Origin of the sequence: Burkholderia sp. COPS, from assembly GCF_019425585.1 — a bacterium.
In the GTDB taxonomy this organism is placed as follows: Bacteria; Pseudomonadota; Gammaproteobacteria; order Burkholderiales; family Burkholderiaceae; genus Burkholderia; species Burkholderia cepacia.
The window spans coordinates 1-114,696 of record NZ_WIXR01000002.1; the positions used below are offsets into that span (position 1 = coordinate 1).

Sequence of the window (114,696 nt, forward strand, 5' to 3'; positions counted from 1 at the left end):
ATCCTGTTCGAGCGCACGTTCACGACCGCGCAGGAGCTGAACCGCTATCGCCGCGAAGTGACCGCGCGGACGAACCGTGTGGCGGATGGCATGGTGGACGCCATATAGCGGATGCGTGTTCCGCCCAGCATGGGCGGAACCGATTCCGGCCGGCAAGATGACGTGGTGAGCACGGCGTGCCGTATCCGGCCGGCGGGATATTCATTTCCGGACACAATTGGTTCATCAATTTCCTGTTATTGCATGGTTCAATCCAATTTCATGCGTTTAGTATATTTTTATAAACATGAAATTCCGGATTTAAATGGTATTCCGCGTGTATGTTGAGGTGTGTTTTCTTTCCGTAATGCGGCAAATTAATAAATATGTCGGGCGACTGAAATTTTATTGTAGGCTCTGGTGCGTGATTCCGTTGCGACGTCGGGATGCCCGTCATGGCATCGTTTTTTGCCCGCAATGCGCTGTTTTTGCGGGTATTTTCTGGCCGTTCCCGGCATCATTCCACTCGGATATTTATTTACAAAATCACTACTTCATAATTTTAATGTAAGAATTTCCGTGGTGGCTAAAATCGATAGATAAATACAAGTGTCACGATTGAAAATAAGAATGATCCGCATCCATCCTTCAATATAAAATCGCTTCAGAATCCAAATAGGAGAAACGATTCAGGGGAACGAAAGGCGACTTGCCTGTCGATGGGTGCAACTTTGAGGCGGCGGTATGGCTAATGTGAGATTGGCAAAACGATTGAGAAGTATGCCTTCGCTGGATTTCCTGAGAGGCTTCGAATGCGCGGCGCGTCATTTGAGCTTTACACGCGCCGGGCAGGAACTGAACGTCACGCAATCTGCCGTGAGTCGGCAGGTCAAGGCACTCGAGGAGCAACTCCGGATCGAGCTCTTTCACCGGCACATTCGATCCCTGACGCTGACCGACAAGGGACGGGAGCTGTACGACGCGATCTCGTTCGCGTTGTCCGACCTGGAATCGGTGATCGGCAAGCTGTCGTCGAGCGTGGGACAGCGCGCGATCTCGTTGTCGACGACCGTATCGTTCGCGGCGCTGTGGCTGATTCCGCGCCTCGGTTCGTTCCGCGCAAGCTACCCCGACATCGACGTGCGCGTATCGGCAACGAGCGAAATTGAAGATCTTAAGCGCAAACGTTTGCACCTGGCCGTGCGATATGCGGGGCCGTATACGTCGACGGACGATACGGACGTGCTGTTTCGCGAGCGCGTCGTGGCGGTCTGCAGCCCGAGCCTGATGGCGACGGCGGGCGATGCGGCGTCGATGAAGCCGGAGGACCTTGAAAAGCACGTGCTGCTGCATCTCGACGATCCACGCTGCGAATGGCCGTGGCACGGGTGGAGCCATCTGCTGAAGGAACTCGGCGTGCCGCGCCTGCGGCCCGCCGGCGCGCTGCATTTCAGCCAGTACGACCAGCTGGTGCAGGCGGCGGTCGACGGGCACGGCATCGCGATCGGGCGGCGGCCGCTGGTGGACGGGCTGCTGAAGCAAGGCCGGCTCGTCGAGCTGTTCGCGCACTGCACGGTCGCATCGGGCAGTTACGTGCTGGTGCAGAACCCGGATGCGTGCAACGAGTTCGACATCGCGGTGCTGACCAACTGGCTGCTCGAACAGGCGCGCCATCCGCTCGCGTCGGGCCAGGAAGCGGCCGGCAGCAACGTGCTGCCGATGTATCGCGTCGGATAGGACGGCAGGCGGCGTGCCGTCGCGCGCGACGCCGGTGCGATCGACGCGCGATGCGGTGACGAGCGGCGCCGTGCCACCGAACAGCGACACCGACACGCTGAAGCCGATCGCGAGCGCGTGTGTGCTCGCCATACGGGGGACAACGGGCGGTCGCGGCAGCCCGTGGTACCTGGTGAAATCGATCGTGCCGATCGCCGCACGTCCGGCGACGTTCACGATCACGTCGTTGCCTTCCGTCGCGATCCGCCCGTCGTTAAAAAAACGGTCGCGCAGCGCGCGCGGCATCGACGAAAAAAAGCGCGCGGCCGCGAGGCACGCGCGCAAACTCGGAGATCGTTCGGCGGTGGCGAGTCAGTTGCCGTTCGACGCGACGGTGTTGGCTGCGCCCGTGCAGTCCTTCTGATACTCGTTCATCAGGCGCGCCTGCGCCGAATCGATATCGTCCGGATAGCTGCTCTCGTCGCCTGACGATGGGTTGTAGCCGACGGATTCCAGTTCGTTCAGCTCGTTGATCAGTTGCTGATGGGAGACCGGGCCGTGCGTATGCACGAACGGATAGTCGTGGCATTGCGCCGGCGTGAGCGTCGGTGCGGCATGCGCGGCGAAGCTCATCGCGAGCAGCGCGGAACAGGCGAGGTAACGGGCGGGATGTTTCATCTTCGACTCCTGGGAAGCGTTGGGAACCGGCCGTACGGTGGATTGCCAGCGTCGACCTCACGACACAGGTTAGGCACCGTGGACTATCGAAACGGCCGCGCGAAGATGAAACTAGTTTTATCCGGACCGACCGCGCGCGGAAGCGATCGTCGTCGTACGCATCGAACCTTAAAGAAACCTTCATGCACGCGCGACCGAACGGTTAGCCGTGCGGGCGTATCGTCGAACCCGTGATCAATCGACGCTGCGCACGGCGCGGCCTGCATCGGGGTAAAGCAATGAAAGAGACCGTCAGGATGGCCGCGCTCGTCGCGCTGGTGTGCGCACCGCTGCTGGCGTTCGCGAAGGTGCAGGGAACGGGGCTCGCGATTGCCGACGTGACGCTCGCGCACGAGAAGGCCGAGCGCATGCAGCGTGTGGAGGACGCGGCACATCGCGTCGCTTCGCATCGCGTCGACCAACCGGGCGCGGAGCCGCACCGAAGCTGATGCGCGATTCTTTACCGATACCTTTCTAAGCGATCGGTCGCGACCGTCCGTGCGCGACAGCGAAGGGCCATGCGGCATCCTGTCGCAGCAACGCGCGCCGGTAACGCCGGCGGGCGTTGCCGCCGTAGATGAAACTTTCTTCATGAAGTCGACGCGCACGATTTACACGCGCGCGTGTAGTCTCCATCCGAACGCGCTCGCCCTTCGGGTGTCGAAGCGCGTGCGTCCCTTCGCTGAAGACGAGAATCGTAAATGGCATCATCAGTTTCCCCCGGTAACACGCCGGCCCTGCCCGACAGGCTGGCCAGGAGCGGTACGGCCATGGCGCACGTACTGACGATCGAAGACGACGAGATCACCGCGAACGAAATAGTCAGGGAGCTGCAAGGGCGCGGCTTCACGGTCGAATGGGTGGCGAACGGCCGTGACGGCATGGCCCGCGCGCTCGGCAACGAGTTCGACGTGATCACGCTCGACCGCATGCTGCCGGTCGTCGACGGCCTCACGATCCTGACCACGATGCGCAGCGTCGGCGTGCGCACCCCGGTGCTGATGCTGAGCGCGCTCGGCGATGTCGACGAACGCGTGCGCGGCCTGCGTGCGGGCGGCGACGACTACCTGACCAAACCGTTCGATCCCGAGGAAATGGCGGCGCGCCTGGAGGTCCTGCTGCGCCGGAGCCAGACCGCGCCGGCGCCGTTCGCCACGACGCTGACCGTCGGCCCGCTCAGGCTCGACCTGATCTCGCGCAAGGTGTTTCGCGACGGCGATGAAATCGCGCTGCTGCCGACCGAATACCGCGTGCTCGAATACATGATGCGCAATGCCGGCCAGACCATCACGCGCACGATGCTGTTCGAGGCCGTATGGGGCTATCACTTCGATCCCGGCACCAACCTGATCGAAGTGCACATGGGCCGGCTGCGCAAGAAGATCGATCCGCCCGATGCGAAGCAGATGATCCAGACGGTACGCGGCGCGGGCTACATCCTTGGCTGAGTTCGCGACCTTGACGTCCTCGACGGATCATGTCCCGCCGGCGCCGAAGCGTCGCTGGTATTCCAGCACGTTCCGGCTCGTGTCGGTCTATGCGGTGACGTTTTCCATTTCGGTGATGCTGCTGCTCGGCTTCATCGCATCGATCATCACGCACGACATGGAGCGCGAAACCGACGTGGTGATCGACTGGCAGATGATCTACTTCGATTCGCTCCAGGACAGCCAGCTTGCCGCGGCCATCCAGCACCGGATCGAGCACGAGCGGATGCACACCAACTACTACGGACTTTTCACGGCCGACGGCAGGCATGTCGCCGGCGACGTGCTGGCGATGCCCGACGGCATCCGGCCGGATCGCAACGGCGTGACGCTCGACCACACGATGACGATTGCGGGCGACCAGGTGCCGCCGGTCGTCCGCACGATGGCGGAGCGGCGCGCCAACGGCGACGTGCTGGTGCTCGGGCGCGACCTGACGCACATCCTGCGGATTCGCGCGGCGATCATCCAGGCGCTGGTCGGCGGCGGCCTGTTCTGCCTGGGCGCGGGCGTCGTCGGCGGCCTGATTCTCAGCGTGCGGCAGATGCGGCGCCTGAAGGAGGTCCGGCGCATCACGCAGCGCATCGCGCAAGGCGACCTCGGGCAGCGGCTGCCGATCGGCGGGCACGACGAGATCGACCTGCTGTCGCATCTGGTCAATCACATGCTCGAGGAGGTCGAGCGCCTGATGAACGAGGTGAAGGGCGTCTGCGACGGCATCGCGCACGACCTGCGTACGCCGCTCGCGCACGTGCATACGCTGCTTGCGCATGCGGCGGAGCGCGCGGACGGGCTCGACGATGCCGCGCTGGCGACGCTCGTCGCCCGCGCACGCAACGAGACCGACGTGCTGCTCAGCCGGTTTCGCGCGATGCTGCGCATCGCCGAAATCGGGTCGCTGCAGCGGCGCGGCGGGTTCGCCGAGCTCGCGCTGGAAGATCTCGTCACGGACGTCGGGCAACTGTTCGAGCCGCTCGCCGACAGCCGTGCCATCCATTTCGTCGTGCTGGTCGAACCGGTCGCGCGGATTCACGGCGATCGCGCGCTGCTGTTCGAGGCGCTCACGAACCTGCTCGACAACGCGCTCAAGTACACGACCTCGGGCGACACCGTGCGCCTCGAACTTCACGATACGCCGTCCGGTCCGCGCATCGACGTGGTCGACAACGGCCCGGGTATCGCGCCGAACGAGCGCGAGGCCGTGCTGCAGCATCGTTACCGCAGCCGCCGCACCGGGCACCTCGCCGGGGCGGGGCTCGGCCTGAGCATCGTGTCGACGGTCGTCAACGTGCACGATTTCACGCTGCGCATCGGCAATGCCGAGCCGGGCACGCGCGTGACGATCGAATGCTGGCCGAGGTCGCTCGGATGACGGTCGTTCGGATCCGGCTGCACGTGCACGCGCATTGCCGCCGCGAAGGGGGCTGACGATGCGCGTGCTGCTCGTGACTTCGCCGCACCCGGAAGCGGCGTGGCTGCACAAGGCGCTGCAGGAGAGCGGGCACAGCCTGCAGCGTGCGGACGATCTGCGCGACGGGTTGTTCCTCGCGTCGCAGGAGACGTTCGACGCGATCGTCGCGACCGCGTTCGAGCCGGGCAGCGATGCCGCGCTGATCGCGATGCTGCCGCGTTTCGTCGCCGACGGCGGCGGCGCGGCACTGGTGGTGCTGATCGGCCAGGCGTCGGCGCGCGAACGCATCCGCGTGCTGCACGCAGGTGCCGACGCGTGTTTCGGCGCGCCGTATTCGTTCATCGAGCTGCACGAGCGCCTGCAGGCGTTGCAGCGGCTGGCCGGGCCGCGCGACACGGAAGGCCCGGTCGCGGCGGTGTCCATGCTGGAGACGCTCGCGCGCGAACTCAAGGACGGCAAGCTGCGCCTCGCCGTGACGCGGCGCGAATGCCTGCTGCTCGAATGCCTGATGCGCCACCCGAACGCGCCGGTGCCGCGCGACCAGTTGATCCGGTATGTGTGGCAGGACAAGGACGATGTCGACCCGTCGAGCGTCAATCTCGTGGTGTCGCGGCTGCGCCGCAAGCTCGCGCGGCATCTGCCCGATGTCCGGATCGATACGGTGAGCCGCTACGGCTACCAGGTGACGCTGCCGGACGCATAGCCGCGCGGCCCGGGCCGGCCCCCTGTACGAACGGGCGCGTTGCCGATGGCAGCGCGCCCGTCGTGCGTTTACGAGCCGAAGAACGGCACACAGAAATCGGGCGGGCCGACACAATCGCCGGGGCCGTCGGGTTGCGCGCCGGCGCAGCCCGACAGCATCACGCCGGCCGCGATCGCGACGAGCGCGACACGGGCGGAACGAACGAGCAAGGGACGAAGCTTCATGAATGACGGGTGATGCGAGGGGTGGGCGGCGCGCGCCGGGCGGCACGCCCGGCCGCATGGCGGTGCGCATCAATGCGAATAGAGCGTGGAGTCGAGGTACTTGATCTGCCCGTCCTGTTCGGCGTGCACGAGTTCGGCGTAGACCTCGGCACGCGTCTTCTCGTGGATCGGCTGTCCGTACGGCGGCACCCACTGGCCGGCGGCCTGCGCGCCGGGCACGCCGTCCTTGGTGGCGGCCGGCGTCATCTGCGTCGCCGGGGTACTCGTCTGCGCGAACGCGGGAACGGACAGTGCGGCACACGCGGCGAGCAGCGTGGAAGCGACGATCGTGGTGGTTTTCATGTTCGGAATCCTCATGATGATTGACTGGATCATCCCCGGTGCGGCCAGTCGATGCCGCGCATCGGGTTGAGGACAAGCATAGGGGAGCGGCGCTATCGGATCGGCATACGCAACGTGAAAAGAAATTCATGCGCGGGTGCGTTCCGCACGGACATGAATGCGGCGTATCGCGAGGATGAAGAAGGTTTCATTTTTCGGGCCGTTTCGATAACGGCGCTGTCATGCCCGCTGCCTAAATTGTGCGCCATCGCATCGCGGACGGATCGGCCGTTCCACACCGGCCGGCGATGCGAGAAGACCGATCCACTCTAGCGAAACCATCATGAAGAAACTTCTGGCAATCCCGGCAGCGGTTGCGTGCCTGCTTGCGGGCGCGGCGCATGCGCAGAGCAGCGTCACGCTGTACGGCACGATCGACGCGGGCCTGGACTACATCAGCAACCAGAAATCGGCGGCCGGCGCGGGGCCCGCTTACGGCGTGCAGAGCGGCAACGTCAGCACGTCGCGCTGGGGGCTGCGCGGCAACGAGGATCTCGGCGGCGGTCTGGCCGCCGTGTTCACCCTCGAGAACGGCTTCAACGTCGCGAACGGCAAGTTCGGCAACGGCGGCGACGAGTTCGGCCGTCAGGCCTGGGTCGGCCTCGCGAGCCGCCAATGGGGCACGGTGACGCTCGGCCGGCAATACGATTTCCTGGTGGACTTCGTCGCGCCGCTGTCGGCGACGGGCTCGGGATTCGGCGGCAACATCGCCGATCACCCTTACGACAACGACAACCTCGCCAACGACACGCGGATGAACAACGCGGTGAAGTTCCGCAGTGCAGACTATGGCGGCTTCACGTTCGGCGGGGCGTACGGTTTCAGCAACCAGGGCGGCGGGTTCAGCAACAACAACGCGTACAGCGTCGGCGCGCAGTATGTGAACGGCCCGGTCGACCTGGCCGTTGCCTACCTGCAATCGAACCAGCCGGGCGGCGTGAATGCGCCGCAGAACACCGGCGGCTCGCTCAGCAGTTCGGACGGCGATGCGATGCTCGTGGGCGGCCGCTGGCGCACGTTCGGCGCCGGCGCGCACTATGCGTTCGATCATGCGACGATCGGCTTCGTCTATACGAGAACGATCCTGAACGACCCGCGCGAACTGTCGCAGGGCGGCGCGTACGGCACCGTGAACGGCCAGTTGCTGACCTTCAGCAACTACGAACTGAACGGGCGCTACTTCCTGACGCCCGCCTTCTCGCTCGGCGGCTCGTATACGTTCACGCAGGGCCGCTTCGACGATGCGGGCCGCAGCATCGCGCCGAAGTGGAACCAGTTCATGCTGCAGGCCGACTATGCGCTGTCGCGCCGCACCGATCTCTATCTCGAAGGCGTGTATCAGCGCGTGACGGGCGCGGACGGTGTCGCGGTGCTCGGCAACGCGGGGATCTTCAATCTGGCCGCGTCGGGCAACGATCGCCAGGCGGTGGTCGCGGCCGGCATCCGTCACAAGTTCTGATCGGCCCGCGTAAAAAAAGCACCCGTCGCGATGACGGGTGCATCCAAACGCGACACGCTCCCCACGTGCCGCAACGGGCTCAGGTCGTCGAACGCGCCGGCGTCGCGACCGGCGCTTTCGCGCCGGACGCTGCGTCGTCGGCCGACCACCCTCCGCCCAGTGCCGCGATCAACCCCACCGCCGCCAGTTGCCGGCGCGTATCCAGTTCCAGCATCGCCACCTTCGTATCGAGCTCGGTGGTTTGTGCGGTCACCACGTCGAGATAGCTGACGACGCCGTCCCGATAGCGCGACATCGACAACTGCAACGTGCGTTCGGCCGCGTCGAGCGCTTCCTGCTGGCGATCGGCTTCGTCGCCGAGATGGTGCGTGAGCGCGAGGTTGTCTTCCACCTGCTGGCACGCGTCGAGTACCACCGCGCGGTATTTCGCGCCGTTCTCGGCCAGCTGCGCGTGCGCCTGGGCCGTGAGCGCCTGGCGGCGGCCGCCGTCGAACAGCGTGAGCGCGAGGCTGGGCCCGATCGACCAGATCTCGTTCGGCGCGCTGAGCCAATGGCCGAGCCCCGAACTCTGGTATCCGCCGATCAGCCCGAGCGTGATGTCGGGGAAGAACGCCGCGCGCACCACGCCGATCCGCGCGTTGGCGGCCGCCATGCGGCGTTCGGCGGCCGCGACGTCGGGCCGCCGTTGCAGCAGCGTGGCGGGAATGCCGGCCGGGATCGCGGGCAGATACGCGACGCTCAGGTCCGGCGCGAGCGAGAACGACGAGGCCGGCACGCCGGTGAGCGTCGCGATCGCGTGCTCGTACAGCGCGCGCCGAGCCCGCACGTCCTCGGCCGACGCGCGGGCCGAGTCGAGCTGCGTCTGTGCGCGCGAGACGTCGAGATCGGATGCGATGCCGCCCGCGTGCCGGCTCATCGTGAGTTTCAGCGCACGCCGGTACGTGTCGATCGTGTCGGACAGCAACTGCTGCTGCTGGTCGAGCCCGCGCAGGTTGAAGTACGCGTTCGCGAGGCTGGCCTGCAGGCTCAGCTGCACCGATGCGAGATCGTCGGCGCTGGCCTGCGCGTTCGCGCGCCCGGCCGCGACCTCGTTGCGCACCTTGCCCCACAGGTCGAGGTCGTAGTCGAAGCCGGCCTCGAGGGTGTTCGAGCCGTACACGTTCGGCTGGTTCGAGCCGCGCAGCGGGCGCGTGGCCGATTGCCGGTTGCTCGAGACCTGCGCGCCGAGGCCGATGGTCGGGAACAGCCCTGCGCGCGCCTGATCGAACAGCGCGCCGGCTTCGTCGTGGCGGGCCACCGCGGCGGCCACGTCGGGGTTGGCGGTCGCCACCCGCGCTTCGAGCCGGTCGAGCACCGGATCGCGGAACGCCTTCCACCAGCCGTCGCGGGCGATGCGGTCGGCCGGCTGTGCCGGCTGCCAGCCGCCCGCTTCCTTGAAACGGGCAGGCAGCGCGGTGGTCGGCGCGTGATAGACGGGCGCGAACGAGCAGGCGGAGAGGAACGCGACGCCGGCGAGCATCGCGCAGAGTCGACGCGGGTTAGCCATTCGCACGCTCCGTGTCGCGCACGGCCGCCGCGACGGTGCCGGCCGGCGTCGCGAGCCGGACGCGATCGCCCGCGGACAGCGAGTCGGGCGGGTTGTCGATCACGCGATCGTCGGGCGCGAGGCCGGTCGCGATCTGCACGTGCGTGCCGAGGTCGGTCGCGATCGTGACGGGCTTGAGCACCGCGCGATCGTCCTTGCCGACCACGGCGACCTGCAGGCCGGCCTGGCGGAAGATCAGCGAGCTGGCCGGAATCGTCAACGCGTGGCTGCTGCCGGCCGGCAGCGCGAAATGCACCTCGGTGTATTCGCCCGGAATCAGCTTGCCGTCGCGGTTGTCGACCATCAGCTGCACGAGCAGCGTGCCGGTCGAATCGGCGATCGAATCGTCGGTGTCGGCGAGCGTCGCATGGAAGGTCTCGCCCGGATGCTCGGGCACGGTCAGCGTCGCGCTCATGCCGGGGCGGATCGCGGCGGCCTCGTTCTGCGGGACGCTCACGTAGACGCGCATCCGGTGCACGTCGGACACGGCGAACAGTTCGGGGCCGGTGCCGCCGCCGGCCGAGATCAGCTGGCCGATGTCGGTCTTGCGCGCGGTGACGACGCCGTCGAACGGCGCGACGATGCGCTTGAATGCCTCCAGCGCGTCGAGACGCCGCACGTTGGCCTCGTTGGCCGCGACGATCGCCTGCTTGGCGGCGAGGTCGCTGGTCTTCTCGTCGGTTTCCTGCTGCGACACCGAATCCTGCGCGAGCATCCTGGTCCAGCGCGCGGCCGTGGATGCGGCCAGCTTCTCGTTGGCGAGCGAGCTCTGCAGGTCGGCGCGCGCCTGCTGCAGCTGCTGGTCGAGCTCGGGCGTGTCGATCAGGCCGAGCAGCTGGCCCGACTTCACGTGCGCGCCGATATCGGTGTACCACGCATGCAGGTAACCCGACACCTGCGCATGGATCGGCGCGCTTTCGAACGCGGACAGGTGGCCGGGCAGCACGAGCGCGGCGCCGTCGCCGCCGGTCGTCGGCGTGTACGCGGCCACGGTCGGTATGGCCTGGTCGGCGGACCAGGTCGTCATTTCCTGTTTCGCGTGCGCGCGGCCTGCGATGCCGGCCGTCACGATGCCGGCTGCGACCAGCGCGGCGATCGTGGCGACGAGCTTGAGGTTGGGCAGCCGTTTCGGCGACTTGATTTCGATCTCAGTGGACATGGGAAGCTCCGGACGCGGAAGGGGAGGAAGCGCGGGGTGCGTCGTGTTTCAGCGCATCGCGCCGATGCACGAGGCTGAACACGACGGGAACGAAGAACAGTGTCGCGATCGTCGCGCATGCGAGGCCGCCGATCACGGCGCGGCCGAGCGGCGCGTTCTGCTCGCCGCCGTCGCCGAGGCCGAGCGCCATCGGCGCCATGCCGATGATCATCGCGAGCGCGGTCATCAGCACGGGCCGAAAGCGCGTGAAGCCGGCTTCGAGCGCCGAGGCGAGCGCGTTGCCGGTTTCGGCGAGGCGCTCGCGCGCGAAGCTGACGACGAGGATCGCGTTCGCGGTGGCCACGCCCATGCACAGGATCGCGCCGGTGAGCGCGGGCACCGACATCGGCGTGTGCGTGGTGAACAGCATCCAGACGATGCCGGCCAGCGCCGCCGGCAGCGCGGAGACGATCACGAACGCATCGGCCCACGAGTGGAAGTTCACGACGATCAGCAGGTAGATCAGCACGATTGCGCCCACGAGCCCGAGCAGCAGGCCGGTGAACGCGCTGTTCATGGTCTGCACCTGGCCGCGCAGCGTGACGGTCGAGCCTTTGGGCAGGTCCTTCGCGGTGGCCTTGACGACGCTGCCGATGTCGGCGGCGACGGCGCCGAGGTCGCGGCCCTGGGTGGTCGCGTAGATGTCGAACAGCGGTTCGATGTTGTAGTGCGACACCACCGCGTTGCCGACGCCGCGCGTGATCGTCGCGAGACCGCCGAGCAGCTGCGACTGGCCGTTCGCGCCGGTGACAGGCAGGTTCTGCAGCGCCGACAGCGTGGTCATCCGGTACTGCGGCGTCTGCGCGACGATCGGATAGGACACGCCGTTACGCGGATTGAGCCAGTAGGTCGGGTCGACCTGGCTGGTGCCGGCGAGCGTCGCGACCACCGAGTTCGTCACGTCCTGCTCGGTGATGCCGAGCTGGTCGGCACGCGTCCGGTCGACCGCCACCGTGAACTGCGGATAGGTACTGGCCTGCTGGATGCGCGGGTCGGCCACGCCGGCGATCAGGCGCAGCTTGCGGTACAGCTCCCGCGCATAAGCGAGGTTGGCCTGCTGGTTGGGGCCGGCCACCTGCAGGTCGACCGGGGCCGGTGCGCCGAAGTTGAGGATCTGGCTGACGATGTCCGCCGGCAGGAACGAGAACGTCGTGCCCGGATACGCGCGCGGCAGGCGTTCGCGCAGCTCGCGCACGTAGTCGGCCGTCGGTGCGTGATCCTTCGACAGCGAGATCAGGATGTCGCCGTCCTGCGGCCCGAGCGTGCCGCTGTTGTTGTAGGTCAGGTTGATCCCGCTGTTCGGCAGGCCGATGTTGTCGATCACCTTGCGCAACTGCGCGGGCGGGATCACGCCGCGAATCGTGTTTTCGATACGGTCGAACTCGGCGGCGGTTTCCTCGACCCGCGTACCGACCGGCGCACGCACGTGCAGCGAGATCTCGCCCGAGTCGATGGTCGGGAAGAAGTTGCGGCCGAGCCACGGGACGAGCAGGAACGATGCGGCGACCACGCACAGGAACGCGGCGACGAACGGCTTGCGGCGCGTGAGCGCGAGGCCCAGCAGGATCCGGTACGACGCGCGCACGGACTCGAAGCGGCGCTCGAATGCACGCTGGAAGCGCACCAGCGGATTGCGCGACGGCGGCACGTCGTGCGCGCCGGCATGGCCCGCATGCGAATCCATGATCGCCGCGAGCTCGCCCGACGCATGGCCGGCCGACGCGTGCGGCTTGAGCAGGTATTGCGCGAGCATCGGCACGAAGGTGCGCGACAGCACGAACGACGACATCATCGAGAAGATCACCGCCTTCGCCATCGGCACGAACAGGAAGCGCGAGATGCCGTCGAGCATCAGCATCGGCACGAACACGATGCAGATGCACAGCAGCGAGACGAGCGCCGGCATCACGATCTGTTTCGCGCCGTCGACGATCGCGGTGCGCGTGTCCTTGCCCTGTTCGAGGTGCCAGTTCACGTTCTCGATCGTCACCGTCGCATCGTCGACCAGAATCCCGACCGCGAGCGCGAGGCCGCCGAGCGTCATCACGTTGAGCGTTTCGCCGGTGGCCGCGAGCAGCGCGATCGCCGAGAGCACGGCCAGCGGGATCGACGCGGCGATGATCAGCGTCGAGCGCCACGAGCCGAGGAACAGCAGGATCATCAGCGAGGTCAGCGCGGCGGCGATGATGCCTTCCCGCGCCACGCCGCTGACGGCGCCGTTCACGAAGGTCGACTGGTCGCCCATCGTGACGAGCTTCAGGCCAGGCGGCAGCGTCTGTTCGACCAGCGGCAGCTTCGCCTTCACGCCCGCGATGATGTCGAGCGTCGATGCCGAGCCGTTCTTCAGGATGCTCATCAGCACGGCGCGATGGCCGTCCACGCGCACGATGTTGCCCTGCGGCGGGTAGCCGTCACGCACATGCGCGACGTCACGGATATAAATCGTCGTGCCGTCGACCGACTTGATCGGCAGGTCGTTCAACGCGTCGAGCGAGAGCGGACTGTTGTTGAGCTTGATGTTGTATTCGAAGCGGCCGATCTTCTGCGTGCCGGCCGGGATGATCTGGTTCTGTTGCGCGAGCGCGTGCGCGACGTCCTGCGCCGACAGCCCTTTCGACTGCAGCGCCTGCGGGTCGAGGTCGATCTGCACTTCACGCGACTTGCCGCCGTACGGCGTCGGAATCGCGACACCGGGCACCGACAGCAGCTGCGGTCGAATGAAGTTGACCGCGTAATCCGCCAGCTTCTGTTCGTCGAGCGTGTTGCTGGTCAGCGCGATCTGCAGCACGGGGACGGTCGACGCGTTGTAGTTGAGGATCTGCGGCGGCGTGGTGCCGGGCGGCATCTGTTTGAGCACGGTCTGCGAGATCGACGTGACCTGCGCGGTCGCCGTGCGGATATCGACGGTCGGCTGGAAGAAGATCTTCACGATGCCGTAGCCGCGGAACGATTGTGATTCGATATGCTGGACATCGTTGACCGTCGTGCCGAGCGTGCGCTCGTAGTACGTGATCACGCGTCCGGACATGTCGTCCGGCTGCAGGCCGGCGTAGTTCCAGACGACGCTGATCACCGGAATGCGGATATCCGGGAAGATGTCGATGGGCGTGCGGAGTGCCGCGAGCGGACCCGCGATCAGGATCAGCAGCGCCAGCACGACGAACGTGTAGGGCCGGGTGAGCGCGAGCCGGACAATTTTCAGCATGGGGTGCTGCTCCGTTCAAAAGCGTCGTGAAGAAGAGCCGGATGCGCGCGGCTTCGGGAAAACACCGATACGCAGCCGATGACCGCATTCTGCGGAGCGGCCCCTAACAGCCGGTCGCTAAAAAAATGAAAGAAGTTTTAGGTGGCGGCGGCCGGATTCAGCCGAGCATGTAGCCCGCGCCGCGGATCGTGCGGATCAACGGCGCCGCATCCGGCCGGTTCACCTTCTTGCGCAGGCGGCCGACGTGGACGTCGATGAGGTTGGTGCCCGGATCGAAACGGCAGCCCCACACCGCCTCGAAGATCATCGTGCGCGTGAGCACGCGCCCGGCGTGGCGCATCATGAATTCGAGCACGCGCAATTCGGTCGGCAGCAGCGCGAGTTCGCTCGCGCCGAGCGTGACGCGGCGCCGCACCAGGTCGAATGCGAGCTCGCCCGTGCGCAGCACCGTCTCGACCGGCGCGCCGCGCGGCCGGCGGCGGATCAGCACGTCGATGCGCGCGCACATCTCGTCGAGCGAGAACGGCTTGACGAGATAATCGTCGCCGCCCGCGCGCAGCCCCTGGATGCGCTGGTCGACGTCGGACATCGCGCTCATCACGAGCACCGGCGTGTCGAGGCCGACGCCACGCATCGTCGCGAGAATCGTGAGCCCGTCGAGATCCGGCAGCATGCGGTCGAGCGTCACGACGTCGTAGTCCGCGCTCATCGCCCTGGCCATGCCGTCGCGGCCGGTGCGCGCGACGTCCACCTGGTGGCCGGCGGCGCGCAGCGCCTGGGTGATGTGATCCGCGATCAGCGGATCGTCTTCGATCGTCAGGATGTGGGGCATGGACGGAGCGGCCCGGGCGGAATCAGGCGGTGGCGCGCTCGGGCGCGCGATAGTGTTCGACCACGTAGTCGATGAAGCTGCGGACCTTGGTCGACAGATGGTTGCGGCTCGGGTAAAGCATCGAGATGCAGCGCGCGCCGCCGTTCACTTCGTAGCGTTCGAGCAGCGGCACCAGCGCGCCGCGTGCGAGATCGTCGGCGACGAGCGGGTGCGGCAATTGCGTGATGCCCATGTGATTGAGTGCCGCGATCCGCACCATCATGCTGCCGGTCGAGGCCAGCGCGTTGCCGGTGTAGACGCGGTAGGAACCGTCGACGTCCGAGAATTCCCAGCTGCGCGCGGTGCCGTTCGACACGGTCAGCAGGCTATGTTCGTTCAGTTCGGCTGGGTCGTTCGGCGTGCCGTGGCGCGCGAGGTACTCGGGCGATGCGACGACCACGTCGCGCACGCTCGTCAGCATCCGCGACACGAAGGTTGCGTTGACGAGGCGGCGATCGTCGCAGAAGCAGACGTCGTAGCCGCCCTCGACCATGTCGACGTGCGTGTCGAACGTGGTCACGTCGAACCGGACGCGCGGATGCCCGTCGCGATACGCCGACAGCAGCACGCCGAGGCCGGCCGCGACGGAGGTCGCCGACGCGGCGATCCGCAGCGTGCCGCGCGGATCGCGCGTGACCTGCACGAGGTTCGATTCGATCTCGTCGAGCTTCTCGATGATCGTGCGGCAACCGTCGAGATATTCGCGGCCGGTCTCGGTGAGGGACAGGCTGCGGGTCGTCCGGTTCAGCAGTCGCATGTTCAGGTGCGCTTCGAGCATGCCGACGCTGCGCGTGACCGCGGCCGCCGACATCCCGAGCTGGCGCGCGGCGAGATTGAAACTCGACAACTCGACTACGCGCGTGAACACGCGCATCGCTTGCAGTTGGTTCATGGTTCGCCGAAGGAAAGAATTGACCGTTCGCATGCGCCGCCGACGCACCGCTCGATGCGTGCCGCCGCGCGTGACCGGCAGGGTAGCGAGCCGATTATGGGATGCGGGCCGGCGCCGGACGCTTAAAAAACGACGCGGAATGGATGAAATTTCGTTTAAGGAAGCGGCGGACGACGCGGGGGAAGACGCATGCGCGTGCGGGACGGTGTTCTCGCCTGTCGCTGCGATTCACTGAACACGCGTGTCGTCGAAGGTCTCGACCATACCGTCGAGATCGTCGTGCGTCGCGACGACGAATACGCGTTTTCCGCAACGGCGGTCAACCTAAAAATAAATTCATGAAGCTGCATCAAATCTTCAGGTGCGCGCGTGACACGGCTGCCGATAATGGGCCGATACGAGTAGCCACGAGGAACGCAATAATGACGCAGCCGCTGAGTATCAAGATGATCCAGGAACACGGCAAGCCGGTGGTGCTGGTGTCGATCGAACGGGGTGCCGCGGTGCTCGATCCGGAGGACGTCGATGCGGTCATCCAGTATCTGAGCCTGTTGCGCGCGTCGATGCAGCCGGCCGTGCCCGAGATGCCGCCGCGCGCGCAGCAGTTCGTGACGGAGATGGACCCGTGCTGGTACGCGGAGCGCCATCCGCTGTACGGCGGCGCGGTGCTGTTGCTGCGGCACACGGGGCTCGGCTGGGCGAGTTTCGCGCTGCCGCCGCGCAGCCTCGAGCGTCTGCACGGGTCGCTCACGCAACTGCTCGAGGACGAGCAGATGGTGGTCAGCCTGCCGAACTGATTCGACGCGCGGGTCGATCGCACCGGCCGGGGCCGGCTTCCGGTACACGGGAAGCCGGCCCCTTCGCGCGATCGCCTAGAACGTGTGGCGCAGCCCGATCCGGCCGACCGCCTGCCGGCCGCTCGACGACGGATCGAAGCCCGCGACCTGCGCGACGGCGCCGCCCGACGCCATCTGCAGTGCCGCGAGCGCGTAGACCGCCGTGCGCTTCGACAGTTCGTACTCGGCGCTCGCGTTCAGCTGACGGTATTTGGGTTCCTGGCCGGTCGCGTGGTCGCGGCCGGTCGTGTAGGTATAACCGAGGCCGAAGTTGAGCTGGCTCGTGGCGGCGAGTGTGCCGGCGACTTCGTAGTTCTGGAACTTCACGTCCTGCTCGTCGTCGCCTTGCTGGAAATCGACGTCGGTGAAGTTGCCCATCAGCTTCAGTTTGCCGAGCTGGTACGACGCGCCGGCCGCGAAGATGTTCTGGCTGCGCGCGTTCATGAGCGCGTCGCCGTACACCGCGTTCGTGTATCCGCCGCCGTTCTGGTAGCTCTGCACAGCCTGCTCCGGATCGTTGACGCGCAGGTAGCCGACGCCGGCCGAGAACGGCCCGTTCGTGTACGCGAGCGCCGCGCTGTACGCGGCGTTGTCGGAGAAGCGGCCGGGCTGGCCGCCGAACGAGTAGAGCGCCTCACCCGTGAAACCGGCGATCGTCGGGCTCGTGTATTTCACGGCATTGCTGATCGCGAAGCCGTTGTCGAGGTTGTCCATGTCGTTCGGGTGCGAGAAATACCAGCCCCCGTAATAGTCGTTCAGCGAATACGGCTCGATCAGGTCGACGATCGGATCCCACTGGCGGCCGAGCGTCAGCGTGCCCATGCGCTGGTCGGACAGCCCGACGTAAGCGTTGCGCGAGAACGCGAGGCCGCTGCCGAGCCCGCCGTTCGTGGAATTGAAGCCGCTTTCGAGATCGAAGATCGCGGCGAGCCCGCCACCGAGATCTTCCTTGCCGCGCAGCCCCCAGCGGCTGCCGGCGCTGACGCCGCTCGCCATCTGCCACAGGTGCTGGCCGCCGACGTTCGACGCGAAGTCGATCCCGGTGTCGATGACGCCGTACAGCGTGACGCTGCTTTGCGCATGCGCATGGGAGAACAGGCCGCAGCAGGCGAGTGCGCACGTCATGCGCAGCAGCCGTGTCGTTTTATTCATGGATGAAGGTCTCGAACGTAGGTTGACGGATATTGTTCGCAGTCCTTGTTTAAAGGGCTGGTCGTCGAGAATATAGCTGCGTCAAAAGCGTGCGGATCGGCAATTCAGTCTTTCAGTTTTTGCGTTGGTTTCGTGCCTGCGGGCGGTCGACAACGCGGGTTTTGGGCGCTGTGGGTTGTTCGATTCGGGGTTGCGGGCTTGGGGGATGATTCGTTCGCCCTTCCGGGAAGCGGGCATGCTCCTGGCCGCTTCGCGGGGGAGTTGACGCCGCGCTTCGCAACGCGACCGACATCGACGACATCGACGCGTAGTGCGTCAGCGCTTGAATATGACCGGATCTCGAGGCTCCCGGTCGACCATGACCTGCGAACTATTTTCAGAACAGGCGTAATTTTCAGAGAAATAGTCATTCGTACCGGTTCGGGTTTTGAATGATTGGCGGGCTTTATTCAATTCAAATATCAACCGATGAATCAAATTATCGAGCAATGGAAGCGGCCATGCTCGTGGCCCCGAACGCGAAATGCCGGGATCGATCATTCACGATCGTCAAGCACCAGAATCCGCGTTACTTCAGGGTTGACGAGCGAAGCAAGCGGGAATGGGTGATTCGATGCCGCGAATCAAAAGATTAACAATGAGAGACGTTTATTTTTTCGGTTTTTGCGGATAAGGTTCGACTCGGTGAAAGTGATTTGTCAGAAAGCATGGTGATTGTTTATTGCTTGCCGCGGTTTCATTCGACCGCCGCTTTCGCCGATCAGCATGCGCGACGACGCGTCGACAGGAATCTCTTCGCGGAATCTTGCGACAGGCTCGATGTGCGCATATCCGTTTCGACATTCATGCCATGAGAGGGCTCATGAACAAGAACATCCGCAGCTACGTTGCTTCCGTCATGCCACGCGCGCTGGCCGGTGTCGCACTGCTGGTCGCGGCGGCCGGTGCGCACGCGCACGGCCGTTTGACCGAACCGCCTTCGCGCATCGTGCTGTGCACGCAAGGCCAGAATCCGAACTGCCCTGTCGACGCGTGGCACGCGAACGCGATGGAGAACGGCAAGTTCTTCCCCGCGACGCAAAGCGGTCTGTCGGACCCGTTCGCGCCGGACGACGCGAAGAATGCCGCGCCACCGAAGGACGGCGAAATCGCCGGCGCCAGCACGAATGGCCCGCTGCCCGTGCTGAACGAGCAGTCGCCGGGCCGCTGGCAGAAGATCCCGCTGCGGCCGGGCGCGGTGCAGAATTTCAAGTGGGAGTTCAGTGCCGTGCACAAGACGCGTCGCTGGAACTACTTCATTACACGCGCCGACTGGAACCCGTCGGAAAAGCTCACGCGTGCGCAGTTCGAGCCCACGCCGTTCTGCACGATCCAGAATCCCGGCCAGCCATACTGGGACCCGAACGCGAACCTGGTGCCCCAGCAGCCGACCATTCACGCGTGCCGGCTGCCGGTGCGTAGCGGCTACCACGTGATCCTTGCGGTCTGGGAAGTCGCGGATACGGCGATGGCGTTCTATCAGGTCGTCGACGCGATCTTCACCAATGGCGATACGACACGCAGCCCGTTCTGATACGGCCGCGACATGACGCGCCCGGCGATGCCCGGCGCGTCATGAGATGAAGAACCCGCGTGAGGGACGCGGTGGGCGGCACTCACACGGCGGCCGGCTTACCCGGCGACCACCTGGTTGCGGCCGCCGGGTTCGATGGATGCATCAGGGTCGGCAGCCAATACGATGAAGCTCGATCGCGTCCCTTGAATTTCGTTGATTTGAACAATCAGCCAAATGGCTGCGGAATATCCGGTTGAATTATCGAATGGCGATAATTGCAATATGGCCATGCGATCGCGTGAATATTTCTGGTTTCGATATGGGTGAAAATACTCGATTCAAGGGTTGATGCCTGACGATTATGTAGTATAACCAAACGAAACGCGGGCGTCGGATTGAAGCATCACTACATCGGTCGGTGAAAGACCAGTGTCTGCCGCCGCGTGGCAGGCCCGCTATCCCGGGCCTGCGTGACGGCTTCACGTACCGCCTGCATCGCGCTTGTGACGGACATCCGGACTTGCGCGTAAGTGGCGTGCACACGCTTCACCAGCATAGACCGAAGTCGTCGTTTTTTCCGTCGTAGATATAAAAAACAGAATCAATATAGGAATTGGTTTCAGGTGGCAATTTGTAAGGTTGATTTCTTTTGAATTCGACCTGGGCGCAGCTTTGTCGATCGAAAGGGGAAACCACCGGTTGGATGGGCCCCAAGGCTGATCTGGTCGCGATATTGATTTGGTAGTCGGTATCAATGATGCCGACGCGTGCCGTCCGCGTGACGTGGCGGATTTCCGTTACGCCTGCGCGGGCGGAGCGCGTCTTCCTGACATATTCCCCGGCATGTATGGCGTGGAAGACCGATGCCGGTAATGCGTATAACGCGATGAGGGCATGAAAATGAAGAGCAACCGATCCGGAATCATGCAGCGATCGACCTTGAAGGGCGCGCTGGCGCTTCTGTTGGCATGGTCGTCCTTCGGCACTGGCACCAGCACCGCCGCGGCGGCCGGGACGGGTAACGGCACGGCGCCGGCATTCGTTTATAGCCCGTACAAGGACGCGACGATTTCGATGAACTGGAACACCAACGTCATCTCGTCGAACGTCACCGGTCAGATGAGCCCGGTGCTGTCGGTGCTGCCGGCCGGTGTCCGCACGCTGACGCTCGCGTTTGCGACCGGCGAATGCGGCAGCGAGAACTGGGCGGGCGTCGACGGCGGCGCGCTGGCGGCCGCCAATGTGCCGCTTTTCACCGCGGCCAATGTGAATTACGTGATTTCCACCGGCGGCGCGGCCGGTATGTTCACGTGCGGGACGGATGCGGGCATGGCGGCCTTCATCAATCGTTATGCGTCGAACAACCTCATCGGGATCGACTTCGATATCGAGGGCGGGCAGACACAACAGGTGATCGACGATCTCGTCCGGCGCGTGGCAGTCGCCCAGCAGAATTATCCCGGCCTGCGCTTCAGCTTTACGCTCGCGACGCTGGCCCCTTCTCAGCAGGGCGCGACCACGGCCAGCTCCTGGGGCGCCAGCGCTCCCGACAGCTTCAACGTGTATGGAGACTGGGTCATGCAGGCGATCCAGGCGCACGGCCTCAAGAACTACACCATCGACCTGATGACGATGGACTACGGGGCGGCGGGGGCGGGGAACTGCGTGGTGGCGAACGGCACCTGCCAGATGGGACAGTCGGCGATCCAGGCGGCGATGAACCTGCACGATCACTGGGGCGTACCGTACAGCCAGATCGAGCTGACGCCGATGATCGGCGGCAACGATGTGAGCGGCGAAACCTTTACGCCGGCGGATGCGGACACCGTTGCGCAGTTCGTGAAACAGAACGGCCTCGTGGGTGTCCACTTCTGGTCGTTCGACCGTGACGTCGATTGCCCGCCCGGCGCCGCATCGTCGACGTGCAACTCCATCGGCGGCGTCGGTACGCTCGGTTATACGAACCGGTTTGCCAACGACCTCGCGCCCGGCAATTGAACGAAGCGGGGGCAGTGCGTCGGATCGGTGTCGGCTTCTGCGTCGACCGTACGTTCAAGCCGCGGCGGATCGCCCTTTCGGCTTGGCGAGGTGTGCCAGCCCGAGGCCCTCGAGCACCTGCGCCTGAATCGAGGCCGCTTGAGCGTTGAGGGCGTCGGCGCCGAATGACTCGCCCACGATCAAACGCGGCGGACGAGTACCGTTGGCTTGTGCGACAAGCTGCACGATCGCGTCGGCGACGTCGTGCGGGTTCGGCGCGTGGTCGCTCGCGAACAGCGCCATGAGCGTCTCCACCATCTTGTCCGGAATCGCACCGGCCTCGCCGTAGCCGGGTACGCGCGCGGCGTCGGCCGGCCGCTGCGCGCTGGCGAAAATATTCGTCGGATAGTTGCTGGGTTGAACGAGAACGACGTCGATGCCCGACGTCGACAACTCGTAGCGGTAGCTGTCGGTCAACGCTTCGAGCGCGAACTTCGATGCGCCATAGAGTCCGAAGAACGGAAACGTCACGCGGCCGAGTATCGAACCGATATTCACGATCAGGCCTTCGCCCTGTTTTCTGAAGGTCGGCAGCACCGCCCTCGACGTTCGCTGGATGCCGAACACATTCACGTCGAAGAGCGCCTGTACCTGCTTTGTCGTGAACGCCTCGGAAATACCCGCTGATCCGATACCTGCGTTGTTGACGAGGACGTCGAGATGCCCGGCATTTTCCAGCACGGAAGCTACGCCTCGCTCGACGGACGCATCGTCCGTCACATCCAGTTCGATGACGTGCATGCCTTTCGCTTGAAGGGCATCGGCATGCGGCCGGTTTCGGCCGGCGATGTCGCGCATCGACGCGAATACCCGGTGCCCGGCCGCCGAGAGCGCTTCTGCAGTGTCGCGGCCGAAGCCGCTGCTGGCGCCGGTTATCAGAATGGTTTTGGACATGTCGAGTGTGTTCCAGCAAAACAGGGTTGGAGAGCCGCAACCGAATCAGCGCGAGCGCGTCCGATGCGATCGAGATGAAATGGACGATGTCATTCGAGAAATCTTCGCCGCATTGCTGCGCAGTCTAGGTTTTTCACGGAAAGCGGGCTATAGTCGCAAATGACATTAATAGATGTGTTTACGACATGAGATTGTCCATTCTGGCGCTCGAAGGGCTGTTCGACACCGGCCTGACGGTGTTTTTGGATACCTTCGCGATGGCCAACGAACTGGCTGCCGCTCAGGGCTTCGCCGCGCCGCCCTTCGACGTCGAAGTGGTCGGCGTACGCAGACGCATCCGTACCGCGCACGGACTGTCCATGCTGGCGGAGCCCGCAAGCAGCGCACGCCATGCCGACTGGGTGGTCGTGCCCGCGCCCGGCATCAGGCAGCCGGAGCGCCTGATCGAGGCGCTGGAGCGTCCGGACATGTGCGATGCCATGGCGCACCTTCGGGCGTGGCATGCCGATGGCGTCGGCGTCGCCGCCGCTTGCATCGGTACGTTCGTGCTGGCGGAAGCCGGGCTTCTGGATCATCGCGAGGCGACGACCACCTGGTCGCTCTCGCCCTTCTTTCGGCAACGTTATCCTGCAGTCGATCTGGACGATTCACGCATGGTCGTCGCCGCGGATCGCCTGGTGACGGCGGGGTCGGCCATGGGCCATCTCGACCTTGCGCTGTGGTTGCTGCGTCAGGCGAGTCCCGAACTGGCCACGCTCGTTGCCCGTTTCATGCTGATCGACAAGCGTTCGTCACAGGCCGAATACATCGTTCCGGATTACCTTGCCCATGCGGATCCGCTGGTCGCTCGATTCGAGCGATGGGCCCGCGAGCATCTTTCCACGGGTTTTTCGCTTCAGGCGGCGGCCGCCGCATTGGCCGTCGGACCGCGCACGTTGCAGCGCCGTACCGAGGCGGTACTTGGGAAGTCACCATTGGCGTTCGTCCAGGATCTCCGCATCGAACGGGCGCAGAATCTCGTGTCGATGGGTTACGACCTGGAGACGATTGCGAGCGAGGTCGGCTACGCGGATGCGGCGACGTTGCGGGCCTTGTTGCGCCGCAGGCTCGGCCGTGGGGTCCGGGAATTGCGTGCCGGCAATCGGTAGCGTCCGGCCTTGAAAAGCGGTGTTGCCGTACGCTGCGAAGGCAGCGCCAAGGGGCCGCGGGCGCCGCCGGAACGGCGCTAGCGTATGCCGGCGCGGCCGTGAATATCCGTCAGTTCGACCATGAAATCCAGGAACGCCCGCGTCTTGGCCGGCACGTGATGCCGGGATGGATAGTACGCATATAACGGATACCGCTCGTCGGCCCATTCGGGAAAGAGATTGATCAACCGGCCGTCGGCGATCAGCGGCTCGGCACCGAGCAGCAGCATCTGTGCAATGCCGGAACCGGCGAGGCACGCGCCGAGCAGCGCGCCCGGATCGTTGACCGTGAGGCGTCCCCGGGTGTCGACCACGATGCGTTTGCGCCGACGATGGAATTCCCAGGCGAACGGCTTGCCTGTCTCCGGGTTGCGAAATTCAAGGCATCGATGGCTGCGGCTTTCGAGATCCTCGGGTTTGGCCGGCCGTCCCCGGCGAGCGATGTACGACGGCGCCGCGACCGTCACGACGCCGGTATCGAGCAGCTTTCTCGCAATCAGGCTGGACGATCGCGGTTCGCCGAATCGCACGGCGAGGTCGAAGCCATCCATGACGAGGTCGCCCAGGCTGTCTCGCGCGATGAGCTCGATTTCGAGGTCGGGATGCGCGTCCATGAACGCATCGAGTCGTTGCCCGAGAATGGCCCGGTAAACGACGGGATCCAGGTTGATTCGCAGCTTTCCGCGCACGACGGAGGCGCCGCCCGCGGCCGCCGCGGCTGCTTCCTCCAGCCCGGCAAGATGCGGCATGACCTGCTCGTAAAACCTGCGGCCCTCTTCGGTCAGCGACACCGACCGCGTCGTCCGATTGAACAGCCGGATGTTCAGCCTTCTTTCCAGTCGCGCAATCGCTCGACTGACGCCCGGCGGCGTCATGCCTATTACGTCGGCCGCAGCCGCAAACGTGCCGGCATCGACCACGGCGGCGAACACGCTGATGCTGCCGGACAGTTTCTCGCTACTGGATCTCATGGTTGTTCGAGTGCATACGGTGGCGGATCGCGGGCGACCCACGGAAGGCCGACACGCCGACGCCGGATAGCGCGGCCATGGCGGTCGTCTGCGTCGATCATGCCGAATTAGTGACGCGTTGTCACTTATCTGCTTCCATCCATGTCGTTTTGTTTCGCTCGATGTTTGGCCAGAATGCGACCGACGTATTCACACACGGAGAACGAGCATGTATGCGATAACAGGCATCACCGGCAAGGTCGGCGGCGCATTGGCCAGCGAACTGCTGGCCTCGGGGCGGTCGGTGCGCGCGGTCGCGCGCGACGCGACGCGGGCAGGGGCGTGGGCGGCGCGCGGGTGCGAGATTGCGACCGCTTTCATGGAAGACCCTTCGTCGCTCGCCGCCGCGTTCACGGGCGCTGCGGGCGTTTTCATCCTGCCGCCTTCGGAGTTCGATCCGGAGCCCGGGTTTCCCGAGGCGCGGAAGGTGATCGAGGCCGTGTCCGCGGCGCTTCTGCAGGCGCGCCCCGAAAAGGTCGTTTGCCTGTCGACGATCGGTGCGCAGGCTGACGAGCCCAATCTGCTCACGCAACGCACGCTGATGGAACAGGCGCTGCGCGAGATGCCGATGCCCGTGACGTTCCTGCGGCCCGGCTGGTTCATGGAGAACGCCGCGTGGGACGTCGCGTCCGCGCGCGACGATGGCGTCGTCGCCAGCTACCTGCAGCCGCTCGACAAGCCGGTGCCGATGGTCGCCACCGCGGACGTAGGTCGCGTCGCGGCAGAACTGCTCCAGCAGACCTGGCGCGGTGTGCGTGTCGTCGAGCTCGAGGGCCCGCGCCGCCTGAGCCCCGACGATCTTGCACTCGCCTTCGCTCGCGTTCTGGGGCGGCCGGTGCGCGCGGAAGGCGTCGACAGGCGAACGTGGGAAGCGCTGTTCCGCGCGCAGGGCATGAAACATCCACTACCCCGCATGCGCATGCTGGACGGCTTCAACGAAGGCTGGATCGATTTCGAAAGTAATCCGGAAGAAATCATGCGCGGGCACATCGAACTGGATGCGGTTCTCGGCGAGCTTGTGTCGCGTGCGGTCTGAGTGAATGCGGTGGGCGACGTGTGGCGCGTTTGTGCCACGCGCCAACGATGCATCGTCGCGGTCGAACGACTGCCGGATTCCGTTTCGATCTTGTGTCGTGATTGTCGCTATTAATGTCATTTGTGACTATGGATCAGGCCTCGTCGCGAGTCTAGACTGCGAAGCATTTCCGGCATCCGCAGATCTCTGCCGCACCTTCTGTTCGACAAGGCCCATCCGATGACATTTTCGCCAGAACTTCACCTGCTGACGCTCACTGCCGTCGCAACGCTGCTGATGTGGATTCCGTACATGCTGGCCAGGATCACGACGCGTGGCCTGATGGCGGCCCTGAACAATCCCGATCCGTCCCGTCCGCCCGATCCGCCGTGGGCGGAACGCGTACGTAGCGCGCATGCGAACGCGATCGAGAATCTCGCCGTGTTCGCCCCGCTCGTGCTGATGTGCGCGATGACGGGGGCGAGCGGCCCGGCGACGGTGTTCTCGGCCAAGCTCTATCTGGGTGCCCGGTTGGTTCACTACGTGGTCTACGCCGCCGGCATTCCCGTGGTTCGCACGATCGCTTTCCTGGCCGGCTTCGCGGCGACGCTCACGTTCGCTGTTGCGTTGCTCGGACACGCGAGCTAACCCCACGCACTTGCGTTTCACTTGCCCGCTTACTTCAGAGGTCACCATGAAATCGACTCCCGGCAACATCCTCGACACGATCGGCAACACGTCACTCGTCCCATTGCGAAACGTTGTCCCGAAGAACGGCGCACGCCTTTTCGTCAAGCTCGAAAGTCAGAATCCAACCGGCAGCATGAAGGATCGGATCGCGCTCGAGATGATCGAAGCTCCCGAGCGGGATGGGCGTCTGAAGCCCGGCGGCGCAGTGGTCGAATACACCGGCGGCAGCACCGGCGTGTCGCTGGCGCTGGTGTGTGCCGTCAAGCGGCATCCGCTGCATCTGGTTTCATCGGATGCGTTCTCGAAGGAAAAGCTCGATCACATGCGCCTGCTGGGCGCGAAGCTGACGCTCGTCCCCAGCGACAACGGCAAGCAAACCGAGAAGCTGACGAAGGACATGATTCGCGAAGCGCATCGAATTGCCGGCGAGACGGGCGCATACATCACGGCGCAGATGGAAAACACCGATCAGCTCAACGCCTACACGAAGATGGCCGACGAGATCTGGGAGCAGACCGGCGGCCGCCTCGACGGCTTCGTCCAGAGCGTCGGCACGGCTGCGTCGCTGCGCGGGATTTCGCGGCGCTTGCGCGAACACGATGCACGCATTCGGATCGCCGGTGTGGAACCGGCCGAATCCGCGGTACTGTCGGGTGGCCCTACCGGCGCGCACAAGATCGACGGGATCGGCGCGGGTTATGTCGTGCCGCTTTGGCGCGACGGGATTGCTGACGAGCTCGAGCGTGTCTCCACGGAGGAGGCGAGAGCCATGGCGTTCCGACTGGCCGCCGAAGAGGGGTTGTTCTGCGGTACGTCGACCGGAGCCAACGTAACTGGCGCATTGCGACTCGCCGAACGGCTTGGCCGGGACGCCACGATCGTGACGATCATGTGCGACACCGGCATGAAGTACCTGAAGTCGTTCGCGCCAACGACGGGCTGACGGCCATTCGTCGTAGCCGCATCGTTTTGCATCGAGACCGGTTTCGTCATGCGCAGCAGGTGAACGACGGTCAGCGCGACCGGCACGGCCGGCACGACGCTGATGATTCAGTGGCGGGCATCGCACCGTGCTGGCGGGAAGGCCCCGGGTTCACTCACGTCCACCTCACGCATGGATGATGCATCGCTCTACTGACCGACATGAAAGGATTCCTGATAATAAAAAGGTGGAGCGAATGAAAAGGGACGGCGTCTGCGACGCGGCCCTCTACCGTTGATCGACGATCGACCGGTGCCGCATCGGGATGCGCGTGCGACGGCGGACAGTCGTTACGGTTGGTCGGCGGCAGTGCGTCGGCTTCGGTATCGGCATCGATCGGTTGCCGGCGGACTTCGGTGCGCGTGAGCGACGCCAGCGTGGACGGTGTGAAAGTCAGCGGGCCGAACGGCAGGGTCGGTGCCTGTTATTAACCTATATAGATCCGGCCATTGGCGGATTTGGCCCGCAGCGTATTCAAAGTGATGCGCAAGTGATGCTTGCCTTTACCGCGCGATTCTCTTCGCGGCTATTGGGGCCATCCTGATCATCGTGACCCGATTAAGCGATTAATGGCACGTAATCGAATCAATCACGTGGAAAGTTACGCTTTGCTTTTCAGAATAAAAAATGTGTGATTGAGTAACATTGATTGCGTCTATTTTAAATCACGCGCAGGCATTTTCAGGCACGACATAATTCGGTTCGGCGGCGTACAATTCGCTGCGAAACGGCAATGCCGTGACAAATTCATCATTCCCCCAAATTCCGTTGAAACCAGTTGGTTTGCTCTTGATCGCCATTTGCATGGTTGCCGGGCACAGCTAGCGCCTGTCGCGCACGCCCACAGCAGCCCGAATGCAGAATGACCCCCCAACCGATACGACAACTCGCCCCGACACATGGCGACCGTCATCGACACCAAGGAAGCAAGATGCCGACATTCCAGGTGATGTTGAAGATGGCACTCTACGTTTCGCTGGTCCTGGCCACGCCAGGCCCGACAAATACCTTGTTGCTGTCCTCGGGAATCAGGGTCGGCTTCCGGCAATCGTCGCCGCTCCTGGTTGCGGAGGCATCGGGCTACGGCTTCGCGATATCCCTGTGGGGTTTCTTCCTGGCGACCTTCGCGGCCACGCGGCCCTGGCTTTACGATGTGCTGAAGCTGGGGAGTTCAGCCTACATCTTCTATCTCGCCCTGCAGCTATGGAAAAGCCCGCACCTTGACGGCATCCGGTCAGGCACCATCGGCTTTCGCGACATGTTCGTCGCGACGACCATGAACCCGAAGGCGTTGTTGTTCGCCACGGCGATCTTTCCCCCGCAGGCGTTCGTATCGGTTCCGTTTTATCTCTGCTCGATCGCGGTCTTCACGGTGCTCGCCGTGACGATCGGTTCGATGTGGCTTGTGGTCGGCGGCGTCCTGACGGCGCGCCGTTCGCTGGCCACCCATACCGGAACGCTGCTTCGCGGCGCGTCGGTCGTGCTGGCGATGTTCGCGGGCACGCTGGCGTTTTCCGTACTCAACCGCTAAGGCCTGTCGGGTAGCACCCCTCTCCTCGCCGGGTGCGGGTCGAATTCGCCGAAACACGCAAGGGTCGACATCATTGTTTCGAAAATGGTGGCGACCTCATTCGTTTCCCGTTAATTGGGTAGTTCGTTTATCGTTTTTATACAATAAATTGATGCGTTTGCTAAAAATGAAATGATTGATTTTTAAAAATGTGAATGTTCGTGTGGAAAATATCTCGTCGATATTTTATGGATTGAATATTTCTTTGGGGCAATGAAAATTGATATGAAATTTTGCGAGGTGTGCCGTCGTGAACGCTGTTAAGGTGTGTCCGGCAGGTTACGCGAACGGTATGAAAAGCTTCGGGAATCTGAAGTTTCATGTGAATTCGATGCGCTAATGGCAATTGCCGCATCGGCAAGCCAATCCATTCCCGGTGCGTTACCGGACGATTTACGCGTTCAGCTCGATCAGGCGGCACTATCCCTTCAGGTTTCAAATCCTATGAGAACCGTGTCATGAGCAACCCGATCAAGAATATCGTCATCGTGGGCGGCGGCACCGCGGGCTGGATGGCCGCTTCGTACCTCGTCCGGGCGCTCCAGCAGCACACGAGCATTACGCTCGTCGAGTCCGCGGCGATCCCCCGGATCGGCGTGGGCGAGGCGACCATCCCGAGTTTGCAGAAGGTGTTCTTCGACTTCCTCGGAATACCGGAGCGGGAGTGGATGCCCCAGGTGAATGGCGCGTTCAAGGCCGCCATCAAGTTCGTGAACTGGAGGAAGTCCCCCGAGCACGCACGCGACGATCATTTCTACCACTTGTTCGGCACCGTGCCGAACTGCGACGGCGTGCCGCTTACCCACTACTGGATGCGCAAGCGCGAACAGGGCTTCCAGCAGCCGATGGAGTACGCGTGCTACCCGCAGCCCGGGGCGCTCGACGCCAAGCTCGCACCGTGCCTGTCCGACGGCACCCGCCAGATGTCCCACGCGTGGCACTTCGATGCGCACCTGGTAGCCGACTTCCTGAAGCGCTGGGCCATCGAGCGCGGGGTGAAACAGGTGATCGACGAGGTCGAGCAGGTTCACCTGAACGAACGCGGTCACATCGCCAGCCTGTCAACCAAGGAAGGACGGACGCTGGAGGCGGACCTGTTCATCGACTGCTCCGGCATGCGGGGGCTGCTGATCAACCAGGCGCTGAAAGAGCCCTTCATCGACATGTCCGACTACCTGCTGTGCGACAGCGCGGTCGCCAGCGCCGTGCCGAACGCCGATGCGCGCGTGGGAGTCGAGCCGTACACGTCGGCGATCGCCATGAATTCGGGGTGGACCTGGAAGATTCCGATGCTGGGCCGGTTCGGCAGCGGCTACGTCTTCTCCAGCAAGTTCACGTCGCGCGACCAGGCCACCGCCGACTTCCTCAACCTCTGGGGCCTCTCGGACAAGCAGCCGCTCAACCAGATCAAGTTCCGGGTCGGGCGCAACGGGCGGGCGTGGGTCAACAACTGCGTCGCGATCGGGCTGTCGTCGTGCTTCCTGGAGCCGCTGGAATCGACGGGAATCTACTTCATCTACGCGGCGCTTTACCAGCTCGTGAAGCACTTCCCCGATACCTCGTTCGACCCGCGGCTGGCGGACGCATTCAACGCCGAGATCGTCCACATGTTCGACGACTGCCGGGATTTCGTCCAGGCGCACTATTTCACCTCGTCGCGCGACGACACGCCGTTCTGGCTCGCGAACCGGCACGACCTGCGCCTCTCGGATGCCATCAAGGAAAAGGTTCAGCGCTACAAGGCAGGATTGCCGCTGACCACCACGTCGTTCGACGATTCCACGTACTACGAAACGTTCGACTACGAATTCAGGAACTTCTGGTTGAACGGAAACTATTACTGCATCTTTGCGGGCCTGGGCTTGCTGCCCGACCGGTCGCTGCCGCTCTTGCAGCACCGGCCGGAGTCGATCGACAAGGCCGAGGCGATGTTCGCCCGCATCCGGCGCGAGGCCGAGCGTCTGCGGACGAGCCTGCCGACCAACTACGACTACCTGCGGTCGCTGCGCGACGGCGGCGCGGGGTTGTCTCGCAGCCAGCCCGGGCCGACGCTCGCGGCGCCGGAAATCCTGTAGTGGAGCGCACCCTCGACCGCGCATGCGCATTCGCGGCGACGCACGCCGCGGTGGCGGCTTGCGATCCGCTGCGGGCGCGGGCACTCGTTCTGCAACTGCCGGGCCTGAACCGCCAAAAGGACGTGCCTGGCATCGTCGGCCTGTTGCGCGAGTTCCTCCCGGTGCGGGGCGTGCCCGCCGGCTGGGGCTTCGTCGAAGCCGCCGCCGCGATGCGGGACATCGGGTTCTTCCTGGGCTCGCTCAAGCGGCACGGCCACGAGCCCGTGGACGCGGTGCCCGGGCTCGAGCCGGTGCTGCTCGACCTGGCGCGCGTGACCGGCCTGCCGCCGCGCGAGACGCTCCTGCACGTGACGGTCTGGAACCCGGCGGCGGCCGACGCGCAGCGGAGCTACACCGGGCTGCGCGACGAAGCGCACCTGCTCGAGAGCGTGCGCATCTCGATGGCGGCGCTCGAGGCGGCCATCGGGATGACCGTCGAGCTGTACGACGTGCCCCTGCGGTCGCCGTCGTTCGCCGAAGGGTGCGACGAGCTGGCGGACTATCTCCACAAGATGGTCGAATCGATCGTTTACGCGTACCGCTATATCTCGGTGCAGGTCTTCTACGACGAGCTTCGGCCGTACTACGAACCGATTCGGGTCGGGGGCCGGAGCTACCTCGGCCCCGGCGCGGTGGAAATGCCGCTCTTCGTGCTCGAGCACGTGCTGTGGGGGTCGCAATCGGACCATCCCGGTTATCGGGAATTCAAGGAGACGTACCTGCCCTACGTGCTTCCCGCGTTCGGGGCGATCTACGCACGGTTCGCCGGGGCGCCGTCGCTCGTCGACCGCGTGCTCGGCGAGGTGCAGGCGGGCGGCGCGCGGGGCGAGCCCGTCGTGGCCGGGCTGGCGGCCCTCGACCGGGTCTTCGAGATCCTGCTGCGCTTCCGCGCGCCGCACGTCAAATTGGCGGAGCGTGCGTACGAAGTCGGGCGAAGCGGCCCGACGATCGGCAGCGGGGGGTACGCGCCCAGCATGCTCGGCGATCTGCTCACGCTCACGCGTGCCGTGCGGTCCCGCCTGCGCGCCGCGCTCGACGAGCCCTGACACCCGACGCCCGACGCGTGCGGCCATGTGTTCCATCTCACCAGGAGAGTGTGCCCTCATGACTGAAAAGAGCCCCGCGAACGGGCGCGACAGCAACCACTTCGACGTGATCATCCTCGGGTCGGGCATGTCCGGCACCCAGATGGGGGCGATCCTGGCCAACCAGCAGTTTCGCGTGCTGATCATCGAGGAGTCGTCGCACCCGCGCTTCACGATCGGCGAATCGTCGATCCCCGAGACGTCCCTGATGAATCGCATCATCGCCGATCGCTACGGCATTCCGGAGCTCGACCGCATCACGTCGTTCTACGCGACGCAGCGTTACGTCGCGTCGAGCACGGGCATCAAGCGCAACTTCGGCTTCGTGTTCCACAAGCCCGGCCAGGAGCACGACCCGAAGGAATTCACGCAGTGCGTGATTCCCGAACTGCCGTGGGGCCCGGAGAGCCACTATTACCGCCAGGACGTCGACGCCTACCTGTTGCAAGCCGCGATCAAGTACGGCTGCACGGTGCGCCAGAAGACGAACGTGACCGAATACCACGCCGACAAGGACGGCGTCGCGGTGACCACCGCCCAGGGCGAACGGTTCACCGGCCGGTACATGATCGATTGCGGCGGGCCGCGCGCGCCGCTCGCGACCAAGTTCAAGCTCCGCGAAGAGCCGTGCCGATTCAAGACGCACTCGCGCAGCATTTACACGCACATGCTCGGGGTCAAGCCGTTCGACGACATCTTCAAGGTCAAGGGGCAGCGCTGGCGCTGGCACGAGGGAACCCTGCACCACATGTTCGCGGGCGGCTGGCTCTGGGTGATTCCGTTCAACAACCACCCGCGATCGACCAACAACCTGGTGAGCGTCGGCCTGCAGCTCGACCCGCGTGTCTACCCGAAAACCGACATCTCCGCACAGCAGGAATTCGACGAGTTCCTCGCGCGGTTCCCGAGCATCGCGGCGCAGTTCCGCGACGCCGTGCCGGTGCGCGACTGGGTCAAGACCGACCGCCTGCAATTCTCGTCGAGCGCCTGCGTCGGCGACCGCTACTGCCTGATGCTGCATGCGAACGGGTTCATCGACCCGCTGTTCTCCCGGGGGCTCGAGAACACCGCGGTGACCATCCATGCGCTCGCGGCGCGCCTCATCAAGGCGCTGCGCGACGACGACTTTTCTCCCGAGCGTTTCGAGTACATCGAGCGCCTGCAGCAGAAGCTGCTGGACCACAACGACGACTTCGTCAGTTGCTGCTATACGGCGTTTTCGGACTTTCGCCTGTGGGACGCGTTCCACAGGCTGTGGGCGGTCGGCACGATCCTCGGGCAGTTCCGGCTCGTGCAGGCCCATGCGAGGTTCCGCGCGTCGCGTGACGAAGGCGACCTCGACCACCTCGACAACGACCCTCCGTACCTCGGATACCTGTGCGCGGACATGGAGGGGTACTACCAGTTGTTCAACGACGCCAAGGCCGAGGTCGAGGCCGTGAGCGCCGGGCACAAGGAGGCCGGGGAGGCCGCGGCGCGGATTCACGCCCTCATCGACGAACGCGAGTTCGCCAGGCCGATGTTCGGCTTCGGGTACTGCATCACCGGGGCCAGGCCGCAACTCAACAACTCGAAGTACAGCCTGGTGCCCGCGATGAAGCTGATGCACTGGACGCAAACCAGCGCGCCGGCAGAGGTGAAACGGTACTTCGACTACAACCCGATGTTCGCGCTGCTCAAGGCGTACATCACGACCCGCATCGGCCTGGCGCTGAAGTAGCCGGCCGACACCGCCAGGAAAACGATGAACGACGTTCAATTCGATCAAGCGGTCGCCACGGAGCAAGCCCCGGGGGTGTACGACGCGACCACGCGCGTGGCCGCGAGCTGGTACGTCGCGATGCGCTCGGACGACCTCAAGGACAAGCCGACGGAGTTGACGCTGTTCGGCCGTCCGTGCGTGGCGTGGCGCGGCGCGACCGGGCGGGCGGTGGTGATGGACCGCCACTGCTCGCACCTCGGCGCGAACCTGGCCGACGGGCGGGTCACCGACGGGTGCATCCAGTGCCCGTTTCACCACTGGCGGTACGACGAGCAGGGCCGGTGCGTTCACATCCCCGGGCACAGCCAGGTGGTGCGGCAGCTGGAGCCCGTTCCGCGCGGCGCGCGTCAGCCGACGTGGGTCACCGCGGAGCGGTACGGCTACGTGTGGGTCTGGTACGGCTCCCCGCAGCCGCTGCACCCGCTGCCCGAAATTGCCGCGGCCGACGTCGACAACGGCGACTTCATGCACCTGCACTTCGCGTTCGAGACGACGACGGCGGTCTTGCGGATCGTCGAGAACTTCTACGACGCGCAACACGCGACCCCGGTGCACGCGCTCCCGATCTCGGCCTTCGAACTCAAGCTGTTCGACGACTGGCGCCCGTGGCCGGAGGTCGAGCCGCTGGCCCGGGCGGGCGCGTGGTTCGGTGCCGGGATCGACTTCACCGTGAACCGGTATTTCGGGCCCCTCGGCATGTTGTCGCGTGCGCTCGGCCTGAACATGTCGCAGATGAACCTGCACTTCGACGGCTACCCCGGCGGGTGCGTGATGACCGTCGCGCTGGACGGAGACTTCAAATACAAGCTGCTCCAGTGCGTGACGCCGGTGAGCGACGGCAAAAACGTCATGCACATGCTCATCTCGATCAAGAAGGTGGGCGGCGCCCTGCGCCGCGCGACCGACTACGTGCTGTTCGGGTTGCAGACCCGACAGGCCGCGGGGTACGACGTCAGGATCTGGAACGGGATGAAGCCGGACGGCGGCGGTGCGTACAGCAGGTACGACAAGCTCGTGCTCAAGTACCGCGCGTTCTACCGAGGCTGGGTCGACCGTGTCGCCGAGACGGGCGGCCGACCGCACCGCCGCGAGTGAGCGGCGAGGCGTGAAGCGGCGGCCGGGAACCGGCCGATGAGCAGGATCGCGCCGGCAACGCATGTGGCCGGCACGCCCGGGCCGAGCACGGGCTCTTTTTCGCGTTCATCGTTTCACGTCGTCGGGCAGGCGGGCGGCCGTCGGGCCGGTGCGCTCAAGCGCCTGAGCGACAAGGATTTCGCGGGCCCGGCTGCGGGCGCCGCGAAATCCGCCGACAGGCGCCGGGTCGGCGCGCGATCCGGCTGCCGGACACAGGCGGAGATCAATTCCCGGCCGATGCCGTCGCGACCGGCGCCGCATCGGGATGCGCGCGCGCGTAAAGCTGGCGATTGCGCGCGATCTGCGCGTGCGACGGCGGATAGTCGTTCCGGTCGGTCGGCAGCAAGCCGCCGGCTTCGGCATCGATCAGCTGCTGGTAGATTTCGGCGCGCGTGAGCGGCGCCTGCGTGGACTGGGCGAAGGCCTGTGTACCGAACGGCAGGCTCAGCGCGGCAACGACAAAGGCAGTGAAGAGTTTCATGGCGACTCCCTGGTGGGTTGAACGAACGGGCGAGTGGGGCGGCCCCACGTATCCCATTCTGGTTGCCGCGGCAGGCACGACGCTGACCCGCCGATTACAGATTTGTAATCCGCCCGTTTCGCGCTTGCACGATGCGGCTCGCGCGCCGCGTTTCCCGGTAACATCGGCGCATGTCACCACCCCATGCGACGGAGCCGACCATGCGCATCCTGATAGTCGAAGACGAACCGAAGACCGGCGCGTACCTGAAGAAAGGGCTCGAGGAATCCGGCTTCAGCGTCGATCTCGCGAAGGATGGCGGCGAGGGCCTGACGCTCGCGCAGGAGGAAAGCTACGACGTGATCGTGCTCGACGTGATGCTGCCGGTGCTCGACGGCTGGAGTGTGCTCAAGCGGCTGCGCGACACGCATGCGACGCCCGTGCTGTTCCTGACCGCGCGCGACGACGTGCAGGATCGCGTGCACGGCCTCGAACTCGGCGCCGACGACTACCTCGTGAAGCCGTTCGCATTCGTCGAGCTGCTTGCGCGGATCCGCACGCTCGCCCGGCGCGGGCCGCCGCGCGAGACGGAACGCATCGCGGTGGGCGACCTGGAGATCGACGTCGTGCGCCGCCGCGTGAAGCGCGGCACCGTGCGGATCGACCTGACGCCGCGCGAATTCTCGCTGCTGCAACTGCTCGCGCGCCGGCAGGGCGAGGTGCTGAGTCGCACGCAGATCGCGTCGTATGTGTGGGACATGAATTTCGACAGCGACACCAACGTCGTCGAAGTCGCGATCCGGCGGCTGCGCGCGAAGATCGACGACGATTTCGCGGTCAAGCTGATCCATACGGTGCGCGGCGTCGGCTACGTGCTCGAGCCGAAGGACGCCGCATGACGCTCGGCCGCTTGATCGGCCGCTCGATCGGCACGACGCTCGCGCTCGCGTTCGGCGCGACCATGCTCGCCGTCTTCGCGCTTGTCGGCACCTATGTGTATACGGCCCTCGAGCGTCAGGTGAGCACGCAGGACGACCTCGACATCGTGCTCGCCGCGCGGCACACGCGCCGGCTGGCGGGCGAGCTCGATTCGCTCGACGCGGTGCGCACGCATGCGGACCGGCTGACGAGCCAGGTGCTCGGCAACGCGGCGCTGTCGATCGCCGTCGTCGACGGGCAGGGCAACGTGCTCGCACGCCACAACGTCGAGCGCACCGGGTTCGAGGACTCGCCCGAGCCCGCGGCAGCCGCATCGACGCCTGCATCGACGCCCACCCCGCCCGCGCTGCCGGCATTGCCCGACGCCGCGCTGTTCCCGCCGCACGCGACGCCGGTGCCCGCGAATGAGCGGATCACCACCGACCGGATCGCGACCTGGACGGCCGGCGGCGGCGTGTCCGTGCGCGGCGTCGTCAGCGATGCGCAGTTGCGCGACCACTCGACGATCCGGATCGCGATCGCGCGCAACATGAGCGATCGCGCTGCGATGCTCGACGGCTACCGCGACCGGCTGAAGATCGCCGGCGGCCTGGGTGCGCTGTTCGCGATGCTGCTCAGCTACGGGCTGATCCGCACATCGCTAGCGCCGCTGCGCGAGATCGTCGCGAACACGGGCCGGATCACCGTCGACAAGCTCGATACGCGGCTCGACGCGTCGCGTGCGCCGCGCGAGCTGACGGCGCTCGTCGACGCGCAGAACGCGATGCTCGGCCGCCTGCAGCAGGCGTTCGGACACCTGTCGCAATTCAGCGCGGATCTCGCGCACGACCTGCGCACGCCGCTGAACAACATGCGCGGCGCGACCGAGGTGGCGCTCGCGCGGCCGCGTTCGCCCGACGAGTACCAGGCACTGCTCGAATCGAATCTCGAGGAATACGACCGTCTCGCGCGGATGATCGAGACCGTGCTGTTTCTCGCGCGCGCCGAGCATCCGGGTTTCGTCACGCGGCAGCGTGCGTTCGACGTGCATGACGAACTGGAGCGTATCGCCGGTTATTTCGAAGGGCTCGCCGACGAAGCGGGATCGACGCTGCGCGTCGACGGGCACGGGCAACTGACCGCCGATCTCGAACTGTTCCGCCGCGCGGTCAGCAACCTGCTGGCCAACGCGCTGCGCTATACGCCGGCGGGCGGCGTGATCGCGATGAGCGTCGACGAAACGGCGGATGCGGTGCACGTCGTCGTCGCGAACCCGGGCGAGCCGATCGATCCCGCGCTGCTGCCGCGCATCTTCGAGCGTTTCGTGCGCGGCGACCCCGCGCGCAGCGGCGGCGTGCCGGGCGGCACGGCCGGGCTCGGCCTCGCGATCGTGCGTTCGGTGATGGAATTGCACGGCGGCACCGTACGCGTCGAAAGCGACGCGGCCGGCACGCGCTTCATCCTCACGTTCGTCAGGACGCCGACGGCGTAGCGGCCGCGTGCGCGGCGGCGGTTGCGTGCGCATCCATATCCGTATCCTTGTTCCAGCCGCCGCCGAGCGCCGTCAGCAGCGCGACCGCCGCCTCCATCCGGCGCGCGGCGATCTGGTCGGCCAGGCGCCGGTTCGACAGCGCGATCGTCTGCGCGGTCACGACGTCGAGATAACTGACCGCACCGGCGTTGAAGCGGTTGGTTGTCAGCTTCAGCGACAGGTCGGCCGCGTCGGTCGCGCGCTGCTGGCTGTTTGCTTCCGATGCGAGCGCATCGAGCGCGGACAGTTGATCCTCGACCTGCTGGAACGCGGCCAGCACGGTCTGCCGGTAATCGGCGACCACGCCGTCGTACTGCGCATGCGCGGCGTGCAGCGACGCGCTGCGGCGCCCGCCGTCGAACAGCGTGCCGGCGAGCTGCGAGCCGAGCGACCAGAACAGGCTCGGCGCGGTGAGCCACGGCGCGAAGAACGAACTTTCGAGCCCCGCGCTCGCCGACAGCACCAGGTCGGGGAAAAACGCGGCGCGCGCCTCGCCGATCTGCGCGTTCGCGGCTGCGACGCGCCGCTCGGCCGCCGCGATGTCGGGCCGCCGCTCGAGCAGTTGCGACGGTACGCCGGCCGGGATCGCCGGCACGTCGAATGCCTGCACGCGCGGCGGCAGCGTGAAGGTCGACGCGCTTTCGCCGACCAGCGTCGCGAGCGCATGCTGGAGTTGCGCGCGGGACGCGTCGATGTCGGTGTCCTGCGTCTGCGTCGATTCGAGTTGCGTCTCGGCTTGCGCGACGGCCGACGCGTCGATCGCGCCGTCCGCGAGTTGCTGCTTCAGCAGCTTCAGGGCATCGGCATACGCGCGCACCGTTTCGTCGAGCAGTTGCTTCTGCGTGTCGAGCGAGCGCAGCGCGAAATAGTCGGTCGCGAGTTCGGCCGTGACGGACAGCCTCACGGCCTGCAGGTCGGCCGCGCTCGCGTCGGCATTCGCCTGCGCGCCCGTCACGGCGTCGCGCACGCGGCCGAACAGGTCGGGTTCCCAGCTCGCGGCGACGCCGGCCTGGTAGTCGGGCGTCGTCTTGCCGGCGAGCGACGAGCCGAGCTTGTTCTGCGACAAGCGCGAGCGGCTCTGCGCGACGCCGGCCGTGACGGTCGGCAGGAAGCCCGCACGCTGGTAACCGACCATCGCGCGCGCCTGCTGGAGATTGGCGACGGCTTTCTTCACGGTCTGGTTCGAGATGTCGACGCGCGCTTCGAGCGCGTTCAGTGCGGCGTCGTCGAAGACGGTCCACCACGGGCCGCGCGACGCGGAATCGGCGGGCGTGGCGACGTTCCAGCCTGGTTGGGAGGCGGGTACGCCCGAAGCCGGTACGCCCGTAGCCGGTACCCCCGCATAGTGCGCAGGCACCGCGACGGTGGGGGGCGAGTAGGCGGGTAGCGTCGAGCATGCGGTCAACGCGGCGGCGATGCCGAGCGCGACGACGCGGCGTGCGAACGGAAGCGGATGAAAGAGGCACATGGTGGAGATCTCGCGGGTTGTCATGAACGGTCAGCCGTGGGACTGCGTCGACGTCGCAACCGACGTGGCAACCGGCGTCGACGCGGGCGCCGCGACGGCGGCCGGTGCTGCCGCAACCGCGCGAGGCACCGCCGGCGCACCGGTAGCCGAGCCGGCCCGCGCAGTCGCCTGCGCGGCGCCAGGCTCGACCGGCACGATCTTCACGGTCTCGCCGTCGGCGATCGAATCGCCCGGGTTGTCGATCACCCGATCGGTCGCGGACAGTCCCGCGACGATCTCGACGTGCGTGCCGAAATCGCGGCCGATCTGCACGGTCTTCAGCGCGGTGGTGCCGTTTGCGGCGACGGTCGCGACCGTCACGCCGTTCGGCCGGAACAGCAGCGCGCTGACCGGCAGCTCGAACGCGGGCGCCGCACTCGCGATGAGCAGGTGCGCCTGCGCATACGCGCCCGGCATCAGCGCGCCGTCGCGGTTGTCGACGTCGATCTCGACCCGCAGCGTGCGCGTCACGGGATCGATCGCGCCCGCGCTGCGCGCCACGCGTGCGACGAAGCGCCGGCCCGGATACTGCTGCGTGGTCAGGTACACGGGCGTGCCGGCCGATACGCCGGCAGCACTATCCTGCGGGACGTCGACGAACACGCGCAGCGTGTCGGTCTGCTCGAGGTGGAACAGCTCGCCCGACAGCCCCGGGCTGCCCGGTGTGCCGCCCGCCGTGACGAGCGTGCCGACGTCGACGTTGCGCGCGGTGATCACGCCGTCGAACGGCGCCGTCACCGATTCGTACGACACGAGTTCGTTCAGGTGGGCGGCATTCGCCTGCGCGGAGGCGAGCATCGCGCGCTTCGCGTTCATGTCGGCGACCTTCGTGTCGGTGTCCTGCTGCGATACCGACTGCGTCTTCAGCATCTCCTGCCAGCGCTGCGCGGTCGATTTCGCGTAGTCGTAGTTCGCCTGCGCGGTCGACGTGTCGGCGTGCGCCTGGCGCAACTGCGCGTCGAGGTCGGGCGCCGTGATCTGCGCGAGCGTCTGCCCGGCTTTCACGTGCGTGCCGATATCCGCACTCCAGTGCGCGATGTAACCGCTCGTGCGTGCGTAGATCGACGCTTCCGCGTAGGGCATCACCGCACCCGGCAGCGTGAGCGTCTGGTCGGCCGGCGCGGCGCCGGGCCGGATCACGGACACCGGCAGCGCCTGCTGCGCGGCCACCTGCACGCGCTGCGCGGCGCGTGCATCGATACGCGGCACGATGCCTGCGGCCAGCAGCGCGGCGGCGAGTGCCAGCGCGGCCAGCGGCACGGCGAGCCTGCGGCCGCGACGGGGCAGCGGCGCGTCGGGTGCGGTGTCGCGCGCGACAGGCGGGACCGCCGCCGTTTCGGCGGAAAGCGGGGCGAGAGGTTCGGTCGAGTCGTTCATGATGGGTTCGAAGTCGGGCGAGTCGGAGGAAATCGGCGGGTATCCAGTCCAGCTATCCGGGTATCCGTGCTCAAGGCAGGGCCGGCGTGTCCGGCACGCGGCGTGCGGCGGCCGCATCGCGTCGCCGTTCGAGCCACGCATGGACGAAGCCGAACACGACGGGTACGAACAGCAGCGTCGACACCGTGCCGAACGCGAGGCCGCCGATCACCGCGCGGCCGAGCGGCGCGTTCTGCTCGCCGCCGTCGCCGAGGCCGAGCGCCATCGGCAGCATGCCGATCAGCATCGCGAGCGCGGTCATCACGACCGGGCGGAACCGGCTGAACCCCGCATCGAGCGCGGCCTGCCACGGCGGCGTGCCGCCGGCGCTCAGCTCGCGCGCCGCGTTGACGACGAGAATGCTGTTCGCGGTCGCGATGCCGATGCACAGGATCGTGCCGGTCAGCGCGGGCACCGACAGCGTCGTGTTCGTGACGAACAGCATCCACGCGATGCCCGCGAGCGACGCGGGCAGGCCGCTGACGATCACGAGCGGGTCGAGCCAGGACTGGAAGTTCACGACCATCAGCAGGTAGACCAGCGCGATCGCGAGCACGAGGCCGCTCAGCAGCCCCGCGAACGACTGGTGCATCGCCTGCACCTGGCCGCGCAGTACGATCGACGAGCCGGGCGGCAGTTGCGCGCGAGCGGCGTCGACGAGCTTCGTCACGTCGGCCGTCACGCCGCCGAGGTCGCGGTCCTGCACCGATGCGAAGATGTCGAGCACCGGCTGCACGTTGTAGTGCGACACGACGGCCTGCTGCTCGGCGCGCGAGAAGGTGCCCAGCGTGCCGAGCAGGTTCTGCGCGCCCGCGCCGGCCGCGGGGCCGCCCGCGGGCGTCTGCGGCGATTGCGCGGCGGTCGGCATCGCGATGTTCGCGAGCGACTGCAGCGAATTGACGTCGTACTGCGGCGCCTGCACCAGCACCGGGTAACTGACGCCGTTGGCGGGGTTCAGCCAGAAGTTCGGCGTGGTCTGCGAGCTGCCGGACAGTGAGATCAGCAGGTTCTGCGCGACGTCGCGCTGCTGGAGCCCGGCCTGGATCGCCTTGGTGCGATCGACGTCGACGTTGATCGCGGGTGCGTCGCCGGGCTGCTGGATGCGCGCGTCCACGAGGCCGCGCACGCCGCGCAGTTGCGCGAGCAGCCGGTTCGCGACCGCGCGGTTCGCATCGAGCCGGTTGCCGACGATCTGGATGTCGATCGGCGCCGGCAACCCGAAGTTGAGGATCTGGCTGACGATGTCGGCCGGCAGGAACGCGAAGGTCACGCCCGGGAACGCCTGGTTCAGCAGGTTGCGCAGCTTCGTCACGTACTGCGCGGTCGGCCGGTGGTTCGGCTTCAGCGTGATCATGATGTCGGCGTCGCCGGCGCCGACCGGATCGGACGAGTCGTAGGTCAGGTTGATCCCGCTGACCGGCACGCCGATGTTGTCGAGCACGCCGGCCAGTTCGTTCGCGGGGATCACCGAGCGGATCCGCGTCTCGACCTCGTCGGTCAGGCGCGCGGTCTCCTCGATCCGCGTGCCGGTCGGCGCGCGCAGGTGCAACCGGATCTCGCCGGTATCGACCGACGGGAAGAAATCCTGCCCGGCGACGGCGAACAGGCTCGTGGAAGCCACGCAGGCGAGCAGGAACGCGGCCGCGAAGCGGCGCCGGTTCGCGATCGCGGCCGACAGCAGCGCGCGATAGCGCGCGCGGACCGCTTCGAAACGGTGCTCGAAGGCGGCCTGGAAGCGCGCGAAGCGAGCGAAGATGCCGCGCGGCGCCTTGCCGTGCCCCTTGGCGCGCATCAGCACCATCGCGAGCGTCGGGATCAGCGTGCGCGAGAAGAAGTACGACGCGATCATCGCGAAGATCACCGCTTCGGCCATCGGCACGAACAGGTAGCGCGCGACGCCCGTCAGCAGGAACATCGGCGCGAACACGATGCAGATCGACAGCGTCGACACGAAGGTCGGCACGGCGATCTCGCCCGCGCCGGTCAGGATCGCCTCCTCGAGCGGCGCGCCGCGTTCGAGGTGGTGCGTGATGTTCTCGATCGCGACGGTCGCATCGTCGACGAGAATCCCGACCGCGAGCGCGAGCCCGCCGAGCGTCATGATGTTGATCGTCTCGCCGAGCGCGGCCAGCGCGCACAGCGACGTCAGCACCGCGAGCGGGATCGTCACGGCGATGATCAGCGTCGCGCGCCAGCTGCCGAGGAACAGCAGGATCATCAGCGCCGTCAGGCACGCGGCGATCAGCGCCTCGCGCGCGACGCCCTGGATCGCCGCTTTCACGAACACCGACTGGTCGCCGAGCGGCGTGATGTGCAGCGCCTTCGGCAGGCCGGCCGCGATCTTCGGCAGCATCGCTTTCACCTGGCCGATGATCGTCAGCGTCGATGCGCTGCCGGTCTTCTCGACCGTCAGCAGCGCCGCGCGCTTGCCGTCGCTGCGCACGATGTTGGTCTGCGGCGCGTAGCCGTTGCGCACGTGGGCCACGTCGCGCACATAGACGACGTTGCCGCCGACGGTCTTCACCGGCAGGTCGTTCAGTGCGGCGACGGTCTGCGTACTGCCGTTCATCTGCACGTTGTACTCGCGCGCGCCGATCTTCGCGGTGCCGCCGGGCAGGATCAGGTTCTGCGCGTTGATCGCGTTGACCACGTCGATCGGCGCGAGCCCCTTGGCCTGCAGCGCGCGCATGTTCAGGTCGACGACGATCTCGGGCACCTTGCCGCCGAACGGCAGCGGCACGGCCGCGCCCTGGACGGTCGCGAGCTGCGTGCGGATGAAGCTGTTGCCGAGGTCGTACAGCTGCTGCTCGGCGAGCGTGCTGCTCGACAGGCCGAGCTGCAGGATCGGCACCGTCGACGCGTTGTACGTGATGATGTTCGGCGGCAGCGTGCCCGGCGGCAGGATCCGCAGGATCGACGCGGAGTTGCTCGAGGCTTCGGCGATCGCGCGATTGATGTCCGCGCCGGGGTGGAAGAAGATCTTCACAACCGACACGCCGTTCAGCGATTGCGATTCGATGTGCTCGATGTCGTCGACGTCGGACGTGAGCGCGCGCTCGTAATTGGTCGTGATGCGCTTGGCCATGTCCTCGGCGGAAAAGCCGTTGTACGACCAGACGATGCTGACGACCGGGATGTCGATGTTCGGAAAGATGTCGGTCGGTGTGCGCAGGATCGCGAGCGTGCCCGCGATGAAGATCAGCAGCGCAAGCACGACGAACGTATAGGGCCTGCGCAATGCCAGCCGGACGATCCACATGATGTTTTCCTCGAAGCAGGGCAAGGGCGCCGCGATGGATGCGACGAGCGTGCAGTCTGCCGTTGCCGCGTTGACCCGGCCCTGACTCGAAGATTACGAAACGGTTATCTGCGCGTGGCGCCGCAGATTTCAGGATTGTCATGTGGCGGTCAGCGTCGTGCCGGCCGCAGTCACCAGAATGAATACGTCGGGCGGCGAACCGCTTCCGCGGCACCGCCGGCGGCGCATCGACGATGCGTCCTCATCGAACCGTTCTGGGGAGTTTCATCATGAATCGCAGACTGATCGCAGCGACCGCGCTGCTCGCCCTCGCCATCGGCACGCCGGTTGCCGCTTTCGCGCAAGCGTCGTCGTCGGGCCCGACCCGTGCCGACGTGATCGCCGAGCTCGTTCAGGCGCAGCGCGACGGCACCGTGCCCACGTCGAACTGGGACTATCCGCCGAGCCCGTCGACGATTGCGCGCAATCGCGAGCTCTATGCGATCGCGCACGGCGAGCAGGCCACCGCGACCGCGTCGACGCCGGTGCCGGCCGTCAGCGCGCAGTGACCGGAGACAGGCGATGACGCGCCTTTCCCGGCTGGCGATCGCCGCGCTGCTCGCGGCGGCGGTCGCGCCGGCCTTTGCACGCGGGATGCCGCAATTGCCCGATGACGACGGCGGGCGCGCGAGCGTGCTGCGAGCGTTGAACCCGGCGCATGCGGCCGGCGTCGTACCGAATCGGGGCGGCGAGACGCCGCGCGGTCGCGACAGCGGCATCGACCGGCGGCTCGGCGTGGCCGGCGATGGCGATGCGCGGTAATTCTGGCCGTCGTGAGCGACGGTCGGATAAAAGCGCGCGGTCGGCGCGTTCATGCCGGTATGGGCGCCGGGAATGAACGATCCCCAAGCAAAGGCGAGCACCTGCTGGGGCCGGAACGTCGACTGCATCCCGTGCACGGCCCGGAGCGACCGTGCCGCCAGGCAAAAACTCGTGGCGCTCACCCGGTAGCGGTCGAAGCGATCCATCAGCCAGCCGCTCGCGACCGAGCCCGGTCTGCCGCCTCGGTGCAGGAAGCCGCCCATGATCGCGCCTTGCGCGTTGGTATAGCCGGCGTTTTTCATAGCCGGCGCCTTTCCCATCTCCGCCGCGCCGCCCCCAGCCCGTTTAGGTGTTTATACGTATGCCGATTCCGATATCGCCCGAATCCAATATTTCATTGGAAGGTTATCGGACTTGTTCATAGACTGATGCGGGGCATGCAGACCGGGCCGGCCGCACGCGCCAGCCCGGTCTGCAGTCCCGACCCGCATCCCCGCGCCAAGCAGAACCACAACAGCGCAGCGGCATACAACGACATCATCGGAGACGGACCATGACATTTTTCAGGAAGCTGACGGCCGGCGCGCTCGTCGCCGCGGCGACGGTGTTCGCGCACGACGCGTTCGCGCAGCAAAAGCCGATCACGCTCGGGTTCTCGCAGGTCGGCGCGGAAAGCGCGTGGCGCACCGCGAACACCGTGTCGGTGAAGGGCGCGGCGAAGGACGCCGGCATCAACCTGAAATTCTCGGACGCGCAGCAGAAGCAGGAGAACCAGATTCGCGCGATCCGTTCGTTCATCGCGCAGAAGGTCGACGTGATCGCGTTCTCGCCGGTCGTCGAATCGGGCTGGGAACCGGTGCTGACCGAAGCGAAGGCCGCGCATATCCCGGTGATCCTGACCGATCGCGCGGTCGACGTGAAGGACCCGTCGCTGTACGTGACGATGATCGGCTCCGACTTCCTCGAGGAAGGGCGGCGCGCCGGCCACTGGCTCGAAGAGCGCTACAAGAACGATGCGGGCCCGATCAACATCGTCGAACTGCAGGGCACCGTCGGCTCGGCGCCGGCCAACGATCGCCGCGCGGGCCTGCTCGAAGTGATCAAGAACAATCCGAAATTCAAGGTGATCGCGTCGCAGAGCGGCGACTTCACGCTCGCCGGCGGCAAGCAGGTGATGGAAGCGTTCGCGAAGACCTACGGCAAGCAGATCAACGTCGTCTACGCGCACAACGACGACATGGCGCTCGGCGCGATCCAGGCGATGGAGGAAGCCGGGATCAAGCCCGGCAAGGACGTGAGCGTCGTGTCGTTCGATGCGACGAAGGGCGGTTTCCAGGCGATGATCGCCGGCAAGATCAACGTCGACGTCGAATGCAGCCCGCTGCTCGGCCCGCAGCTGATGAGCGCGGTGAAGGACGTGGTCGCCGGCAAGCAGCTGCCCAAGCGGATCGTCACGAACGAGACGGTGTTCCCGATGAACGTCGCGGCGCAGGTGCTGCCGACCCGCAAGTACTGATGTCCCGCACGGGCGGCGGCGCGGCTGCCGCCCGAGTCGCAACCGCTTTGCAACCGCTTTGCTACCGCTTCGCAACCGTTTCGACGGAGGGGTCATGACGCAATCGCCGGTGGTCGAGATGACCGGCATCGACAAGTCATTTCCGGGTGTCAGCGCGCTGCAGCGCGTGGACTTCCGGTTGTTTCCCGGCGAGATCCATGCGCTGATGGGCCAGAACGGCGCGGGCAAGTCGACGCTGATCAACGTGCTCACCGGCGTGCATGCGCACGACGCGGGCGAGATTCGCGTCGGCGGCCGGCCCGTGCGCTTCGCCGCGCCGCGCGAAGCCGAGGCGGCCGGGATCCAGACGCTTTACCAGGAAGTGAACCTGTGCACGAACCTGTCGGTCGCCGAGAACATCTTCGCGGGTCGTCAGCCGATGCGGCGCGGCGCGATCGACTGGAACGCGATCCATGCGCGTGCGCGCGCGGCGCTCGCGGAACTCGACCTGTCGCTCGACGTGACGCGCTCGCTCGACGCGTACCCGATCGCCGTGCAGCAGATGGTCGCGATCGCGCGCGCCGTTTCCGTCGATGCGCGCGTGCTGATCCTCGACGAGCCGACGTCGAGCCTCGACGACGGCGAGGTCGCGCGGCTGTTCGACGTGCTGCGCCGGCTGAAGGCGTCGGGCATCGCGATCCTGTTCGTCACGCATTTCCTTGAGCAGACCTATGCGGTGTCCGACCGGATCACCGTGATGCGCAACGGCGAGCGCGAAGGCGAGTACCTGGCGCGCGACCTGCCGGTCGATGTGCTGGTCGCGAAGATGACCGGCCGCGAGCGGATGTCCGATACGCTGCAGGCGGGTGCCGCGGCCGCCGTGCGCACCGCGGGCGACGCCGCGCCGTTCCTGTCGATGCAGCAGGTCGGCCGGCGCGGGATGATGAGCGCGCTCGATCTCGACGTGCGGCCCGGCGAGATCGTCGGGCTGGCCGGGCTGCTCGGCTCGGGGCGTACCGAAACCGCGCAGCTCGCGTTCGCCGCGGAGCGCCCGGACACCGGCGCGATCGAGATCGACGGCACGCGCACGCGGCTCGCGTCGCCGCACGACGCGGTGCGGCACGGCATCGCGTACTGCCCGGAAGACCGCAAGAAGGAGGGTATCGTCGCCGCGCTGTCGATCCGCGAGAACATCATCCTCGCGCTGCAGGCGCGGCGCGGCTGGTGGCGGCTGATCGGGCGCGCGCGCCAGCGCGAGATCGCCGAGTCGTATATCGCCCGGCTCGGCATCAAGGCGCGCGACGCGGAGCAGCCGATCGGCCTGCTGTCGGGCGGCAACCAGCAGAAGGTGCTGCTCGCGCGCTGGCTCGCGACGGACCCGAAGCTGCTGATTCTCGACGAACCGACGCGCGGGATCGACGTCGCCGCGAAGTTCGACATCATGGAGCGCGTGCTCGCGCTGTGCAAGACCGGGCTCGCGATCCTGTTCATCTCGTCGGAGATCGGCGAGGTCGTGCGCGTGAGCCACCGGATCGCGGTGCTGCGCGACCGTCGCAAGGTCGCCGAGCTGAGCGGCGCCGATGCATCCGAGGAGCAGGTGTACCGTCTGATCGCGGGAGGCCAGTCATGACGCCGCTGCGCATGCTGTTTCGTCATTCGCTCGCGTGGCCGGTGCTGACGCTCGCGCTGCTGTTCGCGCTCGATGTCGCGCATCGTCCGGGTTTCCTGTCGATCGCGCTGCTCGACGGCCACCTGTTCGGCGCACCGGTCGACATCCTGAACCGCGCGGCGCCGCTCGTGATCGTGTCGCTCGGGATGACGCTCGTGATCGCGACGCGCGGGATCGACATCTCGGTCGGCGCGATCGTCGCGATCGCCGGCGCGGCCGCGGCGATCGTGCTCGACGGCGATCCGTCGCGGGTCGGTGCCGCGCTGGCCGCCGCGCTCGGCGTCGGCTTGCTCGCGGGCGCCTGGAACGGGCTGCTCGTCGCGTTCGTCGGGATGCAGCCGATCATCGCGACGCTGATCCTGATGGTGGCCGGCCGCGGCGTCGCGCAGCTGCTGACGGGCGGCCAGATCATCCCGATCGGTGCGCCCGGCTATCTCGCGCTCGGTGGCGGGTATCTCGCGACCGTGCCGTGCGCGGTGTGGATCGCCATCGCGACGATCGCCGCGACCGCGCTGCTGGTGAACCGCACGGCGCTCGGGCTGTTCATACGCGCGATCGGCGTGAATCCGGTCGCGACGCGGCTCGTCGGGCTGCGCGCCGGTGCGGTCGTGTTCGGCGTGTATCTGTGTTCGGGCGTGATGGCGGCGCTCGCCGGCATCCTCGCGAGTTCGAACGTGCGCAGCGCCGACGGCAACAACGCCGGGCTGCTGCTCGAACTCGACGCGATCCTCGCGGTGACGCTCGGCGGCACGTCGCTGCTCGGCGGCCGCTTCAGCCTCGCCGGCTCGGTGCTCGGCGCGCTGATCATCCAGACGCTCACCTACACGACCTATTCGATCGGCGTGCCGCCGGAGGCGACGCTCGTCGTCAAGGCGGTCGTCGTGATCGTCGTGACGCTGATCCAGTCGGAGGCGGCGCGCGCGCTGGTCGTCCGGCATGCGTCGCGGCTGCTGCCTTCCGCGCGTTCGCGCGCCACCACCGGAGCGACGCCCCGATGACCCGATTCCTTGGCCGGCTCACCGACCCGCGCACGCTGCCGATCGTCGTGACGATCCTGCTGTTCGTCGCGCTGTTCGGTTTCGGATCCGTGATGTACACGGGCTTCTTCTCGATGCAGGTGCTCACCGGGCTGCTCGTCGACAACGCGTTCCTGCTGATCGTCGCGATCGGGATGACGTTCGTGATCGTGTCGGGCGGGATCGACCTGTCGGTCGGCTCGGTCGTTGCGCTGACAACGATTTTCTGCGCGGTCGGCGCCGAGCGGCTGCATTGGCCGGTGTGGGTCATCGTGCCGCTTGTGCTCGCGTTCGGCGCGCTGTACGGCGCGGCGATGGGCGCGCTGATCCATTACTTCCGGCTGCAGCCGTTCATCGTGACGCTCGCCGGAATGTTTCTCGCGCGCGGCGCGTGCTTCCTGATCACGACGCAGTCGATCACGATCAACGAGCCGACGTTTCATGCGATCGCGGGCATCAGCGTGCCGGTCGGCGGCGGCACGCTGAGCGCGGGCGCGCTGATCGCGCTCGCGACGCTGGCCGCCGCGATCTACGTCGCGCATTTCACGCGGTTCGGCCGCAACGTGTATGCGGTCGGCGGCAATGAACGTTCGGCGCTGCTGATGGGCTTGCCGGTCGCGCGCACGAAGATCGGCGTGTACGCGCTGAGCGGCTTCTGCTCGGCGCTCGGCGGCGTGGTGTTCACGCTGTACGTGCTGTCGGGCTATGGGCTGCAGGCGCAGGGGATGGAGCTGGACGCGATCGCCGCGACCGTGATTGGCGGCACGCTGCTCACGGGCGGCGTGGGTTACGTGATCGGTTCGGTGTTCGGGGTCGGCATCCTCGGCACGATCCAGGTGCTGATCACGTTCGACGGCACGTTGAGCTCGTGGTGGACGCGGATCGTGATCGGCGCGCTGCTGTGCGTGTTCTGCGTGCTGCAGCGGGTGATCGAGCGGCATGCCGCGCGGCGGCGCACCGGCGGCACGGGGCTGGGCGAGCGGCCGCGGCCGGCCGACGCCGCATCGGCACGGCCGGCCGGCGCGGGCGAGGATGCGGCGCTCGTGTCGACGATGCGGCGCGCGTAGGGGGATCACACCGGCGATCGCACCGGGGATCGCACCGCGCGTGCGGTGCAGCGGAACGGAATCGACCGGGCAACGGCGCGCGACGTAGCCGCGCCGTCGCCGTGCACCGCGTCAGGCGCGAACGCCGACGCGGTACTGCGTGGTCTGTCGATAGACGGCACCCGGTTGAACGATGACGGCGTCGCGCAGGCCGTCCATGTTGACCTGATCCGGAAAGCCGCCGGCTTCGACGCACAGCGCGGCGTGTCGCGCGCAGCGCGTGCCGCCGCTCACGCGCAGGCCGTCCAGGTAGTTGCCCGTATAGAGTTGCAGGCCGTGCTGATCCGTCGACACGAGCAGCTCGCGGCCGCTTTCCGGGTCGTAGATCGCCGCGACGGGCCTGAGTGCGTGCGCGCCGTCGCGCAGCACGAAACAGTGGTCGAACCCGCGCGCCCGCGCGAGCTGCGCGTGCGGCCAGTCGAGGCGCGCGCCGAGCGGTGCGCTGTGCCGGAAGTCGAACGCGGTGCCGGTCACGTCGGCGGCGCCGGTCGGAATCAGCGCGTCGTCGACTTCGAGGAACGCGTCGGCGTCGATGCTCAGCACGTGGCCGCGCACGTCGCCGCCCGCGCGGCCGCTGAGGTTGAAATAGCTGTGATTCGTCAGGTTGAGCGGCGTGGGCGCGTCGGTGACGCCGGTGTAGTCGATCGTCAGCGTGCCGTCGTCGTCGAGCGCATAACGCACCTGCACGCTCACGTTGCCCGGAAAACCCGCGTCGCCTTCCGGCGAATCGAGCTGCAGCGTCAACCCGCCGCAATCGTCGACGACGGCCCAGCGCTGCCGGTGAAAGCCGTTCGCGCCGCCGTGCAGCAGATTGCCGCGCTCGTTGCGATCGAGCCGGTAGTCGACGCCGTCGAGCGTGAAGCGCGCGCCGGCGATCCGGTTCGCCCAGCGGCCGACCGTCGCGCCGAGGTAGGCGCCCGATTCGACGTATTCGGCGGGCGTGTCGTGCGCGAGCACGATATCGGCGAAGCGTCCGGTGCGGTCGGGCGCGAGCCACGACACGACGGTCGCGCCGAGGTCGCTGACGACGACGCGCATCCCGTGCGCGTTACGCAGCGTGTAGCGCCGCACCGCGTCGCCGTCGGGCAGCGTGCCCCACGGTTCGGATGGGACGCGTGCGACGCCGGGCGCCGGGCGGGGAGAGTCGGTATCGATATGCATGGGTGGATTCGATGGGTAAGGCCGGCTTCAGTGCGCGGCGATCGTGCGTTCCTGGTATTCGCGGGGCGTGCATCCGAGCTCGCGGCGGAATACCGCGTACATGTACTGAAGCGACGTGAACCCGCAGCGGATCGCGACTTCGGCGCTCGACGCCTGCCGGCCGGCCAGCAGCGCCTGCGCCGCTTCGAGCTTGTGGCGCAGGATTTCCTGGTGCACGGTGCGCTGCAGTTCGCGCCGGAAGTGTTCCTCGAGCAGCGAGCGCGACACGCCGACGTAGTCGGCGACCTGTTCCGTCTTGATGCCCTGGCACGCGTACTGGCGAATGAAATGGCGCGCGCGCATCACGTAGGGGCTCGTGAGCGGCTGGTGGCGCGTCGATTCGAGCACGTTGATCCCGACGGGCGGCACGAGAATGCGCCGGTCGGGAAAACGCACGCCGCGCAGCATCTGGTGCAGCAGGTGCGCGGCGGTCCGGCCCATTTCCTCGGTGCCCTGGATCACGGACGACAGCGGGATGCGCGTCAGCGTGCGCGTGAGCGGATCGTTGTCGATGCCGATGATCGCGACCTGTTCGGGCACCGCGAGGCCGGCGATCAGGCAGGCCTGCAGCAGGTGCCGCGCGCGCGCGTCGGTCACCGCGATGATGCCGACGGGTTTCGGCAGCGCATGCAGCCAGCCGATCAGCTGCTCGATCGCGTGATTCCATGCCGATGCGCTCGTCGACAGCCCGCGGTAGATCGGCGCGTCGAGGCCGTCCGCGCGCGCGAGCCGGTCGAACGCCAGCTCGCGCTGCTGCGCCCAGCGGTTCTGCTGCGCGTCGGGCAGGCTGTACATCGCGAAGTGCGCGAGCCCGGCGCCGATCAGGTGCGTGTACGCGAGCGACACGAGTTTCGCGTTGTCGGTCGCGATATACGGCACGCCGTCCGGATACTGCGCGGGATCCTCGTAGGACGAGCCGAGCGCGACGACCGGCAGCGGCGAGCCGGCGAGCGCGTCGGCGACGGCCGGATCGTCGAAGTCGGCAATGATGCCGTCGCCGTCGAAATGCTCGATGCCGGCGAGCCGGCAGCGGAAGTCGTCCTCGAGGAACAGGTCCCACACCACGCGCGTCGAGCGCAGGTACTGGCCGATGCCGCTGATGATCTCGCGGTCGTAGACCTTGTTGGCGTTGAACAGCAGCGCGATGCGGTGCGGTGTCTGGCTGGAAGGGGCGCGGGTCATCTCGGTCTCGGGGCGCGTGCGGGGCGTCGCGCCGTTGTCTCCGGGGGCGCGGACGGTGCCGCGCGCTGGTCTGGTGTCCGGCGATTGTAGGACGGAACGCGTGCGGTGCGCAGCGCGCTGGCAAGAATCGTTAAGCATGCTGCGCAATTTCGCAATTGCGGGGGAGGGGGCGCGCGGGCACGATCCAGCCAGACCGAATTCGGCCCGCACGCCAACGCGCCGCGCGCCGCACTGCAACAAGAAACCGGACGGAGACGCCATGTCGTATTTCGAACAGATTCCCGCGATTCGCTACGAAGGTCCGCAATCGGACAACCCGCTTGCCTACCGCCACTACGACCGCACGAAGCAGGTGCTCGGCAAGACGCTCGAGGAACACTTGCGCATCGCGGTGTGCTACTGGCATACGTTCGTGTGGCCGGGGCACGACATGTTCGGCCAGGGTGCGTTCCGGCGGCCGTGGCAGCAGCCGGGCGATGCGCTCGAGCGGGCGCGGCAGAAGGCGGATGCGGCGTTCGAGTTCTTCACGAAGCTCGGCACGCCGTTCTATACGTTCCACGACACCGACGTCGCGCCGGAAGGCGACAGCCTGCGCGAGTACGTCGAGAACTTCGCGCGAATGACGGATTACCTGGGCGAGCGTCAGCAGGCCACCGGCGTGCGGCTGCTGTGGGGCACCGCGAACCTGTTCTCGCATCCGCGCTTCGCGGCGGGCGCGGCGACCAACCCGAATCCCGACGTATTCGCGTGGGCGGCGACCCAGGTGCGCCACGCACTCGACGCGACGCACCGGCTCGGCGGCGAGAACTACGTGCTGTGGGGCGGCCGCGAAGGCTACGAGACGCTGCTCAATACCGATCTCGTGCGCGAGCGCGAGCAGTTCGCGCGCTTCCTGTCGATGGTCGTCGAGCACAAGCACCGGATCGGCTTCAAGGGCGCGCTGCTGATCGAGCCGAAGCCGCAGGAGCCGACCAAGCACCAGTACGACTACGACGTCGCGACCGTGCACGGTTTCCTCACGCAATTCGGATTGCAGAACGAGATCCGCGTGAACATCGAGGCTAACCACGCGACGCTCGCCGGCCATTCGTTCCATCACGAGATCGCGAACGCGTTCGCGCTCGGCGTGTTCGGCAGCGTCGATGCGAATCGCGGCGATCCGCAGAACGGCTGGGACACCGACCAGTTCCCGAACAGTGTCGAGGAGCTGACCCTCGCGTTCTACGAGATCCTGCGCCACGGCGGCTTCACCACCGGCGGCATGAACTTCGACGCGAAGGTGCGGCGCCAGAGCGTCGATCCGGAAGACCTGTTCCACGGCCACGTGGGCGCGATCGACGTGCTCGCGCTCGCGCTCGAGCGCGCCGCCGTGCTGGTCGCGAACGACCGGCTCGACGCGCTGCGCCGGCAGCGCTACGCGCAATGGGACAGCGCGTTCGGCCGCGAGATCCTGTCGGGCGGCTACACGCTTGAATCGCTCGCCGCCGACGCGCTCGCGCGCGGCGTGAACCCGCAGCATGCGAGCGGCGGGCAGGAGCGGCTCGAGAACATCGTGAACCAGGCCATCTACGGGCTGCGCTGACGCCATGTACATCGGAGTCGACCTCGGTACGTCGGGCGTGAAGGCCGTGCTGCTCGACCGCGACGGCGCGGTGAGGGCCAGCGCGAGCCGGCCGCTGGCGGTGAGCCGGCCGCGGCCGCGCTGGTCCGAACAGGCGCCGCGCGAATGGTGGGACGCGGCGTGCGGCGCGCTGGCGGCGCTCGTTGCCGATGCGCGCGCGGCCGGCATCGATCCGCGCACCATCGATGCGCTCGGCCTGACCGGGCAGATGCACGGCGCGACGCTGCTCGATGCGCGCGGCGACGTGCTGCGCCCCGCGATCCTGTGGAACGACGGCCGCGCGGATGCGGAGTGCGCGGAACTCGAGCGGCTCGCGCCCACGCTGCGCGCCGTCGCCGGCAATCTCGCGATGCCGGGTTTTACCGCGCCGAAGCTGCTGTGGGTGCGCCGGCACGAGCCGGACGTATTCGCGCGGATCGCCCATGTGCTGCTGCCGAAGGATTATCTGCGTTACCGGTTGACCGGCGCGTTCGCGACCGATCCGTCGGATGCGGCCGGCACGCTGTGGCTCGATGTCGCGAAGCGCGATTACGACGACACGCTGCTCGCCGCATGCGGGTTGTCGCGCGCGCAGATGCCCGCCGTGTTCGAGGGCAACCGCATCACCGGCACGCTGCTGCCGGCCGTCGCACGTGCGCTCGGGTTGCGCGAGATCCCGGTCGTCGCGGGCGGCGGCGACAACGCGGCCGGCGCGGTGGGTGTCGGCATCGTGCGGCCCGGCGACGCACTGTTGTCGCTCGGTACGTCGGGCGTCTACTTCGCGGTGTCGGACGGTTTCCGCGCGAATCCCGAATCGGCGGTTCACAGTTTCTGTCACGCGTTGCCGCGCACCTGGCACCTGATGTCGGTGATGCTGAACGCGGCCGGCTGCGTCGATTTCACCGCGCAACTGGCTGGCTACGACGGCGTTGCCGCGCTGCTCGCCGACGCGGAAGCGAACGCACGCGCGGAGCGCCCGTGGTTCCTGCCTTACCTGAGCGGCGAGCGCACGCCGCACAACGACGTGAATGCGAAGGGCGTGTTCTACGGGATGACGCCCGATACGCGGCGCGCGGATCTCGCGAACGCGACGCTCGAAGGCGTCGGCTTCGCGCTGCTCGACGGGATCGACGCGCTGCATGCGGCCGGGCTCGCGCCAGACAGCATCACGGTGATCGGCGGCGGCTCGCGCAGCGCGTACTGGACGCAGATGCTGGCCGACCTGAGCGGCCGCGCGCTGACCTTGCGCGCGGGCGGCGAAGTCGGCCCGGCGCTCGGCGCCGCGCGGCTCGCGCATCTCGCGCTCGAACCGGATGCGCCGCTCGACGCGGTGTGCCCGCAGCCGCCCGTCGTCGCGGTACGGGAGCCCGACATGGCGCGCCACGCGTGGTACCGCGACGCGCGGCGGCCGACGTTTCGCGCGCTGTATCGGGCGCTCGAACCGGTGTTTGCGACAGGCGCGTGACGGGCGCGTGACACGCCGCACGAAGCCGTGCCGCGCGGTGGCAAGACGATGGGCGACCGGCTTCGGCGGCTGCCCGGCGTTCGTGGAGTAGTCCAATAAAGAGAGGAATGGAGACATGAAATCCGTGAAACGTCGTACGGTATTGAGCTCGCTTGCCGGCGCCGCTGCGCTGGCGATCCTGACCCTGGGCGCACCGCTCGCGCATGCGAGCAAGGACAAGCCTGAAATCGGCTTCTGCATCGACGACTTGCGCGTCGAGCGCTGGTCGCGCGACCGCGACTATTTCGTGGCGGCCGCGACGAAGCTCGGCGCGAAGGTGTCCGTGCAGTCCGCGGACGCGAGCGAGGAGCGGCAGATCTCGCAGATCGAGAACCTGATCTCGCGCGGCGTGGACGTGATCGTGATCGTCCCGTTCAACTCGAAGACGCTCGGCAACGTGGTCGCCGAAGCGCGCAAGGCCGGCATCAAGGTGGTGTCGTACGACCGGCTGATCCTCGACGCCGACGTCGATGCGTACATCTCGTTCGACAACGAGAAGGTCGGCGAACTGCAGGCGCAGGGCGTCGTCGACGCGAAGCCGAAGGGCAACTATTTCCTGCTCGGCGGCGCGCCGACCGACAACAACGCGAAGATGCTGCGCGAAGGGCAGCTGAAGGTGCTGAAGCCGGCGATCGATCGCGGCGACATCAAGGTCGTCGGCCAGCAGTGGGTGCCGGAGTGGAGCGCGTCGACCGCGCTGCGGATCGTCGAGGATGCGCTGACCGCGAACAACAACAAGATCGACGCGATCGTCGCGTCGAACGACGGCACCGCGGGCGGCGCGATCCAGGCGCTCGCCGCGCAGCACCTGGCCGGCAAGGTGCCCGTGTCCGGGCAGGACGCGGATCTCGCGGCGGTCAAGCGCGTGATCGCCGGCACGCAGACGATGACCGTCTACAAGCCGCTCAAGCTGATCGCGAGCGAAGCGGCGAAACTCGCGGTGGATCTCGCGAAGGGCACGAAACCGGCGTTCAACGCGCAATACGACAACGGCAAGAAGAAGGTCGACACGGTGCTGCTGCAGCCGACGCTGTTGACCAAGCGCAACGTCGACGTCGTCGTGAAGGACGGCTTCTATACCCAGGCGCAGCTGGCGAGCCAGTAACGGCGCGGCGCGCGGGCGGCCCACCGGTGCGTCCGCGCGCACACTGCAAGGCATGAGCGAATGACCGAACCCTTGCTGACGATGCGCGGCATCGTCAAGGAATTCGACGGCGTGAAGGCGCTCGACGGCATCGACCTGGTGGTGCGGCCCGGCGAGTGCGTGGGGCTGTGCGGCGAGAACGGCGCGGGCAAATCGACGCTGATGAAAGTGTTGTCGGGCGTGTATCCGCACGGCACGTGGGAGGGCGAGATCCGCTGGGAGGGCGCGCCGCTCGTCGCGTCCGGCGTGCGCGACACCGAGCGCGCGGGCATCGTGATCATCCACCAGGAACTGATGCTCGTGCCTGAGCTGTCGGTGGCCGAGAACATCTTTCTCGGCAACGAGATCACGCTGCCGGGCGGGCGCATGAACTATGCGGCGATGGTGCAGCGTGCCGAGGCGCTGCTGCACGAACTGCGGATCGACTCGATCAACGTCGCGCAGCCGGTGATGAACTACGGCGGCGGCCACCAGCAGCTGATCGAGATCGCGAAGGCGCTGAACAAGCGCGCGAAGCTGCTGATCCTCGACGAACCGTCGTCGTCGCTGAGCGCGTCCGAAACGCGCATCCTGCTCGACATCGTGCGCGACCTGAAGCGCCGCGGCGTCGCGTGCGTGTACATCTCGCACAAGCTCGACGAGGTCGAGGCGGTGTGCGACACGGTGACGGTGATCCGCGACGGCCGCCATGTCGCGACCGAGCCGATGCGCGCGCTGACGACCGACCGGATCATCGCGATGATGGTCGGCCGCGAGATTCGCGATTTGTACCCGCGCGAGCCGCACGAGATCGGCGACGTCGTGCTGGAAGCGCGCCACGTCACCTGCCGCGACGTGACGAACCCGCGCCGCAAGCGGGTGGACGACGTGTCGTTCAGCGTGCGGCGCGGCGAGATCCTCGGCGTCGCCGGGCTCGTCGGCGCGGGGCGGACCGAGCTGATGCAGGCGATCTTCGGCGCGTATCCGGGCGCGTGCACGGCGACCGTGCTGATGAACGGCCGGCCGCTGTCGATCCGCACGCCCGCGGATGCGATTCGCGCCGGTATCGCGATGGTGCCCGAGGACCGCAAGCGCCACGGCATCGTGCCGCAGCTCGGTGTCGGCCACAACATCACACTGACGGTGCTGCGGCGCTTCGCGGCGCGCGGCCGGATCGACGCGGCCGCCGAGCTGGACGCGATCCGCACCGAGATGCAGCGGCTGTCGGTGCGTGCCGCGCATCCGTTCCTGCCGATCGCGAGCCTGTCCGGCGGCAACCAGCAGAAGGCCGTGCTCGCGAAGATGCTGCTGGCCGAGCCGCAGGTGCTGATTCTCGACGAGCCGACACGCGGCGTCGACGTGGGCGCGAAAGCGGAGATCTACCGCCTCGTGTTCGCGCTCGCGAAGCGCGGCGTCGCGCTGATCGTCGTGTCGTCGGAAATGCCCGAGGTGCTCGGGCTCGCCGATCGCGTGCTGGTGATCGGCGAAGGCGAGCTGCGCGGCGACTTCGTCAACGACGGCCTGACACAGGAACAGATCCTCGGCGCCGCGCTGAAATCCGGCCGGCGGCCGACCGAACCCATTGCAGCGAGTGCGACATGAATTCCGAACTTTCTTCCTCCACCCCGGCGACGCAGGACGCGGATGCGCGCCGTTCAAGCGGCCACGAAGCAGGGCACCCGGCCGGGCGCTCGACCGGCAGCCAGCTTCGCCAGGTCTTCGTGCGCTACAAGATCCTCGCGCTGCTGCTCGCGGTCGCGGCGATCTGGGCGTTCTTCTCGGTGCTGACCGACGGCGCGTTCGTCACGCCGCGCAACGTGTCGAACCTGCTGCGGCAGATGTCGATCACAGGGATGCTCGCGTGCGGGATGGTGTTCGTGATCATCGCGGGCGAGATCGACCTGTCGGTCGGCTCGCTGCTCGGGTTGCTCGGCGGCGTCGCGGCGATCCTCGACGTGAACCGCCACTGGCCCGTCGCCGCGACGGTCCCGGCGGTGCTCGCGCTCGGCGTGCTGATCGGGCTCTTCAACGGCTGGTGGTCGACCTACCGGCGCGTGCCGTCGTTCATCGTCGGGCTCGGCGGGATGCTTGCGTTTCGCGGGATCCTGCTCGGCGTGACGGGCGGCTCGACGATCGCCCCGGTGTCCGACGGCTTCGTGTTCCTCGGGCAGGGCTACCTGCCGCGCGTGGCCGGCGACGGCCTCGCGCTGCTGCTGTTCGCGCTCGTCGCGCTGCTGGTCGTGCGCCAGCGCGGCACGCGGCGCCGCTACCGGCTCGCGGTCGCGCCGCTGTGGCAGGACGCCGTCAAGATCGTCGGCGCGGGGGCCGTGCTGTTCGCGTTCGTCGCGACGCTCGACCGCTACGGCGGCATCCCGGTGCCGGTGCTGTTGCTGCTCGCGCTGCTCGGCGTGTTCTCGTGGATCGCGACGCAGACCGTGTTCGGGCGGCGCATTTATGCGGTGGGCTCGAATCTCGAGGCGACGCGGCTGTCCGGCGTCGATACCGACCGCGTGAAGCTCGCGATCTTCGCGCTGATGGGCCTGATGTGCGCGTTCGCGGGCATCGTGAACACCGCGCGGCTCGCGGCCGGTTCGCCGTCGGCGGGCACGATGGGCGAACTCGACGCGATCGCCGCGTGCTTCATCGGCGGCACGTCGATGCGCGGCGGCTCGGGCACCGTGTACGGCGCGCTGATCGGCGCGCTCGTGATGGCAAGCCTCGACAACGGGATGTCGATGCTCGACGTCGACGCGTACTGGCAGATGATCGTCAAGGGCGCGGTGCTGGTGCTGGCGGTGTGGATCGACGTGGTGTCGCGGTCGAACCGGCGGTGAGGCGTCGTGCGCTGGCCGCCCGTCAACGAGAGGTGGACATGAAACGGAACACGGTACCGATGCGCGGGATCTCCATGCTGACGGCGTCGCCGCTCGCGGCGCCGGCCGTCGAATACGATCGCGGGGCCGCGCTCGGCCTCGGCGATGCGCGCGATCGCCGGATCATCGCGGACGCGCTGCGCACGCTGTTGCGCGAGCGCTCGGAAGCGCTCGCGTTCGCGATGCGCGTGGCGGACGAGCATGATCGTCCGAGGCCGGACGCGAACGATTTCGCGCTGACCGACATCATCCGGCTCGCTCGCATCGTCGAGCGCGCGGAGCGATACGGCGATGCGATGAACGAGCCCGTTCCGGGCGCTGCACGCTGATACGTGAATGGCCTGGCAGGCGCCGTTTGTGCGAGGTCGTGCGAGGTTGCGCGTTGACCGAACAATTTCGTACTGGAAAGCGGTTGAAGCGGGCGTCGACACGATCCGTGATCATGGCCCGGCTCGCTTCGCCGTCGCGGCGGTTCGCGGCGGCGAAACCTCCCGAACGCGCGCGGCGACCGTTACGGCAGCGGTGCACCCCACACCGCGCTCACGTCGCCGCCGAGCCGCCATTCGCTGAACGGGCGGCGCGGCGCGATGATCGCCGGCAGGCGGCGATCGTGAAAACGTGCGTAGTACGGCTCGACCCAGCTCAGCTCGTCGCGGAACGTCCACGGGAACAGGTCCTGCCTGACCGGCGTGATCGTCCTGAAACTGTCGGGATTCTCCACTGCGTCGATCACGAGGTTGGCGAGGCGGCCGATCGCGCCGCCGTTTTCGCGGTACAGGTCGATCTTGCGCCGTTGCACGAGTTCCGCCGCGAACACGAGCGGCAGCAGCGCGAAGGTGTGATAGTGCAGCGCGCGGTTGCCGCGCTTGACCTCCCGCGCGAGCGAACCGTCGGCGCCGATGTCGCGGATCCCTTCGCGTACCCGCAGCAGGCCGGAATCGATCAGGCTCGCGTTGTCGGTCACGGTGCCGATGGCGATCAGGTCGAGGCCCGCCCAGTACACGAGGTTGTTGTGCAGGTGGTTGATTGCTTCCGAATCGCGCGTGGCGATCGCGATGCGTTCGAGCCACGGGTCGATTGCGTTGAACTGCGCGCGGTTCGCTTCGCGCATGCCGCGCGGCATGCGCAGGATCACCATCGCGAAGTCGGTGCCGGCCCACGAACGCTCGTCATACCCCTGATAACCGGTAATCTTGCCCATCAGTGCATCCGCTTGCGCCCAGCTGTCGAGCAGGGTCAGCGCGCACGACCAGTCTGCGTGTTCCGCCGCCGCGTTCAGCTTCGCGATGAAATCGCGCATCGGCTTCACGTCGCGCGCATAACCGGTCGGGTCGTCGTAATAGCCGGGCGGATCGATCGTCCGCACCGGCGCGGGCACGTCGCATGCGCGGCTGGCGGACGCGGCGCCGAGCAGCGCGCCGACGGTGAACAACGCGACCGATAGCCTTCGGAAAGAAATAGCGCGCATGCGGTCCTCGAGAGGGCGGGTTGGGGGCGTCGAGCCGGAGGCAGTCTAGCGGTTCGATCTTTCAGCGGCCTTTCCTGATCGCGGCCGTTGCCGGCCGGCGCGATGTCCTGCCCGATCCGGCAGGCCGGCGGCGCGGGTCCCGGCGTCGTATGCTTTACGTTATCCTGTCGCCCTCGACCGCCTGCCCGATCCGATGAAGCGTCCGCCGTTTTCCACTCAACTCGTCATGCTCTGGGCGCTCGTCGCGACGCTCTGCGCGACGCTCGTCGCGGTTGTCTGGGTGATGGCCAGTTCCGCCGAAGGGCAGCAGATCGCCGGCGCGCGGGCCGCGGGTGAAGCGGCCTGCGAAGCGGTCGCGTCGCGCTACGATGCGTCCGCCGCGCAGGCCGGCGCGCAGCCCGATTCGGCGCTGATGCATGCGATCCTCGATATCGTCCTGGCGCGCGCGCCGGACATGGAAGGCGGTTTCTGGACGGCCGGCGGCGCACCCGCGGCGAGCGGTTTTCTTGCGTATTCCTTTCCGACTTATCAAGGCAGCGGCATCAAGCGCGACGTGCCGGACGCGGAAACGCCGCTGATTCTCCGCACGCTGCGCGCGGCCGCCGCGACGCGTGCCACGGCGTCGAATGCGGTCGAGGGCGCGCAGGATGCCGTGATCGCGGCGGCGTGTCCGGTCCGCGCCGGGGCGGGCCTGTTCGTCTGGATGCTGACGCGCGCCCGCCCGCCGCTCGGCCGGCACGGCGAGCTGCTGGCGACGGGCCTTGCGGGCGTGCTCGCGGTGATTCTCGCGATCGCGGCGGCGCTCGCCGTCGCGCTGCGGCGCTGGAAGGGCAATCTCGCGCGGATCGAAGCCGGGTTGGCGCCCGACGGCCGCGCACCGCACCTGCCGTACGTCGGCGAGCCCGATCTCGACCGGATCATCGATGCGTTCAACGCGCATGCACGGCGTGCCGAGCAACTGCAACAGCAGGCCGCCGAACTCCGCACGCGGCTCGCACAGGCGGAACGCTTCGGGATGCTCGGCAAACTGGCCGCGCAGGTCGCGCACGAGATTCGCAACCCGATGGGCGCAATGCGGCTGAAAGCCGAAAACGCGCTGGCCGGCGACAGCCGACGGCAGCAGGACGCGCTGCGCGTGATCCTGGCGCAGATCGAACGCATCGATGCGCAACTGTCGGGCCTGCTCGCGCTGACGCAGCCGGTCAGCCCGCATGCGACGCGCGTCGACGTCGACGCGTGGCTCGCGCAGGTCGTCGACACGCACCGCGAGTTGGCGCAGCGGCAGGCGATCGATCTCGCATGGCTGCCCGGCGAGCAGGGCGAACGCCTTGCGCAGCCCGCCGCGTTCCCCATGTTCGATCCCGACCAGATGCGTCGCGCGCTCGACAACCTGTTGCTCAACGCGCTGCGCCATGCCGGCGACGGCGGTGCGGTCACGCTCGCCGCCGCGCGTCGCACGTTCGGCGGACGCGACTGGCTGCGGATCACCGTGTCGGATACCGGCCCCGGGGTTCCCGCCGAGGAGCGCGAGCGGATTTTCGAGCCGTTCGTGACGGGGCGGGCGGACGGCACCGGCCTCGGTCTTGCCGTCGTCCGCGAAGTGGCCGCGGCGCATGGCGGCCAGGCCTGGCTCGACGACGTTCCGCACGGCGCATCCTTCGTCATTGAAATCCCATGGCAACCATCCTCATAGTCGACGACGACGCGGCATTTCGCGACGGCCTGGCCGAGACGCTCGCCGATCTCGGTCATCGGGTCGTCGAAGCCGGGGCCGGGCGCGCGGCGTTGAGCGCGCTGCGCAACGGCGGCCGCGTCGACTGCATCTTTCTGGATTTCCGCTTGCCGGACCTCGACGGGCTCGCGGTGCTCGCGCAACTGCGCGACGATCCGGCGCTGTCCGCGATCCCGGTCGTGATGCTGACCGCCCATGCGACCAGCGACAACACGATCGACGCGATGCGGCTCGGCGCGTTCGATCACCTGACCAAGCCGATCGGGCGTCGCGACATCGCGCAACTGCTCGCGCGCGTCGTTTCCGCGAACGCGCCGCCGGCGGCCGTCGAGCCGCACGATGGCGGGTTTGCGCGCGAACCCGCATCGGCCCGCCCCCGGCTGCTGGGCGTGAGCGCCGCGATGCGCGACGTGCAGAAGCAGATCGGCCGGGCCGCGACGAGCGACGCGACCGTGCTCGTCACCGGCGAGACGGGCACCGGCAAGGAAGTGGCGGCGCGCGTGCTGCATGCCGCGTCGATGCGGCATGCCGGGCCGTTCGTCGCGGTCAACTGCGCGGCGATTCCGGCCGACCTGCTCGAAAGCGAACTGTTCGGGCATCGACGCGGCGCGTTTACGGGGGCGCACGTCGATCGCGCCGGGCGGCTCGTCGAGGCCGACGGCGGCACGCTGTTTCTCGACGAGATCGGCGACATGCCCACCGCCATGCAGGCCAAGCTGTTGCGCGCGCTGCAGGAGCGCGAGGTGACGCCGCTCGGTGCGGATCGTCCGACGGTGATCGACATCCGGGTGGTGGCCGCGACGCACCGCGATCTCGCCGAGGCCGTCGCGAACGGCACGTTTCGCGAAGACCTGTTCTACCGGCTGAACGTGATTCCGCTGCACCTGCCGCCGCTCGCGGATCGCGTGGCCGACATCCTGCCGCTGGCCGCGCATTTCCTGGCGTGCGCGGCAGGCGCGCGCCCGTTGCACCTGACGAACGACGCACAGCGGGCGTTGCTCGATCATCGCTGGCCGGGCAACGTGCGTGAGCTGCGCAACGTGATGGAGCGGGCGGCCGCGCTGGCGCCCGGGCCGGCCATCGGCGCGGCCGATCTCGGGCTCGGCGTCGTGCCGGGGCTTGCGTCCGGCGGCGACACGCTCGCGCTGCCTGCGCCGCTGTTCGACATGCCGTTGCCCGACGCGCTGGCGGCGGTCGAGCGCGCCGCGATCCTGCGCGCGCTCGAGCGCGCGAACGGCAATCGCGCGGAGGCGGCACGGCAGCTCGGCATCGGCCGTCAGTCGCTCTATGCGCGCATGGCCCATCTGGGTATCGAGCGCGACGACTAGCGGCGCCATGACGCCTGTCGGGATTCCCGACAACGGCGGGTAAAACGTGTCGGGAATCCCGACACGTTTTACACGGTTCATCGTTCGATACGCGGCCTGGCGGGCACATGCGTGCTGGCACGCGTGTTGCAGATATCACGGCATCGCAACCCGTTGCCGGAGTCCGCCATGAAGTCGACCCCACGCGCCGCGCGTTCGCGGCCACCGCGCCGCGTCGCCGTTCGCCGCAGCTGTGCCGGACTGTGTGCCGCAGCGCTGATCGCCGCGGCGACCGCCTGCGCCGCGCAGATTCCACCCCCGCCGCGTGCGGACGAACCGCCCGGTGCGCCGCCGCGCGCCGGTTTCGAACCGGCTCCTCTTCCGCCTCCGCCGCAGTCGCCCGTCGCCTCCGACACACTCGTGTCCGGCACGCTTTCGCGCCTGACGATCAACCCGGAAGGCGCGGTCGACGGTTTCGTGCTGACCGACGGGACGCTCGTCGGCGTGCCGCCGCATCTCGGCACGCAGCTGATCGCGCTCGCGCGGCCGGGCGACCGGGTAACGGTGGCCGGCGAACGTCGCGTCGGCGACGACATCCACGCGCGCGTCGTGCGCAACGACCGCAGCGGCGCATCGTTGTCCGACCAGCCGCCGCCATCCGCCGCACCGATGCCGCCCGCGCTGCGCGGCGTCAATCTGGCCCGCCTCAGCGTGTCGGGTGTCGTGCGGCGCGTCACGCGCGCGCCACGCGGCGAGCCGGACGGCGTGATGCTCGACAGCGGCGCGATCGTCAAGCTGACGGTGCCGGCCGCCCAGCAGTTCGGCGCGCTGCTCGTACCCGGCGCGCGCGTTGCCGCGGTCGGATACGGCACGCGCAATGCCTACGGCGAAGCGCTGCAGGCCACCGCGTTCGGCTCGCCGGGCCGCGTCGTGAATCTTTATGACGACGTCGTGCGCTGATCGCGCGTCGTCTTCCTGCCATCCCACAAGGAGTCCTGCCATGCACTGGATCGATCCCGCCTGCCTGCCCGAAACGCGCGGCCGCGTCACACAGTTCCTGCTCAACCCGCACGGGGACATCGACGGCCTGATCCTGAACGGCGACCTGCAGGTTCACGTGCCGCCGCACCTGGGCCGCGAACTGGTTCGCCATGTCGAGGTGGGCGACCGCATCCGCGTGCGCGGCGTCAAGTCGCGCGGCGCCGCGATGATCGTGGCGGTGCAGCTGACCGGGCGCCACGGCGTCGACATCGTCGACAACGGGCCCGTGCCCGGTGCGCCGAAGCCGCCGCATGGCGGCCGCAAGCTGATGGAGATGAGCGGCGAAGTCGCGTTCGCGCTGCACGGCCCGAAAGGCGAGCTGAACGGCGCGTTGCTGACGAACGGTGTCGTGCTGCGGATGCCGCCGCATGCGGCAGCGGAGCTGAGCGACTATCTGCGCGCCGGTATCCACGTCATGGCGTGGGGGCAAGGCGTCGTCACGCGGTACGGCGCGGTGCTCGAAGTGAGCGAGATCGCCGAGCTCGTCGATGCGGACGACGAATGACTGCCCGTCGACGATGAGAGCGGCGCGCGCGCTCGAGGCGCTCAATTTCTTCCTGGCCGACGTGCAGGCCGGCATCGGCCCGTTCGTGGGCGTGATCCTGCTGTCGCGCGGCTGGAGCGCCGACGCGATCGGCTCGGTCATGACGCTGGCCGGGCTCGCCGCGATGGCCGCGACGCCGCCGGCCGGCGCGCTCGTCGATGCGCTGCGCGCGAAGCGCGCGCTGATCGTCACGGCCACCGCCGTGACGGCGCTGGCCTCGCTCGCGCTGATGTTCGCCGACGGTTATCCGGCGGTGGCGGCATCGCAGATCCTGGCCGCCGTCGGCGGCGCGGCGCTGGCGCCGGCCGTCGCGGGCGTGACGCTCGGCATCGCGCGCCGGCAGGGTTTCGACCGGCAGTTCGGCCGCAACCAGATGGCGAACCATGCGGGCAACGTGGTCGGCGCGGCGCTCGCCGGATGGCTCGGCTGGCATGCGGGCTTCGACGCGGTGTTCGCGCTCGTCGCCGTGTTCACGCTCCTCGCGATTGCGAGTACGTTGGCGATTCCCGCGCGGGCCATCGACCACGCGTGCGCACGCGGCCTCGACAGGGACCCTGTCGAGCCGCGCACGCATGCCGTGCGCGATGATCCGCCCATGGGCGCGTCGGCGCCACCCGCCGGCGGCTTGCGCACGCTCGCCTCGAACCGGCCGCTGGTCCTGCTCGGCGCGTCGCTCGCGCTGTTTCATCTCGGCAACGCGGCGATGCTGCCGCTCTACGGAATGGGCGTGGTCGCCACGCATCGCAGCAACGCGAGCATGTTCACCGCGCAAACCATCGTCATCGCGCAGCTCGTGATGATCGCGGCCGCGTGGGTCGCGCCCCGGCTGATTCGCGCGCACGGTTATTGGCGCGTGCTGCTGCTTTCCTACCTGGTGTTGCCGGTGCGGGGCGTGCTTGCCGCCGTGCTGATGAGCGAGGCGGGCGTCTGGCCGGTGCAGGTGCTCGACGGCATCGGTGCCGGCCTGCAAAGCGTCGTCGTGCCGGCGCTGGTCGTGCGCCTGCTGCACGGCTCCGGCCGCGTGAACGCCGGGCAGGGCGCCGTCGCGACCGCGCAGGGGATCGGCGCGGCGCTCAGTCCCGTGCTGGGCGGCGTGCTCGCGCAGCACTTCGGTTATCCGGTCGCATTCGTCGTGCTGGGCGCCGTGTCGACGGGCGCGCTCGCGCTCTGGCTCGGTCACGCGCGAGCGCTGAGCAGCGTGTGCGGCAAGCCGGCCGACCTGCCGGCCGCGTCGTCCTGAACGTGCTTTCCTTCTCCCTGCGATTCCCGACCTGCCCATGAATTCCGTTTCACTTGCATGGCTGATTTCCGCGCTCGCCACGGCGGGCGTCATCGCCCGCCCGTTCGGCTGGCCCGAGGCAACCTGGGCCGTGAGCGGCGCGTTGCTGCTGGTCGTGTGCGGCCTGTTGCCCGTGCATCCGGCGCTCGATGCCGTCGCGAAGGGCGGCGACGTGTACCTGTTCCTGACCGGCATGATGCTGCTGTCCGAGGTCGCGCGGCGCGAAGGGCTGTTCGACTGGGTCGCGACGCGCGTCGTCAATCTCGCGCAGGGTTCGCCCCGGCGCCTGTTCGCGCTCGTCTACCTGGTGGGCACCGTGACGACGGTCTTCCTGTCGAACGATGCGACCGCCGTCGTGCTGACGCCCGCGGTCATCGCGGCCGCGCGCCGGGCGAAGGCCGATCCGCTGCCGCTGCTGTACATCTGCGCGTTCGTCGCGAACGCGGCGAGTTTCGTGCTGCCGATCTCGAACCCCGCGAATCTCGTGCTGTACGGCGCGCGCATGCCGTCGCTCGGCGTATGGCTCGCCCACTTCGCGATCCCGTCCGTCGCATCGATCGCATGCACGTTCCTGATGCTTCGGATGACCCAGCGGCACGCGCTCGGCGGCCGTTGCGAATCCGGTTTGCCGACCCGGCCGCTCACCGGCGGCGGGCGTATCGCGCTGGCCGGCATCGCGATCACGGCCGCCGCGCTGATGACGGTGTCGGCGCTCGATCTTCCGCTCGGGTTGCCGACCGCGGCGGCCGGTATCGTCACCGTCGCATGCGTGCTGGTCAAGGATCGCACCGCGTGCATGCCGATCGTTCGCGCGATTTCATGGAGCGTGTTGCCGCTCGTCGCGGGGCTGTTCGTACTCGTCGAGGCGCTCGACCGGAGCGGAGCGGTGCGTGCGCTCGCCGGGCTGCTGCGCGCGCTGACGGCAAGCGGCGAGCAGGCCGCCGCGGCCGCGGCGGGCGTTGCGATCGCGCTGGCGTCGAATCTGGTCAACAACCTGCCTGCCGGGCTCATCGCGAGTTCGACGGTCGACGCCGCGCGCAGCCCGCAAACGGTGATCGACGCGATCCTGATCGGCGTCGACCTGGGGCCGAACCTGTCCGTCACCGGATCGCTCGCGACGATTCTGTGGCTCGCGGCCATCCGGCGCGAAGGGTTGCAGGTCGGGTTCGGCGCGTTCCTCGCGGTCGGCGCGTGCGTGATGTTGCCGGCCTTGCTGCTCGCGCTGGCGGCGCGGCTCGTGCTCGGCGCGTGAAGCGCATGAAGCACGGCGCCGGCCGGCCAACCCCCGCTAGAACGTATAGGCTAGCGACGCGAACAGGCTGCGCGGCGCGCCCGGCGTGACCCACAGGCTGTTGTAGGAGCTGACGTAGGTGGTGCGATTGAACAGGTTGTTCAGCACGACCGACGCACGCAGGTGCTTGTTGACCTGCACATAGCCGTTCAGCTGCACGGTCGCATAGGCCGGCAGCTCGAACCCGTCCTGCGTGTTCGCGGTATTGCCGGCCCGGCGCCCGACGTAGATCAGGCCGGCGCCGGCACCGGCCTTGTCCGCGAACGGTACCGCGGTTTCGTACAGGAGCAGCGCGCTGCCGCTCAGGCGCGGAATGTCGACGAGGCGTGCGCCGGGTGTCAGCACCGCGTCGTGCGTGACTTCGGCGTCGACATACGCAAGGTTGACGAGGGCGCGCACGCCGTGGCCGAGATCGCCGTTCCATTCGAATTCGACGCCGCGGCTGCGCACCTCGCCGGCCGCGCGCGAGAAACCGGCGTTCGCCGGATCGGCGGTCAGCACGTTGCGCTTGTTGACGTAGAACGCCGCGACGGTCGCGAGCCAGCGCGCGCCGGCCCATTTCGCGCCGGCTTCGTAGCCGTGCCCTTTCTCCGGATCGAACGCGCGGCCGTCGACGTCGGCGCCGTTGTTCGGCCGGAACGAATACGCGGTGTTCGCATAGAGCGACAGGGCGGGGCTCATCTCGTACACGATGCCGATGCGCGGACTCAACGCGGTCTGCACCTGGCTGCTCGTCGTGCCTTTCAGGCGGTTCTCGACCGACTGGTGGAAGCGATCCCAGCGCAGCCCGGCGAGGATTTTCCAGTGCGGCCCGAACGCAAGCGTGTCCTGCGCGTAGAGCCCCTGGCCGTCGTCGCGCTCGAGCAGGTTGGTCGCGGTGCGCGGCGTGGGCGCCGGCTGGCCGTAGACGGGATCGAAGATGTCGATCGCATACGGCGCGGCGGCCGTGGGCGTCGAGCGCGCGACGAACTGGTCGTAGTTGAAGCGGTACGCATCGACACCCAGCACGAGCGTGTGGCCGATGCCGCCGGTGCTGAACTTGCCGGCCGTTTCGATGCGGCCCTGCAGGTCGTTCGAATGAAACGCGACTTGTCGGTAGCGGCGCCACAGCGTGCGGCCGTCCGGCTGCAACGCGAACGCCTCGGACGAGCGGCCGGACAGGTCGGTGGTGCGCTGCGCGAACCCGGCGTTGACCGACCAGTTCGCATCGACGCGATGCTCGAGCGTGAACTGATGGCCCGTGTTGCGCACGTCGTAGTCGCCGTCGCGCGGCTCGCCGAGGAAACGCGACGCGGGGATCACGCCGAGCTGGCCGCCCACCGCGACCACGCCGCGATCGAGCGGCGCGCGCTGGCGCGCACTCTCGAATTCGTAATGAAGCGTCGTGTCCGCACCGATGTCCCACGTGAACGACGGTGCGAACAGGTAGCGTTTGCTCGACACGGTATCGCGGAAGCTGCCGTTGTTCTCGTTCATCGCGACGAAGCGGTACGCGAGCGATTTCGTGACGGGGCCCGTCGAATCGAGTGTCTGGCGCAACGCGCCGTAGCTGCCGGCCGACACGCCGATGGTGTTCGCGCGAGCGAACTGCGGCTGCTTCGTCGTATAGCTGATGATCCCGCCCGGATCGCCGCGGCCGTACAGCGCGGACGCCGGCCCCTTGAGCACTTCCATGCGCTCGAGGTTGACGGTGTCGCGCGGCACGCTCATCCCGCGATTCCACGAAAAACCGTTGACGAGGTAGTCGGTGCCGGACGTGTTGCCGTCGCCGGCGAAGCCGCGCACCGCGTAGTTGTCCCAAAGACCGCCGAAGTTGTTCTGGCGCGCGACGCCCGCGACCCAGTCGTACAGGTCCTCGCCGCGCGTCGCCGCGACCGTGCGCACGAGTTTCGCATCGACGCTGCTGACCGCGAACGGGATCTCCATCACGTCCGCGTCGCCGCGCGTCGCGCTCGTCGAGTCACGTGTGCGAAACGGCGCGCTCGCGCGCTGCCCCGAGATCTCGATGGTGGGCAGCGTCGCCTCCTGCGCGTCGGCCGTGCCCACGCCGGTCGCGCCGACGACGATGGCCATCGGTGCGGCCGCCCAGTTTCTCCTGCTCATACCTCTCCCTTTCGTGTCGTTCGCGTTCGGGCACGGCGGGCGGCCTTGCGCCGACATTGGTGTTCCAAACAGTACATTTGCGCGGCAATTTAATGCAAATGAGAGGCATTTGCAATCGTAATTTTGAGTGTTGAGGGGGGGAGGTAAACGGTGGGGCGCACGGATGCGAGCGAGGGGATGGGTGGGTTTCCCGAATTGCCGAACGGCGTGGAAACAAACCATGGCGTGGTGACGGCCGGATAGCGCTTTCGTCACGCCTGCGCGAGAAATATGAGTGAAATTGCAGGGGGCACGGCGCCACGCGATGCACGACACCGCGCTCGCCGACGCGCGCCGGCGCCCGTGCGTGTTCAGCTCAATCCGGATCGGCTTTCAGCCCACCCTCGATCCACCGCGCTTCCGACGCGCGAAGATGCGCGCGAATGGCCGTCTGCGCCGCGATCGGATCGCCGGCCTGCAACGCGAGCAGCACGTCCTCGTGCTCGCGCACCGCGGCGGTCCACGTCTGCGGATTCTCCGCATGGCCGCGCATCGCGGCCGCGATCGGGTCGTGGCGGCTGTCGAACAGCTCGCCGACGAAGCGGGTGAGCACCGAGTTGCCGGCGGCTTCCGCGATCAGCATGTGGAACTGCCGGTCGGCTTCGACCGGGGATTTGCCGGCCTCCGCGAGCCGCTTCATGCGCTGCACCGTGCGGCGCAGCCGCTCGAGCATCGCGGCCGTCATCCGCGCGGCGGCCAGGGCCGCGACGCTGCCTTCGACGGCCGCGCGGGCCTGCATCAATTCCGACGGACTGTCGCCGAGCGTGGCCATCGGGCCGACAGCGTCGGCGGCCGTATCGCGCACATACACGCCGGAGCCCATCCGGATCTCGATCTGCCCGCCGATTTCCAGCGCGATCAGCGCCTCGCGAAGCGACGGCCGCGACACGCCGAGCGTCAGCGCCAGCTCGCGCTCGGGCGGGAGCCGCTCGCCGATCGCGAATTCGCCCTGGCGAATCAACGCGACGATCTGGGCCGCGACCGATTGGTAAAGCCGCTTGGGTTCTGTCGTTTTCATCCGAGTGATAGGGATCAATGCGCTTCGGGCGCAAGCGCGTGTCGCGGAGTCTATCACGCCGGACGCATCGCCCCGTGTAGCGGCGCGTTCATCCGGATGTCCGGGTTTTCACTATTGGTAAGATCGGATGTGAATAATTAAATTGGCTTGACCAAAATGGGTTTGGTTGCTGTAATTCATCCAAATTGGACTGACCAGATAGTGCCGAGGTCGATCCATCCCCAGGAGACGCAATGGCAATGCCTCGCAATCTGCCCGGTCAGGCCGCGCAGGACGAACCGGACCGGGAGATCCTGCGTCTGGACGGGATTCGCAAGCGCTTCCCCGGCGTCCTCGCGCTCGACGGGATTCGCCTCGACCTGCGCCGCGGCGAGGTGCATGCGGTGTGCGGCGAGAACGGCGCGGGCAAATCGACGCTGATGAAGATCATCAGCGGCCAGTACCTGCCCGACGACGGCGTCGTTCACTATCGCGGCGCGCCGGTGCGGTTTCATTCGGCCTCCGAAGCGCAGGCGGCCGGCATCTCGATCATTCATCAGGAGCTCAATCTCGTCCCGCACCTGAGCGTGGCGGAGAACCTGTTCCTCGCGCGCGAGCCGCGGCGCGGGCCGTTCGTCGATACGAAGCGCATGAATGCGGAGGCGGCGCGCTGCATCGCGCGCATCGGCCTGAACGTCGCGCCGACGACGAAGGTCGGCGTGCTGTCCATCGCGCAGCAGCAGATGGTCGAGATCGCGAAGGCGCTGTCGCACGATGCGCGCGTGCTGATCATGGACGAACCCACGTCGTCGTTGACCGAAACGGAAACGGTGCAGCTGTTTCGCATCATCGAGGAACTGCGCGCCGATGGCGTGGCGATCCTGTATATCTCGCACCGGCTCGACGAAATGGCGCAGATCGTCGATCGCGTGACGGTGCTGCGCGACGGACGCCACATCTCGACGGACGCTTTCGCCGACGTGAGCATCGACGACATCGTCGCGCGCATGGTCGGACGCACGCTCGACGACGCCTATCCGTCGCGGCAATCGGTGCCGACCGACGAGGTGCTGCTCGACGTGCGGGACCTGCGCCGCGACGGTGTGTTCGGGCCGGTGTCGTTCGCGCTGCGCCGCGGCGAGATCCTCGGTTTCGCGGGCTTGATGGGCGCCGGGCGCACCGAGATCGCCCGCGCGATCTTCGGCGCGGATCGCCCCGACGGCGGCACGATCGCGCTGCACGGCCGGCCCGTGACGATCCGCTCGCCGCGCGAGGCGATCCGGCACGGCATCGCGTATCTGTCGGAGGATCGCAAGAAGGAGGGGCTCGCGCTGCCGATGCCCGTCGCGGCGAACCTCACGCTCGCGAACGTGCGCGGCATCACGTCACGCTTCGGATTCCTGCGCTTCGACGACGAACTCGACGTCGCGCGCCGCTACGTGCAGGACCTCGCGATTCGCACGCCGTCCGTGCACCAGCGCGTCCGAAACCTGTCCGGCGGCAACCAGCAGAAGGTCGTCATCGGCAAATGGCTGTACCGCGGCTCGAAGATCCTGTTCTTCGACGAGCCGACGCGCGGCATCGACGTCGGCGCGAAATTCGCGATCTACGGGCTGATGGACCGGCTCGCCGCCGACGGCGTCGGCGTGGTGCTGATCAGTTCGGAACTGCCCGAACTGCTCGGCATGACCGACCGGATCGCCGTTTTTCACGAAGGTCGATTGACCGCATTTCTCGATACGAAACACACCAGTCAGGAGGAGATCATGCACTACGCGTCGGGGCGTTCCCATGCTTGAAATGACATCCGATCGAAGCCAGGCCGACGAACGCGCGGCGCGACAGCGGCGGCGCGACCTGATCCAGAAGTTCGCGGCGCTGGGCAGTCTCGTCGTGCTCGTGTTCGCGTTCTCGATCTCGAGCGCGGCGTTCTTCTCGGTCGACAACCTGATGACCGTCGGTCTGCAGGTCACGTCGATCGCCTATCTGGGCGTGGCCGCCACCTGCGTGATCATCACGGGCGGCATCGACCTGTCGGTCGGCTCGGTGCTCGCGCTGTCCGGCGTGTGCGCGGCGCTGCTGGTCAAGGCCGGCGTGCCGGTGCCCGCCGCGATGGCGGCCGGCATCCTGGTCGGCGCGCTGTGTGGGCTCGTCAACGGCATCTGCGTGACGCAGATGGGCCTGCCGCCGTTCATCGCGACGCTCGGCATGATGCTCGTCGCGCGCGGCATCGCGCTGCAGATCACCGGCGCGCGGCCGGTATCGGATCTCGGCGATGCGTTCGGCGCGCTCGGCAACGGCGCGCTGCTGCGGATCTCGCGCATCGGCGCGGACGGGTTCCCCGACACGACCTTTCCCGGCATTCCGTATCCGGTCGTGATCATGGTCGTGCTGTTCGTCGTGGTGTCCGTGCTGCTGTCGAGAACGTCGCTCGGCCGCCATATCTACGCGGTCGGGTCGAACGCGGAAGCCGCCCGGCTGTCGGGCGTGAACGTGCAGGGCGTGAAGCTGTTTACCTACGTGCTGTCCGGCGCGCTCGCGGGCGTGACCGGCTGCGTGCTGATGTCGCGGCTCGTCACCGGGCAGCCGAACGAAGGCGTGATGTACGAGCTCGACGCGATCGCCAGTTCGGTCATCGGCGGCACGTCGCTGATGGGCGGCGTCGGCACGATCTCCGGCACGGCGATCGGCGCGTTCGTGATCGGCGTGCTGCGCAACGGCCTGAACATGAACGGCGTGTCGAGCTTCATCCAGCAGATCATCATCGGCGTCGTGATCCTCGGCACGGTGTGGATCGACCAGTTGCGCAATCGCCGGCCCTGACCGGCAGCAAGCAGTCCCTACCAACGAGAAGCGGAGCGAGACATGAACAAATCCATCCTGCTGGCGGCATCGGCGTGCGTGTTCGCGGTGTGCAGCAGCGGCGCGTATGCGGCGGGCGGCGAGATCGCCGTGATCGTCAAGACGGTCAATTCGAACTACTGGCAGAACGTGCAGAAGGGCGCGAAGGCGGCGCTCGACGGCGCCAAGGGTTACACGATGACGTTCCAGGGCCCGGCGGCCGAGTCCGACATCAGCGGGCAGGTCAACATGGTCGACAACGCGGTCACGCGTCACGTGGCGGGCATCGTGCTCGCGCCGTCCGATCCCGATGCGCTCGTGCCCGCGATCAAGAAGGCGTGGGAAGCGCACATTCCCGTCGTGCTGATCGACTCGGCGATCGCGGACGCGGGCAAGCCGTACTACCAGGCATTCCTGTCGACCGACAACGAGAAGGCGGGCGCGCTGTGCGCGAAAGCGCTGATCGACCGCGTCGGGCAGTCCGGCAAGATCGCGATCATGTCGTACGTGCCGGGCGCGGGCTCCGAGGTCAGCCGCGTCGGCGGGTTCCGCAAGTACATCGAGAGCCATTCGAAGCTGCAGGTCGTCGGCCCGTACTACTCGCAATCGCAAATGGCGACCGCGCTGAACCAGACGACCGACGTGCTGTCGGCGAACCCGGACCTGAAGGGCATCTTCGGCGCGAACGAGCCGACCGCGGTCGGCATGGGCCGTGCGCTGAAGCAGTCGGGCAAGGCGGGCAAGGTGGTGGCGATCGGGTTCGACGGCAACGAGGACCTGCAGGGCTTCGTGCGCGACGGCACCGTGCAGGCGATCGCCGTGCAGGGCTCGTGGCAGATGGGGAACCAGGGCGTGCGCACGGCGCTTGACGTGATCGAGCGCAAGCCCGCGCCGAAGCTGATCGATACCGGCGTCGTGATGGTCGACAAGCAGAACCTCGATTCGCAGGCAGCGAAGAATGTCCTGTACTGATCACCCGTGCCGCTTGCACGCATCGAGTCGCCACTCATGAACGCAAACGATACGCGCACCTTGCCGCGCAGCGGGCTGACGGTGTCCGCGCTCGGCCTCGGCTGCTCGCAGCTCGGCGGCCTTTATCGGCCGATGTCGGCGGCCGACGCCGCCGCGCTGGTCGACGCCGCGTGGGCGGCCGGCCTGCGTTATTTCGACACCGCGCCGTATTACGGCTACACGCTGTCCGAGCGGCGCGTGGGGGCGGGGCTCGCCCCGCGCGAGCGCCGCGCGTTCACGCTCAGCACGAAGGTCGGGCGGCTGATGCGCGCCGACGCGAGCGTGCGGCCGGGCGACGACGGCTGGGCCGAGCCGCTGCCGTTCCGGCCCGTCTACGACTACAGCTACGACGGCATCATGCGCTCGCACGACGACAGCCGGCAGCGGCTCGGGCTCGCGCGGATCGACATGCTGTACGTGCACGACATCGGCGCGATGACGCACGGCGATCGTCACGCGCACTACTGGGAACAGTTGACGCGCGGCGGCGGGTTTCGCGCGCTGGATGCGCTGCGCGCCAGCGGCGAGATCGGCGCGTTCGGTCTCGGCGTGAACGAATGGGAAGTCGCGGCCGACGCGCTGAAAGAAGCGGCGCTCGATGCGGTGCTGCTGGCCGGCCGCTACACGCTGCTCGAACAGACGGCGCTCGAACCGCTGCTCGACGCGTGCGCCCGTGACGGGACGGCGATCGTGATCGGCGGCGTGTTCAATTCCGGCCTGCTCGCCGGCAACGGCAAGTTCAACTATGCGGACGCGAGCGCCGACGTGATCGACAAGGCCACGCGGCTCGGCGCGCTGTGCAACCGCTTCGACGTGCCGCTTCCCGCCGCGGCATTGCAGTTTCCGTTCGGTCATCCAGCCGTCGTATCGTGCGTGGTCGGCGCGCGCAGCGTGGCGCAGTTGAAGCAGAACATCGACTGGTTCGAGCGTCCCGCGCCGGCCGAACTGTGGGATGCGCTGCGCGACGAAGGGTTGATCGCGGCGCACGCGCCGGTTCCGGGAGCCCACGCATGACCATGCGCATCGACGCCCATCAGCACTACTGGCGCATCGACGCGCGGGCCGGCAGTTGGCCGCCGGCCGAACTCGATGCGATTCACCGGGATTTCGGTCCCGCCGATCTCGCGCCGCTGCTCGACGCCGCGCGCATCGACACCACCGTCCTCGTGCAATCGCTGCCGAGCGAAGCCGACACGCGCTTTCTGCTCGATCTCGCGAACGAAACGCCGAGCGTCGGCGCGGTGGTCGGCTGGGTCGACCTGAAGGCCGACGACGCACCGGCGCGGATCGCGGCGTTTGCGTCCGCGCCGAAGGCGCGCGGCTTGCGACCGATGCTGCAGGATCTGCCCGACGACGCGTGGATCGACGATCCGCGGCTGGATCGCGCGGTCGCCGCGATGCTCGAGCATGGGCTGCGTTTCGATGCACTGGTGATGCCGCGCCATCTCGATGCGCTGCATGCATTCGCGCGACGCCATCCGGATCTGCCGATCGTGATCGACCATGGCGCGAAGCCGTTCATCGAGCGCGGCGAATGGCAGCCGTGGCTGTCGGCGATGAGCCGGCTCGCCAGCCTGCCGAACCTTCATTGCAAGCTGTCCGGCCTCTGGACGGAGGCAGGGCCGTCGGCCGGCCCGGATGTCGTGCGTGCGCGCACGCGGCCGTATGTCCACGCGCTGGCCGAGCTGTTCGGGCCGACGCGCCTGATGTGGGGCAGCGACTGGCCGGTGCTGCGGCTGGCGTCGGCGTGCGGCGGCTACGGCGAATGGCTGGCCGCGTGCGAGGACGATTGCGCGCGGTTGCTCGGCGCCGCGGCGCTGGACGGCCTCTTCGGCGGCAACGCACACCGCTTCTACCGGATCGACACCGCACGCCACGACGAATGAACCAGAACGAAAGGAACCCGACATGCTCAGCGTGATTTGCGAATCCCCCGGCGTGCTGCGCGTGCAGCAGCGCGAACTGCCCGTGCGCGGCAGCGGCGAAGTACTGTTGCGCGTGCAACGGGTCGGCATTTGCGGCACCGACCTGCATATCTTCACCGGCAACCAGCCGTACCTCGACTATCCGCGCGTGATGGGGCATGAGCTTTCGGCGGTCGTCGTCGAGGCGGAACCCGAGTCGGGGCTCGGCGCCGGCGACGCGGTGTACGTGATGCCGTATCTGTCGTGCGGGCACTGCATCGCCTGTCGGCACGGCAACACGAATTGCTGCGTGAACATCAAGGTGCTCGGCGTGCATCGCGACGGCGCGCTCGCCGAATACCTGAGCGTGCCCGCGCAGTTCGTGCACAAGGCCGACGGCATTTCGCTCGACCAGGCGGCGATGCTGGAATTTCTCGCGATCGGCGCGCATGCGGTGCGGCGCGCGGACGTCCGCGCCGGGCAGCGGGCGCTGGTCGTCGGCGCCGGGCCGATCGGCATGGCCGCGATGATCTTCGCGAAGCTGCGCGGCGCCGATGTCACATGCCTCGACACGCGGGCGGATCGACTGGCGTTTTGCCGGCAACATCTGACGGTCGATGCGACCGTGGAGGTAGGCGCGGATGACGCGGCGCGTCTCGCGGCGTTGACGAACGGCGAGTATTTCGATGCGGTGTTCGACGCCACAGGCAACCTCGATGCGATGAATCGCGGTTTCGAATTCGTCGCGCACGGCGGCAAATACACGTTGATCTCGATCGTGCGCGGGCACGTCGCCTTTTCGGATCCCGAATTCCACAAGCGGGAAACCACGCTGCTCGCGAGCCGCAATGCGACGGCCGAGGATTTCGCGACGGTGCTCGACGCGATGCGCGGGGGGCGTATTCCGGACCGCGCGCTGAACACGCACCGGATGCGGCTCGAAGAGGTGCCGGATGCGCTGCCGCGTTTGCTCGATGCGGGGCAGACCGTCGTGAAGGCGCTCGTCGAATGCTGATCGATCGCATCCGGCACGCGGGGCGCATGCGATGACGCCGCCGATCCTGCAGTTCGGCACGAGCCGCTTCCTGCTCGCGCACGTCGACCTGTTCGTCTCGCAGGCGCTGGACGACGGCAACGCGATGGGCGGCATCGGCATCGTGCAGACGACCGGCAATCCGGCCAGCCGCGCCCGCATCGACGCGCTGCGCGCCACCGGTCGCTATCCGGTGCGGATTCGCGGGCGCGACCGCGGCGGCGTGGTCGACGAAGTCGTCGAGTGCCGCGCCGTGCATCGCGCGTGGGACGCCGAGCACGACTGGGCGGAGATACGCGGTGCCGCGATCGAGACCGTGCGCGTCATCGTGTCGAACACCGGCGACGCAGGGTATCGCGCCGATCCACGCGACACCGTGGACCTGCTGGCCCAGCCGAAGCACGCACCGCACGGCTTTCCGGCGAAGCTGCTGGCGCTGCTGCATGCGCGCTGGCAGGTGCGGCCCGATGACGGCGTCTCCATCCTGCCTTGCGAACTGGTGACGAACAACGGCGACACGCTGCGCGACATCGTGCTGGACCTCGCGAGCCGGTGGCGGCTGCCCGACGCGTTCGCGGACTATCTGGGCAACCGCTGCGTATGGGTCAACTCGCTCGTCGACCGCATCGTGTCCGAGCCGCTTCATCCGGTCGGCGCGATCGCGGAGCCCTACGCGTTATGGGCGATCGAGCGGCGTGCCGGCATGGCGCTGCCGTGCACGCATGCTCAGGTCGTCGTCACCGACGATTTGCGCAGCCACGAGCGCCTGAAGCTGTTCTTCCTCAATCTCGGGCACAGCTGGCTCGCGGAGCAGTGGCTCGCGGCGGGGCGCGACGCATCGGAAACGGTGCTGGACGCGATGAACGATGCGCGGTTGCGCGACGGTCTCGAAGCCGTGTGGCGCGATGAAGTCGCGCCGGTATTCGTGGCGCTGGGCTTGCGCGAAACGGCGGAAAGCTACGTCGACAGCGTGCGCGAGCGCTTTCTCAATCCGTTTCTCGCGCATCGCATCGCCGATATCGCGGTCAACCATCGCGAGAAGGTCGCGCGACGGATCGAGCCGCTGCTCGCGCTCGCCGATTCGCTGGCGCTGGCGGCCGAACAACCGCGGTTGCGGCAGCTCGTCGCCCGCTACGAACCGGTGGCCGCAACGACAGGGAGAAGACCATCGTGAAGCAACCGACCATCGTGATCCTTCACGGCAACGACAACGTGGCCGTCGCACTCGATGCGCTGGCGCCGGACGTGCCGATCGACGTGCATGGCGCACCGCTGCGGCCGGCGGCCGCGATACCGGCCGGCCACAAGATCGCCATCACGCCGATCGCGCGCGGCGACGCGATCGTCAAATGCGGGCAGCCGATCGGCGTCGCGCTGCGGGACATCGCCGCGGGCGAGCACGTGCACGTGCACAACGTCGGGATGCCCGAGCGGCATGCGCACGACGACGGGCCGGCGGGCGACACGCACGACGTTCCGGCCGATCGCCGCGATACCTTCGACGGATTCGTGCGTCCCGACGGCAGCGTGGGGACCCGCAACTACGTTGGCGTGATCGCGAGCGTCAACTGTTCTGCGAGTGTCTGTCATGCGATCGCCGATGCATACCGGCACGGCGCGCTCGACGCGTTCGGCCATGTCGACGGCGTCGTCGCGATCACCCATCAGAGCGGCTGCGGCATGTCGGCGACCGGCGACGGCATCGAACTGCTGCGGCGCACGCTCGTCGGCTATGCGCGCAACCCGAATTTCGCCGGCGTGCTGCTCGTCGGCCTCGGTTGCGAGGTCAACCAGGTCGGCGCGCTCGCGCAACGGATCGACGCGGCGGCACCTGGCACCGTGCGCACGCTGGTGATCCAGGACGAAGGCGGCGTGCGCAACACCGTGGCCAAAGGCGTGTCGATCGTGCGCGAGTTGCTGGAGGCGGCCGACGGCGCGCGTCGCAGCGCCGTGCCGGCCTCGCGGCTGACGGTCGGCCTGCAATGCGGCGGCTCCGACGGCTACTCGGGCATCACCGCGAATCCGGCGCTCGGCGCGGCCGTCGATCTGCTGGTCCGCAACGGCGGCACCGCGATTCTGTCCGAGACGCCCGAGATCTACGGCGCCGAGCATCTGCTGATCGCGCGGGCGGCGTCGCGCGACGTGGCCGAGCGTCTGCTCGGCAGGTTGCAGTGGTGGGAGCGTTACGTCGCCGACAACGGCGGCGAAATGAACAACAACCCGTCGCCCGGCAACCTCGCCGGCGGCATCACGACGATTCTCGAGAAATCGCTCGGCGCGGTGTCGAAGGGCGGCCGTTCGCCGCTGCGCGCGGTCTACGACTATGCGGAGCCGGTGCGGCAAGCGGGGCTCGTGTTCATGGATACGCCCGGTTACGACCCGGTGTCGGCCACCGGGCAGATCGCCGGCGGCGCGAATCTCGTGTGCTTCACGACGGGCCGCGGTTCGGTCTTCGGCTCGAAGCCGGTGCCGACGATCAAGATCGCGACGACGACCGGCCTGTACGAGCGGATGCAATCGGACATGGATTTCGACAGCGGCGGGATCGTCGCCGGTTCGCTCTCGGTCGGCGAAGCGGGCGAGCGGCTGTTCCGGCTGATGCTCGACATTGCCTCCGGACGACGATCGCGCAGCGAGGACAACGGCATCGGCGAACGCGAGTTCGTGCCGTGGCTGCGCGGCGCGGTCATGTGACGCGAAAGGCGACGTGCGACCGCGTGCGCAATCGGACAGCGAAGGAGAAGCCGCGATGGAAACCCGCATGAGCGAGCCGGCGATCGGCGACATCGGTCAGGATGGCTCACTGTCTGAACTGGAGAAGGGCTTGCTCGGCGAGGCGCTGCGCTTGCTCGCCGAGACGCGCGCACGGGCGCTCGAACTCTGTGTCGAGGTGAGCCGGCGGCAGGGCGGCGGGCGCCGACCTACGCGCCGGCCATGCGCGCGTCGAGCCGGAACAACGAGACGGCCTCGGCAAGCCGGTTTCCCTGTTCCTCGAGCGACTTCGAGGCGGCGGCCGCCTGCTCGACGAGCGCCGCATTCTGCTGGGTGACCTCGTCCATTTGCGTAATGGCGAGATTGACCTGCTCGATGCCGCGGCTCTGTTCGCTCGACGCCGCGGCGATCTCGCCCATGATGTCGGTCACGCGCGAGATCGCATGCGTGACCTCGCTCATCGTATCGCCCGCGTTGTTCGCGATATGCGAGCCGTCCTCGATTTTCCGGACCGATTGCGAGATCAGCTCGCGAATTTCCTTCGCGGCGCTCGACGAACGCTGCGCAAGACTTCTGACTTCGCTTGCCACCACCGCGAAGCCGCGGCCCTGTTCGCCGGCGCGGGCAGCCTCCACGGCCGCGTTGAGCGCGAGGATGTTGGTCTGGAACGCGATCCCTTCGATGATCCCGGTGATCTCGGCGATCTTGGCGGAGCTTGCGCTGATGTCGGTCATCGTGTCGACCATCAGGCCGACCGCCGAGCTCCCGCGCTGCGCGACCTCCGATGCGTTGTTGGCCAAGCCGCTCGCCTGTTGCGCATTGTCGGCGTTCAGGCGCACTGTGGAGGTCAGTTGCTCCATGCTCGACGCGGTTTCCTGCAACGACGCGGCCTGCTGTTCGGTGCGGGACGACAGGTCCTGGTTGCCGGACGCGATTTCGCCGGCGCCGGTCGCGACGTTGCCCGATGCGGTACGGACTTCCGAGATCAGGCGGATCAGGTTCGCCTGCATGTCGCGCATCGAAGCCAGTACGCTGCCGGCCGGCGCGGCGCCGGTCGTGGCTTCGGCGCCGAGATTGCCGGCGGCGATATGGCCGGCGATATCGCTGAGCACGGCAGGCTCCGTGCCCAGCGAGCGCAGTAGGCCGCGGGTGATGAAGAGGCCCGAGAGCGCGGCCGCGGCGGCGGCGGCGATGCAGATCGCGATCAGCATCAGGCGTCGCGAGGTATAACGGTCGTCTGATTCCTTCACCAGCTGAGCGGCCCGCGCGCGCGAGTACGTCGCATACGTGTCGGTGGCCGCGACGAGCTGGGCCAGCAGCGGTCGGCACTGTTCGTTGATCATCGTGATCGCCTGATCGCGCCGGTTGTTCGCCGCTGCGTCGACGATGGCGCGCGCCACGGGGCCGTACTGCGCCTCGACCGCCCCGATTTGCCGAACCAGTTCGCGCGCCTTGTCGGATGCGCCGCTGCCCTCGCGGACCGCATTCGTCAGTTCGCCCATCAGCGCGCCGACTTCGCGGTCGGCCTGCAGCGCCGCTTCCTTCTCGATGTCCGCGTCGCGCGGGCTGGCCGCGAGAACCTGGTTGCGGGCGGCGATCGCGCGCCGGTCGACCGCGAAGCGAATCTTGTCGGCCAGGTTCGCGCGGGCGTTGGTGCCGTTGACATAGTCGTCGAATGCCGCGTTCGCGTTGCCGAGCGAGACGATGCCGACGACGGAGACGAGCACGACCGTGCACGTAAGCAGTCCGAAAGCCATGATCAGCTTCGTGCGAACGGTTAATCGTCGATCGTTCATGGGAGGAATCCGGTTGTGGTTATCAAATAGATTTCCTGATTAACGGAATGGTGAAGGAACAGTTTAGGGCCGGCGCTGCGGGGCAATCGTTTGCGGGTTGCCTGTCGTCAAAATAAATCCGACCGCGATCCGCATTCGTCACGCCGAGCCGGAGAACGGCGCCGTTTTCGCCCGCCGCAACGGGTTTCCGCGTTCGCGCTTCGCGCGATAGCGCCGCCGTGTCGCTCTCCGCATGCAGGTGCCGGCCGCGGTCCTCCCGGCATCGCACCACTTCCCGCCTCCGGTGCTGTTAAACGGATCAGGGTCGCCTTCTTCAGCGATCCCATTTCAATCACGCGGTAACGGAAACCGAAGTCATCATGCTGTCATCAATTCGTGCACGGGTACTTGCGACGTGTGTCGCCATCGTCGCGGCGGCGCTGGTCGGCGTGATGACGAACGCGGCCTTCAAGCACATCCTGATGGTGCGCGACGCGCTCACGGACGTCTCGAGCGGCAGCGGCGACCTGACGAAGCGCCTGCCGGCCGACGGCGCGGACGAAGCCGCGCAGATCGCGCGAGAGTTCAACGCGTTCGCCGAGAAGATCGAGGGCGGCTCCGGGCTCGTGCAGACGGCCGGTGCGACGATGGACGAAATCGTCGACGGCGTGCGCAACATCACGAGCGTGATCGCCGAAATCAGCGTCGCCGCGAAGGAGCAGAGCACGGGGCTCGAGCAGGTGAATCAGGCGGTGTCGCAGCTCGACGATACGACGCAGCAGAACGCGGCGCTGGTCGAGCAATCGGCGGCGGCCGCGACGTCGCTGCGCGAGCAGGCGGCCCGGCTCGCGCAGACGGTCGGCGAGTTCAAGCTCGCGGAGCGCGCGGTGGCGGCGTGACGGTTTGATTGACGGGGCCCGCGGGCCCCGGTTTCATACGGCGCGGCGAAGCCAGTCCGGCTGGCGCACCCGCCGACGACGGGCGGGATTTCGTTCGTATCCTGCACCGGTCCGCTGTACGTCGCCCACGCCGTGGCTGACCGTGATCGATCGCGGGCGGGCGGGCCGGTATCGCTGCCGTTCCGCTCAGGCAAGCAGCCCGCGTGCCGCCAGATTCGCATACAGCGCGCGCACGCCGAAGGTCCACGGCGCGATCTCCGTGCAAAGCCGCACGGTGTTGACGAGTGCGCCGAGCGCGGGCGTGGAGATCGTGACGCGGTCGCCGAGGTGATGCGTGAATCCGCCGCCGGGCGCGTCGCGATCCTGGATCGGTGAGAACATCGTGCCGAGGAACAGCATGAAGCCGTCCGGATACTGGTGATGCGCGCCGCAGGTCTGTGCGACGAGGTCGGCCGGGTCGCGGCTGATCTCGCGCATGTGGCTGATGCCGTCGAGTACGAAGCCGTCGTCCGCGCCTTCGACGCGCAGCGACACACTGCATTGCCGCACGCTGTCGAGCGTGAAGCCGTCGTCGAACAGCCGCACGAACGGGCCGATCGCGCACGAGCCGTTGTTGTCCTTGCATTTGCCGAGCAGCAGCGCCGAACGGCCTTCGATGTCGCGCAGGTTCACGTCGTTGCCGAGCGTCGCGCCCACCGGCCTGCCGTCACGGGCGACCGCCAGCACGATCTCCGGTTCCGGGTTGTTCCACACCGACACGGGCAGCAGCCCCACGTCCGCGCCGAAGCCGACCGCCGACATCGGCTGCGCCTTGGAGAACACCTCCGCATCCGGGCCGATGCCGACTTCCATGTATTGCGACCATGCGCCGCGGCGTTCGAGCTCAGCCTTCAGGCGCAGCGCGGCTTCCGAGCCCGGCACGATCTTCGATAGATCGGTGCCGATGGTCGCGGCGATGGTGTCGCGAACCTCCCGCGCTTTGGCCGGATCGCCGCCCGCCTGTTCCTCGATCACGCGTTCGATCAGGCTGACCGCAAAGGTCACGCCGCACGCCTTGATCGCCTGCACGTCGCACGGCGCGAGCAGGTGCGTCGCGCCCGGCGTGCCGTCCAGCGCGGCCTGCAACAACGGCTCGACACGGCCGAGCGAATCGCCGGCAGCGGTGCGGGCGATGGCGACTGCATCGGGGCGATCGAACAGGTCGGCGGTGGTCGGCACGGTGCGCGTGATGTCGAACACTTCGCCGCCGCGCACGGCGACGACGCTCGGGCCCGCGTGGGCGCCGTCGTGCCGCCAGACGCGGCCGATCAGCAGCGCGTGGTCGAGGTCGTGCGGCAGGCAATCGGAAACGGAAGGCGTATGCATGGTCAGCTCGGCAAGAGTCGGGGGCGGTGGGGTCAGTGCGAATGGCGCGGGTTGCCGCGCTGCTCGATCACCTTCAGGTACAGCGTGGCCGGTTCGAGGCAGCCGCCGGTGGACAACTGGCCGACGAACCGGCGATAGAGTTCCTGCCACGGCGTTTGCGCCTGCGGCACGGTGAAGCTTTCGGTTTCGCGGCGGCGCGCGAGTTCGTCCTCGTCGACGAGCACGTCGACGCTGCGGCGATTCAGGTCCACGCGCACGCGATCGTTCGTGCGCAGCAGCGCGAGGCCGCCGCCGACCGCCGCTTCCGGCGACATGTTCAGGATCGACGGGCTGGCCGATGTGCCGCTCTGGCGTCCGTCACCCATGCACGGCAGCGACGTCACGCCGCGCTTCACCAGTTCGGCGGGCGGCGCCATGTTCACGACTTCGGAACTGCCCGGGTAGCCGACCGTGCCGCAGCCGCGGATCACGAGGATGCAGCGCTCGTCGATGTTCAGCGCGGGATCGTTGATGCGCGCGTGATAGTCCTCGGGGCCGTCGAACACGATCGCGCGCGCCTCGAACGTATTCTCCGCGCCCGGCTCGGACAGGTAGGTGCGGCGGAACGCGTCGCCCACCACCGACATCTTCATGATCGCGCTGTCGAAGAAGTTGCCCGACAGCACCATGAAGCCGGCGCCATGCTTGAGCGGCGCGTCGGGCGTGCGGATCACGTCGCGGTCGGCGTCCTGCGCGGTGTCGGCGATCTCGCCGATCGCGCGACCCGATACGGTCAGGCAGTCGCGCCGCAGCAGCCCGGCCGAATCGAGCTGGCGCAGCACGGCGGGCACGCCGCCGGCGCGGTGGAAGCTCTCGCCGAGGTATTCCCCGGCCGGCATGCAGTTGACGAGCAGCGGCACCGATTCACCCAGGCGCTGCCAGTCGTCCAGGCTCAGTTCGACGCCCATGTGGCGTGCTATCGCGATCAGGTGCGGCGGGCAGTTGGTCGATGCGCCGAGCGCGGAGGCCACGACGATCGCATTCTCGAATGCCGCGCGCGTCATGATTGTCGACGGGCGCAGGTCTTCGCGAACGAGCTCGACCGCGCGCTTGCCGGTCGCGTAAGCCATCTGGCCGCGCTCGCGATAGGCGGCGGGAATGCTCGCGCAGCCGGGCAGCGACATGCCCAGCGCCTCGGCGAGGCTGTTCATCGACAGCGCGGTGCCCATGGTGTTGCAATGGCCGATCGACGGCGACGAGGCCGTGGTCAGCTGCATGAAGCCTTCGTAGTCGATCTCGCCCGCCGCGAGCAGGTTGCGCGCATGCCAGATCACCGTGCCCGAGCCGACCCGCTTGCCCTCGTGCCAGCCGTCGAGCATCGGGCCGCCCGACAGCACGATCGCGGGCATGTCGACGGTGGCGGCCGCCATCAGGCACGCGGGCGTGGTCTTGTCGCAGCCGGTCGTCAGCACCACACCGTCCAGCGGAAAGCCGTGCAGCACTTCCACCAGCCCGAGGTACGCGAGATTGCGGTCGAGCGCGGCGGTGGGCCGGCGGCTTTGCTCGGCGAGCGGATGCACGGGGAACTCCATCGGAATGCCGCCCGCGTCGCGGATGCCCGCCTTGGTGCGTTCGGCCAGCTCGATGTGGTGGCGGTTGCACGGCGCGAGATCGCTGCCCGTCTGCGCAATGCCGATAATGGGGCGGCCCGACTGCAGTTCCTCGCGCGTCAACCCGTAGTTCATGAAGCGCTCGACATAGAGTGCCGTCATGTCCGCGTGCGCGGGGTCGTCGAACCATTCCTGGCTGCGCAGGCGGCGAGGGGTGTGTGACATGGCAGGCTGTCTCCTGAGGGGCCTTTGTCATTTTGCGTGCCGGATGGTACCGGTAACATCGTTTGGATGTTAGCACGGGTTTTTTGCGCAGCGGAAGGGATTTCGTGCGCAGGTGGCGAAGGTGAGGGCAGGGGGGCGGTACGAAGCCGCGCGTCGGGATGCGTGCGGCCGTCGGCCCGTCAGGCGCTTTCCCGCGCGATGATCGTGTAGTCGATACGGATGCTTTTCGATTCGGTCCGCTCGCCGCCGTCACGCGCTTGCAGCGCCGCCAGCAACGCTTCGCCCGTGCGCTGCCCGATGCCGTACGCGTCGACCGATACGGTCGTGATGGTCGGATGGCAGCAGGTCGCCACTTCGAAGTTTCCGAAGCCGGCCACGGCGATGTCGGCCGGCACGGCGAGCCCGCGCCGGTGACACTCCATGATCGCGCCGAACGCCGACATGTCGCTCACGCACATCACCGCGTCGGTATCCGGCCATTGCTCCAGCAGCGCGGCCATCGCAGGCCCGCCGTGGCTCATCGTGATCGGCGATTCGCCCAGCCGCACGACGCGCGGTTCGCCCAGCCCCTGCGCCTTGATCTCCGCCTGGTAGCCCTTGAGCCGGTCCAGGCCGCGGCGATCCAGTTCGCTCGCGCCGACCAGAAAGCCGATGCGCCGGTAACCGCGCTCGGCCAGGTGGCGCACCATCGCACGGGCGGCGCGCACGTTCGAGAAGCCGACGGCGGTGTCGATCGGGCGCGTCGGCAGGTCCCACATCTCGACCACCGGAATCGCCGAGCGCTCCAATACCTTCCGCGTCGCATCGGTGTGCTGCGACCCCGTCAGCGCGATGCAGCGCGGCTGGTGTCGCAGCATCGACCGGACGAGCCGTTCTTCCCGTTCGAGGTCGTAGTCGGTATCGCCGAGCAGCAGTTGCAAACCATGCGGCTCGAGCGCATCGGTCAGGCCGCGCACGGTGTCCGAGAAGTTGGAACTCGACAGCGACGGCACCAGCACCGCGACGAATTCCGAGCGCCCCGACGACAGCGCACCGGCAGCGGCATCCGCCACGTAGCCGAGCTGGTCGATGGCCTCGCAGACCCGTGCGCGCGTCTCGGCGGCCACGCTGTGGCCGGCGAGCACGCGCGACACCGTCATCTTCGATACGCCGGCGAGGCGCGCTACGTCGGACATGCGGGGCGGCCCGGCGGGCCGGACGGCGGTGGGACTGGGCATCGGAATCGCGATCGGGAGAAGGCCGGAAAGGCTACATCATACCGGTGCGGCATACCGCGCAAGCGCGGTCGCGGCGTGCTCGTCGCGGTGAGAGTCGCACTAGGGGAAACCACGCGTCCGGCGGCACTTGTACACGCCTGTGCCGCATGCTACCTTCGAATGTGTTACCGGTATCAGATTGCCGATCGCTCCCGTCGCCTCGTCGGCTTTTTTTGGGTCCCGGATGTTACCGGTAACATCGATGCACGCAGCGCACGCGACGGTACGAAGAAGATCGACACAATCAGGAGACAGACCGATGCCATCCCTTACGCAGGCCGCTGCCGCACCGGCCGCGGCCGACTCGTCCGAAGACGCCCTTTACCGCAAGGTCATGCGGCGCATCCTGCCGTTGCTGCTGCTCTGTTACGTCGTGGCCTACCTGGACCGCGTCAACGTGGGCTTCGCGAAGCTGCAGATGCTCGACGACCTGAACCTGAGCGACGGCGTCTATGCGCTCGGCGCCAGCATCTTCTTCTGGGGCTATTTCCTGTTCGAGATGCCCAGCAACCTGCTGCTGCACCGCTACGGCGCGCGCTTCTGGGTCGCGCGGATCATGATCACGTGGGGCATCGTGTCGTCGTCGATGGCGTTCATCGTGCCGCTCGCGCACTTCTTCCACGTGCAGACGACCACGATGTTCTACACGCTGCGCTTCCTGCTGGGGCTGTGCGAAGCGGGTTTTTTCCCGGGCGTCATCCTGTACCTGAACTACTGGTTCCCGGCGCGGCGCCAGAGCGTGGCGATGTCGGGCTTCCTGGTCGCGATCCCGCTGAGCCTGACGCTCGGCAGCGTGCTGTCCGGCTGGCTGATGGAGCAGACGCACGGCTTGTCGGGCATGAGCGGCTGGCAATGGATGCTGCTGCTCGAAGGGCTGCCGTCGATCGTGGTGGCGTTCATCGTGCTGGCCTGCCTCGGCGACGGCCCGCAGACGGCGAAGTGGCTGTCCGCCGACGAAAAGGCGGTGCTGTCGCGCAACCTCGAATCCGAGGCCGCGCACAAGTCGCACAGCATCGGCGCCGCGCTGCGCAGCCCGCGCGTCTGGTTGCTCACCTTCATCCTGCTGACGTTCAATACCGGTTTCTACGGGCTGGCCTTCTGGCTGCCGTCGATCATCCGCGCGTCGGGCGTGCACAGCCCGCTGCACATCGGCGTGCTGACGGCCATTCCGTACCTGACGGCGATCTTCGCGATGGTGTGGAACGCGTCGCACTCGCGCAAGACCGGCGAACGCCGCCTGCATGCGGCGATTCCCGCGCTGATCGGCGGCGTCTTCCTGATCCTGAGCGCGGCGTTCGCGCACAACGTGGCGCTGTCGATCGTATTCCTGACCATTGCCACCTGCGGCATCCTCGCGCTGATGCCGATCTACTGGACCTTTCCGGGGCAGATCCTGTCCGGCACGGCCGCGGCCGCCGGCATCGCACTGATCAACTCGGTGGGGAACCTGTCCGGCTTCACGGGCTCGATGATCACCGGCGTCGCCAAGCAGATGACCGGCAACATCAACAACGGGACTTATGCGCTGGGGGCTTGCCTGCTGGTCAGCTGCGTGTTGATCGCGTCGATTCCGCGCGATATCCTGCGGCCGCCGGTGGGGCGGTAGGGCGTTGGCGCGACGTTACGTCCGGCCGGGGCGGGGGCATCGCGCCGCCTCGGCGCCGGATGCATCACGTCACGCGGATCGATCTTGTGTGAGTTCGCTCGACCACCACACGCGGAATTCCGGCTGCTTCCAGCCAGGGACGCCCGGCGGACTCCGCTTTCTCGTGAGCGGCCGTCATGCGTCCTCCAGTGCGAAGCGCACCTTGTCCCCGAGCGTGCGCAACCGGTCGACAGGTTCGTTTGAAAACACGAAACGGACGTACTGCTCGCCGTGGGCGACCCCCCATCCGGTCATGGCCGTCGCACATACGCCCCGGCGCAGCAACCGTTCCGACATCTGCGATCCGGTCAGACCGAAATCGGCGACGCGCAGCAGCATCGACCAGCCGCCCGCCGGCATGCCGAACGGGAGCCCCGACAGTTCGGCGGCGACTGTGTCCCGCCGTCTCTCGAGTTCGCTCACGTAGCCAGGCAGATCGGATGCGGAATGTTCGAGCGCAACCGCCGCGGCCTCCTGGGCTATGCCGACCGGTACCACGACATTGGCGAGCGACACGGCCACCAGATCCGGAATCAGCCATTCCGGCGCGACGATCCAGCCGACCCGCCAGCCGATCATGCGCAACTCTTTCGACGCCGCGCCGACCGTGACCGTACGCTCGGCCATGCCGGGCAGGCCGGCGGGATGGATGACCGTGCGTCCGTCGAAAAGCAGCCGTTCCATCGCGCTGTCGAGGATCAGCAGCAGATCGTTCTGCACGCACAGGCTCGCGATCAGTTGCCAGTCGGACGCATCGAAGAAGCCGCCCGAAGGCATCGACGGCGACATCAGGAGCATGGCCCGCGTTTTCGGACCGATTGCTGCCCGCAGCGCGGCCTGATCCAGCTTCCATTCGCCGCCCGGCGTGAAGGTGAGCGGGACTTGCTTGGGCACGCCGCCCGCCAGGCGGATGCGGTTCAGCAGACCGGCGTACGTCGGATCGGTGACGATGACTTCGTCGCCCGTCTCGACGGTGGCGAGCAGCGTATTCAGAATGCCGGAGAGCCCGCCCGCCGACACCACCACCTGGTCGGCCGTGAAGCGCTGCCCCGAAAGCGCCGACACGTGGGCGGCAGCGCTCGCGCGCAGCCGATCCTGACCGACGAAGGGCAAATAGGAGTTGGCCGAGTCTCGCTGGATGGCTTCTCGGGTGAAGGCGAGCGCTTCCGAAGTGGGTGGGAGGTCGGTATCGAGATTTTCGAGTCGCAAAAGGTCGACGTCGGCATGATCGGCGATCGACCCCATGCGATCGACGCCGATGCCGGCAATGTGCTGCAGACGGACAGGGCGGTGGTGGCGCATCGGACCTCCGGGTTTGTTACAATTTAATAGATAATCTATGCATGGTGGTCGGGATGAATTTGGAAGTCAAGGAGGATCGCTCGCTGGCCGATCGGATCGCCAGCGCATTGGCGGACCGCATCATCTCGGGCGTCATCGCGCCGGGGGAGTGGCTGCGTCAGGACCACATCGCGGCAGAGTTCGGCGCGAGTCATGTGCCGGTACGCGAGGCGTTCAGACGGCTGGAAGCGCAGGGGTTGGCCGTGGTGGAACCGCGACGGGGCGTGCGGGCGGCGCCGCTCGAGCCGGCGGACGTGCTTGAAATGGCGAAGATGCGTGCGGCTTTCGAGGCGCTGGCGCTGCGCGAGGCGATTCCCGCGCTCGACGCACGGGCGCTGGAGGAACTCGATGCGATCCTCGATCAGGAGGCCGCGGCGCGCGGCATAGCCGTGCTGGGCACGCTGAACCTGAGGTTTCATCGGGCGTTGACCGCGCCGTGCGGGATGCCGCGGCTCGTCGCCGCGATCGGCGACATGCATCGGGCCAGTTCACGGCATCTGTATGCGACGTGGCAGCAACTCGACTGGCAGGATCGCTCGAACGACGAACATCGGGACATCGTTCGGGCGATACGCGAGGGGAATGTCGACGCGGCGTGTGCGGCGCTGTCCGCGCATATTCTGGCTGCGGGGGATGCGCTGGCTCAGGCGTTGCGTGGGCGGTAGGGATGTGGGTCAGGCCGGGGGCGTCGACCGGTCCAAAAGGCTGGTTTGGGGAATGGCTAGCGTCTTCTCCGGGGCGGCCATAGTCAGACGCGTCGGACGGTATCCGGCCATCAGCTGTCGTCCGACTCGAGGCCGCGAACGGCTGGTCTAGGCTGGACAGAGTCATTCACGATCGAGTTCTCGAATGACCTCTGCGATCGGCGCATGCCATACTTCGCAGCAGAAAGGCGTTCGCTGAGTCAGCAGCATGCCTCTCTGGCGCCGGACGCACCGGGTGATGCTGACGCCGTTCCCTTGATCCATGGTGGCATCAACTATCCAATCCGATTCCATGGCCCCGAAAGAGCCCAAAAAGCCGAATCCATCCACCGCTGTATCTCCTGCAACGGCGCCGGCGGAAGGCGAACGCCGAGCACTCCGTGGATATATCGGCCAATATGAGCGGGCAGGCGCTGCCATCTACGCAGCGCTCGAGCGCGACGAGCTGCTCTGGATCGGCGTCGCCGACCGCAACGCGGGTATTGCCGACGATCTGGTACTTGGCTTCGATGGATTGGTCGTCGGCCACCAGTTCAAGACGTCCAAGTTCCCGCGAACCTTCACTGTTGAGACGCTGTTTACTGGCGCCAATGGCCTCTGGAAGCCCCTTGTTCATGCTTGGCAATGCCTGCGCAAGGACAACCCGGGAAGCCGTGTCGAGATTCGCTTGGTCATCAACGATTTTCCATCGACTACTGACAAGCCAGGCGACGGCATACCGCCCCACAGCGCGGCATTTCTTGAAGAGCTCCAGCAGCATACACATCGGTCGCTGGCGGATTGGTACACGCCGGAATGGAGTCGACTGATCGATCACCTACGCCGGGAAGCTAACCTGAGTGATGGCGACTTCGAACAGTTCTTGCACAGCCTCCGTGTGCTGTACGGAGCTGCGGCGGACTTCATCCAATCGCACAAGCTGAACGCCGAGCAGGCACGACAGGCATCCGAGATTGCCAGCGTACTGCCGAAGCTGGTCGTCGACGCACGCGATAAGGACAGGTGGACGCGTGACGAACTGCTTCGTGAGCTTGGCTGGCGCGATCCCGCCAAGACGCTGCTCATCCATCGGTTTCCGGTCGGTGCCTATGTCCAGCGCAACCGCGACACTGAGGTCAAGCTACTAGCCGCGCTGCAAGCCACCGGCCAGGGCTACGTCTCACTCATAGGTCCGCCTGGATCCGGAAAATCCACTCTCCTGCAGGTCGCGCTAGCCACCCAAGCAAATATTCGGCTCGTCCGTTACCTGGCGTACGTGCCGGGCGCTGCGCAGGGTGTGGGTCGCGGAGAGGCCGACAACTTTCTGACCGATGTCGGCACGCAGCTGCGCAACAGCGGTTTGATTGGACTGCGTCTTCGCGATGACTCGCTGCATGAGCGACGCGAACAGTTCGGCGTCCTGGTGCGGCAGGCTGGGGAACGCTTCAACCGCGACGGCATCCGAACGATCATAGTCGTCGACGGGCTTGACCATGTGCCTCGCGAAGAGCGGCCGACCAATTCGCTGCTGGGCGAGCTACCCCTTCCCGCGGCTATCCCAAATGGGGTTGTGTTCGTCCTCGGCACGCAGCGGCTGGATCTCGCGAATCTGAAGCCCGCCGTTAAGGAACAAGCAGAGAAGTGCGAGCGGCTGGTCGTCATGAGCCCCCTCGGCCGCGAGGAGGTCGCCCGGATGGCGGATGCGCTTGGTCTGCCTACCGACATTCCGCGATTGGAGCTAAGCAAGCTTACGCATGGCCACCCGCTGGCAACGCGCTACTTGATTCAGGCACTGATGCACGCGGACGAAGTCGGCCGCAAGCATCTGCTCAGTGGCGCGATGCCGTTCGAAGGCGACATTGAGACCGTGTATACCGCCGCCTGGCGCGAAATCGCAAGCGACAGCGATGCCATGGACGTGCTGGGCTTCATCGCCCGGGCCGAGGCGCCCTTGGACCTGCGGCTGCTGGCCACGATGGTCAAGGAGTCCGCGATTGAACGCGCCTTAGTCGTTGCACGGCACCTGCTCCGCAGTTCACCCCAGGGATGGAGCGTTTTCCACAACAGCTTCAGGTTGTTCGTCATCGCTCAACCGCGAACCCGCCTCGGAAGTGTTGACGCCGAATATTCCCAACGCGCGTATCGCGACCTCGCCGAGCTGGCGAAGAACGCGCCGCAGGAATCGGCGCAGCGATGGCTCGAGCTGCGCTACCGTGCCCGTGCCGGCGACGGTGCCGATGTACTTGCACTGGCGATGCCCGCTGGCTTCAGGCGGCAACTGGCAGACGGGCGTTCTATTGCCGAGATCCACGCCGATATCAGGCTGGCTCTGCTAGCAGTACGTGGAATGCACGATGCAACCGCCTTCACACGACTACTGCTGTGTCGTGATGAAGTGGACCGGCGCGAAACAGCCCTTGAGTATGCCAATCAGCTTCCGCTTGCGATGCTGGCGGTCGGGGACATAGATTCAGCCCTTTCTTTCGTGCAGTACTTCCCCACCCAGGGCTACGAGGTTGTCGACGACCTGTTGAAGCGAGGCGACTTTGAGCGCGCGAAGGAGCTGTTTGAAAGCCTCGAGCCACTGTCGCAGCTCCATACGTCCAAGTTCCAGAACCACGGGCACGACCACAACATCAAGGAATTCGAGAGGTGGGCGAGGCGCGCCATCCATTTCCGAGACACAGAGCAGATCCAGACAGCGATTGACCATCTCGCCGCAGAGGGGCTACGCCAGCCCGAAAGGCCTGATCCAGAAACTGTCGCCGCGCTGCGCCGGCATTTGAGGAGAGAAGCCGCAGAGGCGACGCTCCTTCAGGAAATCGACGCCGATCCACAAGAACTTTGCCGCAAGCTCGGGGTAACCGACGAGGACAAGCCGTCTGTGATGGCTCACGCAGGGCTTGTGGCAAATCAGCGCTGCGACGTCGCACAAGCACTTGCCTTGTTTGACGTCGCAATCACCCTTCCTGGCTTCGGAGAGGTGCCCAACGGCTACCGCCGCCGTATGGCACTGATTGCGTTCCAAGCTGGCCGTCGTGACCTAGCCGAGGCCCTGTTCGACAAGTTGATCGCACCGATGATCTCCATGTGCGACGAAGAGGTGGACCTGGCTGGGCTCGGTTATCTGGTCGGCGCGGTGATGCATCACGCGAGACTTTGCACGCTGCTAAACAAGCCGCTGCCAACCGCGACGCAGTCGAAGCACTCCTTCCTACATCCGTTCCAGCAGCACGCGTCGACGATAGGCGTGCTTATAGGTCGCGCCGGTGTCGACAACGCGACCGTGCAGGCTGGCAGCATCCAGGCCGAAGCCCGCGCTGCCCTTGGGTACGTGCTACGTCTGACGTCAGAAGGTGGCAGCGAGGCATATCGTATCCGGCAGGCCTTCAAAGCGGTCCCCGTGCTGGCGCAAGCGCTGCTTAGGCTCGGCGCCAAGTGTGGCGAGGATGAGTACCGCGCCGTACTCCGAGAAATCGATGCAGCCATCGCCTCATCGATGCTTGGGGACACGGCATACCTTCGGCGCCGGCTGGCCGTCGATGCGTATCGGGTTGACGGTGACCGCGAGGGGGCCGCCGACCGGCTCAACGCCCTCGTGACGGAGCTCCAAGAGAGTACGCCGAGCGCACAGATTGACGGATTGGCGGATCTGGCCATCGCGTTGGCTGCGGTCGGGGAAGTAGGGCGGGCGAAGCAGTTGCTGGCGGCAGTTCCCGAGCAATGCCTTGGTTACGCGCTGGCTCCCAAAAAAGACCCACAGTATGCAATCTGGCGAGATATCCTGGTCCTTGCAAACACCGCTGATCCAGAGAGCCGAGTCAAACGGGTCTCAAGCTTGATGCGCCAGGTGGGCGGCATGACCGAAACGGAAGGGTCGTCGGCCGCGCATCGCCTGACGATGTCGCTCATTGAAGAAGCGATGCAGGTCGGGCCTCGCTTCGGCTTCGAGGTGTCAAAGACGCTGGCGGATTGGCATCTCATTGGTTGGCCGAACCGGATCGACCTACTCATGATGGGGATGGTCCGGCGAAGCCCTGACCTCGTCTTGCCTTGCGCTACAGTCTGGTGCGGGCTCTGCCTACCGTTCTACATGGAGCCGTACTACCGGGATCCGTATCACGTCGGTGACTTCATTGACAGCGCCGCCAACGCTGCAGGCCCTGGCCAGATTGAGCCGCTCACGCAGATGCTATTGGAGGCGATCGAAGTAGCAAGCAGAGCACACGAGAGGGCAGGACTGCTCCAGCGCCTTCGCAGCGCGGCCGGAAGACATGGGTTCTCGACCTCGGAGCTTGAAGTCGCTGTAGCCCGATGGATGTCAGAAGCGCCGGAACCTCGACACTCGTATACGCCCAGCAAGTACGACTCGGAGGCCACCCTCGAGGAGCTTGAACGCGCGTTTGAAGCGGATGGCGACAAGCTGGACTACAACGCGCCGTACCGTTTCAGAGATCTGGCCGAGAAAGCTCCGCTTCATTTAGTGCGGAGGATCTTTGAGCGTTGGCAGGTCTTGCGGGACGACACGCGCTGCCGCTTCCTGATGGTGAAACGGTTGGCCGCGGCGGGTGAGGTCGAGTACGCCAAGAATCTGATTCAGGGCTACGAGACAAGCAAGGAACCCTGGAGCTCCTGGAGCCAATGGATGGGCGGAGGCAAGTTCTTCTACTTTGAGGCGAAGAAGCTCTTGGAGGGACCATCCACGTCCCCTGTCGCCTTCGACAACATCGTCGACTCAGTGACAGCGGGCGAGGAGAATACCCAGTCGTTGCTTACAGAGCTGGATTCGATATTGCCAGTAATTAGCGCGACGCCGGACTGGCCTGCCATATGGTCACTGCTCGAGGAGCAGATAGCCTGCACTCGCGAGTTCCAGCTGGGACGGTCATTCCAGCCGAGCGAGCTGCCGCTCAGCGACACGGATCTTCTGGAGGACTTGCTGCACTTTGCCTATCGGCTGCCCGTTACCGAAGTTCAGCGACACGCACGCAACTGCACGCTGCGCTTGGCAGGGCAAGCCGGACACGGTCTAGCTTTGTTCAAGTCCCTTATGCGGCGACTTCTAACCGGCGATTCCGATGCCCCCCTGCAAGCGCTCGGAACGCTGCTGGCCGTTGACAGCGCGGACCTCGCACCTGAGCTGGGCACTGCCGTGGCTGCGTTGGTCAGTCACCGCGATATTTCGGTGGCAGAGTCAGCCGCGCTCTTGTCGCATCGGTGGGGGGCGGCAGTCTCCGTGGACGCGAAGCCACTGCCGCTCTTCTATAGCCTCGAACTGGAGGCCCCCTCAGAGGGCGACCACGCCTTCAAGGACGAGAGAACTGGTGCGATGCGAGTCGAGTCGCTGCTTGGCTGGACTGAGATGCTGCGCTCGACAGCACAGCACCTTGCGCACGCTGCAGGCATCGACGAGATGACAATCCGCCGACGTGCGGCGATGCTCATCCAAGACTGGGGCGGACTTGACGCATTCGGGCCTTCTGGTGTCAAAAGGCTTGAGGCTCAGCTTCGCGCCCTTGACATGCAGATCACATACCTGAAGCCTCATGCCTACATTGCCATTACCGCCCTTCGCCATGTCGCGGGAGAGCTGCGGTTGGCAGGCAGGCTAAACGGCCGCGACAGGCCGACGCTGTTGGAGCGTTTGGGTTGCCCTCTTCCGCCTCGGCCGCTGAAGTTCCCACAAGTGCGCCCCGAATGGATTCGCATGCCGCTCTTTGACCGACATGTGGGTTGGTCCGAGCGAGAGACGAAGTGGGTTGACGAGGTCGACAGCGACGTTGCTTCCTTTCCGGCACACCACGATGGTCAAGTCGTGGCTGAGGTGTCGCGTTTCAAAATTTTCAAGCCACGCCAATCAGAGCATCGCCTCTATCGATTTCGAGCACCCTCGGCACAAACCGACAGGGAAGACTTCGATCAGTGCTATGCCACGTTTCCACTCGCTGTCTGGCTAGGCAAGCATGTCGCCCTCGATAATGAACTGGCGCCAACGCTGGTAAGACGAGTTGTTTGCTCTGTGGACATGGGCTTTGACGCAGCGGCCTATCCGTTCGCGTTGTGCCCGAACTGGGTGAAGAGGCTTCGTTGGCGCACCCATGACGAAGAACCGAGCGTCTTCCTCAACGCGAACGGGGCTGTAGTCGCAAAGCTCTATTGGTGGCGTGACGCTGGCCCAGTTGACATCGATGCGGAGTCTCTGTGGGGCGAGGGTAGCTACCTCGTTCTGACGTCGACAGGCCTCGAACAGCTCACCGCTACCAGTGGGAAGCTGGCCCTGGTCATCAACGTGTTTGCGAGTAGGCAGATCAAGCAGCCAAGCCGCCACGGGCAATCTCTCCTAAAGACGGCGAAAAACAGCTACTCAGTCTAAGCCGTCCACATTCAGCTGACCGCGATCGCCGCACAGCGGACCTTGATGGATGGAGCGCGAGTGACTGCAATGGGTCGTTTCGAGCCATTCGCGGCCGTGTCCAGGTCTTCATTCCGCCCGACGGCTCACGACACCCTGCGCCGCATCCCCCGCACCTGCAGCCAGATGGCGGATATCAGGAAATAAAGCGCACCCACTCCCGCATAACCCGCGATCTTAACGATCGCCGGCGGCATCGGCGCATGGCTTTGCAAAATGAAGAACAACCCGGCCAGCGCCGATTGCGCGCCGCTCAGCACCATCACCCACTGCGCGCCGGCCTGCTTCCAGCGCCGCACGGCGGTGCCGAGCTGCAGCGCGCCGGACAGAATCGCCCACACGCCGAACACCGCGAGTACCGCGGGCAGGCCCGCATTCAACGCCGGAAATACCGCCAGTGTCGTGACGGTGCTGATCGCGACGTTGACCGCCTGCGTGCGGTTTGCCGCCATCCCGCCGCTGCGGGACAGGTCGACGAAATTGGCGAGCGCATCCCAGGCCGGATAAACGACCAGCAGGACCGCCGCGCCGGCCGCGCTCTGCCGGCCGACGGAAAACGCCAGCGCGACCCAGATCAGCGAGAACACCGCCCGGGAAAAGTAGTACCGCTTCAGCCAGTGTTCGTCGGCCAGGGCGCGGAATTCAGGGTAGCGATCAGTCATTTGCACTCCTTTTACATCGAAACGTCGTTCCGGCCGGCACGCAGGATGTCCGCCCTGCGGATTCGGATGCGGCGCCGGCCGGATCTCCAGTGCGCCGAGTATCGCAATCGTCCGCGCCTGCCGCCATCGGTCAGATGTCCGATGGCGAAGTCCGCGGGGCGCTCCGCAGAGATGCGAGCGAACATCGCACCGTGTTGGCCCCGGGGCGCCCGCCCGACGCGCATGCCCCTGCACGCCGCGACGCCGTCGCGTATGATCGTTTTCCCGTCCTCGCGAATCTCTCCGCCCACCCGATGCCCGACGCCGAAGCCCGTCACGCCCCGCTGCGCATAGTCGACGCCGTACGCGCGCTGGCCTTCATCGGCGATCTCAGCATGGGCCAGCCGACCGACCATTCGCCGCGCACCGGCTGGCTGGCGGCGCAGCTCGCGCACGCGGCACGATTCGATGCATCGGTGTGCGACACGGCTCGCGAGGTGGCGCTGTTGCGCTGGTCGGGCTGCACGGCGAACGCGGCAGGTTTCGCGCAAGTATTCGGCGATGACGTCGCGATCCGCGCCGCGATGCTCGAGAGCCGGCCCGGCATGGCTGAAGCGATCGGCGGCGCGGGTGTCGCGCTGATCCCGCTCGCGCAGATTCACTGCGAAGTCTCGGGCGAGGTCGCGCGAATACTCGGTCTGTCCAGCGCGACGGAAACCGCGCTGCGGCACATTTTCGAAACCTGGGACGGCAACGGGCTGCCTGCGCGGCTCGAACGCGGACAGGTGCCGCCCGCCGTGTCGATCGTCGCGCTGGCGGGCGATCTGGACGTGCTCAGCCGCACGTACGGCATCGAACAGACCCTCGACTTGATCGGCCAGCGCGCGGGGTCACGTTATCCGGCCGTGCTCGTCGAGACGGCTGCGCGCGACGCACGGCGCTGGCTGGCGGCGCTCGAGCACATGGCGCCCGCCGACCTGGACGCCGCGTTGGCCACGCCGGACATGCAGGGCGCGACGTCCGCCGAATTGATTGCGGACGTCATCGATCTGAAACTGCCGTGGATGACGGGTTTTTCGCGTTCGGTCGCGGCGACGGCGGCCGCCTGTTACGGCCGTCTGTCGCCGGACGAGGCCGCGCGCGAACGCGTGTACCGGGCCGGACTGATTCATGGCATCGGCCGGGCCGCGGTGCCGAACGACGTGTGGAATCTGCCGACGCGGCTGCCTGCGAGCGCATGGGAAAAGGTGCGACTCGTTCCGTACTGGACCGAGCGCGCCGGCAGGCAGACCGGCGCGCTCGGCGAAGCCGCGGTGCTTGCTTCGTATGCCTACGAGCGGCAGGACGGTTCGGGCTATTTCCGCGGCGCGCGCGATGCGGCGCTGACGCTCGAAGCGCGCGTGCTGGCGGCGTCGCTGGCGTGGGTCGCGTTGCGCTCGGCGCGTCCGTGGCGCGCGGCGCTGAGCGATGCAGCCGCCGCCGGCCAGTTGCAGGAAGAAGCGGCGTGCGGCCGGCTATGCGGCGAAGTGGTGGCCGCGCTCGTGACGGGCGGGGCGCCCGTGCCCCGGCGCATCGCCGTGGGCGCGTCGGCCGTCGGCCCGCGCTTGTCCGCGCGGGAAATCGACGTCCTGCGGGCAATCTCCCGCGGTGCGAGCAACAAGCAGGTCGCGCAGGCGCTCGCGATGAGTCCGAGCACGGTGCGCACCCATGTCGAGAAGGCGTTCCGCAAGCTCGAATGTTCGACGCGCGCCGCGGCGACCCTCAAGGCGTCGGCGCTGGGGCTGCTCTGACGCGCTCCGCGACGCGGATTCGCTTTCGTGTGTGCGCGGACGGCCCGTCGGGCCGGCGCGACCTTTGACGCTCCGCCTGTCCGGTGGCTTACCCCGCGTATCGAAGATGGCGGTTGCACCATTCAAGTCGGCCAGTCGTTGATCCGTTCCCTGCGATTCGAGGCTGTCGCGTCGGTGTCGGCCCAACCGTACCCCAACGCCGCGATTGCGAAGTAGACGGCACCGACGGCTTCGCAGGAAAGCAGCGTGCCGGCCAGCGCCATTCGCGCTCCACCCGAGACCGTTTGCGCCGGCGCGTCGGCGTGTTTCCCGCGATGCAGTGCGGTGCCGATCCGAAACAGGCCCGACACGATAGCGAGCACGCCGAACGCACGCGGCAGGCCGCTCGCCAATGCGACGATGAAGATCTGACGTCCCGACATTGCAGTGATCCTCCCGGTCCGGTATCGCGTGACGGTTGCCTATCCTGACACCCGATCGTTCGCGGCGCCATCGGACAAGTGACCGATGGCGCCGGCCGAAACCGATGCATGGCGGCGCGCGATCACCGCTACGACCCGCGCGAGAACACGTCCGTGATGAGCCGATCGGGTTCGATGTCGGTGAACGCATCGATATCTGCCATGACGTCTGCCGTCTCCGCGGACGCGAACGCAGCGTCCAGCGCCGCACTGTCCTTGAAACGGCACATCGCCACGACGATCAGTTCGCTATCCTCACGTGCCGGAAAGAAAGCGTCGATAGCGTCGAGCCCGTACGGCTTCCAGGATTTTTCCACCAGCGGAATGTGTTGTTCGACGTAGTAACGGGCATCGAATCGCGTGCCCGCGGCTCGGCGATAGGAGACGATGAAATACACGAAGAACCTCCAGGTCGGACTGACGCGGCGATGAATGTCGGTACGGGAAAATACGGGCAAATACAAACGATCACGGCCGTTCGCGTTCGGGGCCGAAGCCCGGACGCGCGGCGGCCCGCATCGACGTGTGCGCGGCGCCCGCCCGTGCAAGCGAGATGCCCAGCGCGGCGCCCACGGCGAGGAACACCGAAATCGACAGCAGTGCGACGATGAACGCATGCGCGATGGCCGCCGGATCGTGGCGCGTGCCGAGCGTCGTATAGAAAATGCCGCCGATGATCGCCACGCTCAGCGACGTGCTGACCTGCAGCGTCGAGCTGGCGATGCCGGCGATCATGCCGGACAGCGCCGGTGCGACGCGCCCCGTCACCATGCGCATCAGCGTCGGCAGCGCGAGACCTTGTCCGAAACCGATGACGAAGAGCACGACGGCGAGCGGCGCGGCCGCGAGCGGCATCCCGATCGGCGTGGCATCGATCAACCACGCGAGGCCGACGAGCCCGACGATCTCCAGACTCATGCCGAACGGATTGACGTAAGCGCCGATGACACGCGTGCAGGCAGGCGTCGACAACGGGCCGAGCAGGAACCCGACGCCGAACGGCAAGAACACGAGGCCCGCGCTCAGTGCGTCGACGTGCAACGCATTCTGCAGATACACCGAGAACAGCAGGAAGAACGCGCCGATCGAGTACAGCAGCAGCGCGATCAGCAACGCGCGGCCGAGCCCCGGTGCGCGCAGCGCGGCCGGATCGAGCAGCGGTGCGCCGCCGCGGCTGCCCAGCCGGCGCTCGTAGCGCCAGAAGAACCCGGCGAGGGCCGGCACCGCGAGCAGCGACACCCATGCCCATACGGGCCAGCCTGCTTCGCGCCCCTCGATCAGCGGCACGATCAGCGCGCCCAGCGTCAGCATCGACAGCGCCGTGCCGCCGAGGTCGAGCTTGCGCGCATGCTGCGCACGCGTTTCCTTCAGCAGCGGAATCCCGAACAGGACGACCAGAATCGCCAGCGGCAGGTTGACGAGGAAGATCGTGCGCCAGCCCAGATTCAACAGATTCAGCGAGATCAGGATCCCGCCCAGCGCCTGCCCGACCACGGCGGCGAGGCCGAATACCGCGCCGTACAAGCTGAGCGCGAGCGGCTTTTCCGATTCGGGGAAGATCGCCTGGATCGAAGCGAGCGCCTGCGGCGCCATGACCGCGGCCGTCACGCCCTGCAACGCGCGGCCGACGATGAGCGTCCACGGCGAACTGGCGAGACCGCACAGCGTCGAGGCGATCGCGAAGCCGATCAACCCGAGGAAAAACACGCGGCCGCGGCCGAACAGGTCGCCCAATCGCCCGCCGGTGATCAGCGTCACCGCGTACAGGCCCGCATACGATGAAATGACGAGTTGCTCGGCCGACGACGAGGCGCCCAGTTCTGTGCGGATCGACGGCAGCGCGACGTTGACGATGAAGAAATCCAGCGGCGGCAGGAACGCGCCGACGAGCAGGACCGCAAACATCGCCCAGCGGCGCGGGTCGGGTGATACGGGGTCATTCCGTGACATGGATGGCTCTCCATACGGAACCAATCGGTTCCAAATTGGGTAAAAAAATATCAGTCGAGGATGCGCATCGTGCGGTCGACCAGCGCGAGCATGTCCTGCTCGGACACGCCGGTTTTGCCCAGCACGCGCATGCCCTCGATCTGGCAGACGAGCAAACGCGCCAGCACCTGTTCGTCCTGCTCGGCGATCTCGCCGCTCGCCTGGCCACGGACGATCGCACCGGCATAGAGCTGTTGCAGCCGCCGGAACATGCGCCCGGTGCGCTCCGCGACATCCGCGTCGCGCGCGGCAAGTTCCGTGGTCATCGCGACCGCGAGACATCCGCGCCGGCCCGCCTCGCCGACGGACAGGCGCGCATAGCGCAGCAGCGAATCGCGAATCGCATCCTTGACGGCGCCGGGCTGCGACAGAATGTCCGCGGTCGCCTTGAGCCCGTCGGCCATGTACAGGTCGAGCGCCGCCAGCAGCAGCGCCTTCTTGTCGCCGAACGCCTTGTACAGGCTGCCGCGCGACAGGCCGGTGCCGGCCATCAGGTCGGGCAGGGACGCGCCTTCGTATCCGCGGTCCCAGAAAACGTCCATCGCGTCGCGCGCGGCATCGCCAAGTTCGAATTCGCGTGGGCGGCCCACGCCAGCCGGATTTGCCATTGACCAGTGTCGCAAACGATGCGGTGCCAAAAGTTGGATGCATTATATGGACCGATCGGTTCCGATGTCAACGCGTGCCTGACGACGGGGCGCGGCGAGGGCCGCCTCGCGGACGGCCCGGATTCATCCGATCAGTCGAGCCCGCCCTGGCACAGGTACTTGATCGACAGATAATCGTCGAGCCCGTAGCGCGAGCCCTCGCGACCATAACCCGACTCCTTCACGCCGCCGAACGGTGCGGCCTCGCTCGCGAGCGCGCCTTCGTTGATCCCGACGATGCCCGTTTCGAGCCGTGCCGACACGCGCGCGATGCGCCGCACGTCCTGCGTGTAGAAATACGCGGCGAGCCCGAACGGCGTGTCGTTCGCGGCATCGACCGCTTCGTCCTCGGTGTCGAAGCGAAACAGCGCGGCGACCGGGCCGAAGGTTTCCTCGCAGGTCAGCTGCATGTCGGCGGTGGCGTCGGCGAGCACCGTCGGTGCGTAATAGTTCGCACCGAGTTCGACCAGACGCTTGCCGCCGGCGAGCACGCGCGCGCCGCGCTCGATGGCGTCGCCGACGTGGCGGGCAATCTTGTCCACTGCGCGCGCGTTGATCATCGGGCCGATCTGCGCGGCAGGGTCGGTCGCCGGCGCGACCTTCAGCGCGGCGACGCGCGTGGCGAGCTTCGCGGCGAATGCGTCGTAGACGCCGGCCTGCACGTAGACGCGATTCGGCGACACGCACGTCTGCCCGCCGTTGCGGAACTTGGCGGCCATCAGCCCGTCGACCGCTGCATCGAGCTCGGCGTCGTCGAACACGATGAACGGCGCGTTGCCGCCGAGCTCCAGCGACAGCTTCTTCAACGTCGCCGCCGATTCGCGCGCGAGCAGCTTGCCGACAGGCGTCGAGCCGGTGAACGTGATCTTGCGCACGCGGCCGTCGGCGAGCCAGTCGGCCACCGCATCGATGCCCCGTTCGCGCGATGCGGCGATCAGGTTCAGCACCCCGGGCGGCACGCCGGCTTCCTGCGCGAGAAACGCGAGCGCGAGCGCGGTCAGCGGCGTGTCCTCCGCCGGTTTCGCGACCACCGTGCAGCCGGCCGCGAGGGCGGGCGCGATCTTGCGCGCGATCATCGCGAGCGGGAAGTTCCACGGCGTGATCGCGGCGACGATGCCGATCGGCTCCTTCACCGCGCTCAGCCGCTTGCCGCGCTGCTGCTGCGGAATCAGGTCGCCATACGTGCGTGTCGCTTCCTCGGCGAACCACAGCACGTACGACGCGCCGTATGCGACTTCACCGCGCGCTTCCGCGAGCGGTTTGCCCTGTTCGCGCGACATCAGTTTCGCGAGATCGTCGGTATGCGCGACGATCGCGGCATGCCATGCGCGCAGGATCGCCGCCCGTTCGCGGGCGGGGGTCGCGCGCCATGCGGGCAGCGCGCGTGCGGCCGCGTCCGTCGCGGCGCGCGCGTCGGCGGCGCCGCTGTCGGGTGCGTGTGCGACGATGTCGAGCGTCGCGGGATCGACGACGTCGAAGCGACGGCCGTCGAGCGCGTCGCGCCACGTTCCGTCGATCAGGTTGGCGGTGCGAACGAGTTCGGTTCGGGACAGCGTAAGCGGCATGACAGGTCCTTGGAGGAAGCGGATCGGCGAAGGCGAAGGCGCGGGCGCGCGACTACCCCGCGCGGACAGCACGTTGCCGCGTTCGCGGGTGCCGCAGGCCGCCCGTCAGTGACGTTCGCCGAACAGCGATTCGAGCGGGTAGTGCCGTTTGACGAACGGCGATTTGATGATCACGTAACTGAAATACTTCTCGATGCCGATGTTCTGCTCGAGCAGCCCTTCGACGATCGTCTGGTAATGGCTGACGCTGCGCGTGATGAACTTCAGCAGATAGTCGTAGCCGCCGCTCGCGAGGTGGCATTCGACGATCTCGTCGACGTTGCGGATCGCCGCGACGAAGCGGTCGAAGTCCTCGCGCCGGTGGTCGGCCAGCGTGACCTCGGTGAACACGACCTGCACGTCGCCGAGCTTCTCGAGCTGGATGTGCGCGCCGTAGCCGCCGATGTAGCCGGCCTTCTCGAGCCGCTTCACGCGGATCAGGCAGGGGCTCGGCGACAGCCCGACCGCATCCGCCAGCTCGACGTTGGTCATGCGGCCGCGCTTCTGCAACTGGGAGAGGATGCGCAGGTCGATGCGATCCAGCTTGCTGTCCGTCATGTTCACGTGAGTCGGAAAAAATGGAATGTCCGGTTACTTTAGAGTCGAACGATGGCCGCCACAAGCCCGGCTTTCCCTTGGCCGGTCAGGCCGGCTGCGCGTGCGCGGCGTCGAGGGCGCGCTGCACGCCCGGATCGGCCAGCACGTCGTCGAGCGTCTTGCGCACGCGTTCGAACATCAGGTCGAACTCGCCCGCGGTGAAGCTCAGTGCCGGCGCGAAGCCGAGCACGCCGTCGCCGAACGCGCGAAACACCACGCCGTTCGCGTAGGCGGCCGCCGCGATCTTGTCCGGCACGTTCAGCGTCGCGTCGAAGCGCGTCTTGTGCGCCTTGTCGGCGACCAGCTCGAGTGCGCCGAGCAGGCCGGCCGACCGCGCGTCGCCGACGAGCGGATGCGCGCGCAGCGCATCGAGCCCCGCCGCGAAGCGCGGCGCCAGCGCCTGGCCGTTCGCGAGCAGTCCGCCTTCGTGATAGAGCTTCAGCACCTCGAGGCCGATCGTCGCGCTGACCGGGTGCGCGGAATACGTATGACCGTGCCCGACCGCGGCCGACTCGGCACGGCTGCCCGCGATCCCTTCGTAGACTTCGTCGGACATCAGCACCGCGCCCATCGGCGCATAGCCGGCCGTCAGCCCCTTCGCGACGGTCATCAGGTCCGGATCGACCTGTTCGGTCTCGCACGCGAACAGCGGGCCCGTGCGGCCGAAGCCGGTGATCACCTCGTCGGCGACGAACAGGATGCCGAGGCGCCGGCACGCGTCGCGCATCGCCTTCAGCCAGCCGGCCGGCGGCACGATCACGCCGCCGGAACCCTGCACGGGTTCGCAGAAGAACGCGGCGACGTTGTCGGCACCGAGTTCGGCAACCTTGGCTTCCAGCGCGGCCACCGACGCGGCGATCAGCGCCTGCGGATCGCCGCCGAGCGGATGGCGGTACGGGTAGGGCGACGGAATGTGGTGCTGGTCCGCGCGCGGCAGGTCGAAATGGCGGTGGAACGCGGGCAGCGCGGTGAGGCCCGCGCCGACCGACGACGAGCCGTGATAACCGCGCTCGAGCGCAATCATCTGCTTCTTCGACGGGCGGCCGGTCGCGTTGAAATAGTGCGTGATGAAGCGGATCGCGGAATCGACCGCGTCCGAGCCGCCGAGCGTGAAGTACACGCGGTTCAGCGACGGCGGCGCGAGCGCCGCGAGCCGTTCGGCCAGCTCGATCGCGGGCTGCGAGCCGAAATGGAAATAACCGGTCGCGTAGGGCAGTTTCGCCAACTGGCTGGCGGCGGCCTTCACGATGCTGTCGCGGCCGTAGCCGACGTTGACGCACCACAGGCCCGAGAACGCATCGAGCAGCGTGTGGCCCGCGGCGTCGCGCAGGAACACGCCGTCGGCGGATTCGAGCACGGTGACGCCGCGCGCCTCGTGCGCACGATAGTTGACGACGGGGTGGATCAGGTGTTGACGATCAGCTTCGATCAGCGCGGCGTGGTTCATGGCAGGGCGGGACTCTCGTCGGGTGTCAGCGATGAGTTCATGCTACCGGGCGAGCCATCCTCATGCGTTTTCAATTTGCAGTCTGAAACATACGAACGCGGCGTTTGTGCGGGGCGCTGCGGCATTTTCTGCTGCGCGCCCCGCCGGCCCGGGCGCACGCGTCAGTAGCCGCGCGCGCGATCGACGACGCCGATCATCGGCTGCCCCGCGCGATGGCGCGCGAGGTTCGCGAGCACGGCCTCGACCGCGGTGTCCGGCCGCGTCGCGCTCGCGATGTGCGGCGTGATCCGGATGCGCGGATGCGTCCAGAACGGATGGCCGGCCGGCAATGGTTCGGGGTCCGTTACGTCGAGGATCGCGCTGTCGAGCCGCCCGCTCGCGAGCCCCGCGAGCAGCGCGGTTTCGTCGAGCTGCGGGCCGCGCCCGACCTGCACGAGCGACGCGCCCGCCGGCAGCGCATCGAACACGCGTGCGCCGAGCAGCCCGCGCGTATCGTCGGTGAGCGGGAGCAGGCAGATCAGGATGTCGGTGCGGGCGAGGAACGCGTCGAGTGCCGCGTCGCCCGCGTAGCAGTCGATGCCGTCGAGCGTGCGCGGCGTGCGGCTCCAGCCGGCGCACGGGAAGCCGAAGCGGCGCAGCGTATCGAGCACGGCCTGGCCGAGCGTGCCGAGCCCGAGCACGCCGACGCGCCGCGACGCGGCCGCGCGCACCGGCTGCTCGCGCCACACTTGCGCGCGCTGCTGCGCCGCGTAGTCGAGCAGGTCGCGGTGGATCGTCAGCACGGCCTGCGTCACGTACTCGACCATGCCTTCGACGATGCCCGGCTCGATCATCCGCACGACCGGGATATGCGCCGGCACGCGCGACAGGTCGAACTGATCGATGCCGGCGCCGACCGAGAACACGACTTCGAGATTCGGCAGCAGCGTGGCCGGATCGTCGGGCGGCTGCCACGCGGCGAGATAACGGACGGCTTCAGGATCGCCGAGGTCCGGCCAGATCCGGAACGGCAGCTCGGGCGCCTGCTGCGCGAAGCGCTGTGCCCATTGCGCACCGCGCACCGGGTCGGCCTTGTAGAGAAAGCTCATCGTGGGTACCGCTCAACCGAGGGCCTGGTTCACGATCGCGAACGCCCGCAGCGCCGGGTCGCGCGCGGGCGTTGCGCCGCGCGCCATCGCGACGACGGTATCGACGCGCGGCAGCCCGAGCCCCTGCAACCAGTCGGACAGCCCGCTGTCGCCCGGCACGTCGAGCCGCACGAACTTCCCTTCGTGCAGCGCGAGCCAGTGGCTGATCAGCGCCTGCGCGCGCTGCGCGTCCGGCGCGACCACCGGGCCGATCGCATGGCCGCGGCCGAAGCGTCGGAACAGCGCGAAGCCGAGCAGTTCGCCGTCGCGATCGAGGGCGATGCCGTTCGCGACGCCGAGCAGCGCCTCGATCACCTCGTCGCGTCGATAACCCGCGGCCCGCGACGCGAGCGCGGCAAGTCGCGGGCCGTCGTTTGCGCCGATGGGCCGCAGGCGCTCGCCGGGCGGCAGCGATATCAGCGGCGGCTGGAAGGCGGCACCCTGGTGCTGGTCGATCGTATCGATCACCTCGAACGCGAATTTCGCGTACAGCGGCTCGCCGGCCGGCGTCGCGTGCAGAAAAATGGTTCGCGTGCCGAAGCTGTCGACCACGCGGGTGAGCAGTTCGCGCCCGATGCCGCGGCCCTGGTGCTCGGGCGACACGATGACCATGCCGAGCGATGCGTGCGCTTCGCCGAAGCGCCAGCCGAGCGCGGTACCGACGATGCCGGTTTCGTCCTCGGCGACGAAGCCGTCGCCGAGCTGGAGCACGAAGCGCCAGTCGTCGAGCCGGTGCGGCCACTTGACTGCTTCCGACAGACGATGCGCGGCGGGCAGGTCGGTTTCGGCGAACCGACGATAGATAAGCGTGCGGGAAGGGTTGAGATCGGACACGCTGGACTCCGGATGGGTAGGAATGACATATCGACTCTGCCAGCGACACCGCGGCACGGATAGGATGATTCGCCTGTTTTCCGGCGACGGCGGGCGGTCGCGCAAGATCGACGCAAACCGGCTCGATCGGCGCGTGCGAACGCGCGGATCGTGCCGCCGCGGCCCGTCAATCCGACAGCGCCTGCTGTGGGAACGGCACTACGATGAAAGCACCGGTGTCGCGGCCGCTTGCCGGCGAGCCGCCCCGCCGGTGCGGCGGGGCCGCGCCGGCAAGCGCCGCAGATCGTGCTGCCCGCGCCGCGCAACACGCGGCGATTCTGCGTTTTGGGCGGCGTCGAACGACGTGCGCCGGGTTTTTTGCCCTGATTCAATTTCGTACCACCCCAGCCCGTCCCCGGCCCTGCCGGGGCTTCACACCGACAGGACGTCACCATGATCCAATTTGAACCGAAGTACATCACGTTCGACTGCTACGGCACGCTGACCCGCTTCCAGATGGCGGACCTGGCGCGCGAGATCTACGCGGACCGGCTCTCGCCGGTCGCGATGGAGGATTTCGTGCGTGCGTTCGCCGCTTACCGGCTCGACGAGGTACTCGGCGCGTGGAAGCCGTACCGCGACGTCGTCGTCAACGCGATCCGGCGCACCTGCACGCGCGTCGGCGTGAAGTTCGACGAGGCCGAGGCCGAGCGCTTCTATCATGCGGTGCCGACGTGGGGCCCGCATCCGGACGTGCCGGCGGGTCTGTCGCGGCTCGCGACGAAGTACAAGCTCGTGATCCTGTCGAACGCGATGGACGAGCAGATCATGAGCAACGTCGACAAGCTCGGCGCGCCGTTCCATGCGGTGTTCACCGCGCAGCAGGCGCAGTCGTACAAGCCGCGGATGCAGGGCTTCGAGTACATGTTCGGCAAGCTCGGCTGCAAGCCCGAGGACGTGCTGCACGTGTCGTCGAGCCTGCGCTACGACCTGATGACGGCCGAGGATCTGGGCATCAAGCACAAGGCGTTCGTCAATCGCGGCCACGAGCCGGGCACGCCGTTCTACAACTATTACGAAGTGTCGGATATCGGCCATCTCGCGACGCAGCTCGGCCTGTAAGCCGCCGGGGCCGGCCGATCCATCGTGCGACGGGACGCGGCCGCGATGCCGGCGCGCCCCGTCACGCGTTCGATCAGCGTACGAAACGAGGGTAATTACCGATATCGAGTCGTTCAAGGCGGGGCCACCCCGGCCGATATATGTACCGAACGGTTAATATTTCGAGGCCCTCGCATGAAGTTGTCCACCAAACTGCTGATGCTCGTCGCCGCGGCGCTGCTCGGCGTCGTCCTGCTCGCCGCGTTGTCGCTGCACACGCTGCGCGACGCGCTGATCGACAGCCGCCGCGAAGAGATCGTCATTCTGCTGACCAAGGCCGAGCATCTGGTCGATTCGTATCGCGCGCTGCAGACGAGCGGCACGCTCACGCAGGAGCAGGCGCAGCAGCAGGCCAAGGCCGCGCTGGCCGCGCTCAACGCGAATTCGAAGAGCTACTTCTGGGTCACGACGTCCGACGGCGTCAACCTCGTGCACCCGAACGCGAAATTCATCGGCACGCGCGCGAAAGGCAACCGCACGACCAGCGGCATGACCGACAGCGAGGCGTACCGCGCGGGGATGGCGCAGGCGCATTTCGCGCTCGTCGACGTGCTGATCAAGCGTAGCCCGGACGCGGACCTGGAGCCGAAGCTGCAGGGCGTGGTCGCGATTCCGGACTGGAACTGGTGGATCGGCACCGGATTTTTCTACGACGACATCAACGCGGCGTTTGGCCGGCTCGCGATGGTGCTCGGCGCCGTCGCGCTCGTCATCGCCGCGACGCTTGCGGCCATCGCCTGGGGCGTGCTGCGCAGCGTCAGGCGCACGCTGGGCGGCGAGCCCGCGCATGCGACGCAGATCGCCGCCCGCATCGCGGCCGGCGAACTGGACGTGCAGTTCGATACGGCGCACGCCGCGCCCGGCAGCCTGCTCGTCGCGCTCGGCGACATGAAGGCGCGGCTGACCGACACCATCGCCGAGATCCAGACCACGACCCACTCGATCGCCACCGGCACCGGCGAGATCGCGCAAGGCAACCTGGATCTGTCGCAGCGCACGGAGCAGCAGGCCGCGTCGCTGCAGGAAACGGCGGCGAGCATGGAGCAGATCACGTCCACGGTCAAACAGAACGCCGACAACGCGCGCCAGGCGAATGCGCTCGTGGCCCAGGCCAAGGATGCGACCGAACTCGGCGGCGCCGCCGTGCAGGCGGTCGTCGAAACGATGCGGCAGATCTCGGATGGGTCGGTGCGGATCGCCGACATTACCGTCGTGATCGAAAGCATCGCATTCCAGACCAACATTCTCGCGCTCAACGCCGCGGTGGAAGCCGCGCGGGCCGGCGAGGAGGGGCGCGGGTTCGCCGTCGTCGCGTCGGAAGTCCGCTCGCTCGCGCAACGCAGCGCCGCGGCCGCGAAGGACATCAAGGGCTTGATCGACGCGTCGGTCGAGCGGGCCGGCAGCGGCAGCCGGCTCGTCGAGACGGCCGGCGAGCGCATGACGGAGATCGTCCGGTCGATCGACCGGGTGGCCGGCATCATGGGCGAGATTTCAGCGGCGTCGGCCGAGCAAAGCACCGGCATCGAACAGATCGGGCTGGCGGTCGCGCAAATGGACGAAGTCACCCAGCAGAACGCCGCGCTCGTCGAGCAGGCGGCGGCGGCCGCTTCGTCGCTGGACGAGCAGGCGGCGCGCCTGCGGGCCGCCGTATCGGTATTCCGGCTCGCTGCCTGACGGCTTCGCGCCGCTCACTGCCGGCCAGCGCATCATTGCGCCTGCTTCGCGCCGCGCCGGCATGCGCCCGGCGTGCGCGCCGACATGCCGGTGACGCGCGCGTCGCCGCATGGCGATACGATTCCTGACGACTGCACGACTGCACGACTGCACGACTGCACGACTGCAAGGGTCCGGTTTCCCGGCGGCCCCGTCATCCTCCCGTCTTGCCGCCAAGCCGTTCCGATCGAGCGGCATTCTTCTGAACTTTCCCGCGCGACGTCCCGTCGCGATCCCCACCGTCGACGCCCGTGCATGCGGCGATCTGCCGCAATACACCGTGCGTTTCAGCCGTCATCGGCATGCGGACACGCATTCGACACAAACGTGCGGTTTGCGTGTGCCAAACGCGCGCCGGATGCCGAACGGACAATTTTGTCGGCGCAATCTGCGGCGGCTGCGGCCTTACGATTTCCTGCATCGACACGGGTTGGGCAGCCGCCGCGACACGCCGCCGGGCACACGGCGACACGTGGGCGCACGCAGCAATTCATGCTGCGCGGGCGGTTCAAAACGGTCGATTCGTATCGTGCGGGCGGGCCGAATCGCGACAAACCGCATTTTGGCGATGCTTAAATGAATTGCATGTGTACGACGTTGCGCCCGCCACCAGCAAGCGGGCACTGCGGGATTCGAGAACCACGCTGGACCCCAGGACCCACTTTCAACAGTCAGGAGCAGTTCGGATGAGCGACGATATCGACAACGGCGGCGGCAACGGTGGTTTCACTCGCCGCGACATGATGAAGGTCATGGCGGCGAGCGGCATGATGGCCGCCGGCGCCGGCGGACTCCTGATGAACCCCGCGTCCGCATTCGCGGCGCCCGCGGCGAAACGCGGCGGCAAGATCCGGGTCGCGAACGAATCCGGTTCGACGGCCGATACGCTCGACCCGGCCAAGGGCTCGACCGGCGCCGACTACATTCGCTTCTTCATGTTCTACAGCGGCCTCACGCAGCTCGACGCGAGCCTGACGCCGCAGATGAACCTCGCCGAGTCGCTGCAGACCACCGATGCGAAGACGTGGGTCATCAAGCTGCGCAAGGGCGTCACGTTCCACGACGGCAAGTCGGTCGGCCCGGCCGACGTGGTGTATTCGCTGATGCGCCACAAGAACGCCGCCACCGCATCGAAGGTCAAGCCGCTCGCCGACCAGTTCGCCGACGCGAAGGCAAGCGGCCCGGACGAAGTCACGCTCACGCTGGTCAGCGCGAATGCCGATCTGCCGGTGATTCTCGCAACGCCGCAGCTCGTGATCGTCAAGGACGGCACGACCGACTTCAGCACCGGCATCGGCTGCGGCCCTTACAAGCTCAAATCGTTCAAGCCGGGCGTGTCGACCGTCGGCGTGCGCAACGACAGCTACTTCAAGCCGGGCCGGCCGTATCTCGACGAGATCGAGCTGATCGGCATCGGCGACAGCGCCGCGCGCCTGAACGCGCTGCTGTCGGGCGACGTGCACCTGATCAACGCGATCGATCCGCGCTCGACGCAGCGGGTCTCGTCGACGCCGGGCTACGCGCTGAAGGAAACCAAGTCGGGCCTCTATACCGACCTGATCATGCGCAGCGACAACCCGATCGTCTCGAATCCCGATTTCGTCGAAGGGATGAAGTACCTGTTCGATCGCGAGCAGATCCGCTCGGCGGTGTTCCGCGGCTACTCGGTGATCGGCAACGACCAGCCGATTCCGCCGGGGCATCGTTACTTCAACGCGTCGCTGCCGCAGCGCGCGCACGATCCGGACAAGGCGAAATTCCTGCTCCAGAAGGCGGGCGCGCTGGGCGTCACGCTGCCGCCGATGTATGCGACGTCCGACGCGAACGGGTCGGTCGAGATGGCCGTGCTGTTGCAGCAGGCCGGCCAGAAGATCGGGCTGAACCTGCAGGTCAACCGCGCGTCGCCCGACGGCTACTGGTCGAACCACTGGATGAAGCACCCGCTCACCTTCGGCAACATCAACCCGCGCTCGAGCGCCGACGTGCTGTTCACGCAGTTCTTCAAGTCGGATGCGCCGTGGAACGAGTCGGGCTGGAAGAACGCGAAGTTCGACCAGCTGCTGCTCGCCGCGCGTTCGGAAACCGACGACGCGAAGCGCAAGCAGATGTACGGCGACATGCAGGTGATCGTGGCGCAGCAGGGGCGGGTCGGCATTCCGGCTTTCATCAGCTTCCTCGACGGTTATGACAAGCGGCTCGCCGGTCTCGGTTCGATCCCGACCGGCGGGATGATGGGCTTCATGTTCGCCGAGCACGTGTGGTGGAACGCGTGACGTCGTTGCTGGCGGCCGCCGTGCGGCCGGTGCGGGCGACCGCGCCGGCCACGCGCGGTCTTTTCGGGAGTGTCGCTTCATGAACCGAATTCTCATCGGCCTGATCGTCCGACGCATCGCGGTCACCGCGCTGACGTTGCTGATCGTGTCCGCGATCATCTTCACGATCACGAACCTGCTGCCCGGCGACGCCGCGCAGGCCGCGCTCGGCCAGTCGGCGACCCCGGAGACGGTTGCCGCGCTGCGCCAGCAGTTCGGCCTCGACATGCCCGCGCACGTGCGTTACGCGCACTGGCTCGCCGGCCTGATGCACGGCGATTTCGGCCGTTCGCTGTCCGGCGACATGCCGGTGTCGGAGATGATCGGCGGACGCCTGCCGAAGTCGCTCACGCTTGCGGCGATCACGACCGCCGTGTCGGTGCCGATCGCG

At 67.1% G+C, this 114,696-nt stretch carries 94 protein-coding genes and 2 pseudogenes (1 of these 96 only partly in view); 57 read left to right on the plus strand and 39 right to left on the minus strand.

The genetic code is table 11. From position 1 onward, the window contains the following. The 3 genes and pseudogenes from FOZ70_RS00610 to FOZ70_RS00620 form a co-directional block, all read left to right on the plus strand. A pseudogene (locus FOZ70_RS00610) lies at positions 1 to 108 on the plus strand (ferritin-like domain-containing protein); the annotation flags it as partial. Positions 109 to 723: 615 nt separating this feature from the next. Further along, a complete protein-coding gene (locus FOZ70_RS00615; protein ID WP_048027489.1) occupies positions 724 to 1,716 on the plus strand; it encodes a LysR substrate-binding domain-containing protein in 993 nt (330 codons plus the stop codon). A 13-nt stretch (positions 1,717 to 1,729) separates the two neighbouring features. Then, entirely contained in the window at positions 1,730 to 2,119 is a 390-nt protein-coding gene (locus tag FOZ70_RS00620; RefSeq protein ID WP_219704745.1) for a hypothetical protein, read from the plus strand. Here FOZ70_RS00620 and FOZ70_RS00625 read toward each other — a convergent pair. Next, positions 2,068 to 2,373, minus strand: a complete 306-nt coding sequence (locus tag FOZ70_RS00625) for a DUF4148 domain-containing protein (protein ID WP_059587291.1) — start codon at positions 2,371 to 2,373, stop codon at positions 2,068 to 2,070. The two genes, FOZ70_RS00620 and FOZ70_RS00625, sit on opposite strands and share 52 nt — an antisense overlap. A 278-nt stretch (positions 2,374 to 2,651) precedes the next feature. Here FOZ70_RS00625 and FOZ70_RS00630 point away from each other — a divergent pair, with 278 nt between their 5' ends. The 4 genes from FOZ70_RS00630 (at position 2,652) to FOZ70_RS00645 (ending at position 6,013) form a co-directional block, all read left to right on the plus strand. Further along, complete coding sequence (locus tag FOZ70_RS00630; RefSeq protein WP_219704746.1) at positions 2,652 to 2,861, plus strand: hypothetical protein; 210 nt, start codon at positions 2,652 to 2,654, stop codon at positions 2,859 to 2,861. Between the two features lie 321 nt (positions 2,862 to 3,182). Then, positions 3,183 to 3,860 (plus strand): response regulator transcription factor, encoded by a 678-nt coding sequence (locus FOZ70_RS00635; protein WP_021160456.1) that lies wholly within the window; start codon positions 3,183 to 3,185, stop codon positions 3,858 to 3,860. Between the two features lie 79 nt (positions 3,861 to 3,939). Continuing rightward, a complete protein-coding gene (locus tag FOZ70_RS00640) occupies positions 3,940 to 5,271 on the plus strand; it encodes a HAMP domain-containing sensor histidine kinase (protein WP_042975654.1) in 1,332 nt (443 codons plus the stop codon). Positions 5,272 to 5,329: 58 nt separating this feature from the next. Then, positions 5,330 to 6,013 (plus strand): response regulator transcription factor, encoded by a 684-nt coding sequence (locus FOZ70_RS00645; protein ID WP_059485489.1) that lies wholly within the window; start codon positions 5,330 to 5,332, stop codon positions 6,011 to 6,013. A 68-nt stretch (positions 6,014 to 6,081) separates the two neighbouring features. Here the strand turns inward: FOZ70_RS00645 and FOZ70_RS00650 are convergent, their stop codons facing one another. Both FOZ70_RS00650 and FOZ70_RS00655 read right to left on the minus strand, forming a co-directional pair. Further along, entirely contained in the window at positions 6,082 to 6,237 is a 156-nt protein-coding gene (locus FOZ70_RS00650; RefSeq protein ID WP_162923038.1) for a hypothetical protein, read from the minus strand. Between the two features lie 69 nt (positions 6,238 to 6,306). Next, the gene (locus FOZ70_RS00655; RefSeq protein ID WP_042975656.1) at positions 6,307 to 6,579 is read right to left on the minus strand and encodes a DUF4148 domain-containing protein; all 273 of its coding nucleotides are present in this window, start codon (positions 6,577 to 6,579) and stop codon (positions 6,307 to 6,309) included. A 322-nt stretch (positions 6,580 to 6,901) separates the two neighbouring features. Here FOZ70_RS00655 and FOZ70_RS00660 point away from each other — a divergent pair, with 322 nt between their 5' ends. Then, the gene (locus tag FOZ70_RS00660; RefSeq protein WP_059621400.1) at positions 6,902 to 8,077 is read left to right on the plus strand and encodes a porin; all 1,176 of its coding nucleotides are present in this window, start codon (positions 6,902 to 6,904) and stop codon (positions 8,075 to 8,077) included. A 79-nt stretch (positions 8,078 to 8,156) separates the two neighbouring features. Here FOZ70_RS00660 and FOZ70_RS00665 read toward each other — a convergent pair whose 3' ends face one another. The 5 genes from FOZ70_RS00665 to FOZ70_RS00685 all read right to left on the minus strand — a co-directional run bounded on the left by FOZ70_RS00665 (position 8,157) and on the right by FOZ70_RS00685 (position 15,828). Beyond that, positions 8,157 to 9,623 (minus strand): efflux transporter outer membrane subunit, encoded by a 1,467-nt coding sequence (locus tag FOZ70_RS00665; RefSeq protein WP_104766052.1) that lies wholly within the window; start codon positions 9,621 to 9,623, stop codon positions 8,157 to 8,159. Continuing rightward, positions 9,616 to 10,821 carry an efflux RND transporter periplasmic adaptor subunit gene (locus FOZ70_RS00670; protein ID WP_048027482.1) on the minus strand — a complete coding sequence of 402 codons (1,206 nt, stop codon included), beginning with the start codon at positions 10,819 to 10,821 and terminating at the stop codon, positions 9,616 to 9,618. Before FOZ70_RS00670 ends, FOZ70_RS00665 begins: the two co-directional genes overlap by 8 nt. After that, positions 10,811 to 14,065, minus strand: coding sequence for an efflux RND transporter permease subunit (locus FOZ70_RS00675; protein WP_219704747.1), 3,255 nt, complete (start codon positions 14,063 to 14,065; stop codon positions 10,811 to 10,813). Before FOZ70_RS00675 ends, FOZ70_RS00670 begins: the two co-directional genes overlap by 11 nt. 157 nt (positions 14,066 to 14,222) lie before the next feature. Continuing rightward, complete coding sequence (locus FOZ70_RS00680; protein WP_021160466.1) at positions 14,223 to 14,897, minus strand: response regulator transcription factor; 675 nt, start codon at positions 14,895 to 14,897, stop codon at positions 14,223 to 14,225. A 22-nt stretch (positions 14,898 to 14,919) separates the two neighbouring features. Next, positions 14,920 to 15,828, minus strand: coding sequence for a LysR family transcriptional regulator (locus tag FOZ70_RS00685; RefSeq protein WP_219704748.1), 909 nt, complete (start codon positions 15,826 to 15,828; stop codon positions 14,920 to 14,922). A gap of 422 nt (positions 15,829 to 16,250) precedes the next feature. Between FOZ70_RS00685 and FOZ70_RS00690 the strand changes: the two genes are divergently transcribed. Beyond that, the gene (locus tag FOZ70_RS00690; protein ID WP_021160469.1) at positions 16,251 to 16,625 is read left to right on the plus strand and encodes a hypothetical protein; all 375 of its coding nucleotides are present in this window, start codon (positions 16,251 to 16,253) and stop codon (positions 16,623 to 16,625) included. A gap of 75 nt (positions 16,626 to 16,700) precedes the next feature. On the opposite strand, the gene FOZ70_RS00695 is transcribed toward FOZ70_RS00690, so the two are convergent. Both FOZ70_RS00695 and FOZ70_RS00700 read right to left on the minus strand, forming a co-directional pair. Then, complete coding sequence (locus tag FOZ70_RS00695; protein WP_059555916.1) at positions 16,701 to 17,789, minus strand: porin; 1,089 nt, start codon at positions 17,787 to 17,789, stop codon at positions 16,701 to 16,703. A gap of 342 nt (positions 17,790 to 18,131) precedes the next feature. Beyond that, entirely contained in the window at positions 18,132 to 18,356 is a 225-nt protein-coding gene (locus tag FOZ70_RS00700) for a hypothetical protein (protein WP_219704749.1), read from the minus strand. 358 nt (positions 18,357 to 18,714) lie between these two features. On the opposite strand from FOZ70_RS00700, the gene FOZ70_RS00705 reads away from it, so the two are divergent. Then, positions 18,715 to 19,389 carry a lytic polysaccharide monooxygenase auxiliary activity family 9 protein gene (locus tag FOZ70_RS00705; protein WP_059813583.1) on the plus strand — a complete coding sequence of 225 codons (675 nt, stop codon included), beginning with the start codon at positions 18,715 to 18,717 and terminating at the stop codon, positions 19,387 to 19,389. 98 nt (positions 19,390 to 19,487) lie between these two features. On the opposite strand, the gene FOZ70_RS00710 is transcribed toward FOZ70_RS00705, so the two are convergent. Beyond that, complete coding sequence (locus tag FOZ70_RS00710) at positions 19,488 to 19,661, minus strand: hypothetical protein (protein WP_155638150.1); 174 nt, start codon at positions 19,659 to 19,661, stop codon at positions 19,488 to 19,490. A gap of 610 nt (positions 19,662 to 20,271) precedes the next feature. On the opposite strand from FOZ70_RS00710, the gene FOZ70_RS00715 reads away from it, so the two are divergent. Further along, positions 20,272 to 21,369 (plus strand): glycosyl hydrolase, encoded by a 1,098-nt coding sequence (locus tag FOZ70_RS00715; RefSeq protein ID WP_219704873.1) that lies wholly within the window; start codon positions 20,272 to 20,274, stop codon positions 21,367 to 21,369. A 54-nt stretch (positions 21,370 to 21,423) separates the two neighbouring features. On the opposite strand, the gene FOZ70_RS00720 is transcribed toward FOZ70_RS00715, so the two are convergent. After that, on the minus strand, positions 21,424 to 22,302 hold the full coding sequence (locus tag FOZ70_RS00720) for an SDR family oxidoreductase (protein WP_219704750.1): 879 nt from the start codon (positions 22,300 to 22,302) through the stop codon (positions 21,424 to 21,426). 185 nt (positions 22,303 to 22,487) lie between these two features. Here FOZ70_RS00720 and FOZ70_RS00725 point away from each other — a divergent pair, with 185 nt between their 5' ends. Continuing rightward, on the plus strand, positions 22,488 to 23,450 hold the full coding sequence (locus FOZ70_RS00725) for a helix-turn-helix domain-containing protein (RefSeq protein ID WP_021160476.1): 963 nt from the start codon (positions 22,488 to 22,490) through the stop codon (positions 23,448 to 23,450). 77 nt (positions 23,451 to 23,527) lie between these two features. Here the strand turns inward: FOZ70_RS00725 and FOZ70_RS00730 are convergent, their stop codons facing one another. Further along, complete coding sequence (locus FOZ70_RS00730; protein ID WP_219704751.1) at positions 23,528 to 24,460, minus strand: LysR family transcriptional regulator; 933 nt, start codon at positions 24,458 to 24,460, stop codon at positions 23,528 to 23,530. Between the two features lie 208 nt (positions 24,461 to 24,668). Here FOZ70_RS00730 and FOZ70_RS00735 point away from each other — a divergent pair, with 208 nt between their 5' ends. From FOZ70_RS00735 to FOZ70_RS00745, 3 genes are all read left to right on the plus strand, one after another. Next, entirely contained in the window at positions 24,669 to 25,535 is an 867-nt protein-coding gene (locus FOZ70_RS00735; protein WP_219704752.1) for an NmrA family NAD(P)-binding protein, read from the plus strand. Between the two features lie 219 nt (positions 25,536 to 25,754). Next, positions 25,755 to 26,162 (plus strand): MAPEG family protein, encoded by a 408-nt coding sequence (locus FOZ70_RS00740; RefSeq protein WP_219704753.1) that lies wholly within the window; start codon positions 25,755 to 25,757, stop codon positions 26,160 to 26,162. A 46-nt stretch (positions 26,163 to 26,208) separates the two neighbouring features. After that, positions 26,209 to 27,147: a cysteine synthase family protein gene (locus FOZ70_RS00745; RefSeq protein WP_219704754.1), complete on the plus strand. Its 939-nt coding sequence runs from the start codon at positions 26,209 to 26,211 to the stop codon at positions 27,145 to 27,147. 704 nt (positions 27,148 to 27,851) lie between these two features. Here FOZ70_RS00745 and FOZ70_RS37885 read toward each other — a convergent pair. Next, positions 27,852 to 27,986 (minus strand): hypothetical protein, encoded by a 135-nt coding sequence (locus tag FOZ70_RS37885; protein ID WP_258025508.1) that lies wholly within the window; start codon positions 27,984 to 27,986, stop codon positions 27,852 to 27,854. A 131-nt stretch (positions 27,987 to 28,117) separates the two neighbouring features. Between FOZ70_RS37885 and FOZ70_RS00750 the strand changes: the two genes are divergently transcribed. The 5 genes from FOZ70_RS00750 to FOZ70_RS00770 all read left to right on the plus strand — a co-directional run bounded on the left by FOZ70_RS00750 (position 28,118) and on the right by FOZ70_RS00770 (position 34,812). Continuing rightward, entirely contained in the window at positions 28,118 to 28,717 is a 600-nt protein-coding gene (locus tag FOZ70_RS00750; RefSeq protein WP_059648763.1) for a LysE family translocator, read from the plus strand. A 497-nt stretch (positions 28,718 to 29,214) separates the two neighbouring features. Next, the gene (locus FOZ70_RS00755) at positions 29,215 to 30,831 is read left to right on the plus strand and encodes a tryptophan halogenase family protein (RefSeq protein WP_059555332.1); all 1,617 of its coding nucleotides are present in this window, start codon (positions 29,215 to 29,217) and stop codon (positions 30,829 to 30,831) included. Then, positions 30,831 to 31,916: a monodechloroaminopyrrolnitrin synthase PrnB family protein gene (locus tag FOZ70_RS00760; protein ID WP_059686234.1), complete on the plus strand. Its 1,086-nt coding sequence runs from the start codon at positions 30,831 to 30,833 to the stop codon at positions 31,914 to 31,916. Before FOZ70_RS00755 ends, FOZ70_RS00760 begins: the two co-directional genes overlap by 1 nt. 58 nt (positions 31,917 to 31,974) lie before the next feature. After that, complete coding sequence (locus tag FOZ70_RS00765) at positions 31,975 to 33,675, plus strand: tryptophan 7-halogenase (RefSeq protein WP_219704755.1); 1,701 nt, start codon at positions 31,975 to 31,977, stop codon at positions 33,673 to 33,675. A gap of 24 nt (positions 33,676 to 33,699) precedes the next feature. Further along, positions 33,700 to 34,812, plus strand: a complete 1,113-nt coding sequence (locus FOZ70_RS00770; protein ID WP_165580299.1) for a Rieske 2Fe-2S domain-containing protein — start codon at positions 33,700 to 33,702, stop codon at positions 34,810 to 34,812. Between the two features lie 262 nt (positions 34,813 to 35,074). Here the strand turns inward: FOZ70_RS00770 and FOZ70_RS00775 are convergent, their stop codons facing one another. After that, positions 35,075 to 35,332 (minus strand): DUF4148 domain-containing protein, encoded by a 258-nt coding sequence (locus tag FOZ70_RS00775; RefSeq protein ID WP_059492936.1) that lies wholly within the window; start codon positions 35,330 to 35,332, stop codon positions 35,075 to 35,077. Positions 35,333 to 35,532: 200 nt separating this feature from the next. Between FOZ70_RS00775 and FOZ70_RS00780 the strand changes: the two genes are divergently transcribed. Then, positions 35,533 to 36,210, plus strand: coding sequence for a heavy metal response regulator transcription factor (locus FOZ70_RS00780; protein ID WP_021160488.1), 678 nt, complete (start codon positions 35,533 to 35,535; stop codon positions 36,208 to 36,210). Beyond that, complete coding sequence (locus FOZ70_RS00785; protein WP_219704756.1) at positions 36,207 to 37,721, plus strand: heavy metal sensor histidine kinase; 1,515 nt, start codon at positions 36,207 to 36,209, stop codon at positions 37,719 to 37,721. Before FOZ70_RS00780 ends, FOZ70_RS00785 begins: the two co-directional genes overlap by 4 nt. Here the strand turns inward: FOZ70_RS00785 and FOZ70_RS00790 are convergent. The 3 genes from FOZ70_RS00790 to FOZ70_RS00800 form a co-directional block, all read right to left on the minus strand. Beyond that, positions 37,702 to 39,228: an efflux transporter outer membrane subunit gene (locus FOZ70_RS00790; RefSeq protein WP_219704874.1), complete on the minus strand. Its 1,527-nt coding sequence runs from the start codon at positions 39,226 to 39,228 to the stop codon at positions 37,702 to 37,704. The two genes, FOZ70_RS00785 and FOZ70_RS00790, sit on opposite strands and share 20 nt — an antisense overlap. A gap of 30 nt (positions 39,229 to 39,258) precedes the next feature. Beyond that, entirely contained in the window at positions 39,259 to 40,644 is a 1,386-nt protein-coding gene (locus tag FOZ70_RS00795; RefSeq protein WP_219704757.1) for an efflux RND transporter periplasmic adaptor subunit, read from the minus strand. Between the two features lie 70 nt (positions 40,645 to 40,714). After that, positions 40,715 to 43,942 (minus strand): efflux RND transporter permease subunit, encoded by a 3,228-nt coding sequence (locus FOZ70_RS00800; RefSeq protein ID WP_219704758.1) that lies wholly within the window; start codon positions 43,940 to 43,942, stop codon positions 40,715 to 40,717. A gap of 269 nt (positions 43,943 to 44,211) precedes the next feature. On the opposite strand from FOZ70_RS00800, the gene FOZ70_RS00805 reads away from it, so the two are divergent. From FOZ70_RS00805 to yjfF, 6 genes are all read left to right on the plus strand, one after another. Next, positions 44,212 to 44,490 carry a DUF4148 domain-containing protein gene (locus tag FOZ70_RS00805; RefSeq protein ID WP_021160494.1) on the plus strand — a complete coding sequence of 93 codons (279 nt, stop codon included), beginning with the start codon at positions 44,212 to 44,214 and terminating at the stop codon, positions 44,488 to 44,490. A gap of 13 nt (positions 44,491 to 44,503) precedes the next feature. Continuing rightward, positions 44,504 to 44,743, plus strand: a complete 240-nt coding sequence (locus tag FOZ70_RS00810) for a hypothetical protein (RefSeq protein ID WP_219704884.1) — start codon at positions 44,504 to 44,506, stop codon at positions 44,741 to 44,743. Positions 44,744 to 45,296: 553 nt separating this feature from the next. After that, entirely contained in the window at positions 45,297 to 46,259 is a 963-nt protein-coding gene (locus FOZ70_RS00815; RefSeq protein WP_021160497.1) for an ABC transporter substrate-binding protein, read from the plus strand. A gap of 94 nt (positions 46,260 to 46,353) precedes the next feature. After that, positions 46,354 to 47,868: a sugar ABC transporter ATP-binding protein gene (locus tag FOZ70_RS00820; protein ID WP_021160498.1), complete on the plus strand. Its 1,515-nt coding sequence runs from the start codon at positions 46,354 to 46,356 to the stop codon at positions 47,866 to 47,868. Then, entirely contained in the window at positions 47,865 to 48,905 is a 1,041-nt protein-coding gene (locus tag FOZ70_RS00825; protein ID WP_021160499.1) for an ABC transporter permease, read from the plus strand. The genes FOZ70_RS00820 and FOZ70_RS00825 overlap by 4 nt, the downstream gene beginning before the upstream one ends. Beyond that, positions 48,902 to 49,990, plus strand: a complete 1,089-nt coding sequence (yjfF, locus tag FOZ70_RS00830) for a galactofuranose ABC transporter, permease protein YjfF (RefSeq protein ID WP_219704759.1) — start codon at positions 48,902 to 48,904, stop codon at positions 49,988 to 49,990. Before FOZ70_RS00825 ends, yjfF begins: the two co-directional genes overlap by 4 nt. Before the next feature lie 111 nt (positions 49,991 to 50,101). Here the strand turns inward: yjfF and FOZ70_RS00835 are convergent, their stop codons facing one another. Both FOZ70_RS00835 and FOZ70_RS00840 read right to left on the minus strand, forming a co-directional pair. After that, complete coding sequence (locus tag FOZ70_RS00835) at positions 50,102 to 51,190, minus strand: aldose epimerase family protein (RefSeq protein ID WP_219704760.1); 1,089 nt, start codon at positions 51,188 to 51,190, stop codon at positions 50,102 to 50,104. A 27-nt stretch (positions 51,191 to 51,217) separates the two neighbouring features. Next, a complete protein-coding gene (locus FOZ70_RS00840; RefSeq protein ID WP_021164181.1) occupies positions 51,218 to 52,411 on the minus strand; it encodes a DNA-binding transcriptional regulator in 1,194 nt (397 codons plus the stop codon). A gap of 259 nt (positions 52,412 to 52,670) precedes the next feature. Between FOZ70_RS00840 and xylA the strand changes: the two genes are divergently transcribed. The 6 genes from xylA to FOZ70_RS00870 all read left to right on the plus strand — a co-directional run bounded on the left by xylA (position 52,671) and on the right by FOZ70_RS00870 (position 59,840). Next, positions 52,671 to 53,993, plus strand: coding sequence for a xylose isomerase (xylA, locus tag FOZ70_RS00845; RefSeq protein WP_021164179.1), 1,323 nt, complete (start codon positions 52,671 to 52,673; stop codon positions 53,991 to 53,993). 4 nt (positions 53,994 to 53,997) lie between these two features. After that, entirely contained in the window at positions 53,998 to 55,476 is a 1,479-nt protein-coding gene (gene xylB, locus FOZ70_RS00850) for a xylulokinase (RefSeq protein WP_124628825.1), read from the plus strand. A 115-nt stretch (positions 55,477 to 55,591) separates the two neighbouring features. Next, a complete protein-coding gene (xylF, locus tag FOZ70_RS00855; protein WP_021163238.1) occupies positions 55,592 to 56,620 on the plus strand; it encodes a D-xylose ABC transporter substrate-binding protein in 1,029 nt (342 codons plus the stop codon). 60 nt (positions 56,621 to 56,680) lie between these two features. Then, positions 56,681 to 58,240 (plus strand): D-xylose ABC transporter ATP-binding protein, encoded by a 1,560-nt coding sequence (gene xylG, locus FOZ70_RS00860; protein WP_059587330.1) that lies wholly within the window; start codon positions 56,681 to 56,683, stop codon positions 58,238 to 58,240. Continuing rightward, the gene (locus FOZ70_RS00865; RefSeq protein ID WP_059686195.1) at positions 58,237 to 59,472 is read left to right on the plus strand and encodes a sugar ABC transporter permease; all 1,236 of its coding nucleotides are present in this window, start codon (positions 58,237 to 58,239) and stop codon (positions 59,470 to 59,472) included. The genes xylG and FOZ70_RS00865 overlap by 4 nt, the downstream gene beginning before the upstream one ends. Positions 59,473 to 59,510: 38 nt before the next feature. Further along, on the plus strand, positions 59,511 to 59,840 hold the full coding sequence (locus FOZ70_RS00870) for a hypothetical protein (protein WP_258025509.1): 330 nt from the start codon (positions 59,511 to 59,513) through the stop codon (positions 59,838 to 59,840). Between the two features lie 182 nt (positions 59,841 to 60,022). On the opposite strand, the gene FOZ70_RS00875 is transcribed toward FOZ70_RS00870, so the two are convergent. After that, positions 60,023 to 60,979 (minus strand): mannuronate-specific alginate lyase, encoded by a 957-nt coding sequence (locus tag FOZ70_RS00875; protein ID WP_021163233.1) that lies wholly within the window; start codon positions 60,977 to 60,979, stop codon positions 60,023 to 60,025. 193 nt (positions 60,980 to 61,172) lie between these two features. On the opposite strand from FOZ70_RS00875, the gene FOZ70_RS00880 reads away from it, so the two are divergent. The 6 genes from FOZ70_RS00880 to FOZ70_RS00905 all read left to right on the plus strand — a co-directional run bounded on the left by FOZ70_RS00880 (position 61,173) and on the right by FOZ70_RS00905 (position 68,134). Continuing rightward, positions 61,173 to 62,672 (plus strand): HAMP domain-containing sensor histidine kinase, encoded by a 1,500-nt coding sequence (locus tag FOZ70_RS00880; RefSeq protein WP_219704761.1) that lies wholly within the window; start codon positions 61,173 to 61,175, stop codon positions 62,670 to 62,672. Next, entirely contained in the window at positions 62,654 to 64,039 is a 1,386-nt protein-coding gene (locus FOZ70_RS00885) for a sigma-54 dependent transcriptional regulator (RefSeq protein WP_219704762.1), read from the plus strand. The genes FOZ70_RS00880 and FOZ70_RS00885 overlap by 19 nt, the downstream gene beginning before the upstream one ends. 399 nt (positions 64,040 to 64,438) lie before the next feature. Continuing rightward, positions 64,439 to 64,978 carry a hypothetical protein gene (locus FOZ70_RS37890; protein WP_226193319.1) on the plus strand — a complete coding sequence of 180 codons (540 nt, stop codon included), beginning with the start codon at positions 64,439 to 64,441 and terminating at the stop codon, positions 64,976 to 64,978. A 40-nt stretch (positions 64,979 to 65,018) separates the two neighbouring features. Continuing rightward, positions 65,019 to 65,564 carry a hypothetical protein gene (locus FOZ70_RS00895; RefSeq protein ID WP_048027420.1) on the plus strand — a complete coding sequence of 182 codons (546 nt, stop codon included), beginning with the start codon at positions 65,019 to 65,021 and terminating at the stop codon, positions 65,562 to 65,564. A 13-nt stretch (positions 65,565 to 65,577) separates the two neighbouring features. After that, positions 65,578 to 66,843 carry an MFS transporter gene (locus tag FOZ70_RS00900; RefSeq protein ID WP_060067523.1) on the plus strand — a complete coding sequence of 422 codons (1,266 nt, stop codon included), beginning with the start codon at positions 65,578 to 65,580 and terminating at the stop codon, positions 66,841 to 66,843. Positions 66,844 to 66,880: 37 nt separating this feature from the next. Continuing rightward, positions 66,881 to 68,134 carry an arsenic transporter gene (locus FOZ70_RS00905; protein ID WP_059492910.1) on the plus strand — a complete coding sequence of 418 codons (1,254 nt, stop codon included), beginning with the start codon at positions 66,881 to 66,883 and terminating at the stop codon, positions 68,132 to 68,134. 36 nt (positions 68,135 to 68,170) lie between these two features. On the opposite strand, the gene FOZ70_RS00910 is transcribed toward FOZ70_RS00905, so the two are convergent. Both FOZ70_RS00910 and FOZ70_RS00915 read right to left on the minus strand, forming a co-directional pair. Next, positions 68,171 to 70,276: a TonB-dependent receptor gene (locus FOZ70_RS00910; RefSeq protein ID WP_219704763.1), complete on the minus strand. Its 2,106-nt coding sequence runs from the start codon at positions 70,274 to 70,276 to the stop codon at positions 68,171 to 68,173. Positions 70,277 to 70,631: 355 nt separating this feature from the next. Further along, positions 70,632 to 71,333, minus strand: a complete 702-nt coding sequence (locus FOZ70_RS00915) for a FadR/GntR family transcriptional regulator (protein ID WP_059485518.1) — start codon at positions 71,331 to 71,333, stop codon at positions 70,632 to 70,634. Positions 71,334 to 71,566: 233 nt separating this feature from the next. Here FOZ70_RS00915 and FOZ70_RS00920 point away from each other — a divergent pair, with 233 nt between their 5' ends. Genes FOZ70_RS00920 through FOZ70_RS00955 form a run of 8 tightly spaced genes read left to right on the plus strand, consistent with a single transcriptional unit; the run spans position 71,567 to position 80,795 of the window. After that, on the plus strand, positions 71,567 to 73,111 hold the full coding sequence (locus tag FOZ70_RS00920; RefSeq protein WP_048027418.1) for a sugar ABC transporter ATP-binding protein: 1,545 nt from the start codon (positions 71,567 to 71,569) through the stop codon (positions 73,109 to 73,111). After that, entirely contained in the window at positions 73,104 to 74,135 is a 1,032-nt protein-coding gene (locus FOZ70_RS00925; protein ID WP_059492905.1) for an ABC transporter permease, read from the plus strand. The genes FOZ70_RS00920 and FOZ70_RS00925 overlap by 8 nt, the downstream gene beginning before the upstream one ends. Before the next feature lie 42 nt (positions 74,136 to 74,177). Further along, complete coding sequence (locus tag FOZ70_RS00930; protein ID WP_011549866.1) at positions 74,178 to 75,125, plus strand: ABC transporter substrate-binding protein; 948 nt, start codon at positions 74,178 to 74,180, stop codon at positions 75,123 to 75,125. 36 nt (positions 75,126 to 75,161) lie between these two features. Further along, the gene (locus FOZ70_RS00935; RefSeq protein WP_219704764.1) at positions 75,162 to 76,178 is read left to right on the plus strand and encodes an aldo/keto reductase; all 1,017 of its coding nucleotides are present in this window, start codon (positions 75,162 to 75,164) and stop codon (positions 76,176 to 76,178) included. Continuing rightward, complete coding sequence (locus FOZ70_RS00940) at positions 76,175 to 77,050, plus strand: amidohydrolase family protein (RefSeq protein WP_081068545.1); 876 nt, start codon at positions 76,175 to 76,177, stop codon at positions 77,048 to 77,050. The genes FOZ70_RS00935 and FOZ70_RS00940 overlap by 4 nt, the downstream gene beginning before the upstream one ends. A gap of 22 nt (positions 77,051 to 77,072) precedes the next feature. Further along, positions 77,073 to 78,083, plus strand: coding sequence for a zinc-binding alcohol dehydrogenase family protein (locus FOZ70_RS00945; protein ID WP_059485521.1), 1,011 nt, complete (start codon positions 77,073 to 77,075; stop codon positions 78,081 to 78,083). 31 nt (positions 78,084 to 78,114) lie between these two features. Next, the gene (locus FOZ70_RS00950) at positions 78,115 to 79,275 is read left to right on the plus strand and encodes a mannitol dehydrogenase family protein (protein ID WP_219704765.1); all 1,161 of its coding nucleotides are present in this window, start codon (positions 78,115 to 78,117) and stop codon (positions 79,273 to 79,275) included. After that, positions 79,272 to 80,795: an altronate dehydratase family protein gene (locus tag FOZ70_RS00955; RefSeq protein WP_219704766.1), complete on the plus strand. Its 1,524-nt coding sequence runs from the start codon at positions 79,272 to 79,274 to the stop codon at positions 80,793 to 80,795. The genes FOZ70_RS00950 and FOZ70_RS00955 overlap by 4 nt, the downstream gene beginning before the upstream one ends. A gap of 227 nt (positions 80,796 to 81,022) precedes the next feature. Here the strand turns inward: FOZ70_RS00955 and FOZ70_RS00960 are convergent, their stop codons facing one another. Next, complete coding sequence (locus tag FOZ70_RS00960) at positions 81,023 to 82,609, minus strand: methyl-accepting chemotaxis protein (protein ID WP_059485524.1); 1,587 nt, start codon at positions 82,607 to 82,609, stop codon at positions 81,023 to 81,025. Between the two features lie 398 nt (positions 82,610 to 83,007). Here FOZ70_RS00960 and FOZ70_RS00965 point away from each other — a divergent pair. Further along, positions 83,008 to 83,487, plus strand: a pseudogene (locus tag FOZ70_RS00965) (methyl-accepting chemotaxis protein); the annotation flags it as partial. 186 nt (positions 83,488 to 83,673) lie between these two features. On the opposite strand, the gene FOZ70_RS00970 reads toward FOZ70_RS00965, so the two are convergent. The 3 genes from FOZ70_RS00970 to FOZ70_RS00980 all read right to left on the minus strand — a co-directional run bounded on the left by FOZ70_RS00970 (position 83,674) and on the right by FOZ70_RS00980 (position 87,883). After that, complete coding sequence (locus FOZ70_RS00970; RefSeq protein ID WP_219704767.1) at positions 83,674 to 84,852, minus strand: fumarylacetoacetate hydrolase family protein; 1,179 nt, start codon at positions 84,850 to 84,852, stop codon at positions 83,674 to 83,676. A gap of 32 nt (positions 84,853 to 84,884) precedes the next feature. Continuing rightward, on the minus strand, positions 84,885 to 86,666 hold the full coding sequence (locus FOZ70_RS00975) for an IlvD/Edd family dehydratase (RefSeq protein ID WP_219704768.1): 1,782 nt from the start codon (positions 86,664 to 86,666) through the stop codon (positions 84,885 to 84,887). Positions 86,667 to 86,845: 179 nt separating this feature from the next. Further along, complete coding sequence (locus FOZ70_RS00980) at positions 86,846 to 87,883, minus strand: LacI family DNA-binding transcriptional regulator (RefSeq protein WP_175851698.1); 1,038 nt, start codon at positions 87,881 to 87,883, stop codon at positions 86,846 to 86,848. Positions 87,884 to 88,181: 298 nt separating this feature from the next. On the opposite strand from FOZ70_RS00980, the gene FOZ70_RS00985 reads away from it, so the two are divergent. Continuing rightward, entirely contained in the window at positions 88,182 to 89,528 is a 1,347-nt protein-coding gene (locus FOZ70_RS00985; RefSeq protein ID WP_219704769.1) for an MFS transporter, read from the plus strand. Positions 89,529 to 89,702: 174 nt separating this feature from the next. On the opposite strand, the gene FOZ70_RS00990 is transcribed toward FOZ70_RS00985, so the two are convergent. Beyond that, a complete protein-coding gene (locus FOZ70_RS00990; protein ID WP_219704770.1) occupies positions 89,703 to 90,869 on the minus strand; it encodes a pyridoxal phosphate-dependent aminotransferase in 1,167 nt (388 codons plus the stop codon). A gap of 53 nt (positions 90,870 to 90,922) precedes the next feature. Here FOZ70_RS00990 and FOZ70_RS00995 point away from each other — a divergent pair, with 53 nt between their 5' ends. Beyond that, on the plus strand, positions 90,923 to 91,573 hold the full coding sequence (locus FOZ70_RS00995) for a GntR family transcriptional regulator (protein ID WP_230962705.1): 651 nt from the start codon (positions 90,923 to 90,925) through the stop codon (positions 91,571 to 91,573). Between the two features lie 331 nt (positions 91,574 to 91,904). Continuing rightward, entirely contained in the window at positions 91,905 to 97,964 is a 6,060-nt protein-coding gene (locus tag FOZ70_RS01000; RefSeq protein WP_219704771.1) for an ATP-binding protein, read from the plus strand. Positions 97,965 to 98,089: 125 nt separating this feature from the next. On the opposite strand, the gene FOZ70_RS01005 is transcribed toward FOZ70_RS01000, so the two are convergent. Together FOZ70_RS01005 and FOZ70_RS01010 are read right to left on the minus strand one after the other, a co-directional pair. Then, complete coding sequence (locus tag FOZ70_RS01005) at positions 98,090 to 98,665, minus strand: DUF308 domain-containing protein (protein WP_219704772.1); 576 nt, start codon at positions 98,663 to 98,665, stop codon at positions 98,090 to 98,092. A gap of 11 nt (positions 98,666 to 98,676) precedes the next feature. Next, on the minus strand, positions 98,677 to 99,060 hold the full coding sequence (locus FOZ70_RS01010) for a hypothetical protein (protein WP_219704885.1): 384 nt from the start codon (positions 99,058 to 99,060) through the stop codon (positions 98,677 to 98,679). Between FOZ70_RS01010 and FOZ70_RS01015 the strand changes: the two genes are divergently transcribed. Beyond that, positions 98,959 to 100,434: an HD domain-containing phosphohydrolase gene (locus FOZ70_RS01015; protein WP_219704773.1), complete on the plus strand. Its 1,476-nt coding sequence runs from the start codon at positions 98,959 to 98,961 to the stop codon at positions 100,432 to 100,434. The genes FOZ70_RS01010 and FOZ70_RS01015 overlap by 102 nt on opposite strands. Positions 100,435 to 100,556: 122 nt before the next feature. Here the strand turns inward: FOZ70_RS01015 and FOZ70_RS01020 are convergent, their stop codons facing one another. The 9 genes from FOZ70_RS01020 to FOZ70_RS01060 all read right to left on the minus strand — a co-directional run bounded on the left by FOZ70_RS01020 (position 100,557) and on the right by FOZ70_RS01060 (position 109,140). Beyond that, complete coding sequence (locus FOZ70_RS01020) at positions 100,557 to 100,856, minus strand: hypothetical protein (protein WP_258025510.1); 300 nt, start codon at positions 100,854 to 100,856, stop codon at positions 100,557 to 100,559. 128 nt (positions 100,857 to 100,984) lie between these two features. Continuing rightward, positions 100,985 to 101,293 carry an EthD family reductase gene (locus FOZ70_RS01025; RefSeq protein WP_060372545.1) on the minus strand — a complete coding sequence of 103 codons (309 nt, stop codon included), beginning with the start codon at positions 101,291 to 101,293 and terminating at the stop codon, positions 100,985 to 100,987. Between the two features lie 70 nt (positions 101,294 to 101,363). Next, complete coding sequence (locus FOZ70_RS01030) at positions 101,364 to 102,845, minus strand: MFS transporter (protein ID WP_219704774.1); 1,482 nt, start codon at positions 102,843 to 102,845, stop codon at positions 101,364 to 101,366. Positions 102,846 to 102,895: 50 nt separating this feature from the next. Further along, positions 102,896 to 103,492 (minus strand): TetR family transcriptional regulator, encoded by a 597-nt coding sequence (locus FOZ70_RS01035; RefSeq protein WP_048027395.1) that lies wholly within the window; start codon positions 103,490 to 103,492, stop codon positions 102,896 to 102,898. A 131-nt stretch (positions 103,493 to 103,623) separates the two neighbouring features. Continuing rightward, on the minus strand, positions 103,624 to 105,096 hold the full coding sequence (locus FOZ70_RS01040; protein ID WP_219704775.1) for an NAD-dependent succinate-semialdehyde dehydrogenase: 1,473 nt from the start codon (positions 105,094 to 105,096) through the stop codon (positions 103,624 to 103,626). 105 nt (positions 105,097 to 105,201) lie between these two features. After that, positions 105,202 to 105,693 (minus strand): winged helix-turn-helix transcriptional regulator, encoded by a 492-nt coding sequence (locus tag FOZ70_RS01045; RefSeq protein ID WP_006749694.1) that lies wholly within the window; start codon positions 105,691 to 105,693, stop codon positions 105,202 to 105,204. An 85-nt stretch (positions 105,694 to 105,778) separates the two neighbouring features. Continuing rightward, on the minus strand, positions 105,779 to 107,179 hold the full coding sequence (locus FOZ70_RS01050; protein WP_219704776.1) for an aspartate aminotransferase family protein: 1,401 nt from the start codon (positions 107,177 to 107,179) through the stop codon (positions 105,779 to 105,781). Between the two features lie 161 nt (positions 107,180 to 107,340). Beyond that, positions 107,341 to 108,267 carry a glyoxylate/hydroxypyruvate reductase A gene (locus FOZ70_RS01055; RefSeq protein ID WP_059555402.1) on the minus strand — a complete coding sequence of 309 codons (927 nt, stop codon included), beginning with the start codon at positions 108,265 to 108,267 and terminating at the stop codon, positions 107,341 to 107,343. 12 nt (positions 108,268 to 108,279) lie between these two features. Continuing rightward, positions 108,280 to 109,140: a GNAT family N-acetyltransferase gene (locus tag FOZ70_RS01060; RefSeq protein WP_219704777.1), complete on the minus strand. Its 861-nt coding sequence runs from the start codon at positions 109,138 to 109,140 to the stop codon at positions 108,280 to 108,282. Positions 109,141 to 109,572: 432 nt separating this feature from the next. Between FOZ70_RS01060 and FOZ70_RS01065 the strand changes: the two genes are divergently transcribed. The 4 genes from FOZ70_RS01065 to FOZ70_RS01080 all read left to right on the plus strand — a co-directional run. Further along, a complete protein-coding gene (locus FOZ70_RS01065; RefSeq protein WP_059492887.1) occupies positions 109,573 to 110,241 on the plus strand; it encodes a haloacid dehalogenase type II in 669 nt (222 codons plus the stop codon). Positions 110,242 to 110,415: 174 nt separating this feature from the next. Next, positions 110,416 to 111,954, plus strand: coding sequence for a methyl-accepting chemotaxis protein (locus FOZ70_RS01070; RefSeq protein WP_219704876.1), 1,539 nt, complete (start codon positions 110,416 to 110,418; stop codon positions 111,952 to 111,954). A 725-nt stretch (positions 111,955 to 112,679) separates the two neighbouring features. Next, entirely contained in the window at positions 112,680 to 114,266 is a 1,587-nt protein-coding gene (locus tag FOZ70_RS01075) for an ABC transporter substrate-binding protein (RefSeq protein WP_021156524.1), read from the plus strand. A 79-nt stretch (positions 114,267 to 114,345) separates the two neighbouring features. Further along, a protein-coding gene (locus FOZ70_RS01080) for an ABC transporter permease (RefSeq protein ID WP_059485544.1) crosses the window boundary here: on the plus strand, positions 114,346 to 114,696 show its 5' portion. The gene runs 603 nt beyond the window's last position; only the first 351 of its 954 coding nucleotides appear in the window; its start codon is at positions 114,346 to 114,348; its stop codon lies off the right edge, out of view.

Bases quoted from the DNA above. Each gene is read 5' to 3' on its own strand.
- FOZ70_RS00750 (WP_059648763.1), top strand. From the start codon at position 28,118: ATGCCGACATTCCAGGTGATGTTGAAGATGGCACTCTACGTTTCGCTG.
- FOZ70_RS00675 (WP_219704747.1), bottom strand. From the start codon at position 14,065: ATGCTGAAAATTGTCCGGCTCGCGCTCACCCGGCCCTACACGTTCGTC.
- xylB (WP_124628825.1), top strand. From the start codon at position 53,998: ATGTACATCGGAGTCGACCTCGGTACGTCGGGCGTGAAGGCCGTGCTG.
- FOZ70_RS00650 (WP_162923038.1), bottom strand. From the start codon at position 6,237: ATGAAGCTTCGTCCCTTGCTCGTTCGTTCCGCCCGTGTCGCGCTCGTC.
- FOZ70_RS00940 (WP_081068545.1), top strand. From the start codon at position 76,175: ATGACCATGCGCATCGACGCCCATCAGCACTACTGGCGCATCGACGCG.
- FOZ70_RS00685 (WP_219704748.1), bottom strand. From the start codon at position 15,828: ATGAACCAACTGCAAGCGATGCGCGTGTTCACGCGCGTAGTCGAGTTG.
- FOZ70_RS01075 (WP_021156524.1), top strand. From the start codon at position 112,680: ATGAGCGACGATATCGACAACGGCGGCGGCAACGGTGGTTTCACTCGC.
- FOZ70_RS00615 (WP_048027489.1), top strand. From the start codon at position 724: ATGGCTAATGTGAGATTGGCAAAACGATTGAGAAGTATGCCTTCGCTG.
- FOZ70_RS00710 (WP_155638150.1), bottom strand. From the start codon at position 19,661: ATGGCCATATTGCAATTATCGCCATTCGATAATTCAACCGGATATTCC.
- FOZ70_RS00930 (WP_011549866.1), top strand. From the start codon at position 74,178: ATGAACAAATCCATCCTGCTGGCGGCATCGGCGTGCGTGTTCGCGGTG.
- FOZ70_RS01040 (WP_219704775.1), bottom strand. From the start codon at position 105,096: ATGCCGCTTACGCTGTCCCGAACCGAACTCGTTCGCACCGCCAACCTG.
- FOZ70_RS00735 (WP_219704752.1), top strand. From the start codon at position 24,669: ATGTATGCGATAACAGGCATCACCGGCAAGGTCGGCGGCGCATTGGCC.
- FOZ70_RS00655 (WP_042975656.1), bottom strand. From the start codon at position 6,579: ATGAAAACCACCACGATCGTCGCTTCCACGCTGCTCGCCGCGTGTGCC.
- FOZ70_RS00820 (WP_021160498.1), top strand. From the start codon at position 46,354: ATGACGCAATCGCCGGTGGTCGAGATGACCGGCATCGACAAGTCATTT.
- FOZ70_RS00905 (WP_059492910.1), top strand. From the start codon at position 66,881: ATGAATTCCGTTTCACTTGCATGGCTGATTTCCGCGCTCGCCACGGCG.
- FOZ70_RS01000 (WP_219704771.1), top strand. From the start codon at position 91,905: ATGGCCCCGAAAGAGCCCAAAAAGCCGAATCCATCCACCGCTGTATCT.
- FOZ70_RS00910 (WP_219704763.1), bottom strand. From the start codon at position 70,276: ATGAGCAGGAGAAACTGGGCGGCCGCACCGATGGCCATCGTCGTCGGC.
- FOZ70_RS00990 (WP_219704770.1), bottom strand. From the start codon at position 90,869: ATGCGCCACCACCGCCCTGTCCGTCTGCAGCACATTGCCGGCATCGGC.
- FOZ70_RS00800 (WP_219704758.1), bottom strand. From the start codon at position 43,942: ATGTGGATCGTCCGGCTGGCATTGCGCAGGCCCTATACGTTCGTCGTG.
- FOZ70_RS00705 (WP_059813583.1), top strand. From the start codon at position 18,715: ATGCCACGCGCGCTGGCCGGTGTCGCACTGCTGGTCGCGGCGGCCGGT.
- FOZ70_RS00790 (WP_219704874.1), bottom strand. From the start codon at position 39,228: ATGTGCCTCTTTCATCCGCTTCCGTTCGCACGCCGCGTCGTCGCGCTC.
- FOZ70_RS00875 (WP_021163233.1), bottom strand. From the start codon at position 60,979: ATGCGCGCTATTTCTTTCCGAAGGCTATCGGTCGCGTTGTTCACCGTC.
- FOZ70_RS00665 (WP_104766052.1), bottom strand. From the start codon at position 9,623: ATGGCTAACCCGCGTCGACTCTGCGCGATGCTCGCCGGCGTCGCGTTC.
- FOZ70_RS00780 (WP_021160488.1), top strand. From the start codon at position 35,533: ATGCGCATCCTGATAGTCGAAGACGAACCGAAGACCGGCGCGTACCTG.
- FOZ70_RS01065 (WP_059492887.1), top strand. From the start codon at position 109,573: ATGATCCAATTTGAACCGAAGTACATCACGTTCGACTGCTACGGCACG.
- FOZ70_RS00660 (WP_059621400.1), top strand. From the start codon at position 6,902: ATGAAGAAACTTCTGGCAATCCCGGCAGCGGTTGCGTGCCTGCTTGCG.
- FOZ70_RS00885 (WP_219704762.1), top strand. From the start codon at position 62,654: ATGGCAACCATCCTCATAGTCGACGACGACGCGGCATTTCGCGACGGC.
- FOZ70_RS00925 (WP_059492905.1), top strand. From the start codon at position 73,104: ATGCTTGAAATGACATCCGATCGAAGCCAGGCCGACGAACGCGCGGCG.
- xylA (WP_021164179.1), top strand. From the start codon at position 52,671: ATGTCGTATTTCGAACAGATTCCCGCGATTCGCTACGAAGGTCCGCAA.
- FOZ70_RS00795 (WP_219704757.1), bottom strand. From the start codon at position 40,644: ATGAACGACTCGACCGAACCTCTCGCCCCGCTTTCCGCCGAAACGGCG.
- FOZ70_RS00680 (WP_021160466.1), bottom strand. From the start codon at position 14,897: ATGCCCCACATCCTGACGATCGAAGACGATCCGCTGATCGCGGATCAC.
- xylG (WP_059587330.1), top strand. From the start codon at position 56,681: ATGACCGAACCCTTGCTGACGATGCGCGGCATCGTCAAGGAATTCGAC.
- FOZ70_RS00870 (WP_258025509.1), top strand. From the start codon at position 59,511: ATGAAACGGAACACGGTACCGATGCGCGGGATCTCCATGCTGACGGCG.
- FOZ70_RS00805 (WP_021160494.1), top strand. From the start codon at position 44,212: ATGAATCGCAGACTGATCGCAGCGACCGCGCTGCTCGCCCTCGCCATC.
- FOZ70_RS01035 (WP_048027395.1), bottom strand. From the start codon at position 103,492: ATGGCAAATCCGGCTGGCGTGGGCCGCCCACGCGAATTCGAACTTGGC.
- FOZ70_RS00630 (WP_219704746.1), top strand. From the start codon at position 2,652: ATGAAAGAGACCGTCAGGATGGCCGCGCTCGTCGCGCTGGTGTGCGCA.
- FOZ70_RS00960 (WP_059485524.1), bottom strand. From the start codon at position 82,609: ATGAACGATCGACGATTAACCGTTCGCACGAAGCTGATCATGGCTTTC.
- FOZ70_RS00985 (WP_219704769.1), top strand. From the start codon at position 88,182: ATGCCATCCCTTACGCAGGCCGCTGCCGCACCGGCCGCGGCCGACTCG.
- FOZ70_RS00810 (WP_219704884.1), top strand. From the start codon at position 44,504: ATGACGCGCCTTTCCCGGCTGGCGATCGCCGCGCTGCTCGCGGCGGCG.
- FOZ70_RS01050 (WP_219704776.1), bottom strand. From the start codon at position 107,179: ATGAACCACGCCGCGCTGATCGAAGCTGATCGTCAACACCTGATCCAC.
- FOZ70_RS00725 (WP_021160476.1), top strand. From the start codon at position 22,488: ATGAGATTGTCCATTCTGGCGCTCGAAGGGCTGTTCGACACCGGCCTG.
- FOZ70_RS00995 (WP_230962705.1), top strand. From the start codon at position 90,923: ATGAATTTGGAAGTCAAGGAGGATCGCTCGCTGGCCGATCGGATCGCC.
- FOZ70_RS00915 (WP_059485518.1), bottom strand. From the start codon at position 71,333: ATGAAAACGACAGAACCCAAGCGGCTTTACCAATCGGTCGCGGCCCAG.
- FOZ70_RS00895 (WP_048027420.1), top strand. From the start codon at position 65,019: ATGCACTGGATCGATCCCGCCTGCCTGCCCGAAACGCGCGGCCGCGTC.
- FOZ70_RS00950 (WP_219704765.1), top strand. From the start codon at position 78,115: ATGACGCCGCCGATCCTGCAGTTCGGCACGAGCCGCTTCCTGCTCGCG.
- FOZ70_RS01045 (WP_006749694.1), bottom strand. From the start codon at position 105,693: ATGACGGACAGCAAGCTGGATCGCATCGACCTGCGCATCCTCTCCCAG.
- FOZ70_RS01030 (WP_219704774.1), bottom strand. From the start codon at position 102,845: ATGTCACGGAATGACCCCGTATCACCCGACCCGCGCCGCTGGGCGATG.
- FOZ70_RS00745 (WP_219704754.1), top strand. From the start codon at position 26,209: ATGAAATCGACTCCCGGCAACATCCTCGACACGATCGGCAACACGTCA.
- FOZ70_RS00920 (WP_048027418.1), top strand. From the start codon at position 71,567: ATGGCAATGCCTCGCAATCTGCCCGGTCAGGCCGCGCAGGACGAACCG.
- FOZ70_RS00695 (WP_059555916.1), bottom strand. From the start codon at position 17,789: ATGACGTGCGCACTCGCCTGCTGCGGCCTGTTCTCCCATGCGCATGCG.
- FOZ70_RS00825 (WP_021160499.1), top strand. From the start codon at position 47,865: ATGACGCCGCTGCGCATGCTGTTTCGTCATTCGCTCGCGTGGCCGGTG.
- FOZ70_RS01010 (WP_219704885.1), bottom strand. From the start codon at position 99,060: ATGGTCGGTCGGCTGGCCCATGCTGAGATCGCCGATGAAGGCCAGCGC.
- FOZ70_RS00765 (WP_219704755.1), top strand. From the start codon at position 31,975: ATGACTGAAAAGAGCCCCGCGAACGGGCGCGACAGCAACCACTTCGAC.
- FOZ70_RS00835 (WP_219704760.1), bottom strand. From the start codon at position 51,190: ATGCATATCGATACCGACTCTCCCCGCCCGGCGCCCGGCGTCGCACGC.
- FOZ70_RS00670 (WP_048027482.1), bottom strand. From the start codon at position 10,821: ATGTCCACTGAGATCGAAATCAAGTCGCCGAAACGGCTGCCCAACCTC.
- FOZ70_RS00880 (WP_219704761.1), top strand. From the start codon at position 61,173: ATGAAGCGTCCGCCGTTTTCCACTCAACTCGTCATGCTCTGGGCGCTC.
- FOZ70_RS00815 (WP_021160497.1), top strand. From the start codon at position 45,297: ATGACATTTTTCAGGAAGCTGACGGCCGGCGCGCTCGTCGCCGCGGCG.
- FOZ70_RS01020 (WP_258025510.1), bottom strand. From the start codon at position 100,856: ATGTCGGGACGTCAGATCTTCATCGTCGCATTGGCGAGCGGCCTGCCG.
- FOZ70_RS00770 (WP_165580299.1), top strand. From the start codon at position 33,700: ATGAACGACGTTCAATTCGATCAAGCGGTCGCCACGGAGCAAGCCCCG.
- FOZ70_RS01070 (WP_219704876.1), top strand. From the start codon at position 110,416: ATGAAGTTGTCCACCAAACTGCTGATGCTCGTCGCCGCGGCGCTGCTC.
- FOZ70_RS00785 (WP_219704756.1), top strand. From the start codon at position 36,207: ATGACGCTCGGCCGCTTGATCGGCCGCTCGATCGGCACGACGCTCGCG.
- FOZ70_RS00645 (WP_059485489.1), top strand. From the start codon at position 5,330: ATGCGCGTGCTGCTCGTGACTTCGCCGCACCCGGAAGCGGCGTGGCTG.
- FOZ70_RS00635 (WP_021160456.1), top strand. From the start codon at position 3,183: ATGGCGCACGTACTGACGATCGAAGACGACGAGATCACCGCGAACGAA.
- FOZ70_RS00970 (WP_219704767.1), bottom strand. From the start codon at position 84,852: ATGCATACGCCTTCCGTTTCCGATTGCCTGCCGCACGACCTCGACCAC.
- FOZ70_RS00980 (WP_175851698.1), bottom strand. From the start codon at position 87,883: ATGCCCAGTCCCACCGCCGTCCGGCCCGCCGGGCCGCCCCGCATGTCC.
- yjfF (WP_219704759.1), top strand. From the start codon at position 48,902: ATGACCCGATTCCTTGGCCGGCTCACCGACCCGCGCACGCTGCCGATC.
- FOZ70_RS00755 (WP_059555332.1), top strand. From the start codon at position 29,215: ATGAGCAACCCGATCAAGAATATCGTCATCGTGGGCGGCGGCACCGCG.
- FOZ70_RS00740 (WP_219704753.1), top strand. From the start codon at position 25,755: ATGACATTTTCGCCAGAACTTCACCTGCTGACGCTCACTGCCGTCGCA.
- FOZ70_RS37885 (WP_258025508.1), bottom strand. From the start codon at position 27,986: ATGGCGATCAAGAGCAAACCAACTGGTTTCAACGGAATTTGGGGGAAT.
- FOZ70_RS00625 (WP_059587291.1), bottom strand. From the start codon at position 2,373: ATGAAACATCCCGCCCGTTACCTCGCCTGTTCCGCGCTGCTCGCGATG.
- FOZ70_RS00700 (WP_219704749.1), bottom strand. From the start codon at position 18,356: ATGATCGATCCCGGCATTTCGCGTTCGGGGCCACGAGCATGGCCGCTT.
- FOZ70_RS00945 (WP_059485521.1), top strand. From the start codon at position 77,073: ATGCTCAGCGTGATTTGCGAATCCCCCGGCGTGCTGCGCGTGCAGCAG.
- FOZ70_RS00975 (WP_219704768.1), bottom strand. From the start codon at position 86,666: ATGTCACACACCCCTCGCCGCCTGCGCAGCCAGGAATGGTTCGACGAC.
- FOZ70_RS00775 (WP_059492936.1), bottom strand. From the start codon at position 35,332: ATGAAACTCTTCACTGCCTTTGTCGTTGCCGCGCTGAGCCTGCCGTTC.
- FOZ70_RS00840 (WP_021164181.1), bottom strand. From the start codon at position 52,411: ATGACCCGCGCCCCTTCCAGCCAGACACCGCACCGCATCGCGCTGCTG.
- FOZ70_RS01005 (WP_219704772.1), bottom strand. From the start codon at position 98,665: ATGACTGATCGCTACCCTGAATTCCGCGCCCTGGCCGACGAACACTGG.
- xylF (WP_021163238.1), top strand. From the start codon at position 55,592: ATGAAATCCGTGAAACGTCGTACGGTATTGAGCTCGCTTGCCGGCGCC.
- FOZ70_RS01015 (WP_219704773.1), top strand. From the start codon at position 98,959: ATGCCCGACGCCGAAGCCCGTCACGCCCCGCTGCGCATAGTCGACGCC.
- FOZ70_RS00865 (WP_059686195.1), top strand. From the start codon at position 58,237: ATGAATTCCGAACTTTCTTCCTCCACCCCGGCGACGCAGGACGCGGAT.
- FOZ70_RS00720 (WP_219704750.1), bottom strand. From the start codon at position 22,302: ATGTCCAAAACCATTCTGATAACCGGCGCCAGCAGCGGCTTCGGCCGC.
- FOZ70_RS00730 (WP_219704751.1), bottom strand. From the start codon at position 24,460: ATGAGATCCAGTAGCGAGAAACTGTCCGGCAGCATCAGCGTGTTCGCC.
- FOZ70_RS00900 (WP_060067523.1), top strand. From the start codon at position 65,578: ATGAGAGCGGCGCGCGCGCTCGAGGCGCTCAATTTCTTCCTGGCCGAC.
- FOZ70_RS00715 (WP_219704873.1), top strand. From the start codon at position 20,272: ATGAAGAGCAACCGATCCGGAATCATGCAGCGATCGACCTTGAAGGGC.
- FOZ70_RS00935 (WP_219704764.1), top strand. From the start codon at position 75,162: ATGAACGCAAACGATACGCGCACCTTGCCGCGCAGCGGGCTGACGGTG.
- FOZ70_RS00690 (WP_021160469.1), top strand. From the start codon at position 16,251: ATGACGCAGCCGCTGAGTATCAAGATGATCCAGGAACACGGCAAGCCG.
- FOZ70_RS01055 (WP_059555402.1), bottom strand. From the start codon at position 108,267: ATGAGCTTTCTCTACAAGGCCGACCCGGTGCGCGGTGCGCAATGGGCA.